The following is a 113174-nucleotide window of genomic DNA, read 5'->3' on the forward strand; positions in this document are numbered from 1 at the left end:
GACGCTCGTGGCCGCTTGGGATTCCGGGGCAACCCCGATGGTCGTCATTACCAAAGCCGACCTCGCCGACCTTGCGGACGACGTCGTAGGCGAAGTCATCCTCCAAGCTGCCGGCGTGGAGGTGGTCACCACGTCCGCAGAGCAGGGCGACGGCCTCGAGGAGCTCAGGCAGCGCATCCCGAACGGCGCCACACTGGTGTTGCTCGGTCCTTCGGGTGCCGGCAAATCAACGCTCATCAACGCCCTCGCCGGACGAGATCTCCAGGAAACTGGCGAGGTGCGCGCCGGTGACGGTAAGGGGCGGCACACCACCACGTCCCGGGAACTGGTGCCGCTGGGAGGCGGTGCGGTGCTCATGGACACACCTGGTGTTCGCGGGTTCGGGCTGTTCGACGCCGAGGACGGAATGGAGGAGATGTTCGGCGACCTTGAGGTGTTGTTCGCCCGCTGCCGCTTCGCCGACTGCTCCCACCAGGCCGAGCCGGGATGTGCCGTGCAGGAGGCGCTCGCAGACGGAAGCCTTGACGCGCGTCGGTGGGGAAGCTACCTCAAACTGCAACGCGAACTGGCCGCCCTGAACCGGAAACACGATGCCGCAGCCAGGCGTGCCTATCAGCGCGAATGGCATCAAAAGGTGATGTCCGCGGACAGGGGACAGCGCGCCGCAGAAAGACACCGGCACGATCAGGCCCCGGAACGCGCAGCAAAGGGCGGCAAACGACGCAAACGCTGAACATTGCCGATTCATTACGGAATACGTGGCGTCGCTGACATCGTCGGTGGTGCTGGCTACGCTGGGTGAAGATCGTCCGCCGAAGATAGGCCCGGGTATGGCTGAAGCCATGATTGAGTTCCAGAGCGTGACCAAGCAATACCAAGGCGGCCAGCCGGCCGTCGACAACCTGACCATGTCCATCGACAAGGGAGCCATTACCGTCCTCGTCGGTCCCTCGGGCTGTGGCAAGACGACTTCCCTGCGCATGATCAACCGCATGGTGGAGCCGAGCTCGGGCACCATCACGGTGGCAGGCAAGGATGTCTCCACAGTGCCGGCCGCGCAGCTTCGCCGCTCCATGGGCTATGTCATGCAGTCCTCCGGGCTCCTCCCGCACCGGTCCGTTCTGGATAACATTGCCACGGTTCCGCGGCTCAACGGCGTCTCCAAAGCGGATGCGCGCAAACGTGCTGCAGAACTTCTCGACGTCGTTGGGCTGGCATCGGTGCTCGGCAAGCGGTATCCCTCGCAACTGTCCGGCGGTCAACAGCAGCGCGTCGGAGTGGCACGCGCGCTCGCAGCCGATCCACCGGTGCTTCTGATGGATGAGCCCTTCAGTGCCGTGGACCCTGTGGTTCGGGATGAACTCCAACAGGAACTGCTGCGCCTGCAGCGCGAGTTGGCTAAGACCATCGTGTTTGTCACGCATGACATTGACGAGGCCACGGTGCTCGGCGACAAGGTGGCAGTCTTTGCCGTTGGCGGCAAGCTTGCCCAATATGCCGCCCCGGAAGAGATCCTCCGGGCACCGGCCAACGATTTCGTGGCCTCGTTCGTGGGCAGGGACCGTGGTTTCCGCCACCTGGCCTTCGACGTCGCAGACTCCGTGAAGCTCCACTCTGTAACCATGGTGGGACCAACCGAGGGTCAAAACGCCGGACGTCAGACGGGGGAGTGGGCGCTGGTGGTGGACGACGAATCACATCCCCTCGGATGGTCCTCACCCCGGGACGGTGCCGGACTGATCCCCGGTGGTTCGCTCTTCCATAAGGGAGACACCTTGCGCCGGGCACTGGATGCGGCGTTGTCTTCGCCGTCGGGATTGGGCGTTGCAGTGGACGACGACGGCAGGGTGGCCGGAGTCTTGAAGGCGCCGGAAGTCCTTGCCCTGATCGAGGAAGTGCGCCGCCACAGGGAGGACGCCACCTGATGGAGTGGTTCCTGGCGAACATTGGCATGGTGTTCGGCTTGGCCGGCCAGCACCTTGTGCTCGCGCTCGTTCCGATGCTTCTTGGGCTGCTGATCTCAATTCCCTTGGCGCAGCTTGCCCGGCGCAACAGCACCTCGAGGTCTGTAGTGGCTACGGCTACGTCCTTGCTGTACACCATCCCGTCCCTGGCGCTCTTCATCATCCTGCCCACCATCCTGGGCACACGCATCCTCGATCCCCTCAACGTCGTGGTCGCATTGACGATCTATGCGGTGGCCTTGCTGGTTCGTGCTGCCATGGATGCGTTTGACTCTGTTGACGACGATCTCCGAAATGCTGCCGTAGCCATGGGATTCAAGCCCTCGGCCCGGTTCTTCCAGGTGGACCTCCCGCTGTCCCTGCCGGTTCTTTTTGCCGGGCTCCGCGTGGTCTCGGTCAGTAACATCTCGCTGGTCAGCGTTGCGGCCCTGCTGGGAGTCGGCAATCTTGGAATCCTGTTTACCGATGGCTTGCAGAGGACCTTCGTTACCGAAGTTGTGGTTGGCATCATCGCCATACTTGTCCTTGCCTTGATCATGGATGCAGTCCTGGTGGTGCTGGAGCGCCTCCTGACTCCGTGGACACGTGCGGCAGCTGGCGGACGGACCGACCGCAGGAACGGCACGGCTTTGCTCACTGAGCCGAAGGCCGGACCGTCCTTGCCCCATGCCCCAGTGCGGCCGGACCCGGGTGCATCGGCATGAGCAACGTTTTTACGGACACCATCGGCTGGCTGACGAACCCCATTCACTGGATGGGGAGCGGCGGCATTCCCACCCGGCTGGCCGAGCACCTGCAGTACAGCGGGCTGGTGCTCCTCATTGCTGCGGCTATTGCAGTGCCTGTGGGACTCTACATTGGCCACACAGGACGAGGCAGGGTGATTGCGGTGGCCCTCGCCGGTGCCCTGCGCGCCCTGCCCACCCTGGGTCTATTGGTCCTCTTTGCCTTGTTGGCGGGCAGCGGTTTGATGCCGCCCGTGTGGGCGCTGGTCATCCTCACGGTTCCACCGTTGCTTGCCGGGACGTACGCGGGTATCTCCAGCGTGGATGCCGCAGTGGTGGACGGCGCCCGGGCCATGGGCATGACTGAGCTTCAGATCCTGTTCCGCGTTGAGCTGCCCAACGGCCTCCAAGTGATGTTCGGTGGCATTCGGACGGCTGTTCTGCAAGTGATTGCCACAGTTTCGGTAGTCGCCTACTTACCGCTGGGTGGCCTGGGACGGTATTTATTCGATGGGCTTGTCCTGCAGGACTTTCCGCGGATGCTTGGTGGATCGCTCCTGATCGCTGCCCTTGCCATTGCGGTGGACCTCGTTCTGGCCGCCTTACAGAGGCTGGTTCTCTCGCCCGGCCTCACCCTCGACTCAAGCGGACGCCATACGGCGGCCGACGATCTCACAGCCCCAGCTCCCGCCGCGGCTGCCGTTCAAGGAGGTACACCATGAAAAATCCCGTTCCCATGACCCTTACGCGCCGTGGACTCGGCGGCCTCGCGGCCGGCGTCGGTGTGGCCCTCGCCTTGAGCGCGTGCGGCGGCAGCCCTTTGGCCACTCCATCCACTTCTGCTTCCGGCGGATCCAGCGGATCCAGCGGTCCGCTTGTTGTTGGATCGGCCGACTTTCCAGAGAGCCAGGTGATTGGCGAGATCTACGCGGGCGCGTTGAATGCGGCCGGCCTTACGGCCACTACCAAGCCGAACATCGGCTCGCGCGAGATCTACTTCAAGGCTGTCCAGGATGGGTCCGTGGACCTGGTCCCGGACTACTCCGGCAACCTGCTCTCCTTCGTTGATCCAGAGGCCACGGAGGTCTCGGCTGAGGACGTCTTCAAGGCGCTCCCTGGCAAGCTTCCGGACGGTTTGGCGGTACTGGACGCTTCCAAGGCAGAGGACAAGGACGCCATGGTGGTAACCAAGGCCACAGCCGAGAAGTATCAGTTGAAGTCCATCGAGGACCTGGCCAAGGTGTGCAAGGACTTCACCATGGCTGCCCCGGCCACGTTCGAGACCCGCTCGTACGGATTCCCGGGGTTGAAGAAGAATTACAACTGCGAGCTCAAGGGCCTGCAGCCATTCAACGACGGCGGCGGTAACCTGACGCTCCAGGCGTTGTTGGAGGATAAGGTCCAGGTGGCTGACATCTACACCACCACACCCTCGATCGCCGACAACGACCTCGTGGTCCTGGAAGATCCCAAAAACAACTTCAAGGCCCAGCAAGTATTGCCGCTCTACAACAAGGCCAAAATGACGGACAAGGCCAAGGACGCACTCAACAACGTGTCCAAGATCCTGACCACCGATGATCTCGTGGACCTGAACCGCGCAGTCAGCGGCGACCAAAAGCAGAGCCCCAAGGACGCCGCAGCTGCGTGGCTGAAAGACAAGGGCATCGTTAAGTAGCCCTTGACGCAAAGCGCGTACGACGGCGGTGACGGACCCGTGCGGGGCTGTCACCGCCGTCGTCGTATCTGTGAGTTAAGTCTCAACTGGAGTCCATCCCCGGTGTGGCATATTTGAGGAATGGCGAATTTCAAGCAGTCCACCAAGCTTCATAATGTCCTTTACGACATCCGTGGACCGATTCTTCAGGCCGCCCAGCAAATGGAGGCGGAGGGTCACCGGATCCTCAAACTGAACATCGGAAACCCGGCTCCCTTTGGCTTTGAAGCGCCTGACGCCATTTTGGTGGACATGATCCGCCACCTGCCCAATGCCCAGGGCTACAGCGATTCCCGCGGCATTTTCTCAGCCCGGACGGCGGTATCCCAGTATTACCAAACCCGCGGAATCCAGAACATCCACGTTGATGACATCTACCTCGGCAACGGGGTCAGCGAGCTCATCACCATGTCCCTCATGGCCCTCCTTGAAGATGGCGACGAGGTCCTGATTCCCACGCCGGACTACCCCCTGTGGACGGCTTCCGTTGCACTGGCTGGGGGTCGCCCCGTGCACTACCTCTGTGATGAAGAGTCGGGGTGGCAACCTGATCTCGAGGACCTCGAATCCAAGATCACGCCGCGAACCAAGGGCATCGTGGTCATCAATCCGAACAACCCCACGGGCGCCGTCTACCCCGAGGACACGCTCAAACAGATCGTTGCTTTGGCCGAAAAGCACGGCCTGGTCCTCTTTGCCGATGAAATCTACGAGAAAATCCTTTACGAAGACGCTGTCCACGTAAACCTTGCCGGACTGACTGGGGACGACGTCCTGTGCCTGACGTTCAGTGGACTGTCCAAGGCCTACCGCGTTTGCGGCTACCGCGCTGGCTGGATGGCCATTTCCGGTCCGAAGAAGGACGCTGCCGATTACCTTGAAGGCATCAACCTGCTGGCCAATATGCGCTTATGCGCCAACGTCCCGGCACAGCACGCCATACAAACAGCGCTTGGCGGCTACCAGAGCATCAACGATCTCATCCTGCCCGGTGGCAGGCTCCTGGAGCAGCGCAACAAAGCGTACGATCTCCTGAACGCGATCCCCGGTGTCAGCACGCAGCAAGCCAGGGGCGCCCTCTACCTTTTCCCCAAACTGGATCCAGAGGTTTACCACATCCGGGATGATGAGAAATTCGTCCTGGACCTGCTGAAGGAACAGAAAATCCTGGTCTCCCACGGGCGTGCCTTCAACTGGGTGCGGCCGGACCACTTCCGGATGGTGACGCTGCCCAACGTCAAGGATATTGAAGAGGCAATTGGCCGCATGGCGGACTTCCTGTCGAGGTACCCGGGGAACTAGCCTGAGGTCCATGGCCGCGTCATGCGGTCGCGTCCATGCAGAAAGGCAAGCCATGTCTGTCGCAGTTGAGTTCGCCAAGAGTCCAGCCGATGAACTGAGGGTTGGGCCCGGTTTTTCCTTGGCCAGCGTGGATCCCAAGGCCACGCCGGGCTTTGTCGGCGCAAAGGCCGACGGCAAGTCCTTGCTGGCTGCTCAGGACGCCAGGCTCGCTGAACTGCAGGAGAAGCTTTTCGCGGAGGGTAAGTTCGGCAGCAATAAGCGGCTGCTGCTGATTCTTCAGGCCATGGACACGGCCGGCAAGGGCGGGATCGTCAGCCACGTCGTGGGCGCCATGGATCCACAGGGCGTGCAGTTGACGGCATTCAAAGCACCCACTGACGAGGAAAAGTCGCACGATTTTCTATGGCGCATCGAGAAAGAGGCGCCAGCCGCTGGAATGGTGGGAGTCTTCGACCGCTCCCACTACGAGGACGTCCTGATCCACCGAGTCCATGCATGGGCGGACGCCAGGGAATTGGAACGGCGCTATGCCGCTATCAATGATTTCGAATCCAGGCTGGTCCAGCAGGGAACCACCATCGTCAAGGTCATGCTCAACATCAGCCAGGATGAGCAAAAGAAGCGTCTTCTCGCGCGGCTTGATGATCCCAGCAAGCACTGGAAGTACAACCGGGGTGATCTCGCGGAGCGGGCGTTCTGGGATGACTACATGGATGCTTACAACACGGCCTTTGAGAAGACGTCCACGGACATCGCACCCTGGCACGTTGTTCCGGCAAACAAGAAGTGGTACGCGCGGATCGCAGTCCAGCAACTGCTTTTGGACGCTTTGGAGGGCTTGTCCCTGAAGTGGCCGAAGGCGGATTTCGACGTCGCTACTGAACGTGCGCTTGTGGAGGAATCCTGAACGGCGGAGCTGTCGTTTTCGTCGGGTGAGCTGGTCGCCCGGAGCGGCTGGTCTGTGCCGGTTCGTCCCGGGGCGGCTTGTCTGTGTCGTCTAGTCTGGGCCGTCTAGTCTGTGCTGGCGGCAGTTCCGCCGTCGTTGGTTGCGTCCCTCGCTGTTGCCAGTCGTTTACGGGCGCCCTCAAGCCAGTCCTCGCAACGTTTTGCCAACGCCTCGCCCCGCTCCCACAGCGCCAGCGATTCCTCAAGGCTGGCTCCGCCTGCTTCCAACCGGCTAACCACCGCCACAAGTTGTTCGCGGGCTTCCTCGTAACTGAGGGAATCCAAGGAATCCGGTGAAGGTGCTGCGGGATTGTTCTCTGTCATGGTGGTCCTTCGCGTTCGATGGTGAGTGTTTGTGCCGTGCAGTGTTTGTGCCGTGCAGCTGCCGTGAAATCAGCGCTCGACGAGTTGTGCTTGTCCGGTGGACACAGCCCTGAAGCGGCCTTCGGCGACACGGATGGCTAGCGGCGTGCCGTCCGGAGTCTGCGCCGGGCTACTGACCACTGTGTGTCCAGCTTGGTCTTCACCCACGATCTGGACAACGGCGTAGCCCCGGTCCAAGGTCTTTTGTGGAGACAACGCGCGCACTTGGGCACGCAGGTGATGGACCTGGTCAAGCGCGCGGACCACGGCTGTATTGACGGCAGCATGCGACCTCCGCTGAAGACGGGTGATGTCCTCCGATCTGGCTGCGACGATGGTGTCCGGCGTTGCCAGGACCGGCCGCGACCTTAAGGCGTGGAGCCTGTCCGTCTCCCTGTCCACCATCCTGCCAATGCTCCGGCGAAGATGGTCCCGGGCCTGGCGGACCATGGCGAGCTCCTCAGTGACATCAGGAACGATGCGTTTAGCGGCGTCGGTGGGTGTGGAAGCCCTCAGGTCAGCTACGTCGTCCAGGATGGGACGGTCAGCTTCGTGGCCAATGGCGCTCACCACCGGCGTTGTTGCCGCGGCCACAGCCCTGATCAAGTCCTCATTGCTGAACGGCAGAAGATCTTCCAAAGCGCCGCCACCCCTGGCCAGGACTATCACGTCCACGTGTGGATCGTCATCCAACGAACGGAGCGCGGCAATGATCTGTGCAACGGCCGTATTGCCCTGGACAGCTACCTCGCGCACGTCGAACTCAACGGCTGGCCAGCGGAGTGCCGCATTGCGGAGGACGTCCTTTTTGGCATCCGAATCCCGTCCTGTGATGAGCCCAATCCGGTGGGGGAGCAGGGGCAACTTCCGTTTGCGGGAGTCGGCGAACAGGCCTTCCGCGGCAAGGGCCTGACGCAGCCGCTCGATCCTGGCCAGGAGATCACCCAGGCCTACGGGCCGGATGTCTTTGACGGACATATTCAGGCGTCCGGTCTTGACCCAGAAGTCGGCCTTGACCAGGGCGACCACCCGGGAACCACGCTCCAGGGGTATCTTCTGGCGATCGAGGACCGTGGACCACACGGATGCCGGCAGGGAAATCTCAGCATCGACGTCCCGGAGTGTCAGGAAGGCGTTCCCGCCACGGCGGTTGAGTTCGATGACCTGACCTTCAATCCACGCCGCGGGAGCGCGCTCGATGTGGGCCTTTAGCTTCCTGGACAGCAACTGCAGGGGCCAAGGGTTATCCGGGCTGGTCTCCGCAGCGGTACCTGGCAGTGTCGATTCCGGGGTCGCGTCAGCTGCCATGGGTTATCCGTGCGTTTACCTGCATGTGTATATATCCTCGCTAGCTGTGCGGCCGTGGTCGCGGCCAATCGGTCCCTGGGCCGGCCTTCCAACTCTATCCATAGCTTTAGCAGTGAAGCCCGACATTTTTTCTATCCTGTGGACAGACCTAGGATGGTGGCACTGGCCCCTTACCCCGAGGATGACTTTTGCGCAGTTTCATTTCCGCGGTGGCAGTGGTCCTCGCCTTGATGCTCACGGCCGTCGCAGTTCCGGCCGCTTGGGCGGACGTCAACGTGGTCAAGGAGGACGGCTTCGTCCACCTGGCCGGCGCGTTGGGCAAGGATCCCGAGTTCCAGAGCCGACTTGCTACAGCTGCAGTGGGGAACTTCGAGTCCTCCGTAAATCTTCCGGAACCACTCAAATCAGTGGCCGCGGATGCCCTCAGGGAAGCTGCTTCCGGAATGCAGTCATGGCCTGAATATCCCAAAGCATGGGAAGAAACGGCCAGGAACAGTCATCGGTTGAACTTCGAAGGCGGGAAGYAGGCGGAGGAGACGGTATCCCATACAGCCCTGCTCCTGGACATTGGCCCACTCATCAGGCTTATCCGCGACCGTTTGTCCTCCGCCAGCGGACTACAGATCGAGGTCCCGGCGGAAAGTTTGGTGACCATGGGCGAACCATCGCAGAAGCAACTCGTTGAGCGCGTGGCCGCCTTCGCACCCCTCTGGTGGCTCGCAGCGCTGGGTGCCGTCGTGTCGGTCCTGTTGGCCCTCGCTGCAGCGCGTCGCCGCTCCATCGTGATGGTCGCCCTCGGACTCGGCGGCTTGGTGCTTGTGGCGATGTGGTCCGCGATGGTGGATCTGGCGGGCGGACTCATGGGAAGCCTCTCCAGTGGCAACGGTGTTGCAGAACTGTTCAAGCAGGAGTTCTTTTCGGCGGTCCGGACAGGCTTCGGTGAGTGGATCGTCATCGCTGCTGTGGTGTCCGGTGCAGTCTTGGCATTGGGTGTCATCGGCTGGATCCTGTCCGCGAGACGGCCGTCACCTTCTGCCAGCGGGCCGGGGCCGGGCCGGTAGCATGGAGGGATGACCAGCACAGCAGTTTCCATTCCGATGCCCACGGTGCCCCGCAGACGGCGATCACCGGAAGAGGTTCAGGCGGCGGCGCCGGTTACTGGACCCAAGAAGGTTCTGCTGGCAGCTCCCCGGGGCTATTGTGCCGGCGTGGACAGGGCTGTCATTGCTGTTGAGAAAGCCCTGGAACACTACGGACCTCCCGTTTATGTCCGCAAGCAGATCGTCCACAACGTGCACGTCGTCAGCTCCCTCGAGGAGCAAGGCGCCATTTTCGTCGAAGAAACGGATGAGGTCCCTGAAGGCGCCCTGGTGATCTTCTCGGCACATGGCGTGTCTCCTGCTGTAGTCCAGTCCGCCGAAGACCGCGGTCTTCGCACCATTGACGCTACCTGCCCCCTTGTCACCAAGGTCCACCGTGAAGCTGTGCGCTTCGCCAAGGAGGACTACGACATCCTGCTCATCGGCCATGAGGGCCACGAGGAAGTCGAAGGAACAGCCGGCGAGGCCCCTGAGCACATCCAGATCATCAACGGCCCGCACGAGGTAGACAAAGTCACCGTGCGGAATCCCGAGAAGACCATCTGGCTCTCGCAGACCACCCTGAGTGTGGACGAGACCATGGAGACCGTCCGCCTGCTCAAGGACCGGTTCCCCACGTTGCAGGATCCGCCCAGCGACGATATCTGCTATGCCACAACCAACCGCCAAGTGGCCATCAAGAAGATCGCTCCGCAGGCTGATCTGGTCATTGTGGTGGGTTCGGCGAACTCGTCCAATTCAGTGCGCCTCGTTGAAGTGGCACTTGAGTACGGGGCGCGGACCTCATACCGCGTGGATTTCGCGAACGAGGTGGATGAAAGCTGGTTCGAGGGCGTCGCCACGGTGGGCGTGACCTCCGGAGCTTCCGTCCCCGAAGTGCTCGTTCAGGACGTCCTCCGGCTTTTGGCGGACTACGGCTATGGCGAAGTCCAGGAAGTAGTCACGGCCGAGGAAGACCTTCTCTTCTCTTTGCCGAAGGAGCTGCGGGCCACCCTGAAGGAGGCTGGCGACGTGAGCCGGGCCCTTGGCGGCCGCGGGAACCGTCCTTCGTCCTAGGTGTACCTATCCTGAGTGTTATTTAACCGGCCCGCTGCGGCAGCCACCCGTTTGGGAAGCTGCGCAGCGGGCCTGTCTTCTTAAGCTGCAGACTCCTCTTGGGCTGCTGAATCCTGGGAGTCCAGGGCGAGCAGCTCGGGTGCAGCCAAGGCCCGGGGGACTGCCTCCACGGACATGGGTGTGGCCAGTCCGGCGTCGTCCATGGTGTTGAGTTTGCGCGCTGTGGGGAGTACCCGTGCTTCCAGTGTGCCGACCATCGCGTTATAGCGGTCCACGGACGTCTTCAGCGAACTTCCGAGCTTTCCGACGTTCTCGCCGAGCGTGCCCATGCGTTCATAGAGCTGCTTGGCCAGTTCGAAGAGTTCGTGCGCGCTGTCGGTCAGGACATCCTGCCGCCACGTGAAGGCGACGGACTTGAGGACCGCCAGCAGTGTTCCCGGAGAGGCCAGGACGACGTTCCGGGAAAGGGCGTACTCCAACAAAGCGGTATCGGCTTCAAGGGCTGAAGCCAAAATCGACTCCGCGGGGAGGAAACAGATGACGAGCTCCGGGGAGTTGCCCGGAATGTCCCAGTACTTCTTGGCTGCGAGGGCATCGATGTGGGCTTTGAGTGCCTTGGCGTGCTGTGCCAGGAGCGTCTTGGAATCCTGGTTGGCCGTTGGCCCAACCGATTCACCCATGGAGCCTTCGCCGTGCACCTGTTCCTGCGCCGCCAGATAGGAGGCCAACGGGACCTTGGCATCCACAACTAGTTGCTTGCCGCCCGGCAATTGCACCACAAGGTCCGGACGCAGCGTGTTCTCGCTGCGGCCGGAGTGCACTTGCTCGTGGAAGTCCACGTGGCGGAGCATCCCGGAGGCCTCGACAACCCTGCGCAACTGAACTTCGCCCCATTGACCACGGGCGCTGTTGGAACGTAGTGCCGAAGCAAGGGCATGTGTGGAACGCAGAAGCTGTTCGTCGGAGAGCCTGGCGTCCTGAAGTTGCTGTGCCAGCTGACCATATTGCTCCACCCGGTCGCGTTCCAGGAGCGAGACCTGCTGCTGTACCGCCGTGAGCTTCTCGGCCACGGGTCCCAAGGCCCGCAGCACGCTGCCGTCTGAGGTCCTTGATTCACTCAGCTCCCGGTTCTGTACGAACAGAAGCCGGCGTTCGGCGTCGGCTGCTGCGAGCTGGGCAGTTACCTCCGAAAGGCGCGACGAAACGGCGTCGAAGTCCTCCTCCAACCCGGCCGTCCGGCGTCGAAAGACCACATATGCACTGCCGAGTCCCACCGCCGCTCCGATCAGCAGCATGAGCAATGCCAAAACAAATCCAAATCCATCCATGTGGCAACCCTGTCACAGGGGTCCGACAGTTTTAGCGCAGGGCAGTCGCCGGCGTTGGCTTCAGGAGCGAACAAGCAGGGTCATCGCGGCAACGGGTAGAATAAATGCTCGTGGCTCTTACTATTGGCATCGTCGGACTGCCCAACGTCGGCAAATCAACTCTTTTCAACGCACTGACCCGCAACCAGGTGCTTGCTGCGAACTATCCGTTCGCAACGATCGAACCGAACGTCGGTGTCGTTAACCTGCCGGATCCCCGTCTGGCCAAGCTGGCGGAGATCTTCGGTTCCCAGAAGTTGCTTCCCGCTCCTGTGTCCTTTGTGGACATCGCCGGCATCGTCAAGGGTGCCTCCGAGGGCGAAGGCCTGGGCAACAAGTTTCTGGCCAACATCCGCGAGGCAGAGGCGATCGCTCAGGTTGTTCGGGTCTTTGACGATCCTGATGTCATCCACGTCGACGGCAAGGTTGATCCGCGCTCCGACATGGAGACCATCAACACCGAGCTGATCCTGGCAGACCTCCAGACCATCGAAAACGCGATCCCGCGTATCGAAAAAGAAGTCAAGATCAAGAAGCGCGATGCTGCGGAACTCGCTGCCATTAAGGCTGCACAGGCTGTGCTGGAACGCGGCGACACCATCTTCTCTTCGATCAAGAGCGACAAGTTGGAGATGGGGCACCTCAAGGAGCTCGGACTGCTCACGGCAAAGCCCTTTATCTACGTCTTCAACGCCGATGAAGGCATTCTCGGTGACCAGGAAAAGCAGGACGAGTTGCGTGCCCTCGTCGCTCCCGCAGATGCCGTATTCCTCGACGCCAAACTCGAATCCGACCTCGTTGAACTGGACGAGGAAGAAGCCCGCGAAATGCTGGAAATGAACGGCCAGAGCGAATCCGGCCTTGACCAGTTGGCACGCGTTGGTTTCCACACCCTCGGCCTGCAGACGTACCTCACGGCTGGCCCCAAGGAAACCCGCGCCTGGACCATTCGCCAGGGCGACACCGCACCCCAGGCCGCCGGCGTGATCCACTCCGACTTCCAGCGCGGCTTCATCAAGGCTGAGGTTGTCTCCTTCGAGGACCTCATCGACGCCGGTTCCATGGCTGAGGCAAAGTCCCGCGGCAAGGTCCGCATCGAAGGCAAAGAGTACGTCATGGCCGACGGCGATGTGGTGGAGTTCCGCTTCAACGTTTAGGGCAGCCAAGCGGGCTACCCATTGTGCCCGATCCACTTCAACCCGCCGATAACATGGCTATTTCATGAGTTGTCCACATAACGCCACGGGCCTCCTCGCTGCAGGCGGCGCCCTGGCGATACTTGGAGAATGGGAATCAGATACTACGCATATGCCTTCGACGGCGCCATCACTGACCAGGTGCTGTCCGACCCGTACAGTGTTGTGTCGGGGGATCCGTTAGCTGATGCTTGGGGTCTTGAACCGGGGGCTGGGGTCAGTAGTACCACCTTCGAGCAATCGGTGCCTGAGCGCGACATGCTCTACCTGGACAAAGCGTGGCGGCAACTGCAGGCCTTCACTGCCCCTTTGGGGTCTGTAGTGGTGGCGAGACCTGCGTTTCGTATGTTTGAAGGAAGTGTGACTATGCATGACGACGGTTGGGAGCCGTGGGTGCAGGCACTGACTCCGTCCGATGTGGTGGCTATTGCTCAGGACTTGAACATTATCTCTGAGGCTGAGTTAAGTCTGCGGCTGCCGGTTTCGCCGCACATCGATAGGGCCTCTGACGTCCAGTATGCCGTTGGCTATCTTCGACGGGCGCGGGTTTTCGTCACCAATCTCGCGGACGCGGGCCGCGGCATGGTCTACCTGATCGGGTAGGGAACAATGCTGGCTCTACCGCTGGTTGCGGAAAGTGTTTGGACCTGGTCAGCCGGATCGAATTCTAAATGCGGTGACCCGTGGAGTTCCTCCTCGTTCGCAATGCCTGGCCCGCGTACTGCAGCCTGAACAGTCGGCGGGTTTGCACTAGACGCTCGACTCGCCCAAGAACCCCGGTTCGGCTGGAGCCTTCAGCCTCAACCGGGGTTCTTTTTTTGCCCAAAAACAGGCTTGTCCTGCTGTCAGACAGCGAATATTACCACCCAGTAGCTTTTGACTTGAAATTCCCGCCAGTTTAGGCATCTGGAGGTTGCGGAACGGTTACAGTTTGGCCAGCGAGTCCCAACATCTGGACACAATGTGGGTAGGCTTACACACACATGTAGGCAACGTCACAGTAGGAAACCTGTGTCTGCGCCTGGGGGTCATTACAAATTTCCCCTGATCAACTCCACGACTCATAGGAGGCGGAATGCGTTTCTCGCGCACTTCCAAAGCTCTAGGCGTAGCGGCGATAATCGCCCTCGCAGTGACCGGTTGCGGCGGCGGCTCCGGCAGCAACACGAACAGCTCTGCCGCAAGCGACCCCAACAAGGTCATTTCCGCATACAGCAACGAACCACAGAACCCGCTGCTCCCCGCCAACACCAATGAGGTGTACGGTGGCCGCGTCGTCGAGCTCCTTTTCGAGGGCCTTCGTGCCTACGACTCCAACGGAAAGCCGGTCAACGCTCTGGCGGAGTCGATCGAGACCACGGATTCGCAGAACTGGACCATCAAGGTTAAGTCGGGTGCCAAGTTCACCAATGGTGAGGCCATTACAGCCAAGACGTTCGTTGATTCCTGGAACTTCGCGGCGTTGAGCACCAACCTCCAGAACAACGGCTTCTTCTTCGAATCCATCGAGGGTTACGCCGATGTCAGCGCCGTCAACCAAACCACGGGCGCTGATGGCAAGAAGACCTCCACTCCGGCCCCCACCGCGCAGACAATGTCCGGTCTGGCAGCCAAGGACGATCAGACCATCACGGTGAAGCTGGCCCAGCCTGAGGCTGACTGGTCGCTGCGCCTGGGCTACTCCGCCTTCTACCCGCTTCCTTCAGAGGCCCTGAAGGACCCGAAGAAGTTTGGTGAAAACCCGATCGGCAACGGCCCGTACAAGTTCGCGAAGGAAGGCGCTTGGGTACATGACCAGTCGATCTCCCTCGTCAAGAATCCTGATTACAGTGGTCCGCGTGCTGCCAAGAATGGTGGCGTAACCTTCAAGTTCTACACCGATCCGGGCCCCGCATACACGGATCTCCAGGCTGACAACCTCGACGTCACGGACGTAGTCCCGTCGAATGCCCTGAAGACCTACACGACGGACTTCCCGGACCGGAACTCAACTCGGCCGAACGCCAATAACTCCACCCTGAACATCCCGGGCTACAACCCGAACTTCCAGGGTGAAGCCGGCAAGTTGCGCCGCCAGGCCTTGTCCCACGCGATCAACCGCGAAGAAATCACCAAGGTCATCTACAACGGCACGCGTACCCCGGCCACCGAATTCACGGCTCCCGTTCTGGATGGTTACAACGACCACATCCCGGGCAATGACGTCCTGAAGTTCGACGTTCAGAAGGCCAAGGATCTTTGGGCGCAGGCTGAAAAGATCAAGCCGTATGACGGTTCAAAGCCGCTGCAGATCGCTTCCAACACCGATGGTGGCAACAAGGAATGGATCGACGCCGTCGCAAACGGTTTCAAGAACAACCTCGGCATCAACGCTGAAATCCAGCCGTTCGCCAAGTTCGCTGAAGTACTGGACCTGCGCAAGTCCCAGTCCCTCCCGGGCCTGACGCGTGCTGGCTGGCAGGGCGACTACCCGTCGCTCTACAACTTCCTCGGACCGGTTTGGGCCACCAACGCATCGTCGAACTACGAGAAGTACTCGAACCCTGAGTTCGACAAGCTCCTCAAGGAAGGCCTTGCTGCCAAGACCCCTGAAGACGCAAACGCCAAGTTCAACAAGGCGCAGGAAATCCTGTTCCAGGATCTCCCAGGCCTGCCCCTTTGGTACAGGGCAACTCCGATCGTGTGGAGCAACAACGTTGTCTCAGCTGAAACCGGTTGGAACGGCGGCATCCGCTACTTCGATATCGCGGCCAAGTAGTCCTCAGGATCTGAACTTGCCGTAAGGCATGGGGGCCCGGCCAGTGCGCCGGGCCCCTAATGCTTGCCTCGGCAGGAAGGCAAACATGACACACCAACACTCGACCCATGGAGAGGGGTGAATCGTGGTTCGCTACATTTTGCGTAGGCTCCTCCAAGTGATTCCCGTCTTCATCGGGACCACACTCCTCGTGTACTACATGGTCTTCGCACTACCCGGAGATCCGATCGCTGCCCTCTTCGGCGATCGCCAGCCTCCGCAGAGTGTCATTGACGCCCTGCGGGCCCAATACAATCTGGATCAACCGTTCTGGGTGCAGTACGGGATCTTCCTGAAGAACCTGTTTACTTTCAACCTCGGAGTCGACTTCACCCAGCAACCCATCGCTGCTGCTCTGGCCCGGGCATTCCCCGTTACCGCGATGCTCGCCGTTGAAGCGCTCATCATCCAGGCTGTCTTTGGCATCGCTTTTGGCGTCTTCGCCGGCCTTCGAAAGGGAAAGCTCTTCGACTCCACCGTGCTCATTATGTCGCTGGTTGTGATTGCCGTACCTACCTTCGTCCTCGGGTTCGTCTTCCAATTGGTATTTGGCGTCCAGCTCGGCTGGGCCAAGCCGACGGTTGGCGCCAATGCGGACTGGGGAAACCTCATACTCCCGGCCGTGGTTTTGGGGCTGGTCTCCTTCGCATATGTCCTTCGGCTGACCAGAGCGTCTGTCAGCGAGAACATGAACGCGGACTACGTGCGTACTGCCACGGCCAAGGGCCTCTCGCGTCCCCGGGTGGTCATGGCCCATATCTTGAGGAACTCGCTGATCCCTGTTGTGACCTATCTGGGCGCAAACCTGGGCGGCCTGATGGGAGGAGCCATCGTCACTGAAGGCATCTTCAACGTCCCCGGAGTTGGGAACAAACTCTTCCAAGCCATTCAGCGCAGCGAGGGTCCCACCATTGTTGCGATCGTGAGTGTCCTGGTCTTGGTTTTCGTCGTGACCAACCTCCTGGTTGACCTCCTGTACGCCTGGCTTGACCCGAGGATCCGCTATGACCAGTAATACCGAACACTTCGTTGCCCCTGTCGATGAAACCCCGCTGCTAGCCACTGACGCCGTCAAGACGGATCAGGCACCCCTGAGCCTATGGGCCGATGCGTGGCGAAAGCTGCGCCGCCGTCCCATGTTCATCGTCTCCTCGCTGCTGATCCTGTTGTTGCTGACGGTTGCCCTCTTCCCAGGGCTGTTTACCAGCGTGGCGCCCAACAACGACTGCCAGTTGGCCAACTCTGAGGCGGGCCCAACTTCAGGACACCCGCTAGGTTTCACGCTGCAAGGCTGTGACGTCTATTCCCGGGTTGTCCACGGCACGCAAGCTTCGTTGTCTGTCGGCATCCTGTCCGTCCTCGCAGTGATCATCATCGGCGTGACTCTCGGCGCCCTGGCTGGCTACTACGGTGGCTGGTTGGATGCGGTCCTGGCCCGACTCGGTGACATTTTCTTTGCCTTGCCGATCATTCTCGGTGCCCTGGTCATCACTCAGTTGCCGCTGTTCCGCGAGAACAGGAGCGTTTGGACGGTCGTCCTGACGATATCCTTGCTGGCCTGGCCGCAAATGGCCCGTATTACCAGAGGCGCAGTGATTGAGGTGCGCAACGCGGACTTCGTTACAGCGGCCCGGTCTCTTGGTGTTTCCAAGTTTGGGGCGTTGGTCAAGCACGCCTTGCCAAATGCCCTGGCTCCGGTAATTGTTCTGGCCACGCTGGAACTTGGCGTGTTCATCGTCCTGGAAGCGACATTGTCCTTCCTTGGCGTGGGCCTGCCTACCAGCGTGATGTCGTGGGGTAACGATATTTCAGCGGCCAATGCCTCTATTCGAACCAACCCCGGAATCCTGCTCTATCCGGCAGCCGCCCTGTCCATCACCGTCCTGAGCTTCATCATGCTTGGCGACGCCGTTCGCGATGCTCTTGATCCCAAGAGCCGTCAGCGCTAAGGAGGCGAACATGGCTTCTGCCAACGTACGAATCAACGAAGTCACCTCACAGGTACGGCCAATCCTGGAAATCAAGGATCTGGCCATCACCTTCAAGACCGGCTCGGGTGAAGTGAAGGCCGTCAAAAACGCCCACTTGACCATCATGCCCGGCGAAACCGTCGCGATCGTGGGGGAGTCCGGTTCAGGAAAGTCGACGACGGCCCTGGCTGCCATTGGCTTGTTGCCGAACAATGGACGCGTCTCAGGGGGGCAGATTCTGCTGGACGGCGAGGACATCTCGCATGCGCCGGAACGACGCATGATTGAACTCCGCGGCAGCCACATCGGTATGGTTCCCCAAGACCCGATGTCCAACCTCAATCCCGTGTGGAAGATCGGCTACCAGGTTCGCGAGACCCTCAAGGCCAATGGTCGTCCGGACGGGCCCGAAGACGTTGCCCGGGTTTTGGCGGAGGCGGGTCTTCCCGATGCTGCGCGGCGAGCCAAGCAGTATCCGCACGAGTTCTCCGGCGGTATGCGCCAGCGGGCTCTTATCGCTATCGGTCTGAGTTGCCAGCCCAAGCTCCTGATCGCGGATGAGCCTACGTCTGCATTGGACGTTACCGTCCAGCGCAAGATCCTGGATCACTTGGACAAAATGACTACGGAGCTCGGTACATCGGTGCTGCTCATCACCCACGACCTCGGCCTTGCTGCCGAGCGCGCGGACAAGGTAGTCGTTATGTACCAGGGCAACGTTGTGGAGGCGGGTCCTTCACTGGAACTGCTGCAGAACCCGCAGCACCCCTACACAAAGCGACTCGTGGAATCGGCGCCCTCGCTCGCCTCCCGCCGCATTCAGGTGGCGAAGGAGCTGGGCGTGGAAGCCAGCGACCTCTTGGCGCCTGTCACGGCAATTAAGAAGCACGCAACCGACGAGGTCCTGCAGATCCGAAACCTGCGCAAGATCTACAAGCTCCGGCAGGGCCTGGGCCAGACCTCAGACTTCGCTGCAGTGGACGACATCAGCTTCGACGTCAAGCGCGGAACCACTACGGCGATTGTGGGGGAGTCGGGTTCGGGTAAATCCACCGTGGCCAAAATGGTCCTCCAACTTGAGAAGCCTACCGAGGGCCAGATTGTATTCGACGGCGTCGATACTGCTGGACTCAAAGGCAAGGACCTCTTCAAGTTCCGGCGGCGGGTGCAGCCGATTTTCCAGGATCCTTACGGCTCCCTGGATCCCATGTACAACATCTTCCGGACCATCGAAGAGCCTCTCCGGGTGCACAAGATCGGAAATGCGGCCAGTCGCGAAAAGAAGGTCCGCGAGCTGTTGGACCAGGTGGCTTTGCCACAGTCCATGATGCAGAGGTATCCGAACGAGCTTTCAGGTGGCCAGCGACAACGCATTGCGATTGCCCGTGCCTTGGCCTTGGATCCTGAAGTGATCATCTGTGATGAGGCCGTTTCCGCGTTGGACGTACTCGTCCAGGCGCAGGTGCTGAACCTTCTCGCAGATCTTCAGGACAACCTTGGTCTGACGTACTTGTTCATTACCCACGACCTCGCCGTTGTGCGCCAGATCGCCGACCACGTCTGCGTCATGGAAAAGGGCCAGCTCGTAGAAACGGGCAGCACGGACGATGTCTTCGACAACCCGCGCGAGGCCTACACGCAGGCACTGTTGGATGCCATTCCTGGCGGTTCGCTGCTGCTGCCGCCCGCGGTGGCCTGACCGACGTCGTACTCTCTGCTGACGAGGCAACAGCAGCCGAGGAGACAAAAGCAACAGCCGGTGGTTCCCACGAGAGGGAACCACCGGCTCTTGCCGTTAAATCACCCGTTGTTAGGCCTGCTCTGCATCCCAAATCACCCGCAAAAGGCGCAAAGCAAGCCCCGCAACGGCATCTATTCGGGTGAAACGGACGGTTCGGTGTCCGGGCGTGCCGTCAGACCAAGTGCCGTGAGTTCGCGCGCCAGAACGCTGCCCAACTTCGCGTGCCCGGATGGCTTGAGGTGGACGCCGTCCTGGAGATCGGCAACGGCATCGTAGCGGGTGAGCCAGTCGCCCGCGCTGACAAACGGGATCGCTTGCTTGGCGGCGATCCGGCCAAGGAGTGCGTCCACCTCGGAACGGCGGCCGCCACCGTTGTCGGCTCCGCGTGCCAACGTCCCGATCATTGCCAGCCGGGCACCCGGATAGCGCTTCTTGAGCGCACCGAGGAGCCGGTCGGCGTTACTCGTGATCTGGGCGTCAGTGGCCTTTTGGGAGGCATCGTTGCCACCACCCTGGACCACGATCAGTGGCGGATCTCCGTAAGGCAGCAGCCAGTCCCCACGCTGGAGCGCGTCGATGTAATTGCCTGTCTTGCCGTTGGAAGCTACGAATCCCGTGCCACCCATGCCCACGACGTGCAATTTGTACCCAAGCGCCGAGATTCCCCTTTGCGGCCATGAGTCCTTCGGCATGGCCTGGGAATCGCCAATCAACACCGCGGTGTGGCGCACATCGGCGAGGACCACTTCGTCGCGGTTGTTCGCCGGATTCCTGTAGAGGGAGCCCACTGGCAGGTCAAGGGGGCTCGGAGCAGGCGCCACCCTAAGGGGTTTGTCCGCCGCTGAAGTCTCCGCGGGAACTGGCGCGGCTGAGCGCGAGGGTGTGGATTGTGGGGTTGCTTGGTTTGGTCCGCAGCCGACCACAAGAACGCCAACGGCGATCAAGGGTGCGAGCAGGCGGAACGCGGCCGAGGCTTTGCGCATCGTTGGTCTCCGTGTGGCACTGGTTCTGCAGCAATCATGGGGCACTGGAAGCAGAAAATCCAGCATCTTGACTGCCGGTTACTAAAGCGTGATGTGCTGTGATGGACGCCACAATCGGACGGTAAATGGCTTGCTTTTTAGGCTGATAAATGCAACTGCGTTTAGACTTGCTGTAGGTGCCCTGTGTCCCGGGGTCTTTTTCGTTGTGTGTTCCGATCACGTGATCAGGTATGCGCGCGGATACAAACAACTGACTTCACCACTGAAACGAGTCATAAACGCATGTCTGAAACCATCACCAACACTGCGTCGCGGAGCGATCTGCGCAACGTCGCGATCGTCGCACACGTTGRCCACGGTAAGACCACCCTGGTCGACGCCATGCTCAAGCAGACCAACTCCTTCGCTTCCCACGGTGAGGTTGAGGACCGCGTCATGGACTCCGGTGACCTGGAGCGCGAAAAGGGCATCACGATCCTCGCCAAGAACACTACGGTTGCCTACAACGGCCCGTCGTCCAACGGCGAAACCATCACCATCAACGTCATCGACACCCCCGGCCACGCCGACTTCGGTGGCGAGGTTGAGCGTGGTCTTTCCATGGTCGACGGCGTTGTCCTGCTGGTCGACTCCTCTGAAGGCCCGCTGCCCCAGACCCGCTTCGTGCTCCGCAAGGCCCTTGCTGCGCACCTCCCGGTGATCCTCCTGGTCAACAAGACGGACCGTCCCGACGCCCGCATCGATGAAGTTGTCCACGAGTCCATGGACCTGCTCCTGGGCCTGGCTTCGGACCTTGCCGACGAAGTTCCGGACCTGGACCTGGACAAGGTCCTGGAAGTTCCGGTCGTCTACGCTGCTGCCAAGGTTGGCCGCGCCTCCCTGGACCAGCCGGACAACGGCTCCGCCCCGGACAACGAGGACCTTGAGCCCCTTTTCAAGACCATCATCGAGCACATCCCCGCTCCCACCTACAACCCGGATGGCGTGCTTCAAGCGCACGTGACCAACCTGGACGCTTCGCCGTTCCTTGGCCGCCTCGCCCTGCTCCGCATCTACAACGGCACGCTCCGCAAGGGCCAGACGGTTGCCTGGGCCCGTGCCAACGGTGAACTCAAGAGCGTCAAGATCACTGAACTCCTGGCCACCAAGGCACTGACCCGCGTTCCTACCGAGTCGGCCGGGCCGGGTGAAATCGTTGCCGTTGCAGGTATCGAGGAAATCACCATCGGTGAAACCCTTACGGACGCCGAGAACCCGCAGCCGTTGCCATTGATCACCGTGGATGACCCCGCGATCTCCATGACCATCGGTATCAACACCTCGCCGCTGGCCGGCAGGGTCAAGGGAGCCAAGGTCACCGCCCGCCAGGTGAAGGACCGCCTGGACAAGGAACTGATCGGTAACGTCTCCATCAAGGTTCTGCCCACCGAGCGTCCGGACGCTTGGGAAGTACAGGGCCGTGGCGAGCTCGCCCTGGCAATCCTCGTTGAGCAGATGCGTCGCGAAGGCTTCGAGCTGACCGTTGGCAAGCCGCAGGTAGTCACCAAGACCATCGACGGCAAGATCCACGAGCCGATGGAACACATGACCATCGACGTCCCCGAAGAGTACCTCGGTGCCGTAACGCAGCTCATGGCCGCCCGCAAGGGCCGCATGACCAACATGGCCAACCACGGCACTGGCTGGTGCCGCATGGAATTCATCGTTCCTGCCCGTGGCCTCATCGGCTTCCGCACCAAGTTCCTCACCGACACCCGTGGTGCCGGTATCGCGGCTTCCATCTCCGAAGGCTACGAGCCGTGGGCCGGTCCCATCGAATACCGCACCAACGGTTCGATGGTTGCCGACCGCGCCGGTGTCGTGACACCGTTCGCCATGATCAACCTGCAGGAGCGCGGTTCCTTCTTCGTGAAGCCCACCTCCGAGGTTTACGAAGGCATGATCGTGGGCGAGAACTCACGCGCCGACGACATGGACGTCAACATCACCAAGGAAAAGAAGCTCACCAACATGCGTGCAGCTTCCTCGGACACCTTCGAGAACCTGACGCCGCCGCGCGACCTGACGCTCGAAGAGTCCCTCGAATTCGCACGTGAAGACGAGTGCGTTGAGGTGACGCCGGAGGATATCCGTATCCGCAAGCTCATCCTCGATTCCAACGAGCGCGCCAAGGCCAACCGCGCCCGCGCAAAGGCCTAGTCCGGCCCGGTTGAACCCGGCTGGAACAGCAGAATGAACAAGGGAGTCGCCAGTATGGCCCGTGGCATCGCCGCGGCCGTGCTGGCGGCTCTTTTGGTTGCTGCGGCAGGAACGGCACTCCACCGGCAGACCATGGTGATCTCCGGCGTCGACGTCCCGTGGGGCGTCTGCGCCGCGCTGTTGCTGCTCGCGTCGGTGCAGTTGTGGCTGGCAGCTTGGTCGGGTTCAGTTATCCCGACGGCGGTAGCAGGCGTGGTGGTTTATGCCACCGTCGGTGCATTGTCGTCAGGGGGACGCGACAAACAGTTGTTGCTAGGTGACGCCGCGGGCAACATCTGGGTTTATGGCATAGCTGCAGTCACGTTGATCATGCTTGTTGTTGCCAGCCGTATGGTGAAGCGATGGCGGACAGCTGTTCAGTAGGTAGTGTCCCGCGCACAGCTGCCACCACTACTGGCGCCGGGACGGTGGTGGGGGAACTTCTTTCGCTGCGATGACCAGCGCAAGTGGAATTTCGACGTCGGACGTTCGCGTTCGTACGGTGCAGCTGCTTTCTGTGGTGATCAGCAGATACCCCAGCGCATCGGTCAGGCCGTCTTGGATCCTGTAGCGGACTACCACCCGAATGCCCGGCTGGGCTTTGAGCAGAAATTGTCGAGGTGGCAAATGCGGGGGAGTCACCGTTTCATACTAAGACGCGGGCTAGGTTGGCGTCATAGCACTGTTGGATAATAGGGTCAGAAGTTGAGTGTCCGGCATGCTGCCGGCCGTATTACCCCGGCTATTGGCCGGGACAAACCGTGGAGAGGTCTGGGACGTGACGTACGTAATCGCGCAGCCGTGTGTAGATGTCAAGGACAAGGCATGTATCGAAGAATGCCCTGTTGACTGCATTTACGAAGGTGAGCGTTCCCTCTACATCCACCCGGATGAATGCGTTGACTGTGGTGCTTGCGAACCCGTATGCCCTGTTGAGGCCATCTACTATGAGGATGACACTCCGGAAGAGTGGGCTGACTACTACAAGGCCAACGTCGAATTCTTTGACGATCTTGGCTCCCCGGGCGGCGCTGCGAAGATCGGCAACACCGGCAAGGACCACCCGTTCATTGCCGCACTGCCCCCGCAGAACCAAGACCACTAAGGGCGGTTGCTTCCTTGATTTCCGCGGCACCGGCCTTTGGCCTTAACCTGCCCGACTACCCGTGGGAGGCCATGGCACCGTATGTGGCCACAGCCGCCAAACATCCCGGGGGTGCCGTTAACCTCTCGATCGGAACCCCGGTTGATCCCACTCCAGGGCTGATCCGCGACGCATTGGCTGCGGCGTCGGACGCCCACGGCTACCCGACTGTGCATGGCACCCAAGCCTTGAGGCAGGCCGTCGTGGACTGGTTTGCGACCCGCCGCGGAGTCCCCAACCTGGATCCAAAGGACGTTATGCCCACGGTGGGCTCCAAGGAGCTCGTCGCTTGGTTGCCTTTCCTGCTGGGCCTTGGCAACGGGGACATCGTAGTCAGGCCTACCGTTGCCTACCCCACGTACGACATCGGCGCGATGCTGGCGGGAGCTACCGCCGTAGCGGCGGATAGCCTGGACGAACTGGATGCCGCTACTCGTGCAAGGGTTCGCTTGGTCTGGATCAACTCGCCGGGCAATCCCACGGGCAGTGTCCGGAGCGTGGAATCTCTACAACAGATCGTCAACCAGGCGCGCGAAATCGGCGCCGTAGTGGCCTCCGACGAATGCTACGCCGAGCTTGGCTGGGGTGAGTGGGATGTCCAGCGTGGGGGAGAAGCTGTCCCGAGCATCCTGGACCCGCGGGTTTCCGGTGGTTCCACGGATGGCCTCCTTTGCGTCTATTCCCTGAGCAAGCAGTCCAACCTCGCTGGCTATCGGGCTGCTTTCGTAGCTGGCGATTCCGCGATTATGGCCAACCTTGTTAACAGCCGGAAGCACGCGGGAATGATCGTGCCCTACCCGGTGCAGGAGGCGATGCGCGTCGCTTTGGGCGATTCGAACCACGTGCTTGCCCAAAAGGACCTCTACCGCGGGCGGCGCGAGAGAATCGTCCCGGCACTTGAGAAGTTCGGATTGCAGATCCATGACTCCAACGCCGGCCTTTATCTATGGTCTACCGCCGGTGAAGCTACGTGGGACACTGTTGCCCGGTTCGCTGAGCTGGGGATCGTCGTAGGACCCGGTGTTTTCTACGGTGATGCCGGCAACGGCTTCATCCGGGTGGCACTGACGGGCAGCGATGAACGCATTGATGCGGCCGTGAAGAGGTTAAGCTCAAGGTCATAACAATGCTGTGACTTGTGCCACAAGTCGCGTCATTCCGCCAGTAACCGGACGGAACGGATTAGTTCCGGAGGGTTACTGGCGGTAGCTTTTTAACTGACTATCAATGGTGGCCTTCAATAAGAAAGCACTGCGGTCGTTGGAGCCCTGCAACAGTGGGGCCGAAGACGGCGTCACCAGAAGTTGGTTGGACAAGCGTTCTATAGAGGCCCAGAGGCCTCATGAAGGGGACTCCATGACTGAGACCACCAGCGCGACACTGCGCCATGCCGGCGGCGAACTTGAACTGCCGCGCATCCAGGTTGTAGAAGGAAACGAAGGTTATGACGTTTCCAAGCTGCTGAAGCAGACGGGCGCCGTTGCCTATGACCCCGGCTTCATGAACACAGCGGCCACCACCTCGGCCATCACGTACATCGACGGCGACGCAGGCATCCTGCGGTACCGCGGGTACCCGATCGAGCAACTCGCCCAGCACTCGAGCTTCCTTGAAGTTTCCTACCTGCTCATCTACGGCAACCTTCCCACTCCCACGGAGCTGGAAGCCTTTGATCAGCGGATCCGGCACCACACGCTCCTGCATGAGGAACTGAAGGGCTTCTTCGGCGGATTCCCCCGCGACGCCCACCCCATGCCGGTGCTTTCCTCGGCCGTTTCGGCGTTGTCCACGTTCTACCAGGACTCGCTGGATCCCTTCAACGCGGAGCACGTGGAAGTTTCCACCATCCGCCTCATGGCCAAGCTGCCCGTTATTGCCGCTTACGCCCACAAGAAGTCCATCGGCCAGCCGATGCTCTACCCGGACAACTCCATGAACCTGGTGGAAAACTTCCTGCGGCTGAGCTTTGGCCTCCCGGCCGAGCAGTACGAGCTGGACCCCGTTGTGGTTAAGGCGCTGGACCTGTTGCTCATCCTGCACGCTGACCACGAGCAGAACTGTTCCACCTCCACTGTCCGCTTGGTGGGTTCCTCCAATGCAAACCTCTTCGCGTCAGTTTCTGCCGGCATCAACGCCCTCTTTGGCCCCGCCCACGGCGGCGCCAATGAGGCCGTGCTGAAGATGCTTCGCCAGATCCAGGCCGATGGCATCAAGCCCGAGGACTACATGGAGAAGGTCAAGAACAAGGAAGACGGCGTCCGCCTCATGGGCTTCGGACACCGTGTCTACAAGAACTACGATCCCCGCGCCAAGATCATCAAGGCAACGGCCCACGAGGTCCTGGGCAAGCTCGGCGGCAACGACGAACTGCTGGACATCGCGATGCGCCTTGAAGAAAAGGCCCTGGCTGATGACTACTTCATCCAGCGCAAGCTGTACCCGAACGTGGACTTCTACACCGGCCTGATCTACAAGGCGATGGGTTTCCCGGAGAAGATGTTCACCGTCCTCTTCGCAATCGGCCGCCTCCCGGGCTGGATTGCCCAGTGGCGCGAAATGATCAACGATCCCCAGACCAAGATCGGCCGCCCGCGGCAGCTCTACACAGGGGAGCCGGAGCGCAACTACCCGGCCAACTGATACGGCAACAGCGTCAATCACGACGGCGGCCGCCCACCTCGCGCGAGGGGGGCGGCGGTGGGCGCCCACCTCGCGCGAGGTGGGCGGCCGCCGTCGTTAATGCAGTCGGTAATAGAGCAACGCGGGGTCACTTGTGGCCCATAAAGCAGGCCGACATGGGCCCGAAGTGACCCCGCGTTGCTTTAGGAAGCGTTGTAGCCGTACGGGTTGTTCTTCTGCCAACGCCAGTGGTCCTCGCACATCTGGTCCACTGTCTTCGTGGTGGACCATCCGAGGTCTGCGAGGGCAGAAGAGGCGTCGGCCCAGAAAGCGGGAAGGTCGCCAGCGCGGCGGCCCGTGATTTCGTAGGGCAGCTCGTGTCCGACGGCCTTTTCGAAGGACCGCAGTACCTCCAGCACGGACGATCCCTTGCCGGAACCAAGGTTCCAGCGACGGACGCCAGCGCGGTCAGCAATGAAGTTCAGTGCCGCCACGTGACCTTCAGCAAGATCCACGACGTGGATGTAGTCGCGCTGGGCTGTTCCATCAGGGGTGTCATAGTCACCACCGAAAACCATGAGCTTCTCGCGGCGTCCCACGGCAACCTGTGCGATGAATGGGACAAGGTTGTTGGGAATGCCTTGAGGGTCCTCGCCGATGCGTCCGGACGGGTGGGCGCCAACCGGGTTGAAGTAGCGCAGCAGTGCGATGTGCCAGCGGTTGTCCGCATTGCCCAGGTCCGAGAGGATGTCCTCGATCTGTTCCTTGGTGCGGCCGTACGGGTTGTTGGCACCGATTTCCATCTTCTCGATGTACGGGATGGGATTGTGCTCGCCGTATACGGTCGCGGAGGAGCTAAAGACGATGGAACGGACGTTGTGCTTGTCCATGGCTCGGAGCAGGTTCAGTGTGCCCACGATGTTGTTGTAGTAGTACGCCAGTGGCTCCTGAACGGATTCGCCCACGGCCTTCAGTCCTGCGAAGTGGATCACGGCGTCGATCTGGTGCTGGTCGAACACGTCCTCGACGGCGGGCTCGTCCACCAGGTCAACTTTGTGGAAGGCTGCAGTCTTGCCAGTGAGCTCGGAAACCCTCCGCAGGGACTCTTCGCTGGAGTTCACGAGGTTATCGAGCACGACGACCTCATGGCCGGCTTCCTGGAGGGACAGAACGGTGTGCGAACCGATGTAGCCGGTGCCACCCGTGACAAGAATTTTCATGATGTCTACGCTATCGGAAATCGGAGCCACGCCGCTCAGTGTTGAGCGGTGTTGAAGCACGTTCGTGCTAAAAAATACTGGTGCCCAAAATTGTTGATGCCGAAGCCCGGCGCCAGGAAGTTGTCCAAGCTGTCTTCAGGATCATCGCAAGCGACGGTTTGGAACGGGCATCCCTTCGTGAAGTAGCTGATGAAGCCGGGCTGGCCGTAGGCTCCGTTCGGCACTATTTTGCCAGCAGCGACGAGCTTCTCGTGTTCTCCTTTGCCTCCGTCATCGACCGGATCAGCGGTCGGCTGGAGTCAGCTTTGCTTGCCGTTGAAGGCGAAACCCCGGGCAGCGCCGGGCAGCACGCCGCGGTGTTGAACCTCTTGGGTCAGTTCCTTCCCTTGGACGAAGAACTCGCCGTGGATGCCTGCGTTTGGATGGCCTTCCGCCACGCTGCCCGGATCAAACCGGTCCTGGCTGCCGAGGCCGAACGCAGCCACCGCGCCGTCGCTGCCATTGTCGGACGCCTCATCATCCTGTTGAGCCCCGGCGAAGCTGCAGCCCGGCAAGGCCTTGTCACAGAGGCTGAACGGCTCCTGGCCACCATGGACGGCCTGTGCATGCACGCCCTTCTCCAGCCCGAATGGATGACGGCCGAGATGTGCAGTGACGTCCTCACGGCCCATCTCGCGGCTTTCGCTCCGGTGCCGGCTATGCCGTAGCTTGTCTCCCGAGCTCCCCACAAGACGACTATGTGCCGCCAGCAAGCAGTGCCTGCCGCACCGTTACCGTGGGAAGCCAACGGGAATAGACTTGGACATGTCGGGAACCTGCCAAGGGAGGAATTCGGATGCATGAGTCAGGCGGCTCTGGATGGCGCATCACCATGGACACGTCCGGGYCGATGCTCATCGCCCTGTACTTGCGCGACGTAGCTGGACTCGACGGTGCCGGAAAACCGTTACTGTCCCACGCTGCTCCCAAGGTCCGCCATGCCGATCATAGCCACCTCACCTCGGATGTGGGTGGGATCCACGCCCTCAAAACCGAGTGGGAGGCCTGGTGGGAGAAGCTCGTGAAGACCTATCCCAACCCGGCACTTGAGCTCGCGCCCCCCAGTTTCAAGGCCTTCGGCAATTCTCCTGCCCTTCAGCGTGTCCTGCAGGCACACTTTGGTTCGGCTTTGGGATGGGCAACGGACAGGATCGATGAATACGCGAAGATCGAGGCAGAGCGCGAAGCCAATGGGGTTACGGGAGTCCTGAACGAGATGGTGGAGGACAGGCTCCTGGAAGTTGGCCGGAGCTCGCGGGACTTTGATCTCACCATTATCGAGTTGCCGCTCAACGAGCCGCGGGCCTGGTACTTGGAGCCCAGCACCATGATCATGAGCCACAGGCTGCTGTCCGAGCCTGAAGTCTTCCGCAGCTATGTCCAGCCCGTGGTGGAGATGCTCGCCTAAGGAGTCAGGTGGTAGGTGCCGAGACGGTGATGGTCACTGACTCAGACGGTGCGGCCGATGCAATCCACCCGTCGCGTTTTTCCCGATTCCACGTCTGACCACCAACATCCACTTGCGTGATGGAGAGGGACTTGGCGTTGGCTACCGCCCAATGGGCAACTGCCCAGGCTTGCGTACCAGTGATATCCAGTTGCACCGAGCGGCCCTGGACTGTGGCCGGCTGGGAGCCGAACGCCGTCGTCAATTCCTCCACGACGGCGGCAGGGTCACCGGCCGCTTCGGGCATGCGGAGTTCACAGGTCAGCGCGGATTCCGAATGCCCGGTGAGGGCAGAAGCGAAGGCGCGCCCCATGTTCTCGTGCTGGGCGTATGCCCGGGGGAACGCGGAGCGCTGGACCTGCTGGGCTGCCTGTGTAATTTCCATGGTCTCGTAACCGGGAATTTTGATGAGGCCGTTATAGAAGGCGTTCGTCGCATAGACAGGGTCCATGACCTGTGCCTCGGTTCCCCAGCCTTGGGATGGCCTCTGTTGGAACAAACCCCGCGAATCAGGTCCTGCATCGTCGCCGTAATTGATGTTCCGTAGCTTGGATTCCTGCATCGCGGTGGCGAGGGCGATGCTTGCAGCCCTTGGTGGAAGTCCGCGCTGAACGGAGATGGCCGTGATGAGCGAGGCGTTGGCCGCTTGGTCGGTAGCCAACTCGTAGCTTTCGGACCCCGTGACGGCGAGGCAGCGCTCCGAGACCAGGGTCTCGGAGCGCTGCAGTATGGCAACTATCGCGTAGATAGCACCGGCCACGAGGGCCAGCGCCAGCACCGCAACGATGGCGCGGCGGAACCGGCGCATTGCTTGTCTCCTGCTAATTGGCGTGCAGCGCCTCGTTCAACTCCACGGTCTGGCCCTTGCGGGGCAGGACTTCCACACCACCGGTGGTGGAGTTGCGGCGGAACAGCAGGTTGGGAACACCGGAAAGCTCGACGGCCTTGATGATCTTGCTGGTGTCTTCGCCGTTTTCGTCCTTGGGGCCGGGCACCCGAACGCGGGTTCCTGCGGTGACGTACAGGCCGGCTTCCACCACGGAATCATCGCCGATGCTGATGCCGACACCGGAGTTTGCGCCAAGCAGTACCCGCTCGCCCAAAGCGATCTTTTCCTTGCCGCCGCCGGAGAGCGTACCCATGATGGAGGCGCCGCCGCCGACGTCCGTCCCGTCACCGGCCACCACTCCAGCGGAGATGCGGCCTTCCACCATGGACGTGCCGAGGGTTCCAGCGTTGAAGTTCACGAAGCCTTCATGCATCACCGTGGTTCCTTCGGCGAGGTGGGCACCCAGACGGACGCGGTCGGCGTCGGCGATCCGCACACCCGTGGGAACCACGTAATCGACCATCCGCGGGAACTTGTCCACGCCGTAAACCACTACATTGCCGCGCTTGCGCAGGCGAGCACGCGTCATTTCAAAACCTTCGACGGCGGCTGGACCGAAGTTGGTCCATACGACGTTGGGGAGCTTGCCGAAGACGCCATCGAGGTTGATGCTGTTCGGCTTGACCAGGCGGTGCGAAAGGAGGTGCAGACGCAGGTAAGCATCGGCGGTGTCGGCCGGCGCGGCGTCGAGGTCGATCTGTGCGAAGACCACCTTCTGCTCCGTGCCGCGATCGGCGTCTTTGCCGTCGTCAGCCAGGGCAGTGAGCGCCGGATCGGCATTCTCAACGTCACGAAGGGTTTCAGCGGCTACACCCAGGGCCGGTGCCGGGTACCAGACATCCAGCACGGTTGCTTCCCCGGAAGGCGAGGTGGCGATGGTGGCGAGGCCGAATCCGTAGGCTGATCGGTGGTTTGCGGGCACAGCAGAGGAAGCAGTTTCAGTCATGGCCCCAGTGTATCGATCGCCCGTGGCGCGGCTGAAACCCGTCTCACCCGCAAAGGTCGCATTTGTTGCCCGAAACACAGCCGCCCGGGGAGTTAAGGTGGAGTGGTGACCCTTAACCCTGCCCCCGCCCTGCTGGACCTGCGCCAGGACGTCGCCTTGCTGACAGCCACGCTCATCGATATCAACAGTGTCTCGGGCAACGAGACCCCGCTCGCCGATCTCGTCGAGGCCGCCCTGCGCGCCATCCCCGAATACACCGTGGTGCGCGACGGCGACGCCATCATTGCCCGCACCGAACTTGGCCGCGCAGAGCGCGTCATCCTCGCCGGACACCTGGACACTGTTCCGCTRCCCACAGTGGAAGGCTCACTGGGCACCGTTCCGGCAACGTGGGAGTCGGGCATCCCCGGGGAGGGTGTGCTCTATGGCCGGGGGACCACCGACATGAAGGGCGGCGTTGCCGTGCAGCTCGCGCTCGCGGCGACCCTCTTCGACTACGGCAGGGAGCCAGACAAAGATGTCACCTTTGTCTTCTACGACCACGAGGAAGTGGAGGCCGTCAAGAGCGGCCTGGGCAGGCTGGCCCGCAACCATGGTGACCTGCTTTTGGGGGACTTCGCCATTCTTCTTGAACCCACACACGGCACAGTTGAAGGGGGTTGCAATGGAACCAGCCGGTTCGAAGCGACCACCATCGGTGAAGCGGCCCACTCGGCCCGCGCTTGGATGGGCAGCAACGCCATTCACGCTGCGGCACCAATTCTCGCCCGCCTCGCAGCCTACGAGCCCCGGACCATCAATGTGGACGGCCTCGATTACCGGGAGAGCCTCAATGCGGTGAAGATCAATGGCGGCACGGCCGGTAACGTCATCCCTGACCGCTGCGTGGTGGAGATCAACTACCGCTTCGCTCCGGACAAGACGCCGGACCAGGCCGAGGCCCACGTGCGCGAGCTCCTGGAGGGATTCGACGTCGTTCGCACAGACGCTGCTGCCGGCGCCCGGCCCGGACTGAACCACCCCGCAGCTGCGTCTTTCGTGGCCGCAGTCGGCGCGGAACCAAAGCCCAAATACGGGTGGACCGACGTCGCGCGTTTCAGTGAGTTGGGCATCCCGGCCGTGAACTTCGGGCCCGGCGATCCGTTGCTGGCGCACAAGGACAATGAACACGTCGATGCCGATGCCGTCCGTGAGTGCCTTCGTGCACTACGGACGTGGCTGGTCGCTAAGGTCTAAAAGCACTCTAAAAGCACATGAAGAGAAGGTGCGCAGCCCAATGTACCTTCTTTGAACCTCGCCGTTCGATCCAGATCGCAAGCCGGGAAACCGACAAGTTGATCAGGATGTAGATCGCGGCGCCAACGAAGAACGCGGAGAACAACAGGCTGGGTTCCAGGTCTGAGATCAGCTTCACCTTACGCAGCAGTTCCTCGTAGGCCACGATGTAGCCAAGCGACGTGTCCTTCAGGAGGACGACCAACTGTGCAATGAGTGACGGGAGCATGCGGCGGATTGCTTGGGGAAACTCGATGCTCATCCTGGACTGGAAGCTGCGCAGGCCAATGGCCAAACCGGCTTCGCGTTGTCCCTTGGGAAGTGACTGGATACCCGCCCTCAGAATTTCGGCGAAGATTGCTGCGTTGTAGAGGACCAGGCCACTGACGACAGCAGTGAAGGGGGTCGTAGCAAACACCAGGAGCACGAAGAGGATCATGAGCACCACTGGCATGCCGCGGAGGAACTCAAGCACCACCTGTGTGGGAACCCGAATCCAGGAGATCAGGGAAATGCGGAGCAGGCACAGCGCCACTCCAAGGGGAAAGGCAATGACGGCTGCGACGCCGGCTGCCTGCAGGGTGGCAAGGACGCCATAGCCGAGCTGGGTCCAAACGTCCTTGGCAGATTCATTAACAAAGACTTCCCAACGGGAGGCGTTGAATATGCCCTGCGAAGACAGAATGACAATGGCTCCCACCACGCCACCGGCAATGATGATGGACCCGACAACTGAACCAATGAGGGAAACGCGGCGGGCCTTGGGGCCCGGTACGTCATAGAGAACCGAAGTCATCGGGCAATCGCCACCTTTTTCTCGACGAAGTGGGCCAACAAGCCCAGGGGCACGGTGATCAGCAGGTAGAAGAATGCCACACCAATCAAGATCCACATGACCGCGTCACCATGGCTGTTTGACAGCTGCAGACCATAGCCGAAGAGCTCCAGGACAAAGAATGCACCCGCGACGGATGAGTTCTTGACCAAGGCAATCATGATGTTGATCAATGGGGGTATGACGGTCCGGACAGCCTGTGGCAGGACCACCAGGCCCAAAACCTGCGTGAACGTCATGCCGATACTGCGGGCTGCCTCGGCTTGCCCCACCGGGACGCTGTTGACGCCGGATCGAACGGCTTCGGCAACAAATGCTGCCGTGTAGCTGCTCAATGCGATGATGGCGGCGACTTCAAACTGTTCGAACTTGACGCCGAGCCGGGGAAGCACGATTGCGGAGAAAAAGAAAATAATTGTGAGTGGGGTGTTTCTGGCGACTTCAACATAGAACGTGCTGAAGCCCCGTAAGGCAGCCACGGGCGAGACACGCATTGCGGCGAGCAGAGTGCCTGCTGTCAGTGCGATGACGCCAGATATGACGGCTAGAAACAGGGTTCGGAGAAATCCGTCCCAATATTGGGGGAGGCTTTCGAAGATGGCGTCCATTGGCTTCCTTCGGCTGCTGCGGAAAGGTAGGGAGTCCTCAAGGTCGGTGGCTGCCGCCCTTCCCCAAGGGGGAGTGCGGCAGCCACCGGCTTCCGACTAGTAGCGGTCGATCTTGGGCAGTTCAGGTGCGGTCTTGATGACCTTTCCTGCTGTTGCTTCCCAAGCCTTCTTGTACGTGCCGTCCTTGGCGAATCCCTCCAACTGGTCATTTATCCAGTTGCGGAAGACCGTGTCATCCTTCTTCAGGCCGATGCCGTACGGCTCTTTTGTGAACGTTTGGTCCGATGCGAGCTTGAAGGCGTCCGGTTCCTTGTCAACGTAGCCGGCGAGGATCACGTTGTCCGTGGTGACTGCGACAACCTGCTTGTTGCGCAACGGCTCAAGGCAAGCGGTGTAGTTTGCGGCCGGGACCAGTTCTGCACCGTACGTTTCGACGATGGTCTTAGCCGGGGTGGAACCTGTTACAGAGCAAACCTTCTTGCCCTTGACGTCCTCGGGTTTGGTGATGGAGTTATCGTCCTTGTTCACCAACAGAGCCTGACCGGCTTCGTAGTACGGACCCGCGAATGCGACCTTCTGCTTGCGGGCATCGTTGATCGTGTAGGTGGCAATGACGATGTCAACGCGGCCCTGCTCGATGAACGGTTCACGGTTGGCGGAAACAGTTTCCACCCATTCGATCTTGTCAGGTTCAATTCCGAGCTTGGCAGCGATGGCCTTGCCGATTTCGACGTCGAAGCCGACAGGCTTGCCGTCCAGGCCCTTCTGGCCGAACAGCGGCTGGTCAAACTTGGTACCAATGGTGATCTTCTTGGCCTGGTTCAACTTCGCCATCGTGGTACCGGCGTCGAAGCTCGCCGAGGCAACAGGCGGAGTGGTGGTGCCACTGCCTCCACCGCAGGCGCTCAGCGAGAGGGCCAGTGCAGCCGAAGCGGCCACCAGGAGAGATTTCCTCCGGGTAATAAAAGCCTTCTTCATGACATTCCTTTCATTGGTTGGCCGGCGTACGGCCTGGATGCGGTCCGTGCGGGCCTGGATGCGGGTCAGCAGGGAGCTAGTGGGTCAGAAGCTTGGACAGGAAATCCTTGGCGCGGTTGCTCTGCGGATTGGTGAAGAATTCCTCGGGTGTTGAATCTTCCACGATCTGGCCATCGGCCATGAACACGACGCGGTCGGCTGCCTTGCGGGCAAAGCCCATCTCGTGGGTGACCACGATCATGGTCATGCCTTCCTTTGCCAGCTGGATCATGACGTCCAGGACCTCGTTGATCATTTCGGGGTCCAGCGCCGAGGTGGGCTCGTCGAACAGCATCACCTTGGGCTTCATGGCAAGCGCGCGGGCAATGGCCACACGCTGTTGCTGGCCACCGGAGAGCTGCGCGGGGAGCTTGGGAGCCTGGTGGCCGACGCCGACACGTTCCAGGAGGGCCATTGCCTCCCTTTCTGCCGTGCCTTTGGCAACGCCCTTCACCTTGATCGGTCCCAGCGTGACGTTCTCAAGGATCGTCTTGTGGGCGAACAGGTTGAAGGACTGGAAGACCATTCCGACGTCGGCACGCAGGTGGGCGAGTTCCTTGCCTTCTTCCGGGAGCTTCTTCCCGTCGATCGCGATGTCGCCGTCGTCGATCGTTTCCAAACGGTTGATGGCACGGCACAACGTGGACTTACCGGAGCCGGACGGCCCGATGACCACGACGACTTCACCCTTCCGAACCTGGAGGTTGATGTCTTTGAGGACGTGCAATTGACCGTAGTGTTTGTTGACGCTGTTCAGGGAGACGAGCGCATCGCCGGACACTTGAGTAGTCATAGGACGAATCTAGCGAACAAAGACACAATTATGACCACGGTCACGGCAAGTTCCTCCAGATCGTGACTGAACAGAAACCTGCCCTCCAGCGATATACCAGACTGCAATGCAAGAACCGCGTCGTAGCGTCTTCGCTTGCATTCATCCGCGCTAGCCTTGGGCAATGAGCATTAGCCAGCACCCGATTCCCAGCCCGGACGCGAATGGCCACGTCGCGGGCGTCCACGTGCCCCTGCCTTCGGAGATCGCACCGGCCAAGCACAAGGGCCCTTTGGAACTGCGACGCAAACAGGCGGACAAGGGAATGTCCGATCAGCATTTGCTGGACACGAGCGGTGCCGGGCAGTTCATCCACACCGATCCCTGGCGCGTCCTGAGGATTCAGAGCGAATTCGTTGAGGGCTTTGGGGCATTGGCCGATATTGGTCCGGCAGTCAGTGTTTTCGGTTCAGCCCGTACCAAACCGGGAACCGAGTACTACGAGATGGCAGTGGATGTAGGGCGCAAGCTCGCCGAAGCCGGAGTCGCCGTGATCACCGGTGGCGGCCCGGGCTCCATGGAAGCCGCCAACAAGGGTGCTGTGGAAGGCAACGGCGTATCTGTCGGACTGGGCATTGAGTTGCCGTTCGAGCAGGGCCTGAACCAATGGGTGGACCTGGGCATCAACTTCCGGTACTTCTTTGCCCGCAAGACCATGTTCGTGAAATACGCTCAGGGCTTCGTCGTCTTGCCCGGCGGACTTGGAACCCTGGATGAGCTCTTCGAGGCAATGGTCCTGGTACAGACACGCAAGGTGACATCGTTCCCGATTGTGCTGTTGGGTGTTCGCTTCTGGGGTCCAATGATTGAGTGGATCCGGGACACTTTGGTTGCTGAAGGAATGGTGTCCGAAAAGGACCTGGACCTGATCCAACTTGTGGATGACCCTGCCGATGCCGTCCACCGGGTGTTGCATGGTGCTCCGCTTCCCGCCACCACCAACGGAAACCAGCGCCCGGAGTAGGCGGCTGTTTCTGGCACGATGGTGGCTGTGAGCTTTTTCCTGGTGTTTGTCGCGATTGTCCTCATTGGTGCCGCATTGTATTTTGGTTCCGGCATCATCCGTGGCGGCTCCGTGGGAGCGGGGCTGGATGACTCCCTGCCCAATTTGCCTCCGGTGCTGCTCCCGGAGAAGGCTGCAGCCACGGACATCGACGCCGTGCGCTTTGCACTGGGGTTGCGCGGGTACCGCATGGACCAGGTGGACCAGGTCCTTGATGAGCTGCGCGACCAACTGGTAGCCAAGGACCGCGAGATCGAGAGACTCAGTGCCTTGGTCCAATCAAAGCTTGAGGATGGCGACGCCAAGCGGACCACACTGTGAGCACCCCTGCACCTACCCGTTTTGGCGGGGAGGGACCCACCGCGCGCCTTTCGCGGGGTATCTCCGCCGCGGGAGCCCGGATGGCACGTTGGCCTTGGTGGCTGCAGGTTTCCTTGGTTTTTGTAGTGGCCCGGGTGGTCAGTGCCTGTATCTTCATGGCGGATGCCGTTCATCAGGGAGTGAATCCATGGTTCCCACCCGCGCCGGACTACTGGAACTTCATCACTATCTGGGATGGACGCTGGTATGCCCAGGTTGCGGACAACGGCTACCCTTCCCTGCTTCCGGTGGATGCCAACGGGGTAGTCAAGGAGAATGCCTGGGCCTTCTATGCCCTGTTCCCGTTCCTGGGGCGGGGACTCAATGCCGTCACGGGCCTCGGGACTCTGCAGTCCCTCACCGCCATAGCAATGATTGCAGGCCTCGGTGCTGCCTTGGTGATCTTCAAACTGTTCAGGGAAGCGGCCAGCCGGCGTACCGCAATGTGGGGCGTCATCTTCGTGTCCACCTTCCCGGTGTCGCCAATTCTCCAAGTGCCCTACGCAGAATCGTTGAACCTCCTGCTGCTGTCCGGCTCGCTTCTCCTGGTGGTCCGGCGACGCTACTTGGCAGCCATACCGGTAGTGCTGTTGATGTGTTTGTCCAGGCCCACTGGAGTCCCGTTCGCCGCGATGCTGGGCCTCCTCCTGGTTTGGCGGATCTGGCAGCGCTTCAGGCCATCCGACGTCGATGACCAGCCCCGGGCAATGGCTTCGTCCACGCCAGAACTCCTGTCCCTGGGCACCCTGGCGCTGGCAACCGGACTTGGAGCCCTGGCCTGGCCGGCTATAGCTTGGGCGGTCACGGGGGATCCAAGCGCCTACACGCGTACGGAAACCGCCTGGCGCGGTCATGACCTGGTGCCCTTCAAACCGTGGTTCGATACCGGAAGGATGCTGTTCGGTCCGGCTCTTGGCGTGTTGGCGCCCTTCGTCTTCGTCGGTTTGTTCGTGCTGCTGATGGTTTCAAAGCCTGTCCGGGCACTGGGAACGGAAATGCGGCTTTGGTGCGCCTGCTACATGGGCTATTTGCTGGTGTTCCTGTATCCCCAGACCAGTACTTTCCGGATGCTCCTTCCCCTTTTCCCGCTTGCCCTGGGTGCAGCGCTGCTGTCCAGGTCCAAGGCATACAGAGGAACCGTCGTGGTCATGTTTGTCCTCCTGCAGATCGTCTGGGTGGTGTGGCTTTGGGCCTGGGCGCCATTGCCGGGAGGCGGAGACTATCCGCCATAACCGGACCACCGGCCGTCGGGAAGTGTCTTTGTTCCGTGTCGGGGTAATTAGTCCATTGATTCGCTACGGACGGGTAAGTACGGGATAATGGAATACGAGCAAGGACAAAAGCACCTAAAAGTGCCCGGCCAAGGCGGCCTCCCAAGCGGTGCCGCCGGCTGCAATTGCGAAGCGGATCCAGCCCGGCCGGGTTGGGCGTGACTTGGGACAAATGGAGGGGATTTTCCTAATGGCGGCTATGAAACCACGTACTGGCGACGGCCCTATGGAAGTAACCAAAGAGGGACGCAGCCTGATCATGCGTGTGCCGCTCGAAGGCGGAGGACGGCTTGTAGTCGAGCTCAATGCCGCGGAGGCGGAGAACCTCAAGGAATGCCTTGTAGGCGTTACCGAATAGATTCATAGGCAGGCTGGATTCAAAAGACCAGGGCCCGGCGAGAGCCGGAGCCCTGCTTTTGTTTAAGCGGCAGCGTCTTTCTTGGGTGCTGTTCTTTAAGAATGTCCGCTAAATGGCAATTGCCTATTTTTTGACAGCCACCAGAAGTCCATCGCCGGTGGGAAGCATCGCAGAGGCCAAGCGGTCGTCGTCGCGAATGGATTTGCCAACTTGCCGAAGAACCACAGTGGTGGAGTCGCGGGCTGCTGGATTTGAGACGCGGTCCTTATCCAGGGCGTCGTTGATCACCAAGGTGCCACCCGTCTTGAGCAAGCGGACAGCTTGTTCAACGTAGCGGGGGAAGTTGGGCTTGTCGGCGTCGATGAAGACAAGGTCATAGGCGGAGTCCGTGAGGCGCGGGAGGACGTCGGCGGCCCTGCCGGAGATGGTCCGGGTCCGGTTGGCGGGGCTGCCGGATTCCAGAAAGGCTTCGCGGGCGGCCTTGAGGTGTTCAACGTCGACGTCGATGGTTGTCAGGACGGCTTGCGGACCCAGGCCACGCAAAAGACAAACACCTGAAACTCCCGCGCCTGAACCAACCTCAACCACTGTCTGTGCCTTTGAAGCCGCGGCAAGGACGGTCAGCACGGCACCAACACCGGGGCTGATGGGCTTAACCCCCAACTCGAAGGACCTCTCCCGGGCGCGCAACAAGACGTCATCCTCAGCAGGCAGATCTTCTGCATAGGACCAGCTGGTTGACTTGTCGGCACTCATGAAGGGTTCGCTTTCCGCGCGTAGGGGTGTCTGTACCAGCCTACTGTGTCCGGTGCCGCAAACCCCGTGTTCGCAGCCGTCCCGGGATTGTGTCTGCAGCAGGATTTCGCCTTGCGTGGAAATTGTGCCTTAGTCAGGAAATTCCCAGAAAAACTTGGGATGATATTGATCCGGTCATCCACGTGGTGGGCGGCACCGGACAAGTACGGTGAACCACAGTTTGAGGGGAGTGGACGATGCCGGCATCGCATGCTGCGCCAGTCCAGACATCGGAGAGCCTTGAGACCGTTACAGACTGGGTCATGCCCAGCTGGGAGGATGTGGTCGCCAACCACTCCGCCAAGGTATACCGCCTTGCCTACCGCCTGACCGGAAACAAGTTCGACGCCGAGGACCTCACCCAGGAGGTCTTCGTCAGGGTTTTCCGTTCACTGGAAAACTTCAAGCCAGGAACCCTGGATGGGTGGCTGCACCGTATTACCACCAACCTTTTCCTGGATCAGGCACGTCGTAAGAGCAGAATCCGCTTTGACGCCCTTGCCGAGGACGCCGAGTCGCGCCTGCCGGGCCGTGAGCCAGGCCCGGAGCAGAGCTTCGAGCACAACAATCTGGACCTTGATGTTCAGCGTGCGTTGGAAGAATTGCCACCGGATTTCCGGGCTGCGGTTGTTCTGTGCGATCTTGAAGGATTGTCTTACGACGAAGTGGCGGAGGCGCTGGGCGTGAAGCTGGGCACCGTCAGGTCCCGTATCCACCGCGGCCGCACCATGCTGCGGGAGAAGCTCGCCCACCGTGACCCACGCCCGGCCGACGCCCGCAAGCCGCGCCTGAAGATGCCTCGCATCGCCAGCATTCTTTAGGTAGTCGATGCCTCGACGCCACATTCGTCCGGGTGCCCTGTCACGTCGCAAACTGGCTGCACGTTACAAACTGGCTGCCCTTCGCCACACCCGGAACCCTGAGCACCTACGGCATTGCCCCGAGTGCCGTGCTGCCCTGAACCGGGAGCGGCAATATCTTGAACGGCTTCGCGGAGCAGCGGTGCCCGAAGCCAGTCAGGACCTTACGACGCGTTTGCTCCAGCACACCCAACGACTCGCGAATGAGCAGGCCCCGCCGGTCGCAAATTCCCGGACCAGGAGTGGTGCTACCGAGGGCGGTGCGTGGCGCGGCCTTCGGATTGCCGGCCTGGCCGCCGGTACTCTTACGGTAAGTGCAGGTGCACTGGCAGTTGCCGCTTATGTGGTGTCAGGTGATACCGCGCCACAAGCAAGCATCCGTGCAGGCAACGATGCCTCGTCCCTTTCCAGTGCGCTTACCGGCGGCCCGGCAGAACTGATGACGAGGCCGGAGTTCGTGGCAACGCCGGACTTCCGAGCCGGCACACCGGTGAACTTGAACTCTGAGCAGTTGGATGCCCTGCGGGGCCAGGGATGGGCGTGTCCTGAACTTGGTGGTCTGGGCTTCCACGTGGTCTCAGCCAAGGCCACCATGTACAACGGCCACCCGGCAGTAGAACTCAGGCTGGAAAGCAAGGGCCATTACGCCACTGTTGTGGAAGAGCACCTGCAGACTTCAGACATGGCGCTCACTGGACGCTCGCCATCGGCCCAGCTCTCTGTCACCCAGGGGACCCCGTGGGAGGCCGTATACAGGACCTCGACGGCCGTCCTCAGCTATGCATCGGACTTGCCGGCAGATGTAGCCGACGACGCCGTTCCCGAGTTGGTTCGTGCAGGGGACTCCATGATCAGCACGAAAGCTCCGCAAGCCTCCGAGACGTGGTCCGAACGGATGATCCGCGGCCTCCGGACACTGCTCCGTCCCGCTGGTTTATGACCGGCACCACAGACAAGGTAATCTTCGTAGCGTGTTTGGAATCAACGGCCCGGAGTTCATACTCCTTCTGATTATCGGCGTACTCGTCATCGGTCCCAGCCGTTTGCCCGAATACACTCAAAAGCTCGCCAACCTGGTGAAGGAAGTCCGCCGGATGGCCTCGGGGGCGCGTGAGCAGATCAAGGAAGAAGTCGGCATCGACATCGATGAGGTCGACTGGAAGAAGTACGATCCCCGCCAGTACGATCCGCGGCGCATCATCAAGGATGCGTTGCTTGACGATGATTCCAAGCCCGTCAACGCCGGCGCGCCGGCTGCTGCTGCAACAGCTGCGGCGGCAGTGGTGGACACGACGCCCAAGGCTCCGGCCCGCATTATTGAGCGGCTCGCCGAGGGCGAGGCTGCGCCTTTCGATACCGAAGCTACTTAGCCTGCCAAAGCCCTTTCGAAGGCTCTCCCGAAATCCAGGACGGTCAGCGCGGCTGGATTCCCAGTGGCATCCCGGATAATCCCCGTGGACGAGTGGCCAACATCCCGGCAATGCCTTCCAGCGCTTTCGCAGCAGCAGTCTCGCTCGCGGCAAGGACTACAGGTTTTCCGGCATCTCCGCCCTCACGCAACCGGATATCCAAGGGAATCTGGCCGAGAAGGGGTACGTCGCTGCCCACAGCAGCACTCAACCGCTCAGCCAGGACGGCACCGCCGCCACTTCCGAACAATTCCATGCGACCGCCGTCGGGCATTTCCAGGAAGGACATGTTCTCGATGACGCCGGCAACCTTTTGGCCGGTTTGGGTGGCGATGGTTCCGGCGCGTTCGGCGACATCCGCGGCGGCTGCCTGCGGGGTGGTCACCACAAGGATTTCGGCGTTTGGGAGCAGCTGGGCCACGGAAATTGCGATGTCCCCTGTTCCGGGAGGCAGGTCAAGGAAAAGGGCATCGAGGTCACCGAAGTAGACGTCCGTGAGAAACTGCTCCAAGGCCCGGTGCAGCATGGGACCACGCCAGGCCACGGGCTGGTTACCCGCGACGAACATGCCAATTGATATGACCTTCACCCCGTACGCCACAGGAGGCAGGATCATGTCGTCCACCTGCGTCGGTTTCTGCGTGATGCCCATGAGCCCCGGGACGGAGAAGCCGTGTACGTCGGCGTCCACAATGCCCACCCGCAGGCCCTGGGCGGCCAAGGCACAGGCAAGGTTGACGGTGACCGAAGACTTCCCCACGCCGCCTTTTCCACTCGCTACCGCGTAGACCTTCGTCAAGGACCCGGGCTTGGCGAAAGGGATGCCCCGCTGACCACCTGGACCGCGCAGTTGTTCCTTCAGGGCCTCGCGCTGGGCGGGAGTCATGACCTTCAGCTCCACGTCAACACCGGTGACGCCTGCCATGCCTGATAACGCAGTGGTGGCATCTGCCGTAATGGTGTCGCGGAGTGGGCAGCCGGCGATCGTGAGCAGCACTGCTACGTGGACGGTGCCGTCGTCGTTGGCCGACACTGACTCCACCATGCCAAGTTCGGTGATTGGACGCCGCAACTCGGGGTCGATGACTGTTGCCAAGGCAGCGTGAAGTGCCTCGGCTGATGGGGTGCTCATGGGTTACGCTCGGCTTTCGGGATTTTCGGAAGGGGCCGGCTTTGCGCTGGAATGCTGGGGCCCGGGGCGTTGTGGACGTACTTTGGGGATCTGCTGCGTGCGTGGTCCCCGCGACTTGTCCCGTTTCTCCTTGAGCTTCTCTTTGACCTTCTCGCCTGGAGTCTCAGTGCCGTCTGCCGCGGCTTCGCTCTCCCGCAGTTCCTCCTGGGCATCGATGATGTCCTCCAACAGGCTGCGGAGTTCGGCGCGGACGTAGTCACGAGTGGCTACCTCACGGAGTGCGATTCGCAGGGAAGCCAATTCCCGGGTCAAGTATTCAGTGTCAGAGAGGTTCCGTTCGGCACGTTGGCGGTCCTGCTGCAGCGAAACGCGGTCGCGGTCGTCCTGACGGTTTTGGGCCAGCAGCAGGAGCGGTGCGGCGTATGAGGCCTGAAGGGACAACATGAGCGTCAAGAGCGTGAAGCCGAGTTCCACGCGGTCGAACTGCCACTCCGTAGGCGCAAACGTGTTCCATGCCAGCCAGAAGAGACAAAAGATCGTCATGTACACGAGGAACTGCGGCGTACCCATGAAACGGGCGAATCCCTCGGTGGCATTGCCGAATGCGTCCGGGTTGGGGGAGAACTTGGGCAGTATGCGTTGGCGCCCGCTTAGCGGCGTGTCCAGGCTTCCGAGACCGTTTGTACGTCCAGTGGACCTGGGGGATCGGGGGGCGTTGTTTTCAGCCAATGCGGCCTCCGAGTTTCCTTATAGGGGCGTCGTCCTCGTGAGCGCGCCAGTCATCGGGCAACAGGTGATCCAACACGTCATCAACAGTCACCGCCCCCACAAGGCGGCCGTCGTCGTCGACGACGGGCAGCGAGTTCAGGTTGTACGTGGCCAGGGTCCGGGCTACTTCGCTGATGTGCGCCTGGTCCGACAACGGCTCAAGGTTCTTATCAACCAGGTTGCCCAGCGGTTCAGGCGGGGGGAAGCGCAAGAGTTGTTGTATGTGGACGACGCCCAGGAACCGGCCGGTGGGCGTTTCCAGCGGAGGCCGTGTGATGAAGATGGAGGACGCCAGGGCCGGGGAGAGTTCCTCGCGGCGAACGTGCGCAAGCGCTTCGGCGACCGTGGCTTCAGGAGGCAGGATGACGGGCACGGGTGTCATGAGGCCACCTGCAGTGTCTTCGTCGTACTCCAAAAGACGCCGGACGTCTTCGGCTTCCTGGGGCTCCATGAGTTGGAGCAGTTCTTCCGCTTGGGCGGAGGGGAGTTCGGCGAGGAGGTCGGCGGCGTCGTCGGGATCCATTTCCTCCAGGACGTCGGCGGCCCGTTCCACGTCCAGCGCGGAGAGGATCTCCACCTGATCGTCCTCGGGGAGCTCCTGGAGTACGTCTGCCAACCGTTCGTCCTGAAGTTCGCTGGCCACTTCGAAACGGCGCTTGTCGCTCATCTCCTGCAGGGCTTCGGCGAAGTCGGCGGGCTTGAGGTCCTCGTGCGTGGCAACGAACTGGGTGGCCGCCTGAGGCTCGTTATGCCCGCCTGTCTGCGCGTCCGCCCAGTCAATGATCAGGGTTTCGTTGCGGCGGAGCCTGCTCAGGGGCGACAAGGAATGCCCGCGACGGACGAAGAGCTTGCTGACGAACCAGTCCTTGGACCGGTGCTGGTCCATCGCGATGTCCTCGATCGTTGCATCGCTGCCATCGGCAAGGGTGACGCGGCGATCAAACATTTCCGCTACCACGAGTGTTTCAGCGCCCCGTTGTTCGAAACGACGCAGGTTCACCAGGCCCGTGCAGATGATCTGGGTTTGGTCGATGGAGGTGATGCGGGTCATCGGTACGAATACCCGCTTCTTGCCCGGCACTTCCACCACGATGCCAACAACGTGCGGGGCGCCGCGGGTCCCCCGGGAGAGCACGACGACGTCGCGCAACCGGCCTAAACGATCGCCCAGGGGGTCGAAAACGTCCAAGCCGAGCAGACGCGCGACAAAGACGCGTGAGGGATGTGTGCTCATGTCTACAGGCTACCGAGTCTGCTCTCTTTTAGCTGAATTCCAGCCGCTTCACATCTACATGCGACACAATGGGGCTATGTCTAACATTTTTGGTGCTCCCAAAGCCGTTGAGGAATCCCGCAGCGTACCCCAAGGTGACACTGTTGGCTCGTACACCTCATATTTGGATGCCCAAAAAGCGGTGGACTACCTCGCGGACCAGCAGTTCCCCGTCCACTTGGTGTCGATCGTGGGCAACGATCTCAAGATGGTCGAGCGGGTCACCGGCCGGCTGAGCTACCCACGCGTTGCCCTGTCCGGTGCTTTGAGCGGCATGTGGTTCGGCCTCTTCGTCGGCGTCATGCTCTCCTTCTTCACGCCCGGTGGCGGCACGTTCTCCATCATCACCTCCGTGCTCATGGGTGCAGCTTTCTTCATGCTGTTCGGCATCGCCACCTACGCCACTCAGCGCGGCAAGCGCGACTTCACGTCCACAAGCCAGGTGGTCGCCACCAACTACGATGTCATTGTTGCCATCGAGGCAGCCCACGAAGCCCGCCGGTTGCTCCACCAACTGCCCATGAATTCCGCCCAGGCTGCCACCGGACAAGCACAAAATTACAGTCCGCCAAACGCGCCCTTCCAGCAGCCCGGCCAGGCGCCTGACCGTCCTGCCACTTGGAACGATCCCTATGGCCAGCGCGGACCGGAGGCCACCGAATCCGATGCTTCCGGCGCGCAGGCTCCTGCTGTACAGGCAGCGCAGCCTGTACAGAACCCAACGCCGTCACCGGTGCGCTATCCGGACCTGCCCGATGGCCGCCCCCAGTACGGCGTCCGCGTCACGGAGGGCCAGAATGCCCCACGGCACGAGGAACAGCAGCCTGGGAAGGACGACTCCCAGAAGCAATAACTTCAAAAGAAGCGCAAAGGGGAAGGCCACCGGATATCCATCCGGTGGCCTTCCCCTTTCTGCTGTTGTCGCCTGAGGGGGCCTTTGCGGGGGCTAGCCCGCAGCTTCCTGATAGATGCCGGCCATCCAGGACTCGACGTCGTCGGCCTTGCGTGGCAACGCCGCGCTCAGGTTCACTGGGCCGTCTGCGGTCATGAGGATGTCGTCCTCGATGCGCACGCCGATGCCACGGTATTCGGCGGGAATAGCCAGGTCTTCGTTCTTGAAGTACAGGCCGGGCTCGATCGTGAAGATCATGCCCTCCGTGAGGATTCCATCAAGGTAAAGTTCGCGCTTGGCCTGGGCGCAGTCATGTACGTCCAGGCCGAGGTGGTGGCTGGTGCCGTGCGGCATCCAGCGGCGGTGCTGCTGGCCTTCGGGGCTGATGGCTTCCTCAACAGAGACAGGCAGCAGACCCCATTCAGCGAGGCGCTCGGCAAGGACCGTGGTGGCTGCCGTGTGGATGTCCCGGAATTTTACGCCCGGCCGTGCGGCTGCGAATCCCGCATCAGCGGCATCCAGGACAGCTTCGTAGACCTTGCGCTGCACCTCGGTGAAGGTGCCGTTTGCCGGCAGGGTCCTCGTGACATCGGCTGTGTACAGCGAATCGGCCTCCACTCCTGCGTCAAGCAGCAGGAGTTCACCAGCGTTGACGGCGCCCGAGTTGCGGGTCCAGTGCAACACTGTGGCGTTGTTGCCGGAGGCTGCAATGGTGTCGTAGCCGAGTTCGTTGCCTTCCTCGCGGGCACGGGCGAAGAAGGCGCCTTCAACCACGCGTTCGCCACGCTTGTGCGTCAGAGCACGTGGGAGGGCCCGCACGACGTCGGCGAAGCCTTCCACGGTGGCGGCGACGGCGATCTTCATCTGCTCGATTTCCCACTCGTCCTTGATCAGGCGGAGTTCGGAGAGTGCTTCACTGAGCTTTTCGTCCAGAGCATCGAGCTCGCCCAGGTCAAGGTTCTCAGGATCCTTTGCCGTGTTGTAACGTGCAGTGTCCACCAAAGCATCGATGTTCTCATCTACCTTGCGGACCAGGCGGACGGAGATGCCGCCGATTTCGGGGGCGCCCACGTTCTTGGTGATGGCAAGTTCAAGTTCGGAAATGTGCGCCGTGGGCAGACCCAGGCGGGCTTTGAATTCTGCCAGCGTGGGCCGTGCGCCAATCCAGAATTCACCGGCCCTGGAGTCGGCGTAGAACTGCTCGGTATCGCGGCCCGCCAAGGGACGGAAGTACAGCGTCGCAGTGTGGTGACCGCCGTCGTCGCCCTTTCCTTCAGCCGCTGGTTCCAGGATCAAAACGGCATCCGGCTCGTGGTCCAGGCCCAACCCGGTGAGGTGGGCGAATCCGGAGTGGGGGCGGAAGCGGTAGTCGCAGTCGTTTGAGCGGACCTTGAGCGGACCGGCCGGGATAACGAGCCGTTCGCCCTTGAACAGTTCAGAAATTGCACGACGGCGGCGGGCAGCGTGGTCTGCGACGGCGTCACGAGCGGGGGTTACCTGCGGTGCGGGCGCCCAGCTGCTGGCCATGAATGCCTTGAAGGCATCGGATGTGGGCCGCTGCGAACGGTTGTTGACGCGTTCTTGCAGGGGCTGGGAATCTGTGGATTCCGCGTACGGGGTGTTTTCGGCATCATTCACCGTTACATCGTCCCACCAGTTTCGTGAGGAGGCCAACGGCGCAACACCCCAAGGCGGTCCGCATCCCATAGGCTGGGAAAGTGAGGATAGACCTGCATACGCACTCGAATGTTTCCGACGGAACCGAGACCCCCGCCGGGGTGATCATTTCGGCTGCATCTGCAGGCCTGGACGTCATTGCGTTGACGGACCACGATTCCACTGATGGCTGGGAGCTTGCTGCCGCCGCTGCCAAGGAGCATGGAGTCACTTTTGTTCCCGGAATGGAGATCTCGTGCCGGACGAAGCAGGGGATCAGCGTCCACCTGTTGAGCTACCTGCATGATCCTTCCCACCCCGGGCTTCTTGAAGAGATCACCAAGTCAAAGGACGCCCGGCTCACGCGCGCTGAGCGCATGGTTACCCTGTTGTCCGAGGATTACCCTTTGACGTGGGATGACGTCATTCACCATGTGGCTCCTGGCGCTACAGTGGGCCGCCCGCATATCGCGGATGCCTTGGTTGCTGCCGGTGTGGTCGCGGACCGCTCGGAAGCCTTCACATCGATCCTCACCTCGCATTCGCGATATTTCGTGCAGCACTACGCACCGGACCCCGCTATCGCCGTCGAGCTTGTCCGTGCCGCTGGCGGCGTGCCGGTCTTCGCACACCCGGTCGCTTCGGCGAGGGGACGAATTGTGGGGGAGCGGACGTACCGGGAGATGATCGACGCCGGACTTCTTGGGCTGGAAATTGAACACCGCGACAACCCGGAAGAAGGACGCGGGTTCCTTCGCAACATGGCGTCCGAACATGGGCTGCTCATCACGGGATCATCCGACTATCACGGAGCGGGCAAACCGAATCGGCTGGGAGAGAACCTGACATCCCCGGACGTCCTGGCAAAGATCGAGGAACTGGCAACCGGCAGCACGGTTGTTCGCTGATGGATGTGCCCCTGGTCAGGATCGCCGCGGCTAATCAGGCATTCGTGAAGGGCACTGCCTGATCCAGGGCGCCTTCCGGCTGGTCCACCGCGCCGTCCGGCAAAGGCCCCCTGCTGTGGAAGACGGCCTTCGTGCCAAGGCGTTTGCGCATGACGTCGATGGCTTGCTCGTTCTGGTCCACGCAGACGAAGTTGCGGCCCAGCTTGGCGGCAACAGCGCCGAGGGTTCCTGATCCAGCAAAAAAGTCCAGGCACCAATCGCCCTCGCGGCTTGAGGCAGAGACGATCCTGCGCACCAGGCCTTCGGGTTTCTGGGTCGGGTAGCCGGTCTTTTCCCTGCCGGTGGGCGAAACGATGGTGTGCCACCAGACGTCCGTGGGAAGTTTTCCCCGCTCGCGTTTGGCAGGCGTGACCAGACCGGGGGCCATGTAGGGTTCGCGGTCCACTTCAGCGTTGTCGAAGTGATACTTCGCAGGGTTCTTTACATACACCAGGATGTTGTCGTGCTTGGTGGGCCAGCGGTTCTTGGCCCGGGCGCCGTAGTCGTAGGCCCAGATGATCTCGTTGAGGAAGCACTCCCGGCCAAAGATGGCGTCCAGCATCACCTTGGCGTAGTGCACCTCGCGGTAGTCCAGGTGCAGGTACAGCGTGCCATCGTCGGCGAGGAGCCGCCAGGCCTCTACGAGCTTGGGTTCCAGGAAGGACCAGTAGTCGCTGAAGGCGTCATCGTAGCTGTGAAGGGCACCCTTGATGGTGTCGTAGGAGCGTCCTTTGAACCCGACGCGGTCGCCGTCGCCGTCCGCGTTGCGGACCATGCGTGTTTCCTGGCGGCGTTGGACCCGGCCTGTGTTGAAGGGCGGGTCCACGTAAATGAGTGTGAAGGCGCCGTCCGGCAGCGTCGGGAGGAATTCCGCGTTGTCCGCGTGCACCACCAGATTGCCGCCGTCCGGCGCCCAAACAGTATCAGTCATTGAGGACTTTAGGCCTCGGAGTTGCCGGGCTGGGCGCCAGCGGTCTCGCCGGAAACCACTTCGCCGTTACGACGGCGCGTGCGGGTACGGCGCGTGCGGGCCGGCTTCTCGGCATTTTCGCCGGTCGCGGTGCGGGTTTCGGAGGAACCGGCTGCAGGGGCAGCATCGGCGTCGGATGTACGACGGCGGCGGGTACGGTTGCGTCCGCCCTCACCGTTGGATTCTGAGTTGGCTTCGCTGGACTTTGCTGCGTTTCCACGGCCACGGCCGCCGTCCCTGCCACGGCCGCCATCGCGTCCACCGTCACGGGATGAACCGCCGGAACGGGAGTTCTTCTTGCCTGTTTCGCCCAGGTCCTCGAGGACCTCGGCATCGACACCGGCAAGCGTACGCTTGTTGCGCGGGAGGCGGCCCTTGGTGCCCTCGGGAATGTCGAGGTCACTGTAGAGGTGGGGGGAGGAGGAGTAGGTTTCAACCGGCTCGGGAACGCTGAGCCCCAGTGCTTTGTTGATCAGGCCCCAGCGGGGCATGTCGTCCCAGTCGACGAAAGTGACGGCGGTTCCCTTGTTGCCGGCTCGGCCGGTACGGCCCACGCGGTGCAGGTAGATCTTTTCGTCTTCCACGCACTGGTAGTTGATAACGTGCGTAACGTCGTCCACGTCGATGCCACGGGCGGCAACGTCCGTGGCAACCAGGACGTCCACCTTGTTGTTGCGGAAAGCACGGAGAGCCTGCTCGCGGGCGCCTTGGCCAAGGTCACCATGGATCGCAGCAGCGGCAAATCCGCGGTCAACCAGTTCCTCGGCGACCTTGGCAGCTGTGCGTTTCGTCTTGGTGAAGATAATGGTGCGGCCGCGTCCGCGGGCCTGGAGGATGCGGGCCACTACCTCGGTCTTGTCCATGCTGTGGGCACGGTAGATGAGCTGGCGGATGTCGCGCTTGGTAAGGCCTTCGTCGTTCGGGTCGGCAGCGCGGATGTGGGTGGGCTGCGTCATGTAGCGGCGGGCCATCGCGATGACCGGGCCAGGCATGGTGGCAGAGAAGAGCAAGGTCTGGCGCACGGCCGGYGTACCTGCGATGAGTGTTTCCACGTCCGGCAGGAAGCCGAGGTCCAGCATTTCGTCGGCCTCGTCCAGGATCACCATTTTGACGTTTTTCAGGCTGAGGTGCTTCTGCTTGTAGAGGTCAATCAAACGGCCTGGCGTGCCGACAACTACCTCGACACCCTTCTGCAGGGCGTCAACCTGTGGCTCGTAGGCGCGGCCACCATAGATCGTGGCGATGCGGGCGTTGCGTTTACGGGATGCCGTCTGGAGATCATTAGCCACCTGTACCGCAAGCTCACGCGTAGGAACGATGACCAGGGCCTGCGGTGCGCCGGGGACGGCCAGCTTGGCGTAGCCGGGGTCATCCCGGCCTTCCACGCGCTGCAATGCCGGAATGCCGAAACCGAGGGTCTTGCCTGTACCGGTCTTGGCCTGGCCGATGATGTCGTGGCCGCTGAGGGCTACGGGCAGCGTCATGGCCTGAATGGGGAAGGGGTGGGTAATGCCGGCGTCGGCGAGGGATTCGACGATGTCAGCGCGGACGTTGTAGTCAGCGAACGATTTCTCTTCGATCTCGTGGGGCGTCTCATCAGAGATGATCGTTTCCTCGGGCTCGATGGATTCGGTGCCGGTGGCGTCCGTCAGGACTTCATGGGTGTGCAATTCACTCACAGGGAGTTTCCTTATTCATTTGGGCATTGGCGCTGCATGCTCAACGGGTGGCGGAGCCGTACCGGAGCACGAACGGGCGCGCAAGCTAATCCAGTGGAAGCCGATCGCGGGCTATCTAAGTACTGGCACTGGTGACCAGCGGGCACATCTCAAGATCGCGTAGGGGCGGGCTTGTTGAGTTCAAAAATTAACTGAATCAACGACCGGGCATCCATTACTACAGGGTCAGTCTATCCTCTGGGAGCCCTAAAGCCCGGATCGGCGGCAGTTCGGGTGCTGCGGGGCTTCAGGGGAGCAGGGTAAAACGGATCTCGCGGCTGGCGATATCGGCCTTCAGGAGTTGCACCCGGACCTTGGTGCCTGACTCCAGTTCGCCGTCACACCGGGCTGTGACGGCGGGTTCAGCGATCTGGATGATGCCGAACGGCCCATTGCCGTTTCCGTTTCCCCTTCCATTGCCATTGGGGGTCCCATTGGACGGCTTGGAACCGGAGATGACCACTGCATCGAACTCCTCGCCGATGTGGTTCGCCACGAGTGCAGCTTCCACGGTGTCCATGGCCAGACGCTCAAGCCGCCCGGCCAGTTGGTCGGATGATGCCATGATCTCGGGCAGGGATGGAAGTGCTTCACGCGCCCACGCCGGGATCTGGTGGCCGTTGCTGAGGGCCTCGCAGATCACCAGGACAAAGCGGTCGATGAGTCGGCGCAAAGGTGCTGTGGTGTGAGCATAGGGTGCGCCGATGGCTGACTGGATGACGTTTGGGGGAAGCTCACCATCGAAAGGCGTGTACCCTGCGCCGCGGAACAGCGTGCCCGCCGAGTGCAGGATGGCAAGCTGTTTGGGATCCGAAGCGTCAAGTGTCCGAAGGTACTCACCGTAGGTAACCTCGCCGTCCCACGGTTTCCCCAGTGCCTTGGTCTGGCGCTTGAAATGGAGCAGCGACCGTTCATCCGGCGCCGGCATGGTGCGCAGGATGCCCACTTTTCCATCGAGCATCAGTTGGGCCGCTGCCATTCCGGTCATGAGGGATATCTGCGCGTTCCAGTCCTCCACAGGCAGGGAAGGCGCGGCCACAATCCTGTAGCCCCCGCCGCCGGTCGCCTGGACGATTTCCTGCTCGGGCATGTTCAGGTTGGCGCCACCGCGCAGCCGTTCCAGTTCCACCCGCTTCAGGCCAACCTCCTTGAGGAGCTTCAGGACAGTTGGGGCTGTGCCGGCATCGATCTGTTCCTGGGCACCCTTGTAACTGAGCTTGGCGCGGCTGCGGACAGTGCCACGGGCCACCGACGTAGCGGATACCTCCGCATTGTGGTCCAGTTCGAAGTCCCACACGAAGGCGCTGCAGTCCTGACCAGCCAACAGGCTTCCGGCGTTCTCGCTGATCACTTCCGGGTGCAGGGGGATCCTCCCGTCAGGAGCGTAGAACGTTTGTCCCCGTTGCCGCGTCTCTGCATCGAGCGCCCCGCCGGGAGCAACAAAGGATGGCACGTCGGCGATTGCGTAGAGGACTTTGTAGCCGTCGCCGGCCCGTTCAATGAATACGGCCTGGTCCAGATCGGTGGACGTGGCTGGATCGATGGTCACGAACGGAATGTCCCTGAGGTCACGCTCTGGCAGTGTGTGGTTTTCTACTGCTTTCCGGGCTTCCGCCACGGCTTCGGCCGGATACTCGCCTGGGAGCTCCAGTTCGGTCCGAAGGGCTGCAAATGCCTCTGCGAGCTGGTCCGACGAGTCGTCGACGTTGGGCGAAATCCGATGATGTGACACGAAAATCAGGTTAGCCCGAAATCGCTGGATAGTCTTGGACCATGAGCCCTTCCTTGGACGATAATGCTCGCGTCCAGCGCCTCTCTTCGGAGCTGCTGGGAGCCATGGCGTACGGCGAGCTCTCGGCGTTTGGCCGGCTGTCTTTCGACTCCCGGTACGCTCCCACCCTGCACGACAGGGCAGTGTTGGCAAAGATTGCCGTTGGGGCTTACGGAAACTTTGCCTTGATCAGCAGCCGGCTCTCGGAGATGGGACTCGATGCCGAAGAGGCCATGCTTCCGTTCCAGCGCTCGTTTGACCACTTCCATGAGCGAACAAAGCCGGCGGACTGGTTTGAATCAGTCATGAAGGCCTATGTGATCGACACCGTGTCATCGGACTTTTACCGCATGGTCGCTTCGTACCTCGACGGCGGAACGCAACTCTTTGTCCAGAAGGTGGCCTCCGCCGACCAAGCCACGGAAGTATTACGCGTCCTCCTGCGCAGGGCCCTGGCTGATGATCCTCGCCTGGCATCGCGACTGGCTTTGTGGGGCCGCCGCCTCGTCGGTGAAGCGCTGACCCAGGCCCAACGCGTGGGCATGGAACATCCTCACTTGGGACCGCTGCTCAAGGGCGGCGGGGATGCCCGCACTGCAGTCAAGGTCCTTACCGCTGAACTTGCCGAGCGGCATGGTCGACGGATGTCCGGGCTCGGGCTCACGGCTTAAGAGACTTTCGCATATCCTCGGCTGCCGCCAGGGCGCCGGCGGTGATTATCCGGCGTCGAGCGCTTCCAGCAGAGTCTTTGCCGCCGCCGTCGGATCCTCCGCCTCAGTAATGGCCCGCACCACGACGATCCGGCTCGCTCCCGCAGCCACCACCTGTTCAATGTTGGTGAGGTCGATGCCGCCAATCGCGAACCAAGGGAGGAGGACCCCACCTACGGTCTCCGCATCCGCGCGCTTTACGGCTTCTGCGGCATATGTGACCAGATCCAGCCCGACTGCTTCACGGCCGGGCTTTGTGGGTGTTGCCCACACCGGACCAACACAGAAATAATCCAGTCCGCTCCTGCCAGGGGAGGCAGCGATAGCAGCGTCAACCTGTTCCGGCGTATGGGTGGAAAGGCCTATCACGGTGCGGTCGTGGAGGAGATGCCTTGCCGCGGGCAGGGGGATGTCTTTTTGCCCGATATGGAACACCGGAGCCCCGGAAATACTGGCAACATCGGCGCGGTCATTGACGGCCCACAGCCGTCCGTGCCGTTGGGCAACGTTGTGCAGAACCTCCAGGACTTCCAGTTCCTCTGCGGCCTCGAGTGTCTTGTCGCGCAGCTGGATGATGTCTACGCCGCCCTCAAACGCGGCGTCGACGAAGTCTTCAAAATCGCCCTGACGTTTGCGGGCATCGGTGCACAAGTAAAGGCGGGCAGTGGTGTGGACATCAGGCTGGGTCATGGAAACCAGAGTAGTTCCTCTAAACTGGGCACGTACTGCGGGAGCCGTGACAGCGTCATATGACCGTCCGGCTGAGAGGGCTTCAGCGCCGACCGCTTGACCTGATCCGGCTAGTACCGGCGTAGGGAAGGAAACACATGGCAGAATCCGGCCAAACCCCCTTGCAGGCAGACGTTGCAGTGGTTGGTGGCGGCATCATCGGCCTTGGCATCGCCCACGAAGCGCGCCGCCAGGGCCGCTCGGTGGTCCTCATTGATCCCACCCCCGCGGCCGGTGCGACGTTTGCTGCCGCCGGGATGCTGGCTCCGGTCAGCGAACTCCACTACCAGGAGGAAGACCTCCTGGAACTCATGCTGGAATCCTCCCAACTTTGGCCCCCTTTCATCCGGAGCGTCCATGGCGGCGAATCAGCCACCGGATACCGCACGACGCCGACAATCGCCGTTGGTGCCGACGCCGCCGACCGCCGCGCCCTCGCAGACCTCCGCACAGTCCAGCAGGCCGCGGGGCTGCACGTGGAGCCATTGTCATTGCGGGAAGCGCGCCAACGTGAGCCTTTGCTGAGTCCACAGATTTCCTGTGCCTTCGACATACCGGCCGATCACCAAGTGGACCCGCGGCGGCTTGCACGATGCCTCATGGAAGGGTTGGCAGCCCACGGACCAGGTGACGCAACGTGGGTTTCCGGAGCGGAGGACGGTTTCGCACTGCCGTTCCAAGCATCCCGTTTGCTCTGGGATGGGGACCGGGTCTCCGGCGTCAAACTGGCTTCTGGCACAGTCGAGGCCTCGGAAACTGTGATCGCCTGCGGGCTGGACGCGGCAAGGATCGGTAATCTCCCCGAAGGTCTCAGTCTTCCTCTGCGGCCCGTTTACGGTGACATCCTCAGGCTGCGCGTTCCCCACCACCTCCAGCCCCTCCTCACATCCACCATCCGGGGTATTGTCCGCGGGGTGCCCGTTTACATCGTGCCGCGGGACGATGGCACGGTGGTGATTGGAGCAACACAGCGCGAGGACGGACTATCCGCGTCCACCAATGCAGTCTCCGCCGGAGGCGTCTACCAACTCCTGCGGGACGCCCAAGTCCTGGTGCCTGCGGTGGCGGAGTTGGAACTGCTGGAAGCGACAGCCCGCGCACGGCCCGGCACTCCGGACAACGCACCATTACTGGGACGGGTTACCGGGCGCGCGGGCACCATCGACGGTCTCGTAATCGCAACCGGGTTCTTCCGCCATGGCGTCCTGTTGACGCCTGTGGCCGCCAGAATCGTCGGCGGGCTGATCAGCGGGTCAGTCGATCCCCGATGGTCCAACTTCACCCCTGATCGATTTACGGCAACGCCGGATCACCATCTCCAACCAGCAACCAAGGACACACCATGAACATCAAACTCAATGGCTCCGAACACGCCGTGGCGGACGACGCATCCGTCAGCACGCTCGTCAGCGCCATCACAGGCCGCATCCTGGACCACCGCGGACAGGCGGCCGACGGCGGCAAGCTGGGTGTCGCCGTCGCGCGCAATTCCGAGGTAGTGCCGCGCAGCCAGTGGGCCGCGACTGCGCTCGCCGATGGAGACGAACTCGAACTCGTAACCGCAGTCCAGGGAGGCTGAAAAAATGACAGTAGCAAAATCTGACATCCGCACAGATGCTTTGGTGATCGACGGCGTCGAATTCGGCTCCCGCCTGATCATGGGTACCGGTGGTGCACCGAGTCTTGACGGGTTGGGAGCAGCCCTTCTGGCTTCAGGAACGGAACTGACCACTGTGGCAATGCGCAGGTACTCACCGGCCGAGACAGGCTCACTGTTTCAACTCCTGCTGGATCACAACATTCGGGTCCTGCCCAACACCGCTGGCTGTTTTACTGCCAAAGACGCAGTGATGACCGCGGAGCTCGCCCGGGAGGCGCTGGAGACGGATTGGGTGAAGCTGGAAGTCATCGCCGATGAGCACACACTTCTTCCGGATGCGGTGGAACTCGTGGAGGCCACCGAACAGCTGGTGAACCGCGGCTTCAAGGTCTTCGCGTACACCAATGATGACCCTGTCCTGGCGCTGCGCCTGGAAAACCTGGGTGCCGCAGCAGTCATGCCCCTCGGCTCGCCTATTGGTACGGGGCTGGGCATCCTGAACCCGCACAACATCGAACTGATAGTGTCCCGGGCCTCTGTCCCGGTAGTGCTCGACGCCGGCATTGGAACCGCCTCCGATGCCGCGCTTGCCATGGAACTGGGATGCGATGCTGTCCTGCTGGCAACAGCCGTGACCCGTGCGCAGAACCCCGTGCAGATGGGGGAAGCCTTCAAACACGCGGTGATCGCCGGTAGGCTGGCCAAGCAGGCTGGCCGAATCCCGCGCCGGGAGCACGCCCTCGCGTCATCGGCCATGGAAGGCCGGGCAGAGTTCCTCTAAATGCAGAGTTCCTCTCAATGAAGGAGCAGTGGTGGCTGACAGGAAAGAGCCATTGACCCAGATCGCCGTGGAGACCGCCCTCAAGGGCCTTCCGGACTGGAAGCTCCAGGACGGCCTCGTGACGGTATTCAAAACCTCGACGGCGGCCGACGCCCTGGCGCTTATCGCCGCCATTGGCCGGATCGCCGAGGAACAGAACCACCACCCTGATCTTGACTGGCGTTACAACAGGGTGTTCTTGCGCTACGTTTCCCATGACGCAGGCGGCCAGGTGACCCAACGCGACATCGCGGCAGCCGCTGCCGTGAGCGAGGCCGCGGCCGCGTCCGGTGCCTTGGCGCAGCCGGATCGCTACCCGGGAGTTTCAACGGGATAGAAGAGGTTAAACGGTGCTGGCCATCACCCACGGGGTGGTGGCCAGCGTCGTTTAAAACTGAACAGTGCCTTAGAGTCTCAATGCCCTAGAGCCTCAGAGCTTTGGTGAGGGCGGCGGTGTCATGCTGGGTGCGCGTGCGGCCAAGAAAGAGCACAACGGCAATCGCGATAACCGTCCCCAACACGATAGGGAGGATCCAGGGGATCCAGGTCAGCCCGGGCTGGTAACCAAAGCCGGCCATGATGAAAGCTATCCAGCTCAGCACGCCGACGGTTGTCGAAACGCCCGCCGGTAATGCAATGCCGTACTTGCCGTGTCGCTTGTCATTTGCCCACACGATGAATCCTGTAGCGATGGTGGCAAGAACCACCACAACGAGTGAAAGCATGGAGACTCCTTAGCGGCAGCTGTAACCGGGAACCGCTAGAGTGCGCCGAAACCGACGCGGCGGACTTCCTCAGCACCAATTTCAACGTATCCCAACACGCTGCCGGGAACGATGATCTGGCGGCCTTTCTCGTCCGTGAGCCGAAGATCCGAACCCTTGGAGATGGCCTCTCCGACAATCTTGGCTACAGCATCAGCATCGAGTGCGGATTCGAGCACGATTTCACGGCCAACATTCTGAATGCCGATCTTTACTTCCACAGCAAGGCCTCCAAGCCAATCAAGTTTTAAGTCAGTCCTCTATTTGTAGCCTAGGACTCTTTGGGGAATCGACTGATTCCGCGCCAAGCTAAACGATAGATCAGATCGCTGGCTACATCGAGGTCGAGGTTTCCATCGGTTTCGAGCCAGTAGCGGGCGCTGACCTGCGCCATTCCTGCAAGTCCCCGGCCCAGGAGCTGCGCCTCCAAAGGGGGCAACTTGGTGTCCTCGGCGATGACATGGGCCACTGCGTCCGCGAACGTTTTGTTGAAGGTCTCCAAGCGGGAGCTGACATCGGGGTCATTAATGAGGTCAGACTCGAAAACCAGGCGGTGGGCTTGGTCGTCGTCGGCAATGAACCTGTAGTAGGCCCGCATGACTGCCTTCACACGCTCTTTGTTGTCCGTGGTTGAGTYCAGGGCATTGAGCATCAAATCGGTCAGGGCAGCCAGGTGGCTGTCCAGCAGCGCCATGTACAGCTCGCGCTTGGAAGGGAAGTGTTGATACAGGACCGGCTTGCTCACATGCGCTGTCTCGGCGATTTCGTCCATGGCGGCACCATGGAAGCCGTTGGACACGAAAACTTCCAAGGCGGCGTTAAGCAACTGTGCGCGGCGCTCGTCCCGGGGCAACCTTGCTGAACGCGTTGAACCAGTCCGTTCTTGCTTCGCTGGTGCTCCATCGTTTGCCCGTGTGCCGTCAGCCACAGTCTGCCGCCTTTCCTTTGCAGTTATGACCACTGTACCGGTGGGTAATATGACCGGGCGGCATCGGCAGGCATACATTGGGGTATGGCCTCAATTCTTGCTGCCCACCCCGCGCCCGCTGTCCTGCCGCCCCTCGTTGAACCGGCCGCCGCACTAACGCCGGCCGAGGTGGAACGGTACTCCCGGCATCTCATCATTCCGGAAATCGGCGCTCTGGGCCAACGCAGGCTTAAGAATGCGAAAGTTCTTGTCATCGGTGCCGGCGGGCTGGGATCTCCAGCGTTGCTGTATCTCGCCGCGGCGGGTGTAGGAACCCTGGGAATAGTTGACGACGACGACGTAGACCTCAGCAACCTGCAGCGGCAGGTCATCCACGGGGTCAAGGACGTGGGCACCCCCAAAATCGAATCTGCGCGGAAGGCCATTGAGGAGCTTAACCCTCTGGTGGATGTTGTCCTGCACAACGTCCGCCTTGACTCCTCAAACGCCTTGGAACTGTTCGCCGATTACGATCTCATCCTGGACGGCGCTGACAACTTTGCCACCCGTTACCTGGTAAACGACGCCGCCGCGATTTTGGGCAAGCCGTACGTTTGGGGCTCCATCTTCCGCTTCGATGGCCAGGTCAGCGTCTTCTGGGCCGAGCACGGCCCCAGCTACCGGGATCTCTACCCGGAAGCCCCGCCTGCTGGCTCAGTGCCTTCATGCGGTGAGGGTGGAGTCTTCGGTATGTTGTGTGCCGCCGTTGGATCCCTCATGGTGACGGAGGCAGTGAAGCTGATTACCGGCGTCGGGCGTTCCTTGCTTGGCCGGGTAGCGCTGTTCGATGCCCTTGGCGGCAGCTGGCGCGAAATCAAGGTGTCCAAGGACCCTGAAGCGGAGCCCATCACCGAACTCATGGATTATGAAGCATTCTGTGGGGTGACTCCGGCTGCTGCCACTGACCTGGAGGACACCGTCACCGCGAAGGACCTTGCCCGGATGTTGACAGAGCGGGAAGCTGGTGAACGCGACTTTGAATTGGTGGACGTGCGCGAGTCCGGCGAGCACAGCATCGTGAACATCGACGGGTCGGTCCTCATCCCGCAGGGCAGGATTCTTTCAGGCGAGGCCTGGGTCGAGTTGCCGCAGGACAGAGACATCGTGTTCCACTGCAAGGCAGGGACGCGCTCTGCTGCGGTCCTGGAGGCCGCGCAGAAGGCAGGCTACACCCGCGTCAGCCATCTCGACGGCGGCATCCTCGCCTGGGTCCGCGACGTCGAGCCCGAAAAGCCCGTCTACTAGTCGTTGCCCGTTCCCAGACTTCTCTGGGAAGCTCAGGCAATGAGCGAACATTGGACAGAGACAGAGCAGCATCCCATCGGCTCCGGATTTGGGCACGGATCCACTGCCACGGAGGTCATTGACGGGATCAACCTGCAGGGCAAGACGGCAATCGTAACGGGAGGCTATTCCGGGTTGGGATTGGAGACCGTGCGGGCCCTGGTCTCGGCCGGGGCTGACGTAACGGTACCTGCCAGGCGGCTTGAGCACGCCCGCTCCGTCCTCGCGGACGCAGGCCTCTCCGCGGCCGTCCACGTGGAGCACATGGACCTCGCCGATCAGGACAGCGTCAAGGATTTTGCCGCCCGCTACCTGGCCGGCCACGAAAAGCTGGACATCCTGATCAACAACGCTGCCATCATGGCCAGTCCTGAACAACGTGTCGGGCCAGGCTGGGAAGCCCAGTTCGCCACCAACCATTTGGGGCACTACACATTGGTCAACACCTTGTGGCCGGCGTTGGAGGCATCAGGGAATGCGCGCGTTGTCTCATTGTCATCGACCGGGCACAAGATCTCACGGGTCCGGTTCGAGGACTTCAATTTCAGCACCGGTTATGACAAGTGGCAGGCCTACGGGCAGGCAAAGACAGCCAACGCCCTCTTTGCGGTGGAACTCGACCGCCTGGGCCGTGAATCCGGTGTACGGTCGTTCGCCGTCCATCCAGGCGGGATCATGACCGAGTTGCAGCGGCACCTCCCCAAGGAGGAAATGGTGGCCGCAGGCTGGATGGACGCCGAGGGCAAGGTGCGCGAAGGTTTCAAGACGCCGGAGCAAGGGGCAGCTACGTCAGTTTGGGCGGCGACGTCCCCGGCTTTGGCCGGCATGGGCGGTGTCTACTGCGAGGACTGTGACATTGCCAATCCGACCGACAAGGCGTCTCCGCTGGCGCGCTACCAGGGAGTCGACGCCCACGCGGTGGACAAAGCCGACGCAAGGAAGCTGTGGGCGTTGTCGGCAGAGCTGACCGGGATCAACGCGTTCGGCTAATCGGATCTCGTTAGCCGGATCTCGTTTTCCGGATGCGCTCAGAAAGCATCGGTTCCCCCGGCCGCTTCGGGCTGGGGGCTGGGACGTCAGGCGCTTTCGGAGCGGAGTTGCTCGTGGTCCACGGGGCATTCTGCAGCAGCGTGAGCCTGGGGCTGCTCCACCTGGATGCCGTACAGGGCTTCCAAGGCGGCCACGTAGTCGTCTTGTTGTCCGTTGGCTGCCAGCTCGCGGGCGCGCACGGTCGGAATGTGCAGGAGCTGCTTGACCATCCGGCGGAGCGCAAACTCCACCTCTTCGGCAGCGGCGGTGCAACCGTGGCGGGCGCGGACCTTTTCCATTTCCGCGTCAAGTACGTTCATGGTGTGGCGGCGCAAGGCCACGATCGCGGAGTCGACGGAGCGGGATTCGCGCTCCGCTTCGAACGCCGTTGCCGCGCCGTTGACGATCTCGCTGGCGTGGGACAGCGATTCTGCCTGCTCCTGAGGTGCAGCGAGACGTACGGACTCAAGCGTGAGGAGTTCCACGCCGTCGAGCTCGCCCACAGCAGGATCGAAGTCATGGGTGAGCGCGAGATCAATCGCGATGAGTGGTTTACCGGAATTCGCCCTGACGCGGGCCAGATCCTCAGCTTCAACGCGCGTGTCCGAACCGCTGCATCCGATCATGACGTCGGCTGCGGCCACCGCCGCCGGAAGGCTATCGGCGTCGAGCGCTGTGCCGCCGCGGGTGGCGACGAAACCCTCGGCGCGGCCGGAGGAAGAGTAGACGGAAATGTCGGTGCATCCGCGTTCACGGAGCAGGGACATGGTGGCCCCGGCATAAGCGCCGGTTCCGAAGACAACTACCTTCTTGGCAGACCAGTCGTCACTGTCAGAGAGGTCCGTTGCCAGATCCAAGGCCACCGAGACGATGGAAAGGCCGCGGGAGCCGAGGGCCGTCTGGGCGCCTACGTCTTTTGCGGTCTTGGATGCAGCCTGGAAGAGGCGGACGAGTCCGGAACTCGCAGTGCCTTCCTGCTGCGCGGTGATCAGGGCCCGGCGGACCTGGCCGGCTATTTCGCGTTCGCCCACCACTGCGGAGTCCAAGCCGGCGCTTACAGCGAAGAGGTGCCGGGTGACGTCAGGTCCCGTGTGCGTGCTGAAGGAGCGGGACACAAGTTGCTCGTTGAGGCCGCTCAATTCGCTGATCTGGGAGACAAGGGCCGAACGAGCGGCTTCGAGGCCTGCTCCGTTGGCTGTTTCGCCGTAGATCTCGTAGCGATTGCAGGTTGCCAGGACTACGGCGCCCGAGACCAACGGGGATCCGGAGAGGGCCGAAGAGGCAAGCTCAGAGGAACCGTTGCTCAGCTGAGCAACGGTTTCGAGGTCGATGTCGGCGTGTGTAGCCACCAATGAGAAAAGAACCACAGCACCCCAATCATAGCTTTTTCGCAGGCCGGTAGAACAATGCGGCGCAGTGGGAATTCACACGCGGTTCCGTGATCCCCGCCACCCCACCGGTTGGAGGGGTGGGACGTGACAGCCTGTCGTTATCTTTTGGCCGGGATTTTCGGCACAATCAAAGGCATGACTTCTAGCGCGGCAGCATCCAATAGTACGGCCACCAACGCCCCTGCAGGCGAACCTGCCGGCAAACTTGGCGCGGATCACCCGTTGATGGACGGCCGTACGTCGGACTCCCCGCTCATCACCGCCTACCGGGGCGGCAAGCCGTCCCGCAGGCCTGTATGGTTCATGCGCCAAGCTGGCAGGTCCCTGCCGGAATACCTGAAGGTCCGTGAGGGCGTTGCCATGCTGGACTCATGCCTGCGCCCCGAACTGGCCGCGGAAATCACCCTGCAGCCGGTTCGCCGCCATGACGTGGATGCCGCGATTTTCTTCTCCGACATCGTTATCCCGCTGAAGCTCGCAGGCGTTGGCGTGGACATCGTTCCCGGCGTCGGTCCGGTCCTGGACAAGCCGATCCGAACGGCAGCCGATGTGGCTGCCCTCCCCAAGCTGACCTGGGAAGCACTCGAGCCCATCCGCGAAGCCGTTCGCCTGACAGTGGCGGAGCTGGGCAAGACTCCCCTCATCGGGTTCGCCGGCGCGCCGTTCACGCTCGCCGCCTACATGGTGGAGGGGAAACCTTCGCGGGACCACCTCGGCCCCCGGACCATGATGCACGCGGACCCCGAAACCTGGACAGCCCTTGCCAACTGGGCCGCGGATGCTTCCGGAATGTTCCTTCAGGCACAACTTGAGGCCGGGGCGTCAGCCGGACAGCTCTTTGACTCCTGGGCTGGGTCCTTGGGCCTGGCTGATTACGCCATGTACGTGGCTCCTGCATCGGCCCGGGCGCTGGATCACGTGCGCGGACTGGGTGCTCCGCTGGTGCACTTCGGTACCGGCACGTCCGAGCTCCTTGTCGCTATGCGCGACGTCGGTGTGGACGTTGTGGGGGTGGACTACAGGCTGTCACTTGATGAGGCCAACCGCCGTCTGGGTGGCACGGTTCCGCTCCAGGGCAACATCGACCCCGCCCTCCTCCCGGCCCCGTGGGAGGTCCTGGAGGCGCATGTCCGCGAAGTGATCGCGGCGGGCTCGCAGGCTCCAGGCCATGTCCTGAACCTGGGCCATGGCGTGCCCCCGGAGACGGACCCGGCCGTCCTGACGCGGGTTGTGGAGCTCATCCACTCGATCCCGGCAGAGTAGGACGCATGCGCGGGGAACACATCCACGGCAAAGCGAAGGAAGCAGCCACTAAACCATCAATGCCTGCGCCTACCGCTGTAGTGGTCGGTGGCGGCATTTCCGGCCTTCTTGCTGCGAGGGAACTGGCCATGGCGGGAACCTCGGTGACCATCCTTGAGGCGAGCGAAGCCTGGGGTGGTTGCGTGGGAAGTCACGTGGTAGCCGGCCTGTCATTGGACAGCGGGGCCGAGTCCTTTGCCACGCGGTCTTCAGCTGTCGCCGATCTGGCGCGCGAGCTCGGACTGGAGGGCAAGATCGTTTCCCCGCACCCGGGCGGCGCCTGGGTGCAGCTGCCGGATGGACCGCAAGAGCTGCCCAAGACTGGAATTCTTGGTATCCCCGCCAATCCTTGGGACCCCGAGGTCAGGCGTTCCCTGGGCCTCGCCGGCGCCCTGCGTGCATCCCTGGATCGCTGGCTGCCCACATCTTTTGGCGCATCATCGGAGGTCTCCAGCGTGTCCTCACTGGTGCGCGCCCGTATGGGAAAGAGAGTCCTGGAGCGGCTGGTTGCTCCGGTGGTGGGTGGTGTTCACTCCGCCGATCCCGGCTTATTGGACGTCGATATGGTGGCTCCGGGCCTCCGCGTCGGCCTGAAGAAGCATGGGTCCCTGGCTGCGGCTGTCGCTGCCCAGCGCAAAGCAGCCCCCGGGTCCGGTTCCGGATCCGCGAAAGCAGGTTCCGCCGTCGCGGGTTTGAAGGGTGGCATGAACACACTGGTCACCGCGCTGGTTAATGACCTGCGTCGCCGGGGCGTGGACATGGTGAGTGGAAAGAGGGCTGATGTCGTTTCGAAAACGGGCAATAGTTGGCGGGTCACCGCCGGTGAAACCACGTACGACGCCGGCCGGCTGGTAGTAGCGCTGGATGGTCCGGCTGCCGTGGGGCTCCTGGAAGGGGCCATGCCGGAACTGTCCGGCCTACGCCCTGCTCCGGGCCCCTTGGTGAGCTTGGTGACGATGGTTGTTGACCTCCCCGAGCTGGACGGGCGGCCACGTGGGACGGGGATCCTCGTGGCCCCTCAGACGCCGGGAATCCGGGCGAAGGCCCTGACACATGCCACTGCCAAATGGGACTGGCTGGCAGAAGAAGCCGGGCCGGGCACGCACGTCCTGCGCCTTTCCTACGGCCGCCGTGAGGATGCCGATGGGGGAGCGCCGGATGTTGTCATGGACGATGAACAGTTGCTGTCCGCAGCGCTTGATGATGCTTCCGCATTGTTGACGGTGCCCGTTACGCGCGCGGACATTGTGGATTGGGATGTGGTGCGCTGGGCAGGCGCCTTGCCGTTTGCCGCCGTCGGTCATAAACAGCGCGTAGAGCAGGTCCGGAAGGTGTGCGCCGCAGCCGATGGCCTGACGGTGGTTGGTGGCTGGTTGGCAGGTAATGGCCTTGCCGCAGTAGTGTCGGATACCCGCTCGCAGCTTGCCCAAGGCATCGGCGATATTCGCCCAATTTCGTGATTTGTGTCACTTCTACGCCTTGTAGAAGTGATCCGTTTCGACTTAGTGGCTGGCACGGGGCAAACTTGAACCATGAGCCACACTTCTGCCGAATCTGTCACTAAAACTGCTGGAACCGAAGAGCAGTTCTTTACGCTCTGGACCGTCTTCAAGCGCTCGGCCGACGTCCTGCGCAGCGGCGATGCTGCCCAGGAATTCGAAGCCCTTGAAGGGAAGCTCGCCGAAGAAGGCGTGACCCTGCGGGGCAGTTACGATGTTTCCGCCATGCGCTCGGACGCCGACATCATGGTGTGGCTCCACGGATCCAAGCCGGAAGACCTTCAGTCCGCCGTCCGTTCCATTCGCCGCAGCAAGCTCTTTGCCGGCACAGAGATCGTCTGGTCCGCCATGGGCGTGCACCGGGAAGCCGAGTTTGCCAAGAGCCACGTCCCGGCCTACGCGCGGGGCGTCGAGCCCAGCACCTGGCTGTGCGTTTATCCGTTCGTCCGCTCCTACGAATGGTACCTGCTCCCAGCGGAAGAGCGCGGAAAAATGCTGCGTGACCATGGAATGCTGGGTCGGGAGTTCCCGCAGGTCATCTCGAACACCGTTTCTTCGTTCGCGCTGGGTGACTGGGAGTGGATCCTTGGACTGGAGGCACCTGAACTCGTTGACCTCGTTGACCTCATGCGCCACCTGCGTGCAACCGACGCCCGTAACCATGTCCGCGAAGAAATCCCGTTCTACACAGGCCGCCGGGTGACTGCTGCCGAGATTGCAGAGGTCCTCGCATGAGTGGCCTTGCCGTCTCCACCACCCCCAACGAGGTCACCGAGCGTGGCCGCCAGGAAGCAAAGCAGTACGACGCCGTGCTCCTTGCATCCTTTGGTGGTCCTGAAGGCCAGGAAGATGTCATTCCCTTCCTTCGCAACGTCACCCGCGGCCGCGGCATCCCGGATGAACGCCTTGAAGAGGTCTCACACCACTACCGCGCGTTTGGGGGCATCAGCCCCATCAACCAGCAGAACCGTGAACTGAAGGCCGCGATCGAGGTCGAGTTGGCCAAGCGCGGCATTGAGCTTCCGGTCCTGTGGGGTAACCGTAACTGGGATCCGTACATCGCTCCGGTACTGCAGGACGCCTACGACGCCGGCCACCGCCGCATCTTGATGCTCACCACGAGCATCTACTCGTGCTACTCCAGCTGCCGCCAGTACCGTGAAGACATTGGCATCGCCCTGACCGAAACAGGGCTGGACGGCAAGCTCGAGGTGGACAAGATCCGCCAGTACTTCGACCACCGGGGCGTTGTGCAGCCTTTCCTTGAAGGTACCGCCGCCGGCCTCGAAGAAGTCCGCGGCAAGCTGATCGCTGCCGGTGAATCCGACCCCGATTCGAAAATCCGAGTCCTGTTTGCCACCCACTCCATCCCCACGCGTGATGCCGAAGCAGCCGGCAGGTCTGAGGACGAGCCTCGCGAGTTCGCAGAAGGATCTGCCTACGCGGCACAGCACCTGGCAAACGCCCAGGCCATCATGGATGCCGTTGCTCCGAACGTGGCCTGGGACCTCGTGTACCAATCCCGCTCCGGCGCGCCGCACATTCCTTGGCTGGAACCGGACATCAACGATCACCTCGAAGAAATCGCGCCCCAAGGCGTGCGCGGCGTCGTGATCGTTCCCCTCGGCTTCGTCAGCGACCATATGGAGGTTGCCTGGGACCTGGACACCGAAGCCCTGGAGACCTGCAGGAACCTGGAGATCGAAGCCACCCGCGTCCCCACCCCGGGAACGCATGCTGCCTTTGTTTCCGGGCTGGTTGACCTGATCTGTGAACGCACGGTGGAGAACAACATCGCCGATCGCCCCCACGTTACGGACCTTGGTCCTTGGTACGACGTCTGCCGCCCCAATTGTTGCGAAAACTTCCGGGGAGCAAAGCCGGTTATTGCCGAGGTTGGCTCCACCATCGGTGTCGGACATGAGGATTACACCTCCTCGGAGGTCACCAAGTGACCATTCGCATTGGCACCCGGGCCAGCAAGCTCGCGCTGACCCAGACCCAACAGACCGCCGATCAGCTGGCAGCTGTTGGTGGATTCCCGGTGGAGCTGGTGCATATCAAGACCGAGGGCGATGTCAGGACCGGCTCGCTGTCACAGATGGGCGGCACGGGTGTCTTCGTGGCGGCCCTGCGCGACGCCTTGCTTGCTGAAACCTGCGATGTCGCTGTTCATTCTTTGAAGGACTTGCCCACGGGGGCTGCAGTTGGATTGAGCATCGCCGCTACCCCCAAGCGCGTGGATGTCAGGGATGTCCTGTGTGCCCGGGATGGCCTTACCCTTGCCGAATTGCCCGGTGGCGCCAAGGTTGGCACGGGCTCACCCCGGCGTGCGGCGCAGCTAAGGGCGGCCCGGCCTGACATCGAGGTGCTGGATATCCGTGGAAACGTGGACACGCGCCTGGGACGCGTCCCCGGGCTTCCCGGCAACGTCACCGACCAAGTTGTTCCCGGCAAGTCCTGCGACCTGGACGCTGTAGTGCTCGCTGCTGCTGGGCTGGAACGGATGGACCGGCTGGACACCGTGAGCGAGTTCTTCGAGACGGATGTCATGCTGCCTGCCCCGGGTCAGGGTGCGCTGGCCATCGAATGCCGCACGGCGGACGCCCCGCAGGTGGAAGGCTCCAATGGTGTTCTCGCCCAGGCTCTCGCTGCCTTGAACGACGACGACACCCGACTTGCTGTGACAGCTGAACGTGCCGTCCTGGCCCGGCTCGAAGCTGGCTGTGCCGCGCCGGTTGGCGCCTATGCCTTCAGGAAGGGCAGCATGCTGCACCTTGAAGCCGTTGTCTGCGCCGTTGACGGCACCAAGACTGTGCGCGAGAAGAAAGCCACCGATGGCCTGACCGAAGTGGGGGCAACGTTGCTCGGCATTGAAGTTGCGGAGCTTCTGCTCGCTGCTGGTGCTGCGGAGATCGCGGATCTTGCAGCGTCCTGATGTGACTCAAGCATCGGCTTTGGCACGTCGGCGGGTCCTGATTACCAGGAGCGCCGACCGCGCCCGGCCACTTGCTTCGCTCCTGCACACGCTCGGAGCGGAGCCGTTGGTGCTTCCCCTCATCGATTTCGAGCGGGCGGAGAACCAGGCTTCCCTCGACGCCGCCCTGGACCAGCTCTCCGCTGGATATTTTGACTGGATGGTCATCAGCAGCATCACCACCGTGCGTGTCCTGCTCGAAAAAGCTGCCGAGCGTGGCACGCTTCCGGCAAACCTCGTGCCGACACGGACGCGCGTGGCCACGATCGGTCCGTCCTCACGGCGGATCCTGGAAGCTATCGGCCTGACCGTCTCACTGGCACCTACTGACCTTCAATCTGCCGAAGGCCTCGTCGCCCTCTGGGAGCAGGCTCCTGGACGAGTTCTTCTCCCGCAAGCCGATATTGCGGGCCCCGAGCTGCGTGACGGATTGGCCGCCAAGGGTGCAGAGGTAACATCCGTGACCGCCTATCACACCGTGGACTATCCGGCCCGGACGGGACTGCGCCTCGAAGCCGAACTGCCGGCCGCCGTCGTGAATTCCGACAGTGTGGCTTCCGGCATCTCTGCCTCCGGCAGTGCTGGTTCCCGTACCGGACAGCCGCAGGAAATGACTCCCTCGGAAGCCCGCGCGGCAATCGACGCCGGGCTGCTGGACGCCGTCGTGGCCGCTTCGCCGAGTGCCGCCATTCGGATTGCCGAGACCCTCCTGCCCTTGGGCAGTTGCCGGTTCATAGCCATTGGACGTCCGACGGCGGCAGAGGCCACCCAGCTCGGCATCACCGTGGCAGCCACGGCCAAAGAACCTACCCCGGACGGCATTGCGGCCGCCTTGGAAACAGTATTCGCCAACGAAGGGAACCCCAGATGAGCTTTCCGAACCACCGTCCCCGCCGCTTGCGGACAACCCCGGCAATGCGCAGGCTCACGGCAGAAACACGCCTGGCCCCCGCAGACCTCATACTTCCGGCCTTCATCCGTGAGGGCCTCAGCGAGCCCAGCCCGATCAGCTCGATGCCCGGCGTCGTCCAGCACACCACCGACACTCTCAAGCGCGCAGCCGCGGAAGCCGTGGAACTTGGCGTGGGCGGCATCATGCTGTTCGGCGTGCCGGAGGTTCGGGATGCGCGGGGCACCGCATCCCTGGATCCGGAAGGTGTCTTGAACAAGGCCATCCGCGACGTCAAGGCCGAAGTGGGCGATGACCTCGTCATCATGGGCGATGTCTGCCTGGACGAATTCACTGACCACGGACACTGCGGCGTTCTGGATGCCGATGGATATGTGGACAACGACGCCACCCTGGAGATCTATGGCCAGATGGCCGTTGCCCAGGCTGAGGCGGGCGCCCATGTGCTTGGACCTTCAGGCATGATGGACGGGCAAATCGCCGTCATCCGTCAGGCGTTGGAGGATTCCGGCCACAAGAACACCGTTGTCCTGGCCTATGCCGCCAAGTACGCCTCAGCTTTCTACGGTCCGTTCCGTGAAGCGGTGGATTCCCAACTGAAGGGTGACCGCCGAACGTACCAAATGGACGCAGCCAATCGTCGCGAAGCCATTCTCGAAGTGGAACTGGACCTTGAAGAAGGCGCCGACATGGTCATGGTCAAGCCGGCCATGAGTTACCTCGACATCCTCGCGGATATTGCGGCTATGAGCCCGGTGCCGGTCTCGGCCTACCAAATCTCCGGGGAGTACGCCATGATCGAAGCGGCCGCTGCCAACGGCTGGATCGATCGGCGGGGTGCCATCACAGAGTCGGTGCTGGGCATCAAGAGGGCCGGAGCCGATACCGTCCTGACCTACTGGGCCTCCGAACTGGCAGGCTGGCTGAAGGAGTCCTGATGACCACCTCGCCTTCGGAATCAGGACTTCCGTCCGCATCTGCGTCTGCATCCAAGTCTGACTCCGACCCCACCACACCCGTAGGTGCAAGCGAAATCCTGCTCGGCCTGAACACCTTCGGGGACGCGGGCCTCGATGCCGACGGTAATCCCAAGGAGCACGCCCAGGTCCTGCGGGAGTTGCTTGAGGAAGCAAAGCTGGCTGACGCCCTGGGCATTCATGCTTTTGGCGTGGGAGAGCATCACCGCCGCGATTTTGCTGTATCGGCTCCCGAGGTCTTCCTCGCGGCAGCTGCCGCAGTGACATCCCGGATCCGGCTCGGATCGGCCGTGACGGTACTTAGTTCGGATGATCCCATCCGGGTTTTCCAACGTTTCGCCACTGTTGATGCAATCTCCAACGGCCGGGCCGAGGTCATGTTGGGCAGGGGTTCATTTATTGAGTCCTTCCCATTGTTCGGACTGGACCTTGCGGACTATGACGTCCTGTTCGAAGAAAAGCTTGAGCTGTTTGACAAAGTTCGGGCCCAGAAGCCGGTCCATTGGGAAGGGCGGACCCGCCCCAACGTGAACGGACTCCAGGTTTATCCGCGTTTGCAGCACCATTTGCTGCCGGCATGGATAGGCGTGGGTGGGACACCTGAATCCGTGTTGCGGTGCGCGGAATATGGCTACCCGATTATCTTCGCGATCATCGGGGGAGAGCCCCGCCGTTTCGCTCCCCTTGTAAATCTTTATCGCGACGCAATGGCCAAATACGGTCACCCCATGCGACAAATCGCAACCCACTCACCCGGCTTCATTGCAGACACTGACCAGGATGCCCGGGAGGAACTCTTTCCGCATTGGCTGGAGCAGCGCAACAGAATCGGGGCCGAGCGCGGCTGGGGTCCGGGAAACCGGGGGGAATTCGACGCAATGTGCGGCCCGGAGGGCGCTCTCTATGTAGGTTCTCCCGAGACTGTGGCCCAAAAAATCGTCCTGCTTAAGCGCAACCTCGGCGTGGACCGCTTCGACCTCAAATACAGCAACGGCACCCTGCCGCACGGATCCATGATGCGCTGCATCGAGTTGTACGGCACCGAAGTGGCCCCACGGGTCGCTGAGCTGCTGGCGAACGATTCATAGCTGCGCTTCTGAATCACCGAAAGAGGCTTCTGAATGACTGAAAGAATAGGAACCATGACTTCAAACACCCCTGTGTCCGACCAACTTTTCGATCGAGCCCAGTCCCTCATGCCCGGCGGAGTGAACTCGCCCGTGCGTGCCTTCGGGTCCGTTGGCGGCACTCCGAAATTCATGGTTTCGGCCAAGGGCGCCTACCTCACTGACGCCGATGGCAAGGAATACGTGGATCTCGTCTGCTCGTGGGGCCCGGCCCTGCTCGGCCATGCCCACCCCGCCGTGCTCGACGCCGTGCACGCTGCTGTGGACCGCGGCCTGTCCTTCGGAGCGTCCACCCCGGATGAGGCCAACCTCGCCGAGATCGTGAAGGAGCGCGTGTCCGCCGTCGAACGCCTGCGCATGGTGTCCACGGGCACCGAGGCCACGATGACGGCGGTTCGCCTCGCCCGTGGTTTTACCGGCCGCAACCTGATCATCAAGTTTGCCGGCTGCTACCACGGCCACTTGGACGGCCTGCTGGCAGCAGCGGGTTCCGGCCTCGCGACGTTGGCCCTTCCCGGTTCGGCTGGCGTCACGGCAGCCACCGCCGCTGAGACACTTGTTTTGCCTTATAACGACCTCGCAGCTGTTGAAGCTGCCTTCGTCAAGCACGGCAACAACATCGCGGCCGTGATCACCGAAGCTGCCCCGGCAAATATGGGTGTCGTTACCCCCGGCGAGGGCTTCAACGCCGGGCTGTCCCGCATCACCACGGAACACGGGGCGCTGCTCATCCTCGACGAAGTCCTCACCGGTTTCCGCACCGGTTACGCCGGCTACTGGGGACTCACGGGCCGCCAGGAAGGATGGGCGCCGGACCTGCTGACCTTCGGCAAGGTCATTGGCGGCGGAATGCCGACGGCGGCCCTCGGCGGACGTGCCGACGTCATGGATTACCTCGCACCCGTAGGTCCGGTGTACCAGGCAGGCACGCTGTCAGGAAACCCTGTGGCTATGGCTGCCGGTGTCGCAACGCTTACCCATGCCACGCCTGACGTTTACGCTTATGTGGACGCCCGTTCGCTGGAGCTGTCCGCCGCTCTTTCCTCGGCGCTTGATGCCGAAGGCGTGGACCACTCCATCCAGCGTGCAGGCAACCTGTTCTCGGTTGCCTTCGGTACCTCGGCCAGCGGTGTGCACAACTACGACGACGCCCAGGGCCAGCAAGCCTACCGCTACGCACCCTTCTTCCACTCGATGCTGGACTCCGGCGTCTACTTGCCGCCATCAGTCTTCGAGGCTTGGTTCCTGTCCTCGGCGCATGACGACGCTGCCATGAACAGGATCGTTGACGCACTCCCGGCTGCTGCCAAGGCTGCAGCCGCCGCGATCGCCTAAGTCCGCGGTCGCCTAAGTTCGCGATCGCCTAGGGCAAGAACTTGCAGTGCCCCGGCCGGCTGTTCGAAGCAGGCTGGGGCACTGTCACTTCCCGGGGTAGGCTCGTAAGGGAAACCCAACCCCAACGAATTCACGGTTTACCATGCGCAAGATCCAGTCAATTGCATCCCTTGGAGTGAGGGCCGCGGCGGCCGGAATCCTGGTCACAATGGTGCCTGGTTGCTCAAATGGAAATGAAACCGCGAGCCCAACGACTTCGCCCGTTTCACCATCTGCAACTACTCCTTCGCCCACGAGCACCCCTGTTCCGTCCAAGTCCACTTCCGGGGCTTCAACCGAACCCACGGACTCCCGGCCACCTTCGGCAGCACCTACCCCTGAAGCACTGTCCACGGCGCAACAACAGCTTGCCAAGTTAAGTCTCGAACAACGCGTGGGGCAGCTCTTCATGGTTGCCGCAAAGGCGACGGGTGCTGAGCCAGGCACCATGGAGGCACTCACCAAATACCACGCAGGCAACGTCTACTTGAGTGGTCGCAGCAAGGCCGGGACTGCTGCCACAGCTGCCGTCGTGGCCTCCCTTACCGGGACCGTTTCCGCCGAAACTACCGGTGGGCTGCCTCTCTTCGTGGCCACAGACCAGGAAGGTGGATACGTCCAGGTCCTGGCTGGTCCGGGTTTCTCCACCATCCCCGCCGCGTTGGTGCAAGCCGGAGCTGGTCCCGCGAAGCTGCGGGCAGACGCCAGGGTTTGGGGAAAGGAACTGCTTAGCGCTGGCGTCAACGTCAATCTGGCTCCGGTCCTTGATACTGTGACGAGCCCTGAATTCGCGCCGTCCAATGCACCGATCGGACAATTCCAACGCGAGTACGGATATGTGCCAGGGCAAGTGTCCAACCTCGGAAACGCTTTTGCCCAAGGCATGAAGGACGCGGGGGTGGCACCAGTCGTGAAGCACTTTCCAGGCCTCGGCAGGGTAATTCCCAACACCGATGTCAGCCAGAACGTCAGGGACACTGAAACCACGCGGAATGATTCCGCTTTGGAGCCATTTCGCACAGCCATTACGAACGGCGTGCAATGGGTCATGGTGTCCAATGCCTACTACGACCAAATCGACCCCGCCAACATTGCGCCGTTCTCGCCCGTGGTCATGGGGCAGATGCTTCGCGAGGACGCTGGCTTCAAGGGCATTATCCTCTCGGATGACGTCTGTAGTGCAGCACAGTTGAAGCCGTGGACCACCGCGGACCGTGCCATCAACTTCTTCGCAGCGGGCGGCACGATGCTGGTTTGCGCGGACCCGGGAAGCATCCCCGCTATGTATGACGCCGTACTCCAGAAAGCACAGTCCGAGCCGGATTTCCGTACCAAGGTAGATGCTGCGGCCTTGACGGTGCTGTCGGTGAAACCAGGGAAGTAATGCTGGAACTAAGTCAAGGGCGCGGAGACTGGCCGGTGCCTGACCGCAGCTGCCCTTAATGCAGGAAACCCCGCCTCCATGACTTTTCACCACTGGGGCGACCGTCTGGAGGCGGGGTCTGCTGTTTGGCTGCCTTGCGGGGACTAGAGGACGTCCGAGAGGAATCCTTGGAGCCGCTCTGTCCGGGGGCTGTTGAACAGCTGCTCCGGCGGACCTGATTCCACAACTACGCCGGCGTCCATGAACGTCACTACATCTGAGACATTGCGGGAGAAGCCCATCTCATGGGTAACCACCACCATGGTCATGCCTCCCTGCGCGAGATCGGTCATCAGGGCAAGTACACCCTTGACGAGTTCCGGGTCCAGCGCCGAAGTGGCCTCATCAAAGAACATAACCTCGGGCTTCATGGCAAGCGCACGGGCAATGGCTACGCGCTGTTGCTGGCCACCCGAAAGGTTGGCAGGGCGGGCATCGGCCCTGTGCTTGAGGCCGACCAGGTCCAGTTGGGCCAAGGCCTCCTCACGTGCCTGTTCCTTTGACAGTCCACGAATCTTACGGAGCGCCAGAGAGATGTTCTCGGCCACCGTCTTGTGGGGGAAGAGGTTGAATTGCTGGAACACCATGCCGATGCGACGCCGGAGCTCGTCGGGATTGTCCTTGAGGACGGAACGGCCGTCCAACAGGATGTCGCCCTGGTCAGGTTCGATGAGTCGGTTCATCACGCGGAGCAGCGTTGACTTGCCGGAACCCGAGGGGCCGATGACCGAAGCCGTGGTGCCCTTCTCAACGTGCAGGTCGATTCCCCGCAGGACATGGTTGGTGCCGAACGACAAATGGATGTTTTTTGCCGTCAACGTGCCGGATGTAAATTCACTCATGCGTGGGCTCCCTTCCCTACGACCGCCGCGGCATCGTCCGGTTCTTTCTTTTCAGGCCTGCCTGAACGGAAGCGGGCATCAATCCAGTTCACGAAGTGCGTGAGCGGAATAGTGAGCACCAGGTAGAAGATGGCCGCAGCCACATAAGGCGAGAGGTTGCCGCTGGTCGCAGCCGCGTCCTTGCCGATCTGGAAGATCTCGCGTTCCGTGGCCAGCAGGCCCAGCAGGAAGACGAGGGAGGATTCCTTGATCAGGGCAATGAATTGATTGACCAAGGCAGGAAGCACTCGGCGGATGCCTTGGGGAACCACTACCAAACGCATGGAAGCGCCGTAGCCGAACCCCAAGGCACGGGACGCTTCGAGCTGTCCCTTATCCACGCTCTGGATACCGGAGCGGAAGATCTCGCCGATGTATGCCCCCGACATCAAAGACAATGCTGCGATGGCCATCGGGTAGGGGCTCGTGGAACCAGTCAGTTCACGGATGATGGGGCCAAAGCCGAATCCGATGACCAGAATGGTCAGCACGGGCGGAAGTCCGCGGAGGACGTCCGTGTAGATGCGTGCAATCCACCGGGCCGCGGCGTTCCGGGAAATCCCCATCAGGGCCAGGGCCATGCCCAGCAGGGTCCCGATGATGCCCGAAATGACAGCGAGCACCAGGGTGTTCGGCAGGCCGACGGCAAACATCTTGGGAATGACTTCGCCCATCGCCTCCCAGTCAAGGAAGGTGTCAGCCAGTTGCTTGAGGATATCCATGGAACGCCCGGGTTACTTGGCCGGGATCTGGACGGCCTTGCTGCCCGGCTTCCAGCCCTGCGGAGTCTGCTCGGCCGCGGTGGGACGATCCTTGTACCACTCGGAGGTGAGCTTGGTCCATGTACCGTCAGCAATAACGGCGTCCAGGCCGGCGTTCAGGGCATCGAGGAGGGGCTGGTTGTCCTTGTTCACAGCGTAAGCCGTGAAGTTCTGCGTGTTGACAACCTTTTCGGCGATCTTGGTACCGTCGCCTTCCTTGACCTGGCCGGAAGCCTGCTGGGAGGGAGCCACCCAAGCGTCGATCTGACCGTTCTTCACGTTGCCATAAACGGTGTTGTAGTCAGGGAAACGCACGGGCTCGAGCTTGAGCGTGTTGGTGACATAGTCATCCTGGACGGTGCCCTGGACGACGCCGATCCGGACGCCTTCCTTGAGGTCGGCGAAGCCGGTGACCTTGGCGTCGTTCTTGGTCACAACGGCCATGTAGCCAAAGTCGTAGCCGTTGGTGAAACCGACGGTCTTGCGACGGGCATCCGTGGTGGAGATCGAGGAGGATCCGACGTCGAACTGCTTGTTTGCTACCTGCGAGAGCAGGGCGGAGAAGTCAGTCGATGCGAACTCCACCTTCAGGTCAAGCTTGTCGCCGATGGCGCGCAGGAGCTCGTTGTCATAACCGGTGAACTTGCCCGAAGGATCAATGAAGATGTTCGGCGGTGCATCAGACAGGGTACCAACACGCAGCGTGCCATCGGTGACGAGGCCCAGCTTGGACTTGTCGATCTTGTCCAACGCGGTGACGTCCGCAGTGGTGTACTTGTCCAGGGTCTGCTGGTCGCTGCCGGCGAGGGCATCGGTGGGCGAGCCGCTGGGCTGGGAGGTTCCTCCGCCGCATGCTGCCAAGGAGATCGCCAGGGCCGCCGCTACGGGAGCAGCAGACAGCCACTTGAGGGCTTTGAATTTCATGAAGAAATCACTTTCGTCGGGTCACAGAGACGTTCGCGGTGGGCGGGGAACGTGGCAGCAAGTATGGGGATGGCTGCCCTAGCAGACTTCAACCCGCCAAACTTAATTATGTCACCAGCCCACGGAAGCGCTGTGAATCGAACAAGTGATTGCTCTGGCTCGCTTATTACGAATAAAGTTTCTGGAGGACGCCTTACCTCGCCGAACTATTCCGGCGATAGGCAAAGAGATGGAATCCCTGCGCGCAAGTTTCGTGCTGAAGGAGCTTCGGGATTCTTGTGACTTGCGTCCCAACTCCGGCTGGTCTGGAGCTGGAACCCCCTCAGAAGCCGCCTCGACTGGCGTCCTCGGGTGGCAGTACGGGCCACTCGCCTTCGATGACAGCGGTGGGCTTGCTTCGCCGCAGATACTGCTGGAAGTCAGCAGCTTGGGATGCGGCCCAGTCCACCTGCAAATGGTGCAGCTTGGAGGCCGGCATTTGCAACTTGGGGAATTTGCCAGCCATGGCATCCAAAACGCGCAGTGTCGCCAAGGCGTCCGCGGCGGAGGTGTGGGCGTTGTCCAGGTTCACGCCATATTCCTCGCATAAAGCCGTCAAGGTGCGCTTGCCCTTACGGTACCGGTCCACCTGCTTGTTCATCACATATGGGTCCAGTACCGGGAAACGGGTCAATTGCGGGACACCATGCCGTGCTGACTCGGCGGCGAGCACCGTGAAGTCGTAGCTGGCGTTGAAAGCAATGACGGGAGTGTCGTCGTCGAACAATTCCTGAAGAACTGCTGCCACCTCGCGGGTGACTTCGGCCGCAGGGCGGCCTTCGGCGCGGGCTTTCTCCGTAGTCACTCCATGGACCTCGCTGGCCTCCAGCGGAATCTCCACCCCCGGGTCCGCCAGCCATTCATGCTCTTTGATGAGCTGTCCGTGCGCGTCCACCACAGTGATTGAAGCCGTGACGATGCGGGCGGAACGGGAATTCTTCCCTGTGGTTTCGAGGTCGAAGGCAGCGCGGGGGAGGGTATTCCAGGAGCTCATGTTTTCACGCTACCGGCTGGCACTGACAGTACTGGGCACGACACTCCTGCAGCTACGCTGGAGCACATGCGGATGGAGTATGTGACGGCGGTACTGGCCGTTGTGGACCTTGTTCCGCCCGGCACGGCCGTGTCATATGGTGACGTCGCAGAACTCCTTGGAGCCGGCGGACCCAGGCAAGTGGGCGCGGTGATGAGCCACTACGGCAGTTCCGTAGCTTGGTGGCGCGTCCTGCGGGCAAGCGGTGATGCCCCGCCCGGCCATGAGGCAGAGGCCCTGCGCCATTACATTCAGGAATCCACGCCGCTGCACGGCGCCTTTGAGGAGTTCCTGCGGACAGTTGAGGGCCGCTGGCGTGTGGACCTCGGCACTGCACGATGGGCACCAACTGATCCTGATTTCGATCTTATTGATGTGATCTCGGACCAGTTGGAGCGTCAGCTCCATATTTTGTCGGTGCCCGATGATGAAATGACTGTGTGACCGCAACAGCTAGTAAAGCCCGCCAAGCCGCGGCAGCCCTCCGCCTGCTTCCGCCGCGCGAGATTCACTACGCGGCACCTGACCTGTCTCCGGACCAGCGTGCGGTGGTGTCAGTCAGGCAAGGAGGCGGACCTGTCCTGGTCCCTGGAGGTCCGGGCACCGGAAAGTCCACAGTGCTGGTCGAATCAGCGGTCCGCCGTGTTAATGAAGACGGCGTAGATCCCGAACGGATCCTTATTCTCGCCCCTGGCCGACACGCTGCGGCCGCCTTGCGGGACACCTTCACCGGTCGCCTGGACAGGAGCCTCAGTACGACGCCGGCACGCACCTGGGCGTCGTACGCGTTCGACGTCATCCGGCGCGCCAAAGCGGAAGGCGTCCTGCCGTTGCCCCGGCCGCCCAAGCTCCTGTCCGGACCGGAACAGGATCTGATCATCAAGGAGTTACTGGAGGGCCATTCCCGCCCAGGGCACCAGTTGCCCTGGCCAGAGGACCTCTCCGCAGCGCTGCCCACCCGTGGTTTCCGCCACGAGGTCCGCCAATTATTTGATCGCATTATCGAGGCCGGCCGCACTGCAGAGGACCTGGTGGGCCTCGCCTATGAATGTGGGCGTCCGGATTGGATGGCAGCCGCCGAGCTCTACGGTGAGTACAGGGATGTTTTGGACCTCCGAATGCCCGAGGCCTTCGATCCCGCGGGGATCATCACCACGGCGCGCCAGATTTTTCAGGACTCGCCCGCTTTCCTGGCCGCTGAGCGCGACCGCCTGCAGCTGATTCTCGTGGACGACGCCCAGGAATCCAATCCTGCCGTGTTTGAACTCCTCGCGGATATTGCCGAGGGCAAGGACGCCGTAGTTACATATTCGCCAGACACGGTGGTGCAAGGCTTTCGCGGAGCGCGGCCGGACCTTGTCGCCGAGCTGCCCTTGCTGCTCGAAGGAAGCCACGAGGTTCTTGAGCGGCCACTGTGGATCACCCATCGTCACCGACCCGAGGTGGCGGAGGCCTGGACAAGGGTTGCCGCACGTATCTCCCAACGATCCGGAGGCCAACGGGCCAGGCGCCTCGAACAGCCGGACTCCATCGAAGGCGCTCAGGAAAACAGCAACGGGGGGCGGGTGGAAGGGCATGTGCTGCCTTCTCCTTTCCATGAGCTCCGGTATGTAGCACAGCGGATTCTGGAAGCCCAGTTGCGTGAGGGCCGGGAGTTTGGTGACATCGCCGTCATTGTCCGCAATGGTGGATTGATCTCGCAGCTCCAGCGTTACCTCAACGGACAGGGAATCCCCGTGCGTGTTCCGGTGGCTGATTCCGCAGTACGGGACGAGGTGGCCGTCCGACCCCTCCTGGAGGTCTTCGCTGTCATCCTTGACCCGGCCAAGCTCACTCCTGAGAGTGCTGTTTCCCTCCTGACTTCGCGTATTGGTGGAGCCTCCGCCATTGAGCTGCGCCGCCTCCGTCAATCTCTCCGGCGCGAGGAGCTCCTGGGGGGCGGCGGTCGATCCAGTGACGCTTTGCTGGTAGAAGCGCTGCTTGAACCCGGAGCGCTGGCGTCGTTGGGGATTGAAGGGAACCCTGCCCGGCGGCTTGCACGGATGATCGCTGCCGGCACCGCCGCAGCAGCCGAGCCGGGGGCCAATGCCGAATCTGTCCTCTGGGCGCTGTGGCACGCCACGGGGTTGGCTTCGCGCTGGTCTGACGCCGCCTTGGAAGGAGGGAGTGCCGGGGCCCGCGCTGACCGCGACCTTGACGCCATGATGGCACTGTTCCACACAGCAGAGCGTTTTGTGGATCAACTGCCCGGCTCTGGCCCGGAACAGTTCCTCGATTACTTGTTGAACCAGGAACTTCCGATGGACACACTTGCGGCGAGGGCCCAGCTTGAGGAATGCGTGGAAATCATGACTCCGGCCAGTGCTGCCGGGCGCGAATGGCCTGTGGTGATCGTGGCCGGCCTGCAGGAAGGTGTCTGGCCGAACACCCGTCTACGTGGTGAACTCCTGGGCAGTACCCTGTTTGCGGACGCTGTGGAGCATGGAGTTGACTACGCGTTGGGCCGCGGACCCCTCAGCAGGCTGAGGGACATTCGCTACGACGAACTCAGGAGTTTCTCCACAGCGGTCTCGCGCGCCAAGGAGGTCCTCATCTGCACGGCAGTCTCCTCCGAGGACGAACAACCATCGGCCTTCCTGGATTATGTAGCCCCCTTGGCTCCCGGCGATTACAAGCGTGACTACACCCCGGTAGATCGTCCAATGACCCTGCGTGCGCTGGTAGCTGAGTTGAGACAGCATGCCCAGGCTGAGGATCAGGACGACGGCGAATCGTCCACCGCGCGCGAAGCAGCGCGGGTGCTGGCTCGCCTCGCGTCTGTTGATCCACCAGTAGCGGGAGCCCATCCGGATACATGGTGGGGGTTGGCTCCCTTGAGCTCCGAGGAAGCGGTGGTCCCGGCGGGAGGCACTGTATCCGTGTCGCCATCCAAGGTGGAGGCTGTCCACAAGTCCCCCCTGGACTGGTTTGTGCAAGCGGCCGGGGGAGAAGCTGCCACCGACTTCGCACGGAGCCTTGGCACACTGGTCCACACCATTGCACAGGAGCTGCCGGACGCTTCGGGTGCGCAGTACGTTGCCGAACTCGTTCGCCGCTGGCCCACCCTTGGCATGAAGGACAATTGGGAGGGCAAGCTCGATTACCAGCGCGCGGAACTGATGGTTCGCAAGTTAGCGCAGTACGTGCTCATCATGCGCAGCGAAGGCCGGAGCCTGCTCGCGGTGGAGCACGACTTCGAAGTCCAGCTTCCTGACGTCCACCTTCCTTCTGCATGTCTGGAGGAAGGCGCGGATGATTCCACAGCCACCCGGCACGCTGTGCTTCGCGGACAGGTTGACCGCTTGGAAATCGACGCCGAAGGCCGTTTGGTGATCGTCGATCTCAAGACCGGAAAACGCCAGCCGGGCAAGGCCGAAGTGGCCCGGCACCCTCAGCTGGGCGCGTACCAGGCAGCGGTTCTCAAAGGTGCATTTGAGGATGCGGGCACGTTTGGGGAGTTCGGCAAACCTGTTCCCGGTGGGGCCGTCCTTGCACAGCTGGGAACCAAGACCAAAAGCCCCGGGGTTCAACAACAGGATCCACTCGAGCCTGACGACAACTGGGCAGAGGCTTTGGTCAACGAGGCCGCGGAACTCATGGCCGGCGCAACGTTCGAGGCCCGGCACGATCCGAGCAAAGGGGGACACGGCGGACATGGCTGCCGTCTACCCGATATTTGCCCACTGTGCGCCAGAGGAAAGCAGGTCACTGAATGACTACCGATCTTCTTGAAGGATCCGAAACCAGGGACGCCGAAATCCTGGATGTGGAGTCCGGGCTGCCTGTTCCCAGGTTCTCCCCGTCCGAGCTGGCAGACATTCTTGGCGAAAAGAACCATCCCACCGCTGAGCAGGCCAGCATTATTTCTTCCTCGCTCACTCCGCGCCTTGTGATAGCTGGCGCGGGCTCGGGGAAGACCGCCACCATGGCAGACCGCGTTGTGTGGCTTGTGGCCAATGGATGGGTCCGGCCCGAGGAAGTCCTTGGTGTGACATTTACCCGTAAAGCTGCCGGCGAGCTGGCCAGCAGAATCCGGGCCAAACTGGCCACCCTCCAGCGAATAGCAGGCGAGGACGATGGCAGCATCGGCTTCCCTGAGGGGCTTCTGGGTGCCGATGACCTTGAGCCCAAGGTGTCCACCTACCATTCCTACGCGAGCGGAATTGTTTCGGACTATGGATTGAGATTGGGCATCGAGCGCGACGTCGTCCTGCTGGGTGCCGCGCAATCGTGGCAGTTGGCAAGCGAGGTCGTTGAGGCCTACGACGGCGAATATGAGCACTTCACCGCGGCAAAGTCGACGCTCGTCAATGCCGTCATCCAGCTCGCGGGTGAGTGCGCAGAACACCTGCAGGACCCGGCCGCCGTCCGGGACTGGGTGCTGGAGCGCGTTCAGTCCTTCGAACAGCTCCCTTATGTGGCCGGTGCAAAGAAGAACCCGACGCAGGCGGCAGGCGAGCTCGCTGCCATGCTACGGACCCGGGCCAGCGTCGCAGACATGGTTCTCAGGTACCAGGATGCAAAACGGCAAAGGGGAGTGCTGGATTTCGGGGACCTCGTGGCACTCGCGGCCCGCATTTCGAGGGAAATACCATTGGCTGCGGCCACTGAGCGGGCACGCTACAAGGTGGTGCTGCTGGACGAGTTCCAGGACACTTCGCATGCTCAGMTTGTCTTGTTTTCGCGCCTCTTCGGTCTCGGCCATGCCGTCACCGCGGTAGGGGACCCCAACCAATCGATCTACGGATTCCGCGGTGCCTCGGCGGGGCAGCTCTTCCACTTTGTGCAGGAGTTCCCTGTGAGGCACAACGACCAAGAGTCAGGCGGCGAGGCCTATTCTGTGGCCCCGACGTCTTACCTGACCACGGCTTGGCGCAACGGCCGGAACATCCTCCAAGCGGCCAACACAATTGCGGCCCCGTTGAACAAAGCCGCGGCCACCGACGGTCCGGCGGGGGAGAGAGGGAATGCAGGTGGCGTTGCTGTTCCGCCCCTGGTGCCGAGTCCGGCCGCGGCCGAAGGCAGCGTTGTTATCGGTCGCTTTGGCACTGACGAAGACGAGGCTGGCGCTATTGCCCGCGACGTCCGGCGCTACCAGAGGACTGTCTTCGAGGAAGAGAAAGACGGTACTCCGGTCAAGCCAACCATGGCGGTTCTGTGCCGGCGACGTGCGCAGATGGAATGCCTTCGGAGGGAATTCGAACTCCAAGGAATTCCCTATGAGATCGTCGGCCTCGGCGGTCTGTTGGACACTCCTGAGATCGTGGACTTGGTGGCAACGCTGCGGGTCCTGGCTGATCCTGGCCGTTCCGATGCTTTGATGCGACTTCTGGCGGGAGCCCGCTGGCGCATTGGACCAGCGGACCTCATGGCGTTCAACGATTGGTCCCGTTTCCTGGCCAAGCGGAGGTCAGGACCTGGCAACACCCTTGAGGTCGCCGACGAAGAACCGGCTGCAGTCGTGATGGAAAGCGACATCACTGACGCCGCAAGCCTGGTGGAAGCCCTGGACTTCCTGCCGCGGCCGGGCTGGACATCCGGACATGGGAGAACACTGAGCCTTTCAGCCCTGCAACGATTGACGAGGTTGTCTGAGGAATTGCGCTCCCTTCGAACGTACATCGGAGATGACCTGACTACGCTGCTCGGCGAAGTTGAGCGTGCCATGTTGCTGGATATTGAGGTGGCGGCAAAGCCGGGAGTGAGCATTCATCAAGCTCGGCGAAACCTGGATGCCTTCCAGGACGCAGCCGCTGGATTCCTGCAGACGTCGCAGCGGATCGACCTCCTGGCGTTCCTCTCCTGGCTGGAAGCTGCGGCCTCCGAAGAGGGTGGCCTGGATATTGCCCCTCTTGAAACCAACCGGGAAGCAGTCCAACTCCTGACCGTCCATGCCTCCAAGGGGCTGGAATGGGACGTCGTCTTTGTCCCCGGGCTCAACGCGGGTTCCTTCCCCAGCAACAGGGACTCAAGGTGGAGCAGCGGTGCAGCTGCCTTGCCATGGCCGTTGCGGGGTGACCGAGCCGATCTGCCGCAGTGGGATCTTGACCAGCAGGACCAAAAGGGTTGGCTGGACGCAGAGAAGGACTTCAAATCGGAAGTTCAACATCATGGCGAAGCCGAGGAACGCAGGCTTGCATACGTCGCCTACACCCGGGCCAAGTTCGTTTTGATGGTATCCAGCTCCGCGTGGAATGGGTCCAGGTCCGGTATGGCAGGGATGTCGTCGTTCCTATCCGAGCTGGCGCCACTCGCGGGAGTGCCCTCCTCGTCCGGGAATGCCCTCGCTGTCGTGGCCGGGCGGAGCGTTGTGGTCCACCCTGAATCAGTAGCCGAAGAATCACTGCCCGATAGCAGTCCGCTCACAGCAACGTTGGAAGTGGCTCAATTTCCTTATGATCCACTCGAAGGCCCGTCCGATCCGCGTACCGGAGCCCGTATCAGGCTCGTTCCCGGCCGCCGGGCCGCCATGGACCGGGCTGCAGCCCAGGTGCTTGAATTCATGGAGGGAGCCGCTTCCGAAGCATCACCGGAAGAGTTGACAGGCAACCCGGGGCGCTGGTCACACGAAGCCCAGCTGCTATTGGATCGCCGGCTCCAGGGAAAACTTCATCAGGACGTGCACTTGCCCAGCCATATCTCGGCGTCCCTGTTTGTTGACCTTGGCTCAGATCCTGCAGCTGTGCTGGCCCAACTCCGTCGGCCCGTGCCCCGCGAACCAGGCATTTCGGCCCGAAAGGGCACAGCCTTCCACGCCTGGGTGGAGGAGTACTTCGGAACAACCGGCATGTTGGACATCGACGAAGCACCTGGCTCGGATGCCCATATCGACGAAGCGTACGGCTTGGATCACATGGTTGAAGCGTTCAAGCAATCCGAGTGGGCGCATCGGGCTCCAGCCTTTGTGGAAGTGCCTGTGGAAACGAGGATCGGTGAGGTGGTGGTCCGCGGACGTATCGACGCCGTTTTCCGTGACACGGACGGGCGCTGGCAACTCATTGACTGGAAGACGGGTCGCCGGCCGGCGGGCAAACAGCTCGCAGCGAGAGCCGTGCAACTGGCTGTCTACCGACTTGCATGGGCGAGGTTGAAGGGCGTTCCCCTGGAGGAAGTCAGCGCGGCGTTCTATTACGTTGCAGAGGATGCTGTGGTGCGTCCGCATGACTTGGGCAGTGCCGGGGAACTTGAGCAGATCATCAGCAAGGCCCTCAAGAACGAGTTATCGGGTGGGGACTCCAGGTAGAAGGAGCGCTGGATAGCTGGCCCGGAACCCCGGTGTGGAAACGCTGGTCTATGAACGTTCGCCAGCATGCAGTGGTGTCACATTGACAACGTTCAAAGCTGCAGTCGACGCGTCATCCTGAGGCCGGGAGGTGGGTTCTTCCGCCAACTTATCGGACCTGGTTTCGGCATCCGGGCCTGATGCTGCTTCCTTGCCAGGCGCTTGGGCGTCAGGCAATCCGGCGTGGGGGACGTCCTTCGAAGACGTGGGAGCTAGGGGCGTCGCTGAAACTGAGGTGCCGGCGTCGGGAATCGCCACAACCGTAACAGCAGGCTGCTGGGTGTGGATGGAGTGATTCGAGGCATCCTGTAGTGCTGCCTTTTCGGCCTCCGCCTCAGCTGCTGCTGCCTGCTCTGCGGCAAGTACGGCCTGGTCATGCCGGGCTTGCTCTTCGATGTCATCTGCTAGGGACTGCAGCATTGAAACTGCCTCGGAAGTCATATCCTCGTGCCCAACGGCCATTGCCTTCACAAGGTACTGGGCCAACGCGAATTCAGCCAGCAAAGCGGCGCGTCGAAGCAGATGCGCGTCGGGGGTATCCCGGCGTGCCTCGGTATATCGGCTGAGCACCGCCTCAACGAACGAGGCTTCGTTGGACGCCACCAGCCAGGCGAAATCATCTGCGGGATCACCGATGCGGAGATCGGTCCATCCTGTCAGGGCCGTCACGGTATCGTCCTGGACCATCAGGTTGTCTTCATGAAGGTCCCCATGAACCACCGAGGGGTTGAATCGCCAGAGCGCGACGTCCTCAAGGGCATGTTCCCAGCGACGCAGCAATATGGCAGGAATCCTGCCAGTGGTGGCTGCCTGGTCCAATTCGTTGAGCTTGCGCTGCCGAAACTCGTTGGCCGAGTAACTGGGCAGATCAGCGTTGTTGACCAGTGCCAGGGGGAGGTCGTGGATGGCGGCAAGGGCGTTGCCAATATCACGGGCCAAAGCCGGGCTGCCAGCGGATAGTTCGTCAATGGACAGCGTGGAACCTTGCAGATGGGCGTACACGAACGTTGTGAGAGCGCCCTGCCGGACTGTGCCGGCGACGGTTGGCACATGGAAAGGAAGCTCGGCACGGATGGCGGGCGCGAAGGCCCGCAGGACCATGAATTCCGTTTCGAGGCGGGTACTGGCCTCGGGATGGCGCGGCGAACGGACGCGCCAGCGCTTGCCTTCCGCGTCGAGCAACAACGCCGAATCGAAGTCGGCGTCGTCGTCGGGGGAATAGGCTGTAGCCGTCGGTGCCAGTCCGGGCACCGCCGCGGTTGCTACAGCGGCCAGTTCGAGCGGTGTTCTTCTCACGTCTTCCACGGTAGATTGACTGGCGCCTGTGGCCATGATGCAGTGCGGCGAGTCTTCAGATCCGCACGAAAACAAGGCCGAAGTGGATCATCGGTTCAGTTCAGCGGCCGGCAATGCCAGGATATGCACAAGCGGCCGATCCAAATGTTCTTTGTCGGTGCGAATCAGTACGGTAGATACATGAGTTATGCGGAGTCTCCGGCGCTGGCCAACCACTTGATGGAAACTGTTCTTCCAGTGCGCCCGGCGTTGGTGGACCGAGGCTCCAGTGAGCGCATGAAGCCTGGCATGGTTGAAGACCTCATCGTCTCTGGCAAGGCCAAGGCCATGGTTATTTCCCAACGCAAGGCGCTGGTGAACACGGACGGCCTCTGGTTCGGGGACGCTGGCCCGCTGTGGGCGGCCCTCGGCGAGGCAAAAACTGGCGCCCTGACGGCTATCTACTTGGGTACAACCTTGCGGCCTTCTTCCGTGGCCGAGGGTACTCCTGTTTTGCTGTTTACAGTTGCTGAACCGCCCGTTCCGGGGACAGCCCTGATCCCTTCCGATGCGCAGTGGGCAGGGTTCCGGGAAGTTGCCGGACGTCTCGATGCTACTGACACCGCCTTGTTCATCGAAGCCAGCGCCATCTCCAACTGGCACGCAACACATACCCATTGCCCGCAGTGCGGTACCCCGACCGATATCGAAACCGGGGGCTGGGTGCGCCGGTGTCCCAAGGACAACTCTGAGCACTATCCGCGCACAGACCCGGCGATCATCGTTACTGTAGTTGGCCCTGATGGCCGGCTTCTGCTGGGTGGCGGCGGGCCTGCCGACGCCAGGAACTACTCCACCCTCGCTGGATTTGTTGAACCCGGGGAATCGCTTGAGCAGGCTGTTGTCCGCGAAATTGGCGAGGAAGTAGGTGTCCGCGTTACTGCATGCCAGTATCTCGGTTCGCAGTCGTGGCCCTTCCCTGCCTCGCTCATGTTGGGCTTTACGGCAATAACGAACGACGCCGTTGCCCGCCCCGACGGCGTCGAGGTCACCCGAGCGCGGTGGTTCAGCCGGGAAGAGTTGCAGGAGGCCGTGTTGAGTGGCGAGATCACCATCTCCACGCGCTTGTCGATCGCGCGCTCGTTGATTGAGCATTGGTACGGCGGCGTCATCGAAGACCTCCAGCCGTGACAGGAGGAATTTTCGACGTCGGTGGCTCACTCGAGGAGCGAATCCTCAGCGGCCTGGATGATGAGCAACGTGAAGTAGCCAGCACTCTCACCGGCCCTCTGTGCGTACTTGCAGGTGCGGGCACAGGCAAGACCCGCGCCATCACGCATCGCATCGCCTATGGAGTGCACTCGGGAGTGTATTCGCCTCAGAGGCTGCTGGCCGTGACCTTTACAGCCAGGGCGGCGGCCGAAATGCGCAGCAGGCTTCGGGATCTTGGCGTGGCCAATGTCCAGGCGCGGACTTTCCACGCCGCGGCCCTGAGGCAATTACAGTTCTTCTGGCCTCAGGCGGTCGGCGGCACCCTGCCCAGCCTGCTGGACCACAAGGCGAACATGATCGCGGAGGCCTCACGCAGGCTTCGCCTCAGCACCGATCGCGCGTCCATCAGGGACTTGGCTGCAGAGATTGAGTGGGCAAAAGTCTCTATGCTCACACCTGCCAACTACCTGGAGAATGCACAAGGACGCGGGACTCCGGGTGGTTTCGACCTCACGGCTGTGTCCAGGGTGTTCCAGGCGTACGAGGATATTAAGACTGACCGCAACGTCATTGACTTCGAAGACGTCCTGTTAATTACCGTTGGGATCCTCCAGGAGGATCCCAAAGTGGCAGCCACGGTCAGGGAGCAATACCGCCACTTCGTCGTCGACGAGTACCAGGACGTCTCCCCGCTTCAGCAGCGGCTCCTGGATCTCTGGCTGGGTGGCCGTGACGAATTGTGCGTGGTGGGCGATGCCAGCCAGACCATCTACTCCTTTACGGGGGCCTCGCCCAAGCATCTCTTGAATTTCAAGGCACACTATCCAGGTGCCACCGTGGTCAAGCTCATCAGTGACTACAGGTCCACGCCACAGGTCGTTAAGCTGGCCAATGATCTCCTCGGGTCCCGGCGAAGTGGCGGACCGGTTGCCGATGCGGCGTGGGCGCCTCCGCTCAAGCTTGTCGCCCAAAGGCCGGCCGGCCCGGAGCCTCGGTTCATGGAATGTCCGGACGACGAAGCGGAGGCGGCGGTCGTTGCCGGCAGAATCCAGGAGCTACTCAACACGGGAGTCAAGGCGAGCGAGATCGCCATACTGTTCCGCACCAACGGGCAATCCGAAGCTTACGAGCAAGCGTTGGCGTCGGCTGGGATCGGTTACCAGCTTCGCGGCGGAGAGAGGTTCTTCGCGCGCAAGGAGGTCCGGGATGCGATCCTGCAGTTGAGGGCTGCAACCAGGGCCGTGGCGGAAGGCGCTCCGGAGCCCTTGGGCCAGATTGTCCGTGACATTGTTGCTTCGCTTGGCTACAGCGAAGCCGCGCCGCACAGCGGGGGAGCCCTTCGCGAGCGTTGGGAATCGCTGGCTGCCTTGGTGGCCTTGGCTGATGAGTTGTCAGTCACGCGCGGAGAGTCTTTCACATTGGCTGAGTTCGTCAACGAGCTCCAGGAACGTTCGGTTGCCCAGCATGCTCCCACGGTTCAAGGTGTGACCCTTGCCTCCTTTCACTCGGCAAAGGGGCTTGAATGGGACGCCGTGTTCCTGGTGGGCCTCAGCGAAGGACTCATGCCTATCTCCTTCGCGGACACTCCGGAGGACGTCGACGAAGAACGCCGGCTGCTCTACGTCGGGATCACCCGTGCGCGTGAGCATCTGAACCTGTCGTGGTCCTCTGCGCGTACTCCCGGTGGCCGTGCCAACCGCAAGCCCTCCCGTTTCCTCGATGGACTCCGGCCGGATTCGGTGGCGTCCGCGAACGCCAGGAGCCGGGCAGGTTCCACGCGCCGCAAAGCTGCGGCACCGGCGTCGTGCAGGGTGTGTGGAAGCATGCTTGCCTCTGGGGCAGAGAGGAAGGTGGGTCGCTGCAACCAATGCCCGCCCACGTACGAGGAACAGACCTTCGACGCACTGAGGCAGTGGCGGCGCGATGAAGCGCAATCTGCCGACGTTCCCGCTTACGTTGTCTTCACTGATGCCACATTAACGGCAATAGCCGAAGCCCGGCCGGCGTCGCTGGAGGAACTGGCTGGACTGGCGGGGGTAGGGCCCTCCAAACTGGAGCGCTACGGAGAAGCCGTCCTCGCCGTCCTCGCAGAAAGCACCAACCTCTGATGCCGCGTTCAACAGCCGGTCAGCCCGACGTTCAGATGCTCACCGACGACGGCGCTCCGGTAGTCGTCAGGCGCTCAGCCCGGAGGCGGCGGACGGTAGCAGCGTTTTGGGAAGACGGTAATGCCGTTGTCGCGATTCCGGCAAGCTTTACCAAATCGCAGGAGCGCGAGTGGGTGCGGCGCATGCTTGCCAAGCTGCAGAGGCAAGGCGAGCGCCGGGCGGGTAAACCAGATCGGCGCAGGCCTGCTACGGACGAGGCACTTGCCCAGCATGCAGCGCACCTTTCGCGGACCTACCTCGGAGGACGGGCGGTTCCGACGTCGGTCCGCTGGGTGACCAACCAGAACTCCCGGTGGGGTTCGGCTACTCCAGCGGATGGAACCATCCGGCTTTCCGACAAGCTTCAGGCGATGCCCCAATGGGTGATCGACTACGTGCTCCTGCACGAATTGGCGCATCTGCTGGTAGCTGGACACAACGCGCAGTTTTGGCGCTTGCTTGAGGCCTACCCGGAGACACAGCGCGCCAAAGCATTCTTGGAGGGGGTCGCGTTCGCGACGTCCCGTGGGTTGAGCGGTGACGCCAACCAATCCGCCGGAACGGAACCGGACGCGACGGGCTAGAGACGGCAATGGTCGCCATAATCCGTGGCGACCATTGCTGACTTTAGGTGGACGGTGAGTATTAAGTGGACGGTGACTTCGGGTCTTCGCTGCCCGAGTCAGGCCCGGTGTCGTCCTGGGAGCCTTCATCCTGGGAGTCTTCGTCCTCCGATGTGGCTTCAGCGGGCTCATCGTAGCCACCGCTCAAGAGCTTCTGCAGAGCATCGTCAACTTCGGTGTCGCTGGCCTCGGCGAGCCTGCGGCGTTCGGAGAAGCCCTTCGGATCGTCGAGGTCTTCCCCGGTGGGCAGCAGGTCAGGGTGGTGCCAGATGGCATCCCTGCCTGCAATACCGCGTTCTTCTTTCAGGGTCGCCCACAGAGTAGCGGCCTCGCGAAGCCTGCGTGGGCGCAGTTCCAGCCCCACAAGCGAAGAGAAAGCATGTTCAGCGGGACCGCCGGTGGCACGGCGACGACGGACAGTTTCGCGCAGGGCGGTAGCCGAGGGCAGTACCTTGTCCGTGGCTTCAGCAGTGAGTTCATCTACCCACCCCTCCACCAGGGCAAGCGCCGTTTCGAGCTTCTCAAGAGCGGCGGTCTGCACTGGCGTCCGCTCCGGAGTGAAGACACCCTGGGACAAGGCCTCCTGGATTCCTTCAGGATTGCCGGGATCCAGATCCCGGGCGAGATCCTCGATTCGGGACATGTCAATGTGGATGCCTCGCGCATAGGCTTCAATGGCGCCGAGCAAGTGGCCGCGAAGCCACGGCACCTGCACGAACAACCGGGCGTGGGCTGCCTCGCGGACGGCGAGGAAGAGCCGGACATCATTTTCGGGGAGGCTGAGTCCTTCGCCGAACTTGGCGACGTTGGCCGGGAGCAGAGCCATCTCCAGGTCAGCCAAGGGAACACCAATGTCCGTGGAGCTGACTACCTCGGCCGAGAGTGCGCCAATCGCCTGTCCCAGTTGCATCCCAAAAATGGCGCCGCCCATATTCTGCAGCATGGACGAGGCGCCACCCATCATGGACTTCATTTCCTCGGGCATCTGCTGGGTCAGCGCGTTGGACAAGGCATTGGCGATGCTGTTGGCAACTGGCTCAGTCAGCCGCTTCCACGTTCCAAGGGTTGCTTCAACCCATTCCGCGCGGGACCATGCACGGCCGATAAGTCCAGTAGCGGAAAGATCTGTTACCGGATCCAGCCACAGTTCCGCGAGCCGGAGCGCTTCATCGATGTCCCGGGCCTGCTGGGCGTTCACCGAGGGATCGCTCCCGGAAGCCGCAACGCGTCGAGCGTTCTCATGGGCCAGTTGCCAGTTCACGGGACCCTCGGACGTTGAGCTCATCATGGCCTGGACCTGCGCGAACATTTGTTGCAGGAGCTGGGGATCGTTGGGCAGCCCTGCGGCCTTGGCGAGTTCGGCGGGATCGATGTTGCCCATGCCCTGGCCGCCCATCAGGTTCTGCAGCATTTCCGCCAGCGGGTCCTTGGGCGTCTCATCGTCATCTGACGGGTTGTTGGGATTGGAAGTCATGGTGCCGCCGATCGTCGAACTGGCTGGTGATCACTTTCACCGTACCGCGCGGTGGGAAGGCTGTCTGCCTGTGCGCGGCGTCGTTCGCTGTAGGCAAAGCATCCCCACAACGTCCAACCGCGTAATGTGGATGTTTGGTATGTGCCCGTCGCCGCGGCCAGCGGCAGGAGCCAAAATACCGGTCGCATAGTGCCGGTAAAGAGAGGCCTCAATGCTTACTTCGCCCAGCCCGGAGGGCTCGCTCGACCCGCGTCAAACGCACGACGCCGATTCCTCCCCCGAATCTCCGGAACCTCCCGGCAGCGGCCGTTACATGATCATGGTGGTTTCGGGCCTGTTGGCACTGGGACTTGGGATCGGGGCGGCTGCTTTGCCGGTTCCCTATGTTGTTGAGTCTGCCGGACCGACCTTTAATACGCTGGGGCAGGATGGCGACAAACCGGTCATCAGCATTTCGGGACATGAGTCCTACCCAGCCAAGGGGAACCTGGACCTGACGACTGTGGTGATGGCGGGCGGGCCGAAGACTCCCGCAACTATTTTCGAGGTCTTTCGCGCCTGGTTGGACAAATCGAAAGCCGTTTATCCCGAGGAATTGATCTATCCCAAAGGCACCACAGCGGAGGAGACAGTCCAGCAAGGCGAGATTGCCATGGAGACTTCGCAGGAAAACGCTGTTGCCGCAGCACTGCGGCAATTGGACATCCCTTTTGAACAGAGGCTTAAGGTTGCAGGCCTGTCGGACCCGTCTCCGTCAGCAGGGAAACTTCAGGAAGGAGACCGGCTGACCTCCATTAACGGAAAACCGATCTCCTCCCTCAGCCTGGTCCAGGCTGAACTGGCAGCCGGAAACGGCGCCCCCGTGGCCGTCGTCGTGGACAGGAACGGTTCTGCCGTCACGGAAACGATAACGCCCACCAAGAATCCCGCTGGCCGCTACGTTCTGGGCATTCTCCTGGGCAGCGACTTCACCTTCCCCTTTGACGTGAAAATTTCCTTGGACAATGTGGGGGGTCCGAGCGCCGGAATGATGTTTGCCCTGGGCATCGTGGACAATCTCACGCCGGGGGACCTCACAGGAGGAAAGCACGTGGCAGGGACCGGAACCATCACGGCTGATGGGGCAGTGGGAGCCATCGGTGGCATTGCACAGAAGATGATCGGAGCGCGTCAGCATGGAGCCACCATGTTCCTGGCTCCGGCGGCGAATTGTGCGGACGTCGTAGGGCATATTCCCGATGGCCTGCAGGTGGTGAAGGTGGAAACGCTGGCCGATGCCACCGCGGCAGTGGAACGACTCGGTTCAGGACAAGACACGGCGGGCCTTCCCACCTGCGCCAACAACTAGACTGACGGTGGAACTTAGCTCCACCGCCACTCGTGGCATATATGACGGACTCCGCCATCGCCCAGGGGCAGAGATCGTCGAACACACGCACACCGACTTTTAACTGACGACCACCAATGAGGTACAGAGTTTGTCCCGTCCCGCCAGCTCCAACCCGCCCGGAAGATCGCCGCTGAGACGAGGTGCCCTGACTCCGACACTCATCGTCGTTGCAGTGGCCGTCGTTGGATTCATTTTCTTCGCCAATGTGTGGACAGACGTCCTCTGGTACCAACAGCTCGGCTTCTTCGAAGTTTATGTCCGCGAGAACCTCGCCCGGATCGTCACCTTCCTGGTCGGTTTCGCCATGATGTTCGCTGCCGTTTACTTCGCCATCAGGATCGCGTACCACGCCCGGCCGGTCTACGCTCCGGATGCTGAGTCACGTGACAACCTCAACCGCTACCAGGCCCAGCTTGAGCCTGTCCGCAGGGTCGTCATGATTGGCCTGCCCATCCTGTTCGGACTCTTTGCCGGAAGCGCCGCCGCCAGCCAGTGGCAGAAGGTCCTCCTCTTCTTCAACCAGGAACCCTTTGGCCAAACAGATCCGTTGTTCAATCTGGACATCAGCTTCTACCTGATGTCGCTTCCGTTCCTTGGCTTTGTTACCGGATTCCTCATCAGCATCGCCGTAGTGGCCGGCATTGCGGGCATCCTCACTCATTACCTGTACGGAAGCATCCGGCTCATGGAGCGTGGTGTCTTCACAAGCCGTGCCGCGCAGATCCACATTGCAGTAACGGGTGCATTCTTCCTGTTGCTGCTTGGCGTGAATTTCTGGCTGGACAGGTACTCAACGGTGCAAAGCTCATCAGGACGGTGGGCGGGTGCACTGTACACGGACGTCAATGCCGTTGTACCCACGAAGGCCATCCTGGCGGTTGCCGCCGGCTTGGTTGCGATCCTCTTTATCATCGCTGCGGTTATCGGCCGCTGGCGTTTGCCAGTAATCGGTACGGCGATGCTGATCATCACCGCGATCCTGGCTGGTGGCGTGTACCCATGGGTTATCCAGCAATTCCAGGTGCGTCCCTCGGAGAACACCCTGGAAAGGGAGTACATCGACCGCAACATTAAGATGACCCGGGCAGCCTACGGCCTGGACAAGATTGATGTCTCGGCCTATAACGCCACAACAACTGCTACAAGCGGAGCTTTGGCAAAGGACGCCCAGACCGCGGCCAACATCCGCCTGCTGGACCCGAACCTCATCTCCTCGGCGTTCGCCCAGCTTGAGCAGTACCGTCCGTACTACCAATTCCCCCAGACGCTGAACGTGGACCGCTACACGGTGGACGGAAAAGTAYAGGACACCGTCATCGCTGTTCGCGAGCTGAATCCGGATGGCCTGAGCGCAAACCAGCAGACCTGGGTCAACCGGCACATCGTGTACACGCACGGCTACGGTGTGGTCGCAGCGAAGGGCAATAAGTTCACGGTTGATGGCAAGCCGGAATTCCTGCAATCGGGCATTCCGTCCAACGGCGTTCTCGGCAATGACACAACGTACGAACCACGCATCTACTTCGGCGAGAACTCTCCCGAATATTCGATCGTTGGCGCTCCGGAAGGTGCCCAACATCGCGAACAAGACCGCCCAGCGGGACGCGAAGGCGGGGGAGAGACGCAATACACCTTCACCGGCAACGGCGGGCCCGTTGTGGGCAACTGGCTCAACCGGATTCTGTACTCCATCAAATTCCAGTCCTCGGACTTGTTGCTTTCGGATGGCGTGAACGAGAAATCCCAGATTCTCTATGACCGCAATCCCCGCGAACGGGTTGAGAAGCTCGCTCCGTACCTGACCGTGGATGGCAACGCGTATCCGGCCGTCGTCGATGGTCGCGTGAAGTGGATCGTTGACGGTTACACCACCAGCCAGTACTTCCCGTACTCCCAACCCCAGCAGTTGCAGAATGCGACCGTTGATTCGCAGACAAGTGCAGGCCGGACGGTGACGCTGCCTAACAGCTCCGTCAATTACATCCGGAACTCGGTCAAGGCGACTGTTGACGCTTATGACGGTTCGGTCACGCTTTACGCCTGGGATGACCAGGATCCTCTCCTGAAGGCTTGGCAGAAAGTGTTCCCTGCCACTATCAAGCCCTACACGGAGATGTCTGGCGAACTGATGAGCCACGTCCGCTACCCGGAGGACCTTTTCAAGGTCCAACGTGAACTTCTCGGACGCTACCACGTCACCAACCCTGACAACTTCTACCAGAACAACGATGCCTGGAGTGTTCCGAACGACCCCACGGTTTCGGAAGCCGTCAAGCAGCCGCCGTTCTACATGTCTCTGCAGATGCCTGACCAGGACAAGCCTGCGTTCCAACTGACGTCGTCCTTCATTCCGCAAACAGTCAACGGGAACGCAAGGAATATCCTCTATGGCTTCCTGGCGGCGGATTCAGATGCCGGAAATGTCAAGGGGGTTAAAGCGAACAGCTACGGCAAGCTAAGGCTGTTGCAACTTCCAACGGACACCCAGGTCCCTGGCCCAGGCCAGGCGCAGAACAAGTTCAACTCTGATCCCACAGTCTCCCAGGCGCTTAACTTGCTGCGTCAGGGTGCTTCGGATGTTTTGAACGGCAACCTGCTGACCCTGCCCGTGGGTGGCGGACTACTTTATGTTCAGCCCGTCTACCTGAAGTCAACAGGCGAGACTTCTTACCCCACCTTGCAGCGGGTGCTCGTGGCCTTCGGCGACAAGATCGGCTTTGCGGCGACACTGGACGAGGCCCTGGACCAGTTGTTCGGTGGCAACTCCGGTGCCAAGGCAGGCGACTTCCAGAACAATGGCCAGACGCCCACGACCCCGCCTGGGACCACAACGCCCCCGGCCGGCCCGACTGATGCCAAGGCTGATCTCAAGGCAGCTCTGGACGACGCCAACAAGGCAATCGTGGATGGCCAGGCAGCTCTGGCCAAGGGAGACTTCGCCACCTATGGCCAGCAGCAGACCAGGCTCTCCGAGGCTCTCAAGAGGGCGATCGACGCCGAAACCCGTCTCGGCATAACGCCGGAACCGACAGCGACGCCAAGTGCTACGCCAAGCGCCACACCGTCGCCTTCGCCGAGCAGCTAATGCCCGGTAAATAGTTGACACAGCCTGATTAAGAAGGGCCGTTGACCTCTCCTCCTGGAGGGGCAACGGCCCTTTCGGCTTAAAGGAAACACTTGGGCAGCGGCTTGCTGGAGTCGCGTTGAGCGATATTGGTTGGGGGAGATGCACATCACGTAGCCAGGATTTGGTCTGCCATTCACCTGACGGTAATGTTGTTCTTGCGACGCGGGGTGGAGCAGTTCGGTAGCTCGCTGGGCTCATAACCCAGAGGTCACAGGTTCAAATCCTGTCCCCGCAACTGGAGAAAAGATCCGGATCAGTATTCACTGGTCCGGGTCTTTTGTTTTCCCGTGATGTTTGGGGGCTGCGGCAGATCTTGCGGACTCGACCCAAGGATGCTCCTCCGCAGCTCAAGAGTCGGCACGAATATGCGCCCCTGACAGGCTGGCGGGGTGGCGACACTCAAATCCGGGCAGCCGTAGTCGCATTCCGCGGCGCCGTGGAATCTGCGTGTCCCCTGGGGCTTCGGACTGTGCCCGGTTATGGGGGTCAAGGGGAGGCTCGGAAGGTCGATTTCGCCGGAGACCCTGGTGACGATTTGCCGACTAGCCCTCAGGGCCGTGATCTGCAGCACCTTCCCCGCACTATGGTCATAAGCACCCTTCCGGGTGCGGTAGAGTTGTTCTTGCGACGCGGGGTGGAGCAGTTCGGTAGCTCGCTGGGCTCATAACCCAGAGGTCACAGGTTCAAATCCTGTCCCCGCAACTGGAGAAAAGGTCCGGATCAGTTTTCACTGATCTGGGCCTTTTGTTTTGTGCTGCACCGGGCCCTGGAAGTCCCGGTGCTAGCATCAAATCCGGAATGGCGGCATGCCGGGAATGGATGGGAAGGCCGGATGGTCAAGGAAGACTACAACCAGGGCCTGGATCGACAGGCCCTGCAAAGGAACAGCCCCGTAGCGGTGTACCAGCAGGTTGCAGACGTATTGACTGATCAAGTCAGCCGGTTGGAACCGGGCGCACGGATCCCGACCGAAGAATCATTGATGGACGAGTACGGGATCAGCCGTACTACCGTCCGCAAGGCGATAGAAACCCTCGTTGTGAAGGGGCTGCTTGTTCGCCGGCAGGGCAAGGGAACTTTCGTCATGGCCCAGCGTCCGGTCCGAATGCTGAACCGCTTGGCGCCCTTCATGGAGACGTTCACAGCAGCAGGAATGAAGACTGTCAAAGGCCTGATTGAATACAAATGGATGGAGAAGGATAGGTCCGTGCCAGCCAAGCTGGTGTCCGATGACAATCTTGTCCTTGTGATCCGTCGCTCCTATTCAAGCGGTGGTTGGCCCTATGCCATTGCGGAAATCTTCATCCCTTCGCACATTGGCCGTCACATCAGCCTCGCGGATGCTGAGCGCAATTCCATCTATCAGGTCATCCAGGACAGGACGTCCAAGCCCCTCCAGCGTGCTGAAATCACCGTCACGATGCACGCCCCGCCGGAGCACCTCGCCGATGCACTGAATGTCCGCGAATTTCCCATGGTCCCGCGCTTGGAAAGGACCACACTGGGAGCACACGGTGAAGTCCTTGAATGCACTGTGACCTATTTCCACCCAAAGGGTTTCGAAATTCGTGCTGAAGTGGCCACGGATGTCAGTCCCAGCCAGGATCCATTGGAACCCTCCTCGCTTTAGGCGGGGTTGCCCTCAGAGAACAAGATGGCCGGATCCCCAAGTGGGATCCGGCCATTCCTCATGGTCCAGCTAACATCGGTCCAGCCAACAGCCGTTCAGCCAACATCGGTTCAGGCAATATCACAGGGCCGCCAAGTCTTCACATTGTCAGAGCTTGTCGAAATCGGTTTCGTCGATGGTTGCACTGCTGGATGCAGGGGCACCGGCCCCGATGGCAGGCTTGCTGCCGCCGGACTTGAGGGCCGCAAGACGCGCCTCAATTTCGGTCTGCTCCCCAAGGTCTTCCAGCTGGTTGAACTGGGCGTCCAAGCTGGATGCAGCAAGCTCCTGCTGGCCCAGGACCTTGGCCTCCTCGCGGCGAATTTTCTCTTCGAAGCGGCCAACCTCACTGGTGGGGTCCATGATGTCGATGCTCTTCAGGGCATCGTGCACCTGCGACTGCGCAGCAGCTGTCTTGGAACGGGCCACGAGTTCATTACGCTTGGCCGTGAGTTGGTTGAGCTTGTTCTTCATTTGGTCAAGCCCGCTCTTGAGCTTGTCCACAACCTCGGTCTGGGACGCGATGCTGGGCTCGGCGGCCCGTGCTTCTGACTCTGCCGTCATTTGGCGCTGGATGGCAACCTTGGCCAGGTTGTCGAATTTCGTGGCATCCTCGGTATCACCGGCAGCACGGTATTCGTCGGCCTTGCGTGAGGCGGCAAGGGCTTTGTTGCCCCAGTCCTGGGCGTTCTTGACGTCTTCGTTGTAGTCGGCCTGCAACATGCGGAGGTTCCCGATGGTCTGAGCCACTGCCGACTCGGCCTCAGCAATGTTGTTCGTGTAGTCGCGGACCATCTGGTCCAGCATCTTCTGCGGGTCCTCAGCCTGGTCCAGCAAAGCGTTGATGTTTGCTTTGGCGAGCTGCGAGATCCGACCGAAAATGGACTGCTTAACCATGGTGTTGCCTTTCGTCCTGCTCAGTGGAAGCCACTGAAATCAGTGATCAGTTGTTGTACCGCTCCTAGACGGGGCATCGACCCCATCTAAACTGTGGGGCTAAAAACTTCCAGAGTCGCCGCCGCCGAAGTCTCCCCCTCCACCGCCGCCCCAGTCGCCGCCGCCGGAGTCGCCGCCGAAGAATCCGCCGCCGCCACCGCCGTCGCTGTGACCGCCGCCCCAACCGCCGCCACCGCTGTTGAAGATGGAGTTGATGAGGATGCCGCCGAGGATTGCGCCTCCAAGACCACCGCCTCCGCCGCCACCCCCGAACATGCCGCCGCGGCCGTAGCCTTGGTCGGCATAGCCGAAGTGGTCGACGTCGGCCTGCGCCAGCTGTGCTGCCTGTGCGGCGAGTGAGTGTGCCTGCTGGGCGTAGGTCAGAGCCGTGACCGGGTCATTGCGCGAGATCGACAAAGCGTAGTCGAGATTGCGCTGGGCCTCGGCGAGCCGGGTGCGGGCCTCTGTCCCAACGCCGCCTCGACGGGCCGTGATGTAATCCGAGGTCGCACTGATCTGGGCCTGTGCCGCCATGATGGTTTGCTGCAAGGACGCTTGTGCACGGCGGGCCTGTTCCTGCTGGTCCCGGATGCCGGACAATGACTGATCAAGCGCCTGGTGCGCTGTTTCTACGCGGGTCAACGTAGCAATGGGGTCGATCTTGCCACCTTGGATTTCAGCCTTGACCTGGCCCAGGGCCGCTTCCACACCAGCCACAGGGCCGGCGAGTTCAGGATGTTCACCCGACTGGATCATGGCCCTGGCCTGCGCGAGGTCCTGGCTGGTCTCCGCAACGGCGCTTTCCAAGGAGGCGCGTGCCTCGTCAAGGCTGCCTGCCGTCTTGGAAATAGCGTCGATCAGGACGTTCGTCTGATGCAGGCTTTCTTCGGCAGCGCGAACCGCTACGGCAGCCAGGCTGTTTTCGCCGGCAGACAGTTTTTCCTGGGCGGTGGTGGCAGCATTCTGTACGAACGCAAGGCGTTCCTTGGCCTGCAGGATGTTGTCTGAGACCTGCGTCAACGCAGATTCGGCGTACTTACTGCGGAGGCCCTCAAGGGATTGCTCTGCGGTGGCGATCCTGGAGTCGGCCTCCCGGGCGCCTGCCGTGACAGTGGCCAAAGCCTGCGGGGCCTTCTTCTCGAGTTCACGAAGGGAGTCGAAGTCCGCTTTCTGGTCGCGCAGTGACGCGAGGGCTGCCTCTGAACGGCGAATAATCTCTCCGAGCCATGTCCGTTGTTGTTCCTCGGTGTCCGGAATATGGTCGTCCAGCTGCTGTTGCAGCTTGAACGATTCGGTCATGTGGGCTTTGGCTTCCTGCAGGGCTTTGGTGAAGTTGCCGATAGCCGAATCACCGTATTGGGCCTGTGCGAACCCAAGCTCCTGTTCGCTGGACTTGATGGCGTCATCAGCTTCGATCAGCAACGAGCCGCTCTTCTGACGCAGCTCCGGAATGCTGAGGGCTGCCAATGGGTCAAGCTCTTCTCCTTGGGGACCATAGCTCGCACTGGATGCCTGGCCCACCTTCTTGCGGCGATTTCGCAGGTAGAGATAGGTGGCCGCACCGCCTGCTGCAACAACGCCAACCCCTACGAGGACCCCGACACCGCCGTTGCCGCTTGGCACAGTACCGCTTCCACCGCCGGCCGCGTCTCCAATAGCTGCGGCTGTGTCAATTGCTGCCTGGGCATAGTCCTTCTTACCGCCCGCCAGGTTGGCTACAACGGCGTTCTGAGCGATGGTGGACTGCTTGGAGTAAATGGAACTGCCGGAGTTCAGGGCGAAGTTGTATTGACCAGCGGTGGAGATTGCCAGAATTGCGTCGGCCTTGCCCATGCCCTTCTTGGTGGCTACAGCTTTGACCCATTCCGCAGGCGAAGAAGGGTTCTCGAAGGAGTTCACCGTGACCACGTACAGGTTGTATTTGTGGTCCTTGAGCGTCTTCTGGATGGCTTCCTGGACTTCACCCTTGCGGCTGCCCAGGACATTGGCATCATCCACGATGTTTTGGCCGGACGGTATAGTCACCGGATCTGCAGCCCAGGCGGCGCCGGCCGGGAGGGCCAACATTCCAGCCACGCCAATCACGGCGAGTACACGTTTCACTATTGACCGCATGTGCAACCCTTCAGCACGTCTGCGACTGGAACAAGGCGAACCAATCGTCACAGAATGCTCAGCGCCCCCACGCATGGTTTGTAAAGCCGCAGGTCGCTGTGGCAATTCCACTTGATTCTATGGTGCACCCCATACCCCGTCCACAGCCTTGAATATGCCACCAGCGAAACACGGGAGAAACGCGCCATGCCTGGGCGTTGAGGCTCTGTGTGTCTGCCGTGTTGGCCCTTCACGCTGGCTCTGCTGCAGCATGGCGATTGGCTTTCAGGAAGCTCCCAGCGAACGTCCGATTTTGTTCCAGTAAAAAGGGCCATAGTTATGGAAGACAAGGATGAAAGGAAGACCCATGACGGAGAACTCAGCGCAGGGCAACGCACCAGAGAACCGTGATCCGTCCGAGCCGCGGGATCCCGCTGCGWGGCCTGACTCCGCTGCCACCCACCAGCAGCCGACACAGCAGCACGCACAGCAGCCTGGTTGGAACTCCGGGCAGGGAACCGGTACCCATGCAACGACTCCGCTGCCGGCCTTTCAGCCGCCTGCCCAATCGGCACCTCACACCAACGTAAACCAAGGCCCGCATGCCAACACCCAGCCGCAGTACTACGGCGGTCCGCAGCACCAGGACCCGGGCCACCGTCCCAACTACCCGCAGCACCAGCCGTTCTATGGCGGAGGCACCAATCCTGGGAACCCGAACCTCCACAGCGCTCCGGGTCAGCAGTCCTCCGTCGGCACCAAGCGCAAGCCGGCATTCGGTATTGGAACGCTCATTGCCAGCATTCTTGCCGCTGGCCTGGTAGGTGGCGGTGTGGTGGCAGGTAGCACCGCGCTTTTGGACAACCCGGCACCGGCGGCATCAAGTGGTGGCCAGTCGAGCACGGTAATTGTGAATAACAAGGACGACGTCAACGTCATCACGGCAGCAGCGGCGAAGGCGTCTCCGAGCGTGGTCACCATCAAGGCAACGAGTGGAAACGAGGGCGGAACGGGCTCCGGCATCATTATCGATGACCAAGGCCACATCCTGACCAACACCCACGTCGTCACGCTGGATGGCGCAACATCCAATGCCGCCATCGAGGTCCGTACCAGTGACGGAAAGGTTCTCAAGGCCAAGGTTGTTGGAACTGATCCTCTCTCGGACCTGGCAGTTATCAAGGTGGACGATACTTCCGGTTTGGTGCCGGCTACGCTCGGGGATTCCTCGAAAATCAACGTGGGCGACACCGCCGTCGCGATTGGTTCGCCCCTTGGCCTGACGGGCACGGTGACGGACGGTATCGTCTCCACACTCAACCGCACTATCAGCGTTGCCTCCTCAGCTGCCCCGAAGGAAGGCACTGACAACTCCCAGGGCGGTGACCAGGGCTTCCAGTTTGCACCTCCAGGTGGCGGTCAGAGCCAGCCCAGTGCCAATGAGGGTTCGATTTCGATCAACGTCATCCAGACTGACGCAGCTATCAACCCGGGCAATTCCGGTGGCGCGCTGGTAAACAGCAAGGGCGAGATCATCGGCGTCAACGTTGCTATTGCTTCCGCTGGCAGTGGCACCGCGGATTCCTCCACTGGAAACATCGGCGTTGGCTTCAGCATCCCGATCAACCACGCCAAGCGCGTTGYACAGGAAATCATCGATACCGGTAAGGCTAGCCATGGCCAGTTTGGTGTCTCTGTACGATCGAAGTCGTCCACGGGCAGCGACTCCGGATTCTCTGTTGGCGCAGAGGTTGCTTCGGTGACCACGGGTTCGGCCGCGGCGAAGGCGGGCATCAAGGTTGGCGACGTCGTCACCAAGTTCGGCGACTACCAGGTGACTGACCCCAACCAGTTGACCGCGGCCGTCCGCGAACAGGCCGCCGGCGCGAAGGTGAAGGTAACTATCCAGCGCAACGGCCAGTCGCAGGAAGTAGAAGTTACTTTGGACGCCGCACAGCAATAACAACCCGAAGAGCACTAACAAACCCCAACAGCAGGAACCTGCTGGCACAGCGGACGACGGCGGGCGGCACCTCAGTGGTGTAGCCCGCCGTCGGCGTGTCCACGGCCCTTTGGCCCTTGCTGATGAAACAGGCGTTAATGCGCGCAGTGGATTTCTGCGGGCAATATGCTTAGCTAGGGGAAGCCCACGCGCTGGGCAATTCACGGCCACGCTCCTGCGGTTGGCCGTCCACAAGCATGGAAGGCTGCTTCGAAGACAGTGGAAGAGACATTGAAGATTGTCGTTCTGGTCAAGCACGTCCCGGACGCGCAGTTCGACCGGCACATCACCGGACCCGGCAACACAACTGACCGCGATGAGAGCATCTTGTCCGAACTTGACGAGTACGCGCTTGAGGCAGCACTGCAGCTGGCCGAAGAGCGTGGCGGGGCCAAAGCCGGCAACGAGGTCATTGCCCTCAGCATGGGGCCCTCCGGTGCAGTAAACGCAGTCAAGAAGTCGTTGCAGATTGGCGCCTACTCCGGGGTCCACCTCAGCGATGACGCGCTAGCCGGTTCGGACGCCGCTGCGACATCATTGGCGCTTGCGGCCACCATCCGCCATCTCTCCGCCGATGGACGCCCGGTGGACCTGGTCCTGACCGGCATGGCTTCCACGGACGGCGAGACCTCACTCATCCCGGCTCAGCTCGCGGAGCGGTTGTCGCTCCCGCAGCTCACGTTTGCTTCCACCCTCGAGGTTAACGGCGGCACCGTGGTGGCACGCCGGGATGCCGGCTCCCACTCGGAGACCGTTGAAGCGCAGCTTCCTGCACTCGTCTCGGTGACAGACCAGATCAACGAACCCAGGTACCCCAATTTCAAGGGAATCCTGGCAGCCAAGAAGAAGAAGATTGCCTCGTTGTCGCTTGCCGATATCGGCGTCGATCCTTCCGAGGTAGGCCAGTCAGGCTCGTGGACGGTTGTGGAGTCTGCAGCTGCCCGCCCGCCCAGAACCGCAGGGACGATCATCACCGACGAGGGCGACGCCGGCATCAAGCTCGTCGACTTCCTGGCCGCACAGAAGCTGCTCTAAAGGACTCCAATCATGGCAAATGCACTTGTTTTCATTGACAACCCCGGAGCTGCGCTCAAGAAGAGCAGCTTGGAGCTCCTGACCCTTGCGCGGAAGCTGGGGGAGACCGCCGTCGCGTTCAACGGTGAATTGACCGACGACGTCGCGGCCACCTTGGGTGCTTATGGCGTGGCGACGATCCACCAGCCCTCTGTGGCGGACCTGGATGACTACCTGGTTGCGCCGAAGGCCGCGTACCTCGCGGCTGCAGTGGCGGCTTCAGGCGCCGCTGCTGTCCTGATTGAAAACTCGCCCGAGGGCAAAGAGATCGCGGGACGACTCGGCATTAAGCTCAACGCCGGAGTCATCACGGACGTCGTTGGTCTGGAGGCGGACGGCACTGCCCACAAGTCGGTCCTCGCGGGTTCGTACAACACCACGGCGAAGGCCACCACTCCGGTGGCAGTCTTTTCCGTAAAAGCGAACATCGTGGAACCAGAGCCGGCAGGCGCAGCGACAGCTCCCGCGACAGCCAAGGTTGAGGTTCCTGCAGATGCTGCAGCGAATGCGGCCCGGATCTCCTCCCGCACTGAGAAGCCCGCCAGTGGCCGGCCCGACCTCAGCGAGGCCCGGATCGTTGTGGCCGGCGGGCGGGGCGTCGATGGCGACTTTGGCCCGTTGGAAGAACTAGCCGATGCCCTTGGTGCTGCGGTTGGTGCTTCGCGGGCGGCAACCGATGCAGGGTGGATTGGCCACGACGCGCAAGTGGGCCAAACCGGTGTGACTGTCTCTCCGCAGCTGTACATTTCGGCAGGGATCTCAGGAGCAATCCAGCAAAAGGCAGGAATGCAGACGTCCAAGGTCATTGTGGCCATCAACAAGGATGCAGAGTCTCCTGTTTTTGAGATCGCGGACTTCGGCATCATCGGCGATCTGTTCAAAGTTGTGCCGCAGGCAACAGCTGAGATCAAAAAGCGGAAAGGCTGATCCCTTTGACTTCTGGCGTTTCGTCAGCAAAGAGCCCGTTCAACGCCTCCACGGAGCGTGTTGAGCGGGTGCTTTGTTTTACTGCCCATCCTGACGACATCGACTTCGGAGCTGCAGGAACCATAGCTGCCTGGACTGCTGCCGGCGTACAGGTCACCTACTGCATCATGACTGACGGCGACGCCGGCGGGTTTGATCCCGTTGACCGGGAACGCATTATCGAACTCCGTGCCATAGAACAGCAACGCGCGGCAGAGTTGGTGGGAGTCAACGACATCCGCTACCTGCACGAACACGATGGCTACCTTGAGCCGACACACAACGTCATCAAGCAGGTTGTGAAGCTGATCCGGGAAATCCGCCCGGACATCGTGTTGACCATGCACCCGGAACGGAACTGGGACCGCCTCCAGAAGAGCCACCCCGACCACCTCGCAGCAGGGGAAGCTGTGACCAGGGCGGTTTATCCTGCCGTGGAGAATCCCTTTGCCTATCCTGAATTGGCCGAGGCCGGACTGACGGCCTACAAGCTGCCCTGGCTATGGTTTATCTCAAGTCCAGAGGACCGTGAGAACCATTTCGTGGACGTCACCAAGCATGTTGATGCCAAGCTCGATGCGATCCGCATCCACGCGAGCCAGCACCCGGACATCGAGGGGATGGAGCGTGTGGTCCGTGGCATGTTGATGGCCAACGGTGCGCGTGCAGGGCTCCCTGCCGGCGCAAGTGCTGAGAGTTTCCACGTGGTGTCCGTAAACGGATCCAGTACTATCGCCGGCTTCTGACATTGCCGATATGTAACCCGTGTCATATGCTGGACCTCGGTTAAATCATATTTATTCGAGGAAGGCAGACTTTGATGGCGAAGACTGCACAGCAACCCGTACTGGTGATTATGGGAGTCTCCGGTTCGGGCAAGTCGACTGTAGCCGGCGTACTCGCCGGAAAGCTTGGATGGGATCTCGCCGAAGGCGACGATCTCCATCCGGAAGCCAATGTGGCCAAGATGCACGCGGGCCAGGCCCTCAGCGATGAGGACCGATGGCCTTGGCTTGGCATCATTGCCCAGTGGATCCGTGAGCACACAGATGCCGGTACGCCGGCCATCATCACGTGCTCGGCGTTGAAGAAGAAGTACCGCGACGTACTCAGGGGCGAAGGGGTTGTTTTCGTTTTCCTGCAAGGGAGCAAAGACAAGATCTCGGACCGGCTGGCGTCAAGGCACGGCCACTTCATGCCGCCGTCGCTCCTGGAGTCCCAGTTCGAAGCACTTGAGGAACCCACAGAAGACGAGAACTACATCTCGCTGTGTGTTTCCGCCTCGCCCGCTGAGGAGGCGGACGAAATCATCGAACGGCTCGGCTTGCGTCCCCTGGGCGCCGGTTCCGAAGCGGCAGCGTCATGATCGCGCTGGAAACGGCCACACAGGTGCAGGAGTGGTCCGCGCACGACACCCAGCTTCTTGTGGTGGCAGCGTTGGGTATTGCGCTGATTGTGGTCCTGATCGCCAAGCTGAAATTCCACCCATTCCTGGCGCTGGTGCTGGGCTCGGCGTTTGTCGGCCTCGCCTCAGGCGTGGAACTGGGCAAGGTCATTACCAACTTCGAGGACGGAGTTGGCGGCGTCCTCAAGGAAGTTGGCCTCCTGATTGCCTTGGGCGCAATGCTTGGCAAGTTGCTCGCGGACTCCGGCGGAGCCAATCGGGTAGTGGATACGTTGTTGGCCAAGGCCACCGGCAACAAGATTGTCTGGATGATCACGCTTGTGGCAGTGATCATTGGCCTGCCGATGTTCTTCGAAATCGGTCTTGTGCTCCTGCTTCCCGTGATTGTCCTTGTGACGCAGAGATCCGGGATGAAGCTCATGCGCATCGCGATACCGGCTTTGGCGGGCCTTTCAGTGCTCCATGGCCTGGTGCCCCCGCACCCGGGACCCCTGATTGCCATCAGCGCCGTAAAAGCTGAATTGGGAACAACGCTGGGCCTGGGCATCCTCGTGGCCATTCCCACGGTCATCATTTGTGGACCGCTTTTCTCCCGCCTGGCCGCACGTTGGGTTCCGGTAAACGCTCCCGCCGTGGCGGGTGGCATCGACACCAAGCACCGCGCCGATCTTAGCGACGTCAAGCGTCAGCCCTCGTTCCTGGTGACGCTGCTGACCATCATTTTCCCGGTAGTCCTCATGCTGCTAAAGGCTTTGGGAGACATTATCTGGTCGGACGCGGCCACCGCTCCGATGATCAGGATCTTCTTCGATTTCGTGGGCCAGCCCCTGGTCGCCATGACCTTGGCGGTGCTTGCTGCCACCGTGAGCTTCGGCTACGCAGTGGGATTCACTGGCAGCAAGATCACTGCCAAGCTGGGCGACAGCCTCGGCCCAATCGCAGCGATCCTTCTGATTGTGGGAGCCGGCGGTGGTTTCAAGCAGACACTGATTGGTGCTGGAGTGGGCGACGCCGTCAAGAAGTGGGCGGAAGGTGCCAACATGTCCGTTCTTGTGCTGGGCTTTATTGTGGCGGTGGCACTCCGCCTCGCCACGGGCTCCGCCACTGTAGCTACGGTGACTGCTGCGGGCATTGTGGCACCCCTGGCCAGCAGTTTGACCCCGACCCATGCGGCACTGCTCGCCTTGGCAATCGGCGCGGGCTCATTGTTCCTGTCGCACGTGAATGATGCTGGTTTCTGGCTGGTCAAGGAGCTCTTCGGCCTGACAGTCGGTCAGACCTTCAAGACCTGGTCCGTCATGGAGACCTTGATCTCCCTGGTTGGCTTCGGCTTCGTGATGCTGTTGTCGCTCGTTTTGTAGCCTGTCGACTGCAGGCAAGAACGACGGCGGCCGCCCCACCTACCTCACGGAAGGTGCGCGGCCGCCGTCGGGCCTTAAAGCGATGACGCCGTCTGGCCGACGTCAGGCGCTCAGCGGAACCACCAACACAGGCGGCTGCGTGGGCGAGCTTGATCCGCCAGTGGGTTCCACCGTTATAGCTACTGAGGAAGCTGTGGACAATCCCTTCACCACCGCCGGCTTGGACAACGTCTCGGCGTCCATAGTGCCCTGCGGCACAGGGGCAGATCCATCCTTCGGCAACGTCCACAACTGGTAGACCTTACCGTCGGGTGCCGGGGCAACGCCGTCCATCAACACCACAAAGGAGTCCTTGGCGGAGGAAGCTGAAATGGTAGCCGTGCCGCCTCCGGGAACCTGGGCCGTCTTCTTCTGGACGTCCTGGGCCTGCAGGACCTGGTTCACGGGATCGTTTTGGCCGGCTATGTACGCGCCTACACCCACGCCACCGACGGCGATGACGGCAGCAGCCGCTGCGCCCACCAGCCAGGCGCGTCCGCGCCCGAGGCCGCGACGTTCCTCGCGCTTGGTCCGGGCGAGTGCCAGTTCGTCGAGGACTGGCTCCGGCTTTGGATCACTGCCCGGCCCTGCGGGGGAATCTGCGGATTCCCGGTTGATCCGGTCCATAATTTTGGCGAAGACGGCAGGGGGCGGCTCTTCCTCAGGGGCGAAACCTGCCACCAGGGTCTCGCGGGCCTGCCTGACCCGCTCCTGGAACGCTGGACCTTCCGGGGCGTCCTTGACGTAATCGTCAATCAGGGCCCGTTCGGATTCAGTAACCGCGTCCAAGGCATAGATTTCCGCGAGTTCGAGGACCCGACCCTCGGCCAAGTCGGTTGCGATGTCATTCGCGAACATTCTGCGGACAAATCCTCCACCGTTGTTTTCGCTCATTTCAGCCCACCCCCAAGCAGGTCTTCAAGCGCAGGAGTCCATCGCGGATGCGGGACTTGATGGTAGGGACCGCGGCACCAAGATGCTCCGCAACTTCCCTGTAGGTGAGCCCACCGTAATAGGCCAGGCGGACCGATTCCCGCTGTGTGTCAGTCAAGGTGCCAAGGCACCGGCTGACGGCCTCTGCCTCAAAGTTCGTCTCGGCTTCCTCGGATACGACGTCGCGATCAAGGTCCTGGCTCGCTGCGCCGTATCGGGCTTCGCGGTCTGTGGCTGCCTGCACGGCACGAACGCGGTCAATGGCACGGCGATGCGCGATGGTCATCAGCCAGGCCATGGGGCTGCCGGATGCGCGATCGAACCTGGCGGCGCCCTGCCAGACCTGGACGAAGACTTCCTGGGTGGCGTCTTCGCTCAGCTCGGAGTCAATCAGGACGCGCCTGGCCATGCCAAAGACTCGTCTGGAGGTTAGCCGATAAAACTCAGCGAAGGCGTCCTGATCGCCCGCAGCAATCAATTCAAGCAGGTCAGTGAGCTGCGAGTTCAGGTCTGTCGCCGTGCCAGAAGTCTCGACGACCGGGGGGCCAGGATTGTTGGGGATGTCCATCACTGTCCAGCATAAGTCGTGCGGTTTGAAACCCGCAGCACGAGGGCCCGGCGTTGTGCGCACAGCGGTGCAGCGGGTTGCCGCCACCACCTGGGTCTCCAGCGCGCTCACGTCTGCTCCCTCATTGAATATCAAAGGCAGGAATTGAACCTGCATAGGTTATTCGCAGCTGTGGGCGCCGCGGATGGGCTAGACCTTGGCGCCGGCAAATCCGTTCTGGCGCCACGCCTCGAAAACCGCAATGGACGCGGCGTTTGCCAGGTTCAGTGAACGCAGGGAAGGTCGCATCGGGAGCCGCACCCGGGCAGTGACGTGCGAATCCTTCTTCAGCCAATCCGGGAGGCCCACAGATTCAGGGCCGAACATCAGGACGTCACCCTCACGGTAGTTGATATCCGTGTAGGACGTTTCGCCGTCGGACGTAAACGCAAACACTCGCTCAGGCTGCAGGGCAGCCCAGGCCGCGTTGATGTCCTTATGTACCGTAACGACGGCGAGATCATGGTAGTCCAGGCCCGCCCGGCGCAGCTTGGCATCGGAAAAGTCAAAGCCCAGAGGCTCCACCAGATGGAGTTCGGCGCCGGTGATGGCGGCCAAACGGATGGCGTTGCCCGTATTGCCCGGGATTTCTGGAGTGTGGAAGAGGATGCGGAACACCGTCCCATCCTAGCCAGTCCCGTTCGAGTCAGTCCCATCGCACTGGCTTCATACTGAATCAACCAGTGCCCTCAACCAGTGCCGGAGAAAGCAAGATCTCAGTGCATGCCGCGGAGCAAGCGGGCAAGAACTGGAACCACCACGGTGTTGGGTGCTGGTCCTGAACCGAGGAACTGTTTCAACCCGCGGACCAATCCCGCGCCGTTGACCATCTCAACCGCGTTATGGCTGGACTGCCCTTTGCCGTAGTGGTCAATGACTGGTTCGTGCAGGTTGCCGTCAGGACTGTGCAGGACCACCCAGCCGGTGACGTTCAACTCGGGGAAGATGTCCTGCATGTGGCGGACGATGTGGGCGAGCTGCGGCGGGGCAACGGACCGGCCGCCGTGGCGCAACGAATTGCCGTCCCACGCGTAGGCGCCCCTGGGCAACAGCATGGAACCAACCAATGCCAGCCGGTAGCCGGAAAGCACTGCGTGGTCGATGTGGTTGTTGTCAGAGGGCGAGCGGAGCCCGTTGATGAGCCTTGCGGCGGGGATGGCAGGCAGGACCTGCCTGCTGATGAGCTGAACCGTACGCATCTCGCGCTGGATGCGGGCTTCGGCTCCAAAAATGCCGCGCTTTCGCGGCAAGCCATGGACCTGCTGGGCAGCTTCTGCCATCGAAATGAGGGGAACCTCAAGAGGGTCATCAAAGGCCGGAACGTAAACGGGCGGATCGCCTGCCGTGTTGCGCGGGGCCTGCGGACGTCTGACCCCCGTACTGGTCGCCGCACCCGGCGCGGCCGCGCCTGTGTAGTCGCCCGGACGTGGTTGGGAGCGGACGGAGGCGCCGCTGGCATACCTCCGGTCATACTCGGCCCGACGCTTCGGATCAATCAGGGTCTCATAAGCGAGCGTTACTCGGCGGAACATTTCGGCTTCGCCGCCGTGATCGGGGTGGGCCTTCCGGGCGGCCTTCCGATATGCCACCTTGATCTCCTTGTCCGTCGCAGTGACGGACACGCGAAGAACCTGATAGTGGGAACTACTGCCCTCGGCCAAGCACAGGCCCTTCTCTAGGATGGTGGTCCGCTCCAGGGGCGGGGCGGTATGGCCAGTTTATCCAGCCACTATGAGAACGTCGGCAGCGGGCTCCGTGGTTCCCGGCTGGCATAATTCAGCAGGTGAATCCTCCGGCGCCCAAGATCGCCCTTGCCATCAATCCAACAGCATCGTTCGGCCGTCACGGCCTTGCCGGGGACGAAGCCGCGGCCTGCCTTCGCGCCCGGGGTTGTGACGTCGTCGTGCTGGAAGCGGGGAGCTATAACGACCTCCGGACCCTGGTTGATGAGGCCCTGACTTCAGGCATCAGTGCGCTGGTTGTGGTGGGCGGGGACGGCATGGTCCATTTGGGCGTCAACGCGCTCGCCGGATTGGATGTGCCGCTGGGAATTGTTCCTGCTGGAACTGGCAACGATGTTGCCAGGCTGCTGGGCCTGCCACTCACGGACACGAATGCCGCCTGTAATCGCTTGCTGGAGTCAATGGCTGCGGGCGGGCGGAAGATCGACGCCGGACGCGTCATCGCCAGCGGGCGAAGCACCTATTTTGCGGGGGTCCTGTCGGCCGGATTTGATGCTGCTGTCAACGAAAGGGCGAACTCGTGGCGTTGGCCCCGGGGAAAGAGCCGCTACAACCTGGCGATGCTCCGTGAACTCGGTTCGTTCCGGCGTATCGAATACACGGTGACTGCCGACGGCGAGCAGTGGCGCCAACCGGCGTTGCTGATTTCTGTGGCGAACGGCCAATCGATCGGAGGCGGGATGAGGATTACGCCCGATGCTTTGCCCGACGACGGGTGGCTGGATTTGTTTGTGGTCAAGCCATTGTCGCGGCTGCGTTTCCTGGCAGTGTTTCCCAAGGTCTTCGCGGGTAAACACCTTGGCCATCCGGCCGTGGAGATCCGCCGGGTACGGAAAGTGCGCCTGGAGGCAGAAGGTGTAGTGGCCTACGCCGACGGCGAGCGCGTGGGCAGATTGCCTGTGGAGGTCGAGGTTGTACCCCGTGGTCTCCGCGTCCTTGCCTAGCTGAACCGCTGCTGCAGGCAGTTAGACTCGATGGCGGCAGAAGCGGCTCCCAGCAAAAAGACTCGCCGCCAAAAGAGAGGATCGCCGATGGTACGGAGGGTTGCGCGAAGTCAGGCCCCGGCGATGGCGGGCGCCAAGCCTGGTTGGGCTGCCATTGCTGTTTTGGGTGCGCTGTCTGCTTTGGGTGCGCTGCTTGCCGGATGCAGTGTGAACGTGCCTGATCCCTCAGCACCGAAGCCTTCACCTTCCGAGTCGACGCTGTCCACCCCAACCATCACGCCCGGACATGATGCTGAGGCTCTCGCCGCGAAGGACCTGCCTTTGAGTGCGGGAGGAACATTGGCGCCTGGAGATCCGGTATTAGTGTCCAGCCGCCTTGAAGAGGTGCAGGGATGGTCCGTTGTGCACTCCGGCTTGCAAGGTGAAACCCGGTACGCGAAGACTGATGGGTGCGTGGTGGTTGTCCGGGTCAGCGTTAATCAGAGGCCATTGGTGGTGCCGGGCGATGACGCCGCGTCCACGAAGGAACTGTTCCGCTACTTGGATCCTGGAATTGTTGTGGAGAAGTTAAGGCCAGCCTCATTGCGTTGGGGCCAGGATTCCGGCAAGCCGGAGCGCCACGTGGAATTGTTGGCCTTGGAATCAGCTCCGGCTTCCGGCGGCACCGCTGCCCTGGTACTCGCCAGACTTTTCAGCAGCCCGGCTTCCTCTGTGTATGTATCAGTTGCATGTCCGGATAGTGGGACCCTGGCCAAGGCCAGGGCTGAGGTCCAGTCCCGGTTGGCCGTGGTCCCACCAGGGTGAGTTTGTTTCTTTGACGCTTTGCTATTTCTTGAACGCGGTGGCCAGGCGGTTCAACGCGAGTGCTCCCACCAGCAGGCCGAAGTCCCTCAGTGCGACGTCGAAGAACGAGCCAAGCACCAGTAGGTTGACGATGATGCCGAGCAGCCAGGCAGCGACAACGAGGGAACCCCAGCGCGGCCGCAGGGCGACCACGATGCCGGCGATAATTTCGATGACCCCCACGCCGTACATGAAGGTCTGGGCTGAAACAGGTACCACGGCGGTGGCTGCGGGCGCCAAGTAGACCGTCCAGTCCACCAAGAGGTTGGTGAATTTGTCGAGCCCGAAAATGATCGGGGCAATCGTGAAGATCGTCCTCAGGAGGACAAAGGCCTGCCGGGAAGGGTCCCGGAGGTCGCTGCGGCTGGACTTGGGGCTCATGTGGGTGGTTGCGGCTTCCATGACGCATTCCTTTCTAAAAATAGGTATCTTGATTTTAGATCTCCTTCCGAGATTAAGCAACGAATCTTGTTTTTAGAGATATTCTGGCTGTATGACCACTGCACGCCACTCTTGGCTCCAAAGGATTTCGGCGATCGCCTCTTTGGACGACGACAACCGGAGGGTGTTGTTCGCCTACGTGCGCGGCTCTGCTGATGCCGTAGGGCGGGACGAAGCGGCCCGTGCCCTCGGTATTCCCCGA

At 61.6% G+C, this 113174-nt stretch carries 106 protein-coding genes, 2 tRNA genes and 1 riboswitch (2 of these 109 running past the window's edge); of the genes, 69 read left to right on the plus strand and 39 right to left on the minus strand.

The features are described from left to right. The 7 genes from rsgA to AB4Y87_RS06865 all read left to right on the plus strand — a co-directional run. A protein-coding gene (rsgA, locus tag AB4Y87_RS06835) for a ribosome small subunit-dependent GTPase A (RefSeq protein WP_442003665.1) crosses the window boundary here: on the plus strand, window positions 1-733 show its 3' portion. It extends 455 nt beyond the left edge of the window; the window shows 733 of its 1188 coding nt (coding positions 456-1188); the start codon falls outside the window, past its left edge; the stop codon is at window positions 731-733. Window positions 734-830: 97 nt separating this feature from the next. Next, entirely contained in the window at window positions 831-1925 is a 1095-nt protein-coding gene (locus AB4Y87_RS06840; RefSeq protein ID WP_442003972.1) for an ABC transporter ATP-binding protein, read from the plus strand. Then, window positions 1925-2668: an ABC transporter permease gene (locus AB4Y87_RS06845; RefSeq protein ID WP_442003666.1), complete on the plus strand. Its 744-nt coding sequence runs from the start codon at window positions 1925-1927 to the stop codon at window positions 2666-2668. Before AB4Y87_RS06840 ends, AB4Y87_RS06845 begins: the two co-directional genes overlap by 1 nt. Next, window positions 2665-3411 (plus strand): ABC transporter permease, encoded by a 747-nt coding sequence (locus tag AB4Y87_RS06850; protein ID WP_442003667.1) that lies wholly within the window; start codon window positions 2665-2667, stop codon window positions 3409-3411. The genes AB4Y87_RS06845 and AB4Y87_RS06850 overlap by 4 nt, the downstream gene beginning before the upstream one ends. Then, window positions 3408-4367: an ABC transporter substrate-binding protein gene (locus AB4Y87_RS06855; protein ID WP_442003668.1), complete on the plus strand. Its 960-nt coding sequence runs from the start codon at window positions 3408-3410 to the stop codon at window positions 4365-4367. The genes AB4Y87_RS06850 and AB4Y87_RS06855 overlap by 4 nt, the downstream gene beginning before the upstream one ends. A gap of 120 nt (window positions 4368-4487) precedes the next feature. Next, entirely contained in the window at window positions 4488-5708 is a 1221-nt protein-coding gene (locus tag AB4Y87_RS06860) for a pyridoxal phosphate-dependent aminotransferase (RefSeq protein ID WP_442003669.1), read from the plus strand. A 52-nt stretch (window positions 5709-5760) separates the two neighbouring features. Continuing rightward, on the plus strand, window positions 5761-6615 hold the full coding sequence (locus tag AB4Y87_RS06865) for a polyphosphate kinase 2 family protein (RefSeq protein ID WP_442003670.1): 855 nt from the start codon (window positions 5761-5763) through the stop codon (window positions 6613-6615). 104 nt (window positions 6616-6719) lie between these two features. Here the strand turns inward: AB4Y87_RS06865 and AB4Y87_RS06870 are convergent, their stop codons facing one another. Together AB4Y87_RS06870 and xseA are read right to left on the minus strand one after the other, a co-directional pair. Then, window positions 6720-6977, minus strand: coding sequence for an exodeoxyribonuclease VII small subunit (locus AB4Y87_RS06870; RefSeq protein ID WP_442003671.1), 258 nt, complete (start codon window positions 6975-6977; stop codon window positions 6720-6722). Between the two features lie 69 nt (window positions 6978-7046). After that, window positions 7047-8324: an exodeoxyribonuclease VII large subunit gene (xseA, locus tag AB4Y87_RS06875; RefSeq protein ID WP_442003672.1), complete on the minus strand. Its 1278-nt coding sequence runs from the start codon at window positions 8322-8324 to the stop codon at window positions 7047-7049. Window positions 8325-8512: 188 nt separating this feature from the next. Between xseA and AB4Y87_RS06880 the strand changes: the two genes are divergently transcribed. Together AB4Y87_RS06880 and AB4Y87_RS06885 are read left to right on the plus strand one after the other, a co-directional pair. Continuing rightward, entirely contained in the window at window positions 8513-9385 is an 873-nt protein-coding gene (locus tag AB4Y87_RS06880; protein WP_442003673.1) for a hypothetical protein, read from the plus strand. A gap of 9 nt (window positions 9386-9394) precedes the next feature. Next, entirely contained in the window at window positions 9395-10480 is a 1086-nt protein-coding gene (locus AB4Y87_RS06885; RefSeq protein WP_442003674.1) for a 4-hydroxy-3-methylbut-2-enyl diphosphate reductase, read from the plus strand. Between the two features lie 80 nt (window positions 10481-10560). On the opposite strand, the gene AB4Y87_RS06890 is transcribed toward AB4Y87_RS06885, so the two are convergent. Next, complete coding sequence (locus AB4Y87_RS06890; protein ID WP_442003675.1) at window positions 10561-11808, minus strand: DNA recombination protein RmuC; 1248 nt, start codon at window positions 11806-11808, stop codon at window positions 10561-10563. A 110-nt stretch (window positions 11809-11918) separates the two neighbouring features. Between AB4Y87_RS06890 and ychF the strand changes: the two genes are divergently transcribed. From ychF to AB4Y87_RS06920, 6 genes are all read left to right on the plus strand, one after another. After that, entirely contained in the window at window positions 11919-13004 is a 1086-nt protein-coding gene (gene ychF, locus AB4Y87_RS06895; protein WP_442003676.1) for a redox-regulated ATPase YchF, read from the plus strand. Between the two features lie 129 nt (window positions 13005-13133). After that, complete coding sequence (locus tag AB4Y87_RS06900) at window positions 13134-13646, plus strand: hypothetical protein (RefSeq protein WP_442003677.1); 513 nt, start codon at window positions 13134-13136, stop codon at window positions 13644-13646. A 472-nt stretch (window positions 13647-14118) separates the two neighbouring features. Continuing rightward, window positions 14119-15801: a peptide ABC transporter substrate-binding protein gene (locus tag AB4Y87_RS06905; protein WP_431115836.1), complete on the plus strand. Its 1683-nt coding sequence runs from the start codon at window positions 14119-14121 to the stop codon at window positions 15799-15801. A gap of 124 nt (window positions 15802-15925) precedes the next feature. Further along, entirely contained in the window at window positions 15926-16855 is a 930-nt protein-coding gene (locus tag AB4Y87_RS06910) for an ABC transporter permease (RefSeq protein ID WP_431115835.1), read from the plus strand. Further along, window positions 16845-17789 carry an ABC transporter permease gene (locus AB4Y87_RS06915; RefSeq protein ID WP_442003678.1) on the plus strand — a complete coding sequence of 315 codons (945 nt, stop codon included), beginning with the start codon at window positions 16845-16847 and terminating at the stop codon, window positions 17787-17789. Before AB4Y87_RS06910 ends, AB4Y87_RS06915 begins: the two co-directional genes overlap by 11 nt. 10 nt (window positions 17790-17799) lie before the next feature. Then, entirely contained in the window at window positions 17800-19509 is a 1710-nt protein-coding gene (locus AB4Y87_RS06920; protein WP_442003679.1) for a dipeptide ABC transporter ATP-binding protein, read from the plus strand. A 173-nt stretch (window positions 19510-19682) separates the two neighbouring features. On the opposite strand, the gene AB4Y87_RS06925 is transcribed toward AB4Y87_RS06920, so the two are convergent. Further along, entirely contained in the window at window positions 19683-20534 is an 852-nt protein-coding gene (locus AB4Y87_RS06925; RefSeq protein ID WP_442003680.1) for an SGNH/GDSL hydrolase family protein, read from the minus strand. A 282-nt stretch (window positions 20535-20816) separates the two neighbouring features. On the opposite strand from AB4Y87_RS06925, the gene typA reads away from it, so the two are divergent. Beyond that, window positions 20817-22733, plus strand: a complete 1917-nt coding sequence (gene typA, locus AB4Y87_RS06930; protein WP_442003681.1) for a translational GTPase TypA — start codon at window positions 20817-20819, stop codon at window positions 22731-22733. Between the two features lie 33 nt (window positions 22734-22766). Further along, complete coding sequence (locus AB4Y87_RS06935) at window positions 22767-23156, plus strand: hypothetical protein (protein WP_442003682.1); 390 nt, start codon at window positions 22767-22769, stop codon at window positions 23154-23156. Between the two features lie 27 nt (window positions 23157-23183). Here the strand turns inward: AB4Y87_RS06935 and AB4Y87_RS06940 are convergent, their stop codons facing one another. Further along, window positions 23184-23414, minus strand: a complete 231-nt coding sequence (locus tag AB4Y87_RS06940; protein ID WP_442003683.1) for a putative acetyltransferase — start codon at window positions 23412-23414, stop codon at window positions 23184-23186. A 136-nt stretch (window positions 23415-23550) separates the two neighbouring features. Here AB4Y87_RS06940 and fdxA point away from each other — a divergent pair, with 136 nt between their 5' ends. The 3 genes from fdxA (at window position 23551) to AB4Y87_RS06955 (ending at window position 26556) form a co-directional block, all read left to right on the plus strand. After that, a complete protein-coding gene (fdxA, locus tag AB4Y87_RS06945) occupies window positions 23551-23877 on the plus strand; it encodes a ferredoxin (RefSeq protein WP_018776555.1) in 327 nt (108 codons plus the stop codon). A 14-nt stretch (window positions 23878-23891) separates the two neighbouring features. Further along, window positions 23892-25040: a succinyldiaminopimelate transaminase gene (gene dapC, locus AB4Y87_RS06950; RefSeq protein ID WP_442003684.1), complete on the plus strand. Its 1149-nt coding sequence runs from the start codon at window positions 23892-23894 to the stop codon at window positions 25038-25040. A 232-nt stretch (window positions 25041-25272) separates the two neighbouring features. Then, on the plus strand, window positions 25273-26556 hold the full coding sequence (locus AB4Y87_RS06955) for a citrate synthase (RefSeq protein WP_442003685.1): 1284 nt from the start codon (window positions 25273-25275) through the stop codon (window positions 26554-26556). 182 nt (window positions 26557-26738) lie between these two features. Here the strand turns inward: AB4Y87_RS06955 and galE are convergent, their stop codons facing one another. After that, a complete protein-coding gene (gene galE / locus AB4Y87_RS06960; protein WP_442003686.1) occupies window positions 26739-27755 on the minus strand; it encodes a UDP-glucose 4-epimerase GalE in 1017 nt (338 codons plus the stop codon). Between the two features lie 80 nt (window positions 27756-27835). Here galE and AB4Y87_RS06965 point away from each other — a divergent pair, with 80 nt between their 5' ends. Beyond that, window positions 27836-28462, plus strand: coding sequence for a TetR/AcrR family transcriptional regulator (locus AB4Y87_RS06965; RefSeq protein ID WP_442003687.1), 627 nt, complete (start codon window positions 27836-27838; stop codon window positions 28460-28462). Between the two features lie 128 nt (window positions 28463-28590). Next, on the plus strand, window positions 28591-29202 hold the full coding sequence (locus AB4Y87_RS06970) for a hypothetical protein (protein WP_442003688.1): 612 nt from the start codon (window positions 28591-28593) through the stop codon (window positions 29200-29202). A 4-nt stretch (window positions 29203-29206) separates the two neighbouring features. On the opposite strand, the gene AB4Y87_RS06975 is transcribed toward AB4Y87_RS06970, so the two are convergent. Together AB4Y87_RS06975 and dapD are read right to left on the minus strand one after the other, a co-directional pair. Further along, window positions 29207-30049, minus strand: a complete 843-nt coding sequence (locus AB4Y87_RS06975; protein ID WP_442003689.1) for a hypothetical protein — start codon at window positions 30047-30049, stop codon at window positions 29207-29209. Window positions 30050-30062: 13 nt separating this feature from the next. Further along, window positions 30063-31076 carry a 2,3,4,5-tetrahydropyridine-2,6-dicarboxylate N-succinyltransferase gene (dapD, locus tag AB4Y87_RS06980; RefSeq protein WP_224088202.1) on the minus strand — a complete coding sequence of 338 codons (1014 nt, stop codon included), beginning with the start codon at window positions 31074-31076 and terminating at the stop codon, window positions 30063-30065. Between the two features lie 105 nt (window positions 31077-31181). Between dapD and dapE the strand changes: the two genes are divergently transcribed. Next, a complete protein-coding gene (gene dapE / locus AB4Y87_RS06985; protein ID WP_442003690.1) occupies window positions 31182-32312 on the plus strand; it encodes a succinyl-diaminopimelate desuccinylase in 1131 nt (376 codons plus the stop codon). A 7-nt stretch (window positions 32313-32319) separates the two neighbouring features. On the opposite strand, the gene AB4Y87_RS06990 is transcribed toward dapE, so the two are convergent. The 4 genes from AB4Y87_RS06990 to AB4Y87_RS07005 all read right to left on the minus strand — a co-directional run bounded on the left by AB4Y87_RS06990 (window position 32320) and on the right by AB4Y87_RS07005 (window position 35604). Next, window positions 32320-33147 carry an amino acid ABC transporter permease gene (locus AB4Y87_RS06990; protein WP_442003691.1) on the minus strand — a complete coding sequence of 276 codons (828 nt, stop codon included), beginning with the start codon at window positions 33145-33147 and terminating at the stop codon, window positions 32320-32322. Continuing rightward, the gene (locus tag AB4Y87_RS06995; RefSeq protein ID WP_442003692.1) at window positions 33144-33794 is read right to left on the minus strand and encodes an amino acid ABC transporter permease; all 651 of its coding nucleotides are present in this window, start codon (window positions 33792-33794) and stop codon (window positions 33144-33146) included. The genes AB4Y87_RS06990 and AB4Y87_RS06995 overlap by 4 nt, the downstream gene beginning before the upstream one ends. 96 nt (window positions 33795-33890) lie before the next feature. Continuing rightward, a complete protein-coding gene (locus AB4Y87_RS07000; protein ID WP_442003693.1) occupies window positions 33891-34772 on the minus strand; it encodes a glutamate ABC transporter substrate-binding protein in 882 nt (293 codons plus the stop codon). Window positions 34773-34848: 76 nt separating this feature from the next. Beyond that, the gene (locus tag AB4Y87_RS07005; RefSeq protein WP_216924118.1) at window positions 34849-35604 is read right to left on the minus strand and encodes an amino acid ABC transporter ATP-binding protein; all 756 of its coding nucleotides are present in this window, start codon (window positions 35602-35604) and stop codon (window positions 34849-34851) included. Window positions 35605-35767: 163 nt separating this feature from the next. On the opposite strand from AB4Y87_RS07005, the gene AB4Y87_RS07010 reads away from it, so the two are divergent. The 4 genes from AB4Y87_RS07010 (at window position 35768) to AB4Y87_RS07025 (ending at window position 38635) form a co-directional block, all read left to right on the plus strand. Then, complete coding sequence (locus tag AB4Y87_RS07010) at window positions 35768-36607, plus strand: TIGR00730 family Rossman fold protein (protein ID WP_431115818.1); 840 nt, start codon at window positions 35768-35770, stop codon at window positions 36605-36607. A gap of 18 nt (window positions 36608-36625) precedes the next feature. Next, entirely contained in the window at window positions 36626-36967 is a 342-nt protein-coding gene (locus tag AB4Y87_RS07015; protein ID WP_442003694.1) for a DivIVA domain-containing protein, read from the plus strand. A gap of 80 nt (window positions 36968-37047) precedes the next feature. Continuing rightward, window positions 37048-38238: a hypothetical protein gene (locus tag AB4Y87_RS07020; RefSeq protein ID WP_442003973.1), complete on the plus strand. Its 1191-nt coding sequence runs from the start codon at window positions 37048-37050 to the stop codon at window positions 38236-38238. Between the two features lie 229 nt (window positions 38239-38467). Then, window positions 38468-38635: a DUF3117 domain-containing protein gene (locus tag AB4Y87_RS07025; RefSeq protein WP_064721643.1), complete on the plus strand. Its 168-nt coding sequence runs from the start codon at window positions 38468-38470 to the stop codon at window positions 38633-38635. Between the two features lie 123 nt (window positions 38636-38758). Here AB4Y87_RS07025 and AB4Y87_RS07030 read toward each other — a convergent pair whose 3' ends face one another. After that, window positions 38759-39391 (minus strand): O-methyltransferase, encoded by a 633-nt coding sequence (locus AB4Y87_RS07030; protein ID WP_223946472.1) that lies wholly within the window; start codon window positions 39389-39391, stop codon window positions 38759-38761. A 236-nt stretch (window positions 39392-39627) separates the two neighbouring features. On the opposite strand from AB4Y87_RS07030, the gene sigE reads away from it, so the two are divergent. From sigE to AB4Y87_RS07045, 3 genes are read left to right on the plus strand one after another with little or no spacing between them, the layout of a single operon-like run. Next, a complete protein-coding gene (gene sigE / locus AB4Y87_RS07035) occupies window positions 39628-40251 on the plus strand; it encodes an RNA polymerase sigma factor SigE (protein WP_442003695.1) in 624 nt (207 codons plus the stop codon). A 7-nt stretch (window positions 40252-40258) separates the two neighbouring features. Beyond that, window positions 40259-41230: a hypothetical protein gene (locus AB4Y87_RS07040; protein WP_442003696.1), complete on the plus strand. Its 972-nt coding sequence runs from the start codon at window positions 40259-40261 to the stop codon at window positions 41228-41230. Window positions 41231-41261: 31 nt separating this feature from the next. Beyond that, window positions 41262-41660: a Sec-independent protein translocase TatB gene (locus tag AB4Y87_RS07045; protein ID WP_442003697.1), complete on the plus strand. Its 399-nt coding sequence runs from the start codon at window positions 41262-41264 to the stop codon at window positions 41658-41660. Between the two features lie 43 nt (window positions 41661-41703). On the opposite strand, the gene AB4Y87_RS07050 is transcribed toward AB4Y87_RS07045, so the two are convergent. From AB4Y87_RS07050 to AB4Y87_RS07060, 3 genes are read right to left on the minus strand one after another with little or no spacing between them, the layout of a single operon-like run. Further along, window positions 41704-42831 carry an Mrp/NBP35 family ATP-binding protein gene (locus tag AB4Y87_RS07050; protein ID WP_442003698.1) on the minus strand — a complete coding sequence of 376 codons (1128 nt, stop codon included), beginning with the start codon at window positions 42829-42831 and terminating at the stop codon, window positions 41704-41706. 3 nt (window positions 42832-42834) lie between these two features. Next, entirely contained in the window at window positions 42835-43560 is a 726-nt protein-coding gene (locus AB4Y87_RS07055) for a DUF1003 domain-containing protein (protein WP_442003699.1), read from the minus strand. Next, complete coding sequence (locus AB4Y87_RS07060) at window positions 43553-44833, minus strand: magnesium transporter MgtE N-terminal domain-containing protein (protein WP_224164857.1); 1281 nt, start codon at window positions 44831-44833, stop codon at window positions 43553-43555. Before AB4Y87_RS07060 ends, AB4Y87_RS07055 begins: the two co-directional genes overlap by 8 nt. Before the next feature lie 76 nt (window positions 44834-44909). Here AB4Y87_RS07060 and AB4Y87_RS07065 point away from each other — a divergent pair, with 76 nt between their 5' ends. Then, complete coding sequence (locus AB4Y87_RS07065) at window positions 44910-45725, plus strand: general stress protein (protein ID WP_442003700.1); 816 nt, start codon at window positions 44910-44912, stop codon at window positions 45723-45725. A 93-nt stretch (window positions 45726-45818) separates the two neighbouring features. Here AB4Y87_RS07065 and AB4Y87_RS07070 read toward each other — a convergent pair whose 3' ends face one another. Continuing rightward, on the minus strand, window positions 45819-47402 hold the full coding sequence (locus AB4Y87_RS07070; protein ID WP_442003701.1) for an aminopeptidase P family protein: 1584 nt from the start codon (window positions 47400-47402) through the stop codon (window positions 45819-45821). Window positions 47403-47482: 80 nt separating this feature from the next. Between AB4Y87_RS07070 and AB4Y87_RS07075 the strand changes: the two genes are divergently transcribed. Beyond that, window positions 47483-48328, plus strand: coding sequence for a PHP domain-containing protein (locus tag AB4Y87_RS07075; protein WP_442003702.1), 846 nt, complete (start codon window positions 47483-47485; stop codon window positions 48326-48328). A 34-nt stretch (window positions 48329-48362) separates the two neighbouring features. On the opposite strand, the gene AB4Y87_RS07080 is transcribed toward AB4Y87_RS07075, so the two are convergent. From AB4Y87_RS07080 to AB4Y87_RS07090, 3 genes are all read right to left on the minus strand, one after another. Next, on the minus strand, window positions 48363-49298 hold the full coding sequence (locus tag AB4Y87_RS07080; protein ID WP_442003703.1) for a DNA-methyltransferase: 936 nt from the start codon (window positions 49296-49298) through the stop codon (window positions 48363-48365). An 8-nt stretch (window positions 49299-49306) separates the two neighbouring features. Continuing rightward, on the minus strand, window positions 49307-51016 hold the full coding sequence (locus tag AB4Y87_RS07085) for a DEAD/DEAH box helicase (RefSeq protein ID WP_442003704.1): 1710 nt from the start codon (window positions 51014-51016) through the stop codon (window positions 49307-49309). A gap of 286 nt (window positions 51017-51302) precedes the next feature. Beyond that, complete coding sequence (locus AB4Y87_RS07090) at window positions 51303-52787, minus strand: RNB domain-containing ribonuclease (RefSeq protein ID WP_442003705.1); 1485 nt, start codon at window positions 52785-52787, stop codon at window positions 51303-51305. Window positions 52788-52828: 41 nt separating this feature from the next. On the opposite strand from AB4Y87_RS07090, the gene AB4Y87_RS07095 reads away from it, so the two are divergent. After that, window positions 52829-53497 carry a ferritin-like fold-containing protein gene (locus tag AB4Y87_RS07095; RefSeq protein WP_442003706.1) on the plus strand — a complete coding sequence of 223 codons (669 nt, stop codon included), beginning with the start codon at window positions 52829-52831 and terminating at the stop codon, window positions 53495-53497. A gap of 45 nt (window positions 53498-53542) precedes the next feature. On the opposite strand, the gene thiE is transcribed toward AB4Y87_RS07095, so the two are convergent. Beyond that, window positions 53543-54226, minus strand: a complete 684-nt coding sequence (gene thiE, locus AB4Y87_RS07100) for a thiamine phosphate synthase (protein ID WP_442003707.1) — start codon at window positions 54224-54226, stop codon at window positions 53543-53545. 27 nt (window positions 54227-54253) lie between these two features. Beyond that, a riboswitch (TPP riboswitch) is annotated at window positions 54254-54371 on the plus strand. Here thiE and thiO point away from each other — a divergent pair. The 4 genes from thiO to AB4Y87_RS07120 all read left to right on the plus strand — a co-directional run bounded on the left by thiO (window position 54364) and on the right by AB4Y87_RS07120 (window position 57022). Next, complete coding sequence (gene thiO, locus AB4Y87_RS07105; RefSeq protein ID WP_442003708.1) at window positions 54364-55611, plus strand: glycine oxidase ThiO; 1248 nt, start codon at window positions 54364-54366, stop codon at window positions 55609-55611. (Overlaps the previous riboswitch by 8 nt.) Further along, window positions 55608-55844 (plus strand): sulfur carrier protein ThiS, encoded by a 237-nt coding sequence (gene thiS, locus AB4Y87_RS07110; RefSeq protein ID WP_442003709.1) that lies wholly within the window; start codon window positions 55608-55610, stop codon window positions 55842-55844. Before thiO ends, thiS begins: the two co-directional genes overlap by 4 nt. A 4-nt stretch (window positions 55845-55848) precedes the next feature. Then, on the plus strand, window positions 55849-56646 hold the full coding sequence (locus tag AB4Y87_RS07115; protein ID WP_442003710.1) for a thiazole synthase: 798 nt from the start codon (window positions 55849-55851) through the stop codon (window positions 56644-56646). 31 nt (window positions 56647-56677) lie between these two features. Next, window positions 56678-57022 carry a 4a-hydroxytetrahydrobiopterin dehydratase gene (locus tag AB4Y87_RS07120; RefSeq protein WP_442003711.1) on the plus strand — a complete coding sequence of 115 codons (345 nt, stop codon included), beginning with the start codon at window positions 56678-56680 and terminating at the stop codon, window positions 57020-57022. 85 nt (window positions 57023-57107) lie between these two features. On the opposite strand, the gene AB4Y87_RS07125 is transcribed toward AB4Y87_RS07120, so the two are convergent. The 3 genes from AB4Y87_RS07125 to AB4Y87_RS07135 are packed head-to-tail and all read right to left on the minus strand — an operon-like array spanning window position 57108 to window position 58455. Beyond that, on the minus strand, window positions 57108-57410 hold the full coding sequence (locus tag AB4Y87_RS07125; RefSeq protein ID WP_442003712.1) for a hypothetical protein: 303 nt from the start codon (window positions 57408-57410) through the stop codon (window positions 57108-57110). A 35-nt stretch (window positions 57411-57445) separates the two neighbouring features. Next, complete coding sequence (locus AB4Y87_RS07130) at window positions 57446-57670, minus strand: DUF3107 domain-containing protein (protein WP_216924096.1); 225 nt, start codon at window positions 57668-57670, stop codon at window positions 57446-57448. A 50-nt stretch (window positions 57671-57720) separates the two neighbouring features. Then, the gene (locus AB4Y87_RS07135; protein ID WP_442003713.1) at window positions 57721-58455 is read right to left on the minus strand and encodes a TetR/AcrR family transcriptional regulator; all 735 of its coding nucleotides are present in this window, start codon (window positions 58453-58455) and stop codon (window positions 57721-57723) included. 6 nt (window positions 58456-58461) lie between these two features. Here AB4Y87_RS07135 and moeB point away from each other — a divergent pair, with 6 nt between their 5' ends. Together moeB and AB4Y87_RS07145 are read left to right on the plus strand one after the other, a co-directional pair. After that, a complete protein-coding gene (gene moeB / locus AB4Y87_RS07140) occupies window positions 58462-59661 on the plus strand; it encodes a molybdopterin-synthase adenylyltransferase MoeB (protein ID WP_442003714.1) in 1200 nt (399 codons plus the stop codon). 39 nt (window positions 59662-59700) lie between these two features. Then, on the plus strand, window positions 59701-60690 hold the full coding sequence (locus AB4Y87_RS07145; protein ID WP_442003715.1) for an SDR family NAD(P)-dependent oxidoreductase: 990 nt from the start codon (window positions 59701-59703) through the stop codon (window positions 60688-60690). Between the two features lie 86 nt (window positions 60691-60776). Here AB4Y87_RS07145 and AB4Y87_RS07150 read toward each other — a convergent pair whose 3' ends face one another. Then, window positions 60777-62096: a glutamyl-tRNA reductase gene (locus tag AB4Y87_RS07150; protein WP_442003716.1), complete on the minus strand. Its 1320-nt coding sequence runs from the start codon at window positions 62094-62096 to the stop codon at window positions 60777-60779. A 159-nt stretch (window positions 62097-62255) separates the two neighbouring features. Between AB4Y87_RS07150 and hemE the strand changes: the two genes are divergently transcribed. The 9 genes from hemE (at window position 62256) to hemL (ending at window position 72247) form a co-directional block, all read left to right on the plus strand. Then, the gene (hemE, locus tag AB4Y87_RS07155) at window positions 62256-63383 is read left to right on the plus strand and encodes a uroporphyrinogen decarboxylase (protein WP_442003717.1); all 1128 of its coding nucleotides are present in this window, start codon (window positions 62256-62258) and stop codon (window positions 63381-63383) included. A 59-nt stretch (window positions 63384-63442) separates the two neighbouring features. Then, window positions 63443-64882: a protoporphyrinogen oxidase gene (gene hemG / locus AB4Y87_RS07160; protein WP_442003974.1), complete on the plus strand. Its 1440-nt coding sequence runs from the start codon at window positions 63443-63445 to the stop codon at window positions 64880-64882. Between the two features lie 72 nt (window positions 64883-64954). Next, window positions 64955-65656 (plus strand): hydrogen peroxide-dependent heme synthase, encoded by a 702-nt coding sequence (gene hemQ, locus AB4Y87_RS07165; RefSeq protein ID WP_216924089.1) that lies wholly within the window; start codon window positions 64955-64957, stop codon window positions 65654-65656. Then, the gene (locus AB4Y87_RS07170; RefSeq protein WP_442003718.1) at window positions 65653-66876 is read left to right on the plus strand and encodes a ferrochelatase; all 1224 of its coding nucleotides are present in this window, start codon (window positions 65653-65655) and stop codon (window positions 66874-66876) included. Before hemQ ends, AB4Y87_RS07170 begins: the two co-directional genes overlap by 4 nt. Further along, window positions 66873-67859, plus strand: a complete 987-nt coding sequence (gene hemC / locus AB4Y87_RS07175) for a hydroxymethylbilane synthase (protein ID WP_442003719.1) — start codon at window positions 66873-66875, stop codon at window positions 67857-67859. The genes AB4Y87_RS07170 and hemC overlap by 4 nt, the downstream gene beginning before the upstream one ends. A 1-nt stretch (window position 67860) precedes the next feature. Continuing rightward, window positions 67861-68769: a uroporphyrinogen-III synthase gene (locus AB4Y87_RS07180; RefSeq protein ID WP_442003720.1), complete on the plus strand. Its 909-nt coding sequence runs from the start codon at window positions 67861-67863 to the stop codon at window positions 68767-68769. After that, on the plus strand, window positions 68766-69746 hold the full coding sequence (gene hemB, locus AB4Y87_RS07185) for a porphobilinogen synthase (RefSeq protein WP_442003721.1): 981 nt from the start codon (window positions 68766-68768) through the stop codon (window positions 69744-69746). Before AB4Y87_RS07180 ends, hemB begins: the two co-directional genes overlap by 4 nt. Next, the gene (locus AB4Y87_RS07190; RefSeq protein WP_442003722.1) at window positions 69746-70873 is read left to right on the plus strand and encodes an LLM class flavin-dependent oxidoreductase; all 1128 of its coding nucleotides are present in this window, start codon (window positions 69746-69748) and stop codon (window positions 70871-70873) included. Before hemB ends, AB4Y87_RS07190 begins: the two co-directional genes overlap by 1 nt. A 54-nt stretch (window positions 70874-70927) precedes the next feature. After that, window positions 70928-72247 (plus strand): glutamate-1-semialdehyde 2,1-aminomutase, encoded by a 1320-nt coding sequence (gene hemL, locus AB4Y87_RS07195; RefSeq protein WP_442003723.1) that lies wholly within the window; start codon window positions 70928-70930, stop codon window positions 72245-72247. An 84-nt stretch (window positions 72248-72331) separates the two neighbouring features. Here the strand turns inward: hemL and AB4Y87_RS07200 are convergent, their stop codons facing one another. Continuing rightward, on the minus strand, window positions 72332-72640 hold the full coding sequence (locus AB4Y87_RS07200; protein WP_442003724.1) for a hypothetical protein: 309 nt from the start codon (window positions 72638-72640) through the stop codon (window positions 72332-72334). A 40-nt stretch (window positions 72641-72680) separates the two neighbouring features. On the opposite strand from AB4Y87_RS07200, the gene AB4Y87_RS07205 reads away from it, so the two are divergent. Then, complete coding sequence (locus tag AB4Y87_RS07205) at window positions 72681-73670, plus strand: glycoside hydrolase family 3 N-terminal domain-containing protein (RefSeq protein ID WP_442003725.1); 990 nt, start codon at window positions 72681-72683, stop codon at window positions 73668-73670. Window positions 73671-73813: 143 nt separating this feature from the next. Here AB4Y87_RS07205 and AB4Y87_RS07210 read toward each other — a convergent pair whose 3' ends face one another. The 4 genes from AB4Y87_RS07210 to AB4Y87_RS07225 all read right to left on the minus strand — a co-directional run bounded on the left by AB4Y87_RS07210 (window position 73814) and on the right by AB4Y87_RS07225 (window position 77308). Further along, window positions 73814-74551 (minus strand): amino acid ABC transporter ATP-binding protein, encoded by a 738-nt coding sequence (locus AB4Y87_RS07210; protein ID WP_431115782.1) that lies wholly within the window; start codon window positions 74549-74551, stop codon window positions 73814-73816. Beyond that, window positions 74548-75312: an amino acid ABC transporter permease gene (locus AB4Y87_RS07215; RefSeq protein WP_442003726.1), complete on the minus strand. Its 765-nt coding sequence runs from the start codon at window positions 75310-75312 to the stop codon at window positions 74548-74550. Before AB4Y87_RS07215 ends, AB4Y87_RS07210 begins: the two co-directional genes overlap by 4 nt. A 12-nt stretch (window positions 75313-75324) precedes the next feature. Then, complete coding sequence (locus tag AB4Y87_RS07220) at window positions 75325-76275, minus strand: ABC transporter substrate-binding protein (protein WP_442003727.1); 951 nt, start codon at window positions 76273-76275, stop codon at window positions 75325-75327. Window positions 76276-76597: 322 nt separating this feature from the next. After that, on the minus strand, window positions 76598-77308 hold the full coding sequence (locus AB4Y87_RS07225) for a 3'-5' exonuclease (protein WP_442003728.1): 711 nt from the start codon (window positions 77306-77308) through the stop codon (window positions 76598-76600). 66 nt (window positions 77309-77374) lie between these two features. Here AB4Y87_RS07225 and AB4Y87_RS07230 point away from each other — a divergent pair, with 66 nt between their 5' ends. The 3 genes from AB4Y87_RS07230 to AB4Y87_RS07240 are packed head-to-tail and all read left to right on the plus strand — an operon-like array spanning window position 77375 to window position 84629. Next, window positions 77375-77791: an MGMT family protein gene (locus AB4Y87_RS07230; RefSeq protein ID WP_442003729.1), complete on the plus strand. Its 417-nt coding sequence runs from the start codon at window positions 77375-77377 to the stop codon at window positions 77789-77791. Next, window positions 77788-81102 (plus strand): ATP-dependent helicase, encoded by a 3315-nt coding sequence (locus AB4Y87_RS07235; protein WP_442003730.1) that lies wholly within the window; start codon window positions 77788-77790, stop codon window positions 81100-81102. Before AB4Y87_RS07230 ends, AB4Y87_RS07235 begins: the two co-directional genes overlap by 4 nt. Continuing rightward, complete coding sequence (locus AB4Y87_RS07240) at window positions 81099-84629, plus strand: ATP-dependent helicase (protein ID WP_442003731.1); 3531 nt, start codon at window positions 81099-81101, stop codon at window positions 84627-84629. The genes AB4Y87_RS07235 and AB4Y87_RS07240 overlap by 4 nt, the downstream gene beginning before the upstream one ends. A gap of 48 nt (window positions 84630-84677) precedes the next feature. Here AB4Y87_RS07240 and AB4Y87_RS07245 read toward each other — a convergent pair whose 3' ends face one another. Next, a complete protein-coding gene (locus tag AB4Y87_RS07245; protein ID WP_442003732.1) occupies window positions 84678-85964 on the minus strand; it encodes a macrolide 2'-phosphotransferase in 1287 nt (428 codons plus the stop codon). Between the two features lie 180 nt (window positions 85965-86144). Here AB4Y87_RS07245 and nudC point away from each other — a divergent pair, with 180 nt between their 5' ends. From nudC to AB4Y87_RS07260, 3 genes are read left to right on the plus strand one after another with little or no spacing between them, the layout of a single operon-like run. Continuing rightward, the gene (gene nudC, locus AB4Y87_RS07250; RefSeq protein WP_442003733.1) at window positions 86145-87134 is read left to right on the plus strand and encodes an NAD(+) diphosphatase; all 990 of its coding nucleotides are present in this window, start codon (window positions 86145-86147) and stop codon (window positions 87132-87134) included. Continuing rightward, the gene (locus tag AB4Y87_RS07255) at window positions 87131-89263 is read left to right on the plus strand and encodes an ATP-dependent DNA helicase UvrD2 (RefSeq protein ID WP_442003734.1); all 2133 of its coding nucleotides are present in this window, start codon (window positions 87131-87133) and stop codon (window positions 89261-89263) included. Before nudC ends, AB4Y87_RS07255 begins: the two co-directional genes overlap by 4 nt. After that, complete coding sequence (locus AB4Y87_RS07260; RefSeq protein ID WP_442003735.1) at window positions 89263-89886, plus strand: M48 metallopeptidase family protein; 624 nt, start codon at window positions 89263-89265, stop codon at window positions 89884-89886. The genes AB4Y87_RS07255 and AB4Y87_RS07260 overlap by 1 nt, the downstream gene beginning before the upstream one ends. 61 nt (window positions 89887-89947) lie before the next feature. Here the strand turns inward: AB4Y87_RS07260 and AB4Y87_RS07265 are convergent, their stop codons facing one another. Beyond that, on the minus strand, window positions 89948-91399 hold the full coding sequence (locus tag AB4Y87_RS07265) for a zinc-dependent metalloprotease (RefSeq protein ID WP_442003736.1): 1452 nt from the start codon (window positions 91397-91399) through the stop codon (window positions 89948-89950). 211 nt (window positions 91400-91610) lie between these two features. On the opposite strand from AB4Y87_RS07265, the gene AB4Y87_RS07270 reads away from it, so the two are divergent. From AB4Y87_RS07270 to AB4Y87_RS07290, 5 genes are all read left to right on the plus strand, one after another. Continuing rightward, complete coding sequence (locus AB4Y87_RS07270) at window positions 91611-92747, plus strand: YlbL family protein (RefSeq protein ID WP_442003737.1); 1137 nt, start codon at window positions 91611-91613, stop codon at window positions 92745-92747. Between the two features lie 130 nt (window positions 92748-92877). Continuing rightward, window positions 92878-95874 (plus strand): UPF0182 family membrane protein, encoded by a 2997-nt coding sequence (locus tag AB4Y87_RS07275; protein ID WP_442003738.1) that lies wholly within the window; start codon window positions 92878-92880, stop codon window positions 95872-95874. Window positions 95875-96077: 203 nt separating this feature from the next. Continuing rightward, window positions 96078-96151: transfer RNA gene (locus tag AB4Y87_RS07280), tRNA-Met, on the plus strand. A gap of 393 nt (window positions 96152-96544) precedes the next feature. Beyond that, window positions 96545-96618, plus strand: a tRNA-Met gene (locus AB4Y87_RS07285). 130 nt (window positions 96619-96748) lie between these two features. Next, window positions 96749-97546 (plus strand): GntR family transcriptional regulator, encoded by a 798-nt coding sequence (locus AB4Y87_RS07290; RefSeq protein WP_442003739.1) that lies wholly within the window; start codon window positions 96749-96751, stop codon window positions 97544-97546. A 147-nt stretch (window positions 97547-97693) separates the two neighbouring features. On the opposite strand, the gene AB4Y87_RS07295 is transcribed toward AB4Y87_RS07290, so the two are convergent. Beyond that, window positions 97694-98482 (minus strand): PspA/IM30 family protein, encoded by a 789-nt coding sequence (locus AB4Y87_RS07295; protein ID WP_442003740.1) that lies wholly within the window; start codon window positions 98480-98482, stop codon window positions 97694-97696. Window positions 98483-98581: 99 nt separating this feature from the next. Further along, on the minus strand, window positions 98582-100636 hold the full coding sequence (locus AB4Y87_RS07300; protein WP_442003741.1) for a TPM domain-containing protein: 2055 nt from the start codon (window positions 100634-100636) through the stop codon (window positions 98582-98584). A gap of 346 nt (window positions 100637-100982) precedes the next feature. Between AB4Y87_RS07300 and AB4Y87_RS07305 the strand changes: the two genes are divergently transcribed. From AB4Y87_RS07305 to AB4Y87_RS07330, 6 genes are all read left to right on the plus strand, one after another. Then, entirely contained in the window at window positions 100983-102578 is a 1596-nt protein-coding gene (locus tag AB4Y87_RS07305; RefSeq protein ID WP_442003742.1) for a trypsin-like peptidase domain-containing protein, read from the plus strand. A 270-nt stretch (window positions 102579-102848) separates the two neighbouring features. After that, window positions 102849-103652, plus strand: coding sequence for an electron transfer flavoprotein subunit beta/FixA family protein (locus tag AB4Y87_RS07310; protein ID WP_442003743.1), 804 nt, complete (start codon window positions 102849-102851; stop codon window positions 103650-103652). 12 nt (window positions 103653-103664) lie between these two features. Continuing rightward, a complete protein-coding gene (locus tag AB4Y87_RS07315; RefSeq protein ID WP_442003744.1) occupies window positions 103665-104618 on the plus strand; it encodes an electron transfer flavoprotein subunit alpha/FixB family protein in 954 nt (317 codons plus the stop codon). Between the two features lie 5 nt (window positions 104619-104623). Further along, complete coding sequence (locus AB4Y87_RS07320) at window positions 104624-105403, plus strand: PIG-L deacetylase family protein (protein WP_442003745.1); 780 nt, start codon at window positions 104624-104626, stop codon at window positions 105401-105403. A 74-nt stretch (window positions 105404-105477) separates the two neighbouring features. Then, window positions 105478-106023, plus strand: a complete 546-nt coding sequence (locus tag AB4Y87_RS07325) for a gluconokinase (protein ID WP_442003746.1) — start codon at window positions 105478-105480, stop codon at window positions 106021-106023. Continuing rightward, window positions 106020-107423: a GntT/GntP/DsdX family permease gene (locus tag AB4Y87_RS07330; protein WP_442003747.1), complete on the plus strand. Its 1404-nt coding sequence runs from the start codon at window positions 106020-106022 to the stop codon at window positions 107421-107423. The genes AB4Y87_RS07325 and AB4Y87_RS07330 overlap by 4 nt, the downstream gene beginning before the upstream one ends. Window positions 107424-107525: 102 nt before the next feature. Here AB4Y87_RS07330 and AB4Y87_RS07335 read toward each other — a convergent pair whose 3' ends face one another. The 4 genes from AB4Y87_RS07335 to AB4Y87_RS07350 form a co-directional block, all read right to left on the minus strand. Continuing rightward, window positions 107526-108356, minus strand: a complete 831-nt coding sequence (locus tag AB4Y87_RS07335; protein ID WP_442003748.1) for an anti-sigma factor — start codon at window positions 108354-108356, stop codon at window positions 107526-107528. 1 nt (window position 108357) lies between these two features. After that, complete coding sequence (sigK, locus tag AB4Y87_RS07340) at window positions 108358-109074, minus strand: ECF RNA polymerase sigma factor SigK (RefSeq protein ID WP_442003749.1); 717 nt, start codon at window positions 109072-109074, stop codon at window positions 108358-108360. Window positions 109075-109152: 78 nt separating this feature from the next. Continuing rightward, window positions 109153-109620 carry a tRNA (cytidine(34)-2'-O)-methyltransferase gene (locus AB4Y87_RS07345; RefSeq protein WP_216924056.1) on the minus strand — a complete coding sequence of 156 codons (468 nt, stop codon included), beginning with the start codon at window positions 109618-109620 and terminating at the stop codon, window positions 109153-109155. A 98-nt stretch (window positions 109621-109718) separates the two neighbouring features. Next, window positions 109719-110663, minus strand: a complete 945-nt coding sequence (locus tag AB4Y87_RS07350; RefSeq protein ID WP_442003750.1) for a J domain-containing protein — start codon at window positions 110661-110663, stop codon at window positions 109719-109721. A 122-nt stretch (window positions 110664-110785) separates the two neighbouring features. Between AB4Y87_RS07350 and AB4Y87_RS07355 the strand changes: the two genes are divergently transcribed. Then, the gene (locus AB4Y87_RS07355; protein WP_442003751.1) at window positions 110786-111688 is read left to right on the plus strand and encodes a diacylglycerol/lipid kinase family protein; all 903 of its coding nucleotides are present in this window, start codon (window positions 110786-110788) and stop codon (window positions 111686-111688) included. Window positions 111689-111811: 123 nt separating this feature from the next. Next, window positions 111812-112492, plus strand: coding sequence for a hypothetical protein (locus tag AB4Y87_RS07360; protein WP_442003752.1), 681 nt, complete (start codon window positions 111812-111814; stop codon window positions 112490-112492). Between the two features lie 21 nt (window positions 112493-112513). Here the strand turns inward: AB4Y87_RS07360 and AB4Y87_RS07365 are convergent, their stop codons facing one another. After that, complete coding sequence (locus AB4Y87_RS07365; RefSeq protein ID WP_442003753.1) at window positions 112514-112933, minus strand: hypothetical protein; 420 nt, start codon at window positions 112931-112933, stop codon at window positions 112514-112516. Window positions 112934-113024: 91 nt separating this feature from the next. Between AB4Y87_RS07365 and AB4Y87_RS07370 the strand changes: the two genes are divergently transcribed. Beyond that, window positions 113025-113174: the beginning of a helix-turn-helix transcriptional regulator gene (locus AB4Y87_RS07370; protein ID WP_442003754.1), read on the plus strand. It continues 534 nt past the right edge of the window; only the first 150 of its 684 coding nucleotides appear in the window; its start codon is at window positions 113025-113027; its stop codon lies off the right edge, out of view.

The organism is Paenarthrobacter sp. RAF54_2, from assembly GCF_052113945.1.
GTDB lineage: Bacteria > Actinomycetota > Actinomycetes > Actinomycetales > Micrococcaceae > Arthrobacter.

Bases quoted from the DNA above. Each gene is read 5' to 3' on its own strand.
- AB4Y87_RS06840 (WP_442003972.1), top strand. From the start codon at position 831: ATGGCTGAAGCCATGATTGAGTTCCAGAGCGTGACCAAGCAATACCAA.
- AB4Y87_RS06845 (WP_442003666.1), top strand. From the start codon at position 1,925: ATGGAGTGGTTCCTGGCGAACATTGGCATGGTGTTCGGCTTGGCCGGC.
- AB4Y87_RS06850 (WP_442003667.1), top strand. From the start codon at position 2,665: ATGAGCAACGTTTTTACGGACACCATCGGCTGGCTGACGAACCCCATT.
- AB4Y87_RS06855 (WP_442003668.1), top strand. From the start codon at position 3,408: ATGAAAAATCCCGTTCCCATGACCCTTACGCGCCGTGGACTCGGCGGC.
- AB4Y87_RS06860 (WP_442003669.1), top strand. From the start codon at position 4,488: ATGGCGAATTTCAAGCAGTCCACCAAGCTTCATAATGTCCTTTACGAC.
- AB4Y87_RS06865 (WP_442003670.1), top strand. From the start codon at position 5,761: ATGTCTGTCGCAGTTGAGTTCGCCAAGAGTCCAGCCGATGAACTGAGG.
- AB4Y87_RS06870 (WP_442003671.1), bottom strand. From the start codon at position 6,977: ATGACAGAGAACAATCCCGCAGCACCTTCACCGGATTCCTTGGATTCC.
- xseA (WP_442003672.1), bottom strand. From the start codon at position 8,324: ATGGCAGCTGACGCGACCCCGGAATCGACACTGCCAGGTACCGCTGCG.
- AB4Y87_RS06885 (WP_442003674.1), top strand. From the start codon at position 9,395: ATGACCAGCACAGCAGTTTCCATTCCGATGCCCACGGTGCCCCGCAGA.
- AB4Y87_RS06890 (WP_442003675.1), bottom strand. From the start codon at position 11,808: ATGGATGGATTTGGATTTGTTTTGGCATTGCTCATGCTGCTGATCGGA.
- AB4Y87_RS06900 (WP_442003677.1), top strand. From the start codon at position 13,134: ATGGGAATCAGATACTACGCATATGCCTTCGACGGCGCCATCACTGAC.
- AB4Y87_RS06905 (WP_431115836.1), top strand. From the start codon at position 14,119: ATGCGTTTCTCGCGCACTTCCAAAGCTCTAGGCGTAGCGGCGATAATC.
- AB4Y87_RS06915 (WP_442003678.1), top strand. From the start codon at position 16,845: ATGACCAGTAATACCGAACACTTCGTTGCCCCTGTCGATGAAACCCCG.
- AB4Y87_RS06920 (WP_442003679.1), top strand. From the start codon at position 17,800: ATGGCTTCTGCCAACGTACGAATCAACGAAGTCACCTCACAGGTACGG.
- AB4Y87_RS06925 (WP_442003680.1), bottom strand. From the start codon at position 20,534: ATGCGCAAAGCCTCGGCCGCGTTCCGCCTGCTCGCACCCTTGATCGCC.
- AB4Y87_RS06935 (WP_442003682.1), top strand. From the start codon at position 22,767: ATGAACAAGGGAGTCGCCAGTATGGCCCGTGGCATCGCCGCGGCCGTG.
- AB4Y87_RS06955 (WP_442003685.1), top strand. From the start codon at position 25,273: ATGACTGAGACCACCAGCGCGACACTGCGCCATGCCGGCGGCGAACTT.
- galE (WP_442003686.1), bottom strand. From the start codon at position 27,755: ATGAAAATTCTTGTCACGGGTGGCACCGGCTACATCGGTTCGCACACC.
- AB4Y87_RS06975 (WP_442003689.1), bottom strand. From the start codon at position 30,049: ATGCGCCGGTTCCGCCGCGCCATCGTTGCGGTGCTGGCGCTGGCCCTC.
- dapD (WP_224088202.1), bottom strand. From the start codon at position 31,076: ATGACTGAAACTGCTTCCTCTGCTGTGCCCGCAAACCACCGATCAGCC.
- AB4Y87_RS06990 (WP_442003691.1), bottom strand. From the start codon at position 33,147: ATGACTTCGGTTCTCTATGACGTACCGGGCCCCAAGGCCCGCCGCGTT.
- AB4Y87_RS06995 (WP_442003692.1), bottom strand. From the start codon at position 33,794: ATGGACGCCATCTTCGAAAGCCTCCCCCAATATTGGGACGGATTTCTC.
- AB4Y87_RS07000 (WP_442003693.1), bottom strand. From the start codon at position 34,772: ATGAAGAAGGCTTTTATTACCCGGAGGAAATCTCTCCTGGTGGCCGCT.
- AB4Y87_RS07005 (WP_216924118.1), bottom strand. From the start codon at position 35,604: ATGACTACTCAAGTGTCCGGCGATGCGCTCGTCTCCCTGAACAGCGTC.
- AB4Y87_RS07010 (WP_431115818.1), top strand. From the start codon at position 35,768: ATGAGCATTAGCCAGCACCCGATTCCCAGCCCGGACGCGAATGGCCAC.
- AB4Y87_RS07015 (WP_442003694.1), top strand. From the start codon at position 36,626: ATGGTGGCTGTGAGCTTTTTCCTGGTGTTTGTCGCGATTGTCCTCATT.
- AB4Y87_RS07020 (WP_442003973.1), top strand. From the start codon at position 37,048: ATGGCACGTTGGCCTTGGTGGCTGCAGGTTTCCTTGGTTTTTGTAGTG.
- AB4Y87_RS07025 (WP_064721643.1), top strand. From the start codon at position 38,468: ATGGCGGCTATGAAACCACGTACTGGCGACGGCCCTATGGAAGTAACC.
- AB4Y87_RS07030 (WP_223946472.1), bottom strand. From the start codon at position 39,391: ATGAGTGCCGACAAGTCAACCAGCTGGTCCTATGCAGAAGATCTGCCT.
- sigE (WP_442003695.1), top strand. From the start codon at position 39,628: ATGCCGGCATCGCATGCTGCGCCAGTCCAGACATCGGAGAGCCTTGAG.
- AB4Y87_RS07040 (WP_442003696.1), top strand. From the start codon at position 40,259: ATGCCTCGACGCCACATTCGTCCGGGTGCCCTGTCACGTCGCAAACTG.
- AB4Y87_RS07050 (WP_442003698.1), bottom strand. From the start codon at position 42,831: ATGAGCACCCCATCAGCCGAGGCACTTCACGCTGCCTTGGCAACAGTC.
- AB4Y87_RS07060 (WP_224164857.1), bottom strand. From the start codon at position 44,833: ATGAGCACACATCCCTCACGCGTCTTTGTCGCGCGTCTGCTCGGCTTG.
- AB4Y87_RS07065 (WP_442003700.1), top strand. From the start codon at position 44,910: ATGTCTAACATTTTTGGTGCTCCCAAAGCCGTTGAGGAATCCCGCAGC.
- AB4Y87_RS07080 (WP_442003703.1), bottom strand. From the start codon at position 49,298: ATGACTGATACTGTTTGGGCGCCGGACGGCGGCAATCTGGTGGTGCAC.
- AB4Y87_RS07095 (WP_442003706.1), top strand. From the start codon at position 52,829: ATGAGCCCTTCCTTGGACGATAATGCTCGCGTCCAGCGCCTCTCTTCG.
- thiE (WP_442003707.1), bottom strand. From the start codon at position 54,226: ATGACCCAGCCTGATGTCCACACCACTGCCCGCCTTTACTTGTGCACC.
- thiO (WP_442003708.1), top strand. From the start codon at position 54,364: ATGGCAGAATCCGGCCAAACCCCCTTGCAGGCAGACGTTGCAGTGGTT.
- thiS (WP_442003709.1), top strand. From the start codon at position 55,608: ATGAACATCAAACTCAATGGCTCCGAACACGCCGTGGCGGACGACGCA.
- AB4Y87_RS07115 (WP_442003710.1), top strand. From the start codon at position 55,849: ATGACAGTAGCAAAATCTGACATCCGCACAGATGCTTTGGTGATCGAC.
- AB4Y87_RS07125 (WP_442003712.1), bottom strand. From the start codon at position 57,410: ATGCTTTCACTCGTTGTGGTGGTTCTTGCCACCATCGCTACAGGATTC.
- moeB (WP_442003714.1), top strand. From the start codon at position 58,462: ATGGCCTCAATTCTTGCTGCCCACCCCGCGCCCGCTGTCCTGCCGCCC.
- AB4Y87_RS07145 (WP_442003715.1), top strand. From the start codon at position 59,701: ATGAGCGAACATTGGACAGAGACAGAGCAGCATCCCATCGGCTCCGGA.
- hemE (WP_442003717.1), top strand. From the start codon at position 62,256: ATGACTTCTAGCGCGGCAGCATCCAATAGTACGGCCACCAACGCCCCT.
- hemG (WP_442003974.1), top strand. From the start codon at position 63,443: ATGCCTGCGCCTACCGCTGTAGTGGTCGGTGGCGGCATTTCCGGCCTT.
- hemQ (WP_216924089.1), top strand. From the start codon at position 64,955: ATGAGCCACACTTCTGCCGAATCTGTCACTAAAACTGCTGGAACCGAA.
- AB4Y87_RS07170 (WP_442003718.1), top strand. From the start codon at position 65,653: ATGAGTGGCCTTGCCGTCTCCACCACCCCCAACGAGGTCACCGAGCGT.
- hemB (WP_442003721.1), top strand. From the start codon at position 68,766: ATGAGCTTTCCGAACCACCGTCCCCGCCGCTTGCGGACAACCCCGGCA.
- AB4Y87_RS07190 (WP_442003722.1), top strand. From the start codon at position 69,746: ATGACCACCTCGCCTTCGGAATCAGGACTTCCGTCCGCATCTGCGTCT.
- hemL (WP_442003723.1), top strand. From the start codon at position 70,928: ATGACTTCAAACACCCCTGTGTCCGACCAACTTTTCGATCGAGCCCAG.
- AB4Y87_RS07210 (WP_431115782.1), bottom strand. From the start codon at position 74,551: ATGAGTGAATTTACATCCGGCACGTTGACGGCAAAAAACATCCATTTG.
- AB4Y87_RS07215 (WP_442003726.1), bottom strand. From the start codon at position 75,312: ATGGATATCCTCAAGCAACTGGCTGACACCTTCCTTGACTGGGAGGCG.
- AB4Y87_RS07220 (WP_442003727.1), bottom strand. From the start codon at position 76,275: ATGAAATTCAAAGCCCTCAAGTGGCTGTCTGCTGCTCCCGTAGCGGCG.
- AB4Y87_RS07225 (WP_442003728.1), bottom strand. From the start codon at position 77,308: ATGAGCTCCTGGAATACCCTCCCCCGCGCTGCCTTCGACCTCGAAACC.
- AB4Y87_RS07230 (WP_442003729.1), top strand. From the start codon at position 77,375: ATGCGGATGGAGTATGTGACGGCGGTACTGGCCGTTGTGGACCTTGTT.
- nudC (WP_442003733.1), top strand. From the start codon at position 86,145: ATGAGTTATGCGGAGTCTCCGGCGCTGGCCAACCACTTGATGGAAACT.
- AB4Y87_RS07260 (WP_442003735.1), top strand. From the start codon at position 89,263: ATGCCGCGTTCAACAGCCGGTCAGCCCGACGTTCAGATGCTCACCGAC.
- AB4Y87_RS07265 (WP_442003736.1), bottom strand. From the start codon at position 91,399: ATGACTTCCAATCCCAACAACCCGTCAGATGACGATGAGACGCCCAAG.
- AB4Y87_RS07270 (WP_442003737.1), top strand. From the start codon at position 91,611: ATGCTTACTTCGCCCAGCCCGGAGGGCTCGCTCGACCCGCGTCAAACG.
- AB4Y87_RS07290 (WP_442003739.1), top strand. From the start codon at position 96,749: ATGGTCAAGGAAGACTACAACCAGGGCCTGGATCGACAGGCCCTGCAA.
- AB4Y87_RS07295 (WP_442003740.1), bottom strand. From the start codon at position 98,482: ATGGTTAAGCAGTCCATTTTCGGTCGGATCTCGCAGCTCGCCAAAGCA.
- AB4Y87_RS07300 (WP_442003741.1), bottom strand. From the start codon at position 100,636: ATGCGGTCAATAGTGAAACGTGTACTCGCCGTGATTGGCGTGGCTGGA.
- AB4Y87_RS07315 (WP_442003744.1), top strand. From the start codon at position 103,665: ATGGCAAATGCACTTGTTTTCATTGACAACCCCGGAGCTGCGCTCAAG.
- AB4Y87_RS07325 (WP_442003746.1), top strand. From the start codon at position 105,478: ATGGCGAAGACTGCACAGCAACCCGTACTGGTGATTATGGGAGTCTCC.
- AB4Y87_RS07330 (WP_442003747.1), top strand. From the start codon at position 106,020: ATGATCGCGCTGGAAACGGCCACACAGGTGCAGGAGTGGTCCGCGCAC.
- AB4Y87_RS07335 (WP_442003748.1), bottom strand. From the start codon at position 108,356: ATGAGCGAAAACAACGGTGGAGGATTTGTCCGCAGAATGTTCGCGAAT.
- AB4Y87_RS07360 (WP_442003752.1), top strand. From the start codon at position 111,812: ATGGCGGGCGCCAAGCCTGGTTGGGCTGCCATTGCTGTTTTGGGTGCG.
- AB4Y87_RS07365 (WP_442003753.1), bottom strand. From the start codon at position 112,933: ATGGAAGCCGCAACCACCCACATGAGCCCCAAGTCCAGCCGCAGCGAC.